This is a genomic window from Aeromonas sp. R4-2 (genome assembly GCF_040908295.1).
GTDB classification, from domain to species: domain Bacteria; phylum Pseudomonadota; class Gammaproteobacteria; order Enterobacterales; family Aeromonadaceae; genus Aeromonas; species Aeromonas veronii.
Genome location: NZ_JBFODL010000009.1, coordinates 229263 through 344605 on the forward strand (window position 1 = coordinate 229263; position 115343 = coordinate 344605).

The following is a 115343-nucleotide window of genomic DNA, read 5'->3' on the forward strand; positions in this document are numbered from 1 at the left end:
GTCTTCGGTGCTGTAAGCATGGTGTCTCATTCTTGTTTCGTTCTGCTTGCGTAGTGCCTCCACCTCGCTATCAACACATCACTCACTGCTGCGATTTTCTTCATACGACATTTCATGCTTGAAACGAGAGCTATTCTCACTTACATTCTGTTATAACATAACAAAATGGAGTTGCTATGAAGCCTCATGTTCATCCGGATTATTGTTTGGTGCTGTTCCATGACACGGCAGCAGATGCCTTTTTCCTGGTCGGTTCAACCATCAAGAGCGATCGCCGCTACACGTGGCAAGACGGGAAGGAGTATCCCTATGTGTCGCTCGATGTTTCCAGCCAGTCGCACTCGTTCTATATCGGCAAGCAGAAGCAGGTATCGAGTGAGGGGAGTGTGGCCCGTTTCAACAAGCGCTTTGGCGCATTTTCAAGCAAGAAGGAGTCCTGAATGCAGGTCGTCTGTTCACTCAAATCCGCACGGGCGCGCCATCCCGATTGTCAGTTGGTGCGCCGCCGCGGCAAATTGTTCGTGATTTGCAAAAGCAATCCCCGTTTCAAGGCTCGTATGAAGTGATCCGCTAAATGATGTCTGGCCCCATGATCTCGCCATCAGGTGATCATGGGGTCTTTTACCTTTATCGCCCCCTATCAATCTGTTTCCATCCTGCTGTTTGCGCCGACTTTTGCATGCTCCAGCCCGCTTGATGAGGTATAATGCGGCACTATTTTTATGGGTTCCCCGTGAGCGTGATGAAAGAATTTTTTGCAACCTGCCCCAAGGGGCTGGAAAACCTGTTGGCCGACGAGCTGACCACCCTGGGCGCAGAGCAGGTCCGTGAGACCGTGGCTGGCGTCCACTTCAAAGGCGAACTGGCGATCGGCTACAAGGCCTGCCTGTGGAGCCGTTTTGCCTCCCGTATCGTGCTGGTGCTGTCCGAATTCCAGATGAACGACGATCTGGATCTCTATCTGGGCGCCCACACCATCCCCTGGGAAGAGCACTTCTCCGGTACCTCCACCATAGCGGTGGACTTTACCGGTACCAACCCCGCCATTCGCAATACCCAGTACGGCGCGTTGAAAATCAAGGATGCCATCGTCGATCGCTTCACCAAGCGCGGTCACGTGCGCCCGGATGTGGACAAGAAGTCGCCGGATATCCGCATCATGGCGCACCTGGGCAAAGGCAAGGCCAATATCACGCTGGACTTGTCAGGCCCGGCGCTGCACCAGCGTTTCTATCGTCAGGGCACAGGCGAAGCGCCGCTCAAAGAGAACCTGGCCTGCGCCATGATAGCCCGTAGCGGCTGGGCCGGTGAGCCCATGATGGACCCCATGTGCGGCTCCGGAACCCTGCTCATCGAAGCGGCCTTCATTGCTGCCGACATGGCGCCGGCCCTGCGCCGCGAGCGCTTCGGTTTTGATCGCTGGCTGCAACACGACAGCGCGCTGTGGCAGAGCCTGATGATGGAAGCCCAGGTGCGCGCCAAGCGCGGCATGCAGCGCTGCGAAGTGAAGCTGTTTGGCTGCGATGCCGACCCCCGCGTGCTGCTGAAGGCCCGCGATAACGCCAAGGCGGCCGGGGTGGCGCACCTGATTACCTTCAAGCAGGCCGAAGTCAGTGCACTGGATAACCCCTTGCCGATGGCTAGCGTCGAAGGAGAGGCCCGTCAGGTCGGCATGCTTATCTCCAACCCGCCCTATGGCGAGCGTCTTGGCGAATTCCCGGCGCTGCTGGAAGTGCACCAGGCCCTCGGCGATGCCCTGCGTCGCAGTTTCCAGGGCTGGCGCGTCTCCATTCTCTCTGCCTCGCCCGAGCTGTTGAGCTGTCTGCGTCTGCGTGCCGACAAGCAATATCGTCTGTTCAACGGGGCGCTCGAGTGTCAGCTGCGCAATTACCAGATTGCACTGGACTCCGTGGCATCTCAAAAAGAGGTGGCGCAGGACTTTGCCAACCGTCTGCGCAAGAATCTGAAAACCCTCGAGAAATGGGCCAACAAAGAGGGCATCGATTGCTATCGCCTCTACGATGCCGACTTGCCGGAATACAACGCTGCCATCGACCGCTATCAGGACTATCTGGTGGTGCAGGAATATGCCGCGCCCAAAGACATCCCCGCCCAGAAGACCCGTCAGCGTCTGCTCGACATGGTTCAGGCCGCCATCAAGGTGACCGGGATGGATGGCGAGAAGGTGATCCTGAAGGTGCGTGAGCGTCAGGAAGGGAAACAGCAGTATCAGAAGCTCTCCGAAGAGCAGCACCGGATGGAAGTGCAGGAGTACGGTGCCCGTCTGTGGGTCAACCTCTATGACTATCTGGATACCGGCCTGTTCCTTGACCATCGTCAGACTCGCCGCATGCTGGGTCAGATGGCCAAGGGCAAGCGCTTCCTGAACCTGTTTGCCTACACCGGCAGTGCCACCGTGCACGCAGGTCTTGGCGGTGCCAGCGAAACCACCACAGTCGACATGTCCCACACCTACCTGAACTGGGCGCAGGACAACATGCGTCTCAACTCGCTGGTGGGCCGTCAGCACAAGTTTGTGCAGGCCGATTGCCTGAAGTGGTTGTCTGAAGCCGATGATCAGTACGACCTCATCTTCATCGATCCGCCCACCTTCTCCAACTCCAAGCGGATGGACGAGAGCTTCGACGTACAGCGCGATCACCTGCTGCTGATGCAGCACCTGAAGCGCCTGCTGGCGGCGGACGGCACTCTGGTCTTCTCCAACAACAAGCGTCACTTCAAGATGGATCTGGCCGGTCTCGAGGCCACTGGTCTAAAGGCCCAAAACATCACCCAGAAGACGCGACCGAAGGATTTCGAGCGCAACCAGCACATCCACAACTGCTGGATCATCACCCATGCGCCGGAGCAAGGCGAGGCGTGATGCTGACCCTGTTTCATACCGATGGTTGCCACCTGTGCGAGCAGGCCTGGGCGCTGGTGGAGGAGGCTGGTCTTGCCACCGCCACCCGCCAGTGCGACATCATGGATGATGAGCAGTGGCTTGCCGCCTATCGGGTGCGCATTCCGGTGCTGCGTGACGAAGCAGGCCGCGAGCTCGGTTGGCCCTTCACGCTGGTGGAGCTCAAAAGCTGGGCCGCCCGTCAGGGGTGAGAGTGATTTGACGATAAAACGGGGGCAGACCCAGTCTGCTGCCCGTTTTTTTCATATGAAATAAGGAACACACATGGCTCTTTTAACATTGCACGGCGCATGTCTGTCGTTCAGTGATTTCCCGCTGCTCGACAATGCCGAATTGACCATCGAGCGGGGCGAGCGCCTCTGTCTGGTTGGCCGCAACGGGGCGGGCAAGTCCACTCTGATGAAGGTCATTGCCAGCGAATTGCCGCTGGACGACGGCCGCCTGGTGCTGCAGCAAGATTTGAAAGTGACCCGCCTTGAGCAGGATCCGCCTGCTTCCAGCGAGCTGACGGTGTTTGACTATGCCGCCGAAGGGCTGGCGGGGGTGGGGGAACTGCTCAAGCAATACCATCACATCTCCATGGAGCTGGCGAGCGATCCGTCAGACGCCAACATTCGCAAGATGAGCGAGTTGCAAGAGCAGCTCGATTATCAGAACGGCTGGCAGTTCGAGACCCGTATCAGTCAGGTGTTGACCCTGTTGGGGCTGGATCCTGACGTGACCCTTGACAGCCTCTCCGGCGGCTGGCTGCGCAAAGTGGCGCTGGCCCGTGCGCTGGCCTGCGATCCCGACTTGTTGCTGCTCGATGAGCCGACCAACCACCTGGATATCGAAGCCATCAACTGGCTGGAAGATTTCCTCAAGGATTTTCGCGGCGCCATCGTCTTTATCTCTCACGATCGGGAGTTCATCCACAAGCTGGCCACCCGGATCATCGATCTCGATCGCGGCGCCATCACCTCCTGGCCGGGCAACTACGACGAGTATCTGCAGGGGAAAGAGGAGTGGCTTAGGGTCGAAGAGCTGAAAAATGCCGAGTTCGACCGCAAACTGGCCCAGGAAGAGGTGTGGGTGCGTCAGGGTATCAAGGCTCGCCGTACCCGTAACGAAGGCCGGGTGCGCGCCCTTGAGGCGATGCGCATGGAGCGTTCCCAGCGCCGCGAGCTGCAGGGCAAGGCCAAGCTGCAACTGGACGAGGTCAATCGCTCCGGCAAGCTGGTGTTCGAGACCGAAGGGCTGGGGCTGGATTTTGGCGATCGCACCCTGTTCAAGGGGCTCGATCTGCAAGTGCTGCGTGGCGACAAGATTGCGCTGGTCGGCCCCAATGGCTGCGGCAAATCGACCCTGATCAAGCTGTTGCTGGGTCAGCTTGAGCCAACCCGTGGCACCGTCAAGGGGGGCACCAATCTGGAGGTGGCTTACTTCGATCAGTACCGCGAGCAGCTCGATCCCGAGCAGACAGTGGTGGACAACGTGGGGGAGGGTAAGCAGGAGGTGATGGTGCGTGGCCGCTCCCGTCACATTCTTGGTTACCTGCAGGACTTCCTGTTCGAGCCCAAGCGGGCCCGTACGCCGGTCAAGGCGCTCTCCGGTGGCGAGAAGAACCGGCTGCTGCTGGCCAAGCTGTTCCTCAAGCCCAGCAACCTGCTGATCCTCGATGAACCGACCAACGATCTGGATGTGGAAACCCTGGAACTGCTGGAAGAGCTGCTTTCCGACTACCCCGGCACCCTGCTGCTGGTGAGTCACGATCGTCGCTTCATCGACAACACAGTGACCGGCTGCTGGCTGTTTGAGGGGGATGGCCGCATCAGCGATTACGTGGGTGGTTACGCCGATATGATGGCGACCCGCGAACAGCAGAATGCCCAGCAACAGGCCAGGAGTGCACCGGTCAAGGCGCCCGAGCCGTTCGTTGCCACCGCGCCAGAAGCGCCGAAGAAGAGCAAGAAGCTCTCCTACAAGCTGCAGCTTGAACTGGAAGGGTTGCCTGCTCGTCTTGAGCAGCTGGAAGCCGAGCTGGATGCGCTGCAAAGCGAGATCAACCAGCCTGGGTTCTTCTCGCTGCCGGCAGATAAAACCCAGCCGAAACTCGATGCGCTCAATGCCGCTGAAGCCGCGCTGGAGCAGGCATTTGCTCGCTGGGAAGAGCTGGAAGGACTCAAAAATAAGGAGTAAGTTCCCTGTAATTAAAACTTAATCCAGTTCAGTGCCTTGTGTCACATAGCCCGGTTAGGGTGGAAGTTTTTGTTTGACCAGGTGCGCTCGCAGGAGTAAAGATGAAAGCGACCGATGCAGATTTGGTCGCTTTTTTTGTTCCACGAAGAGGGTCGTAGATGATGAAGAGACAGAAGCGGGACCGTCTGGAAAGAGCTCGTGCTCGTGGTTATCAGGCTGGCGTGGTCGGCAAACAGAAAGAAGCGTGTCCGTATCAATGCCTGGATGCCCGAGGGCATTGGCTTGGTGGTTGGCGTGACGCCATGGAAGGGCGGGGCTCAGGCCTCTTCATGAAGTAGCAGGTACTTCATCACTCATTACAAAAGGAAAGGGGCCGTTGTGGCCCCTTTGCGTTAATGCTGTTTTACCACCAATCAGAGAGATCAGAATGCGGTGGTATCTTTGAACAGGCCCACTTTCAGGTCGGTGGCGCTGTAGATCGGACGGCCGTCGACTTCGACCACACCATCAGCAATCCCCATCACCAGCTTGCGGTTGATGACGCGCTTGAAGGTGATCTTGTAGGTCACTTTCTTGGCAGTCGGCAGGATCTGGCCGGTGAATTTCACTTCACCCACGCCCAGAGCACGACCCTTGCCGGGGCCACCTTTCCAGCCCAGGAAGAAGCCGACGAGCTGCCACATGGCGTCCAGACCGAGACAGCCAGGCATCACAGGATCACCCGGGAAGTGGCAATCGAAGAACCAGAGATCCGGAGTAATGTCGAGCTCAGCCAGGATCTCGCCCTTGCCGTGTTCGCCGCCGTTGTCATTGATCTTGACGATGCGGTCCATCATCAACATGTTGGGGGCAGGCAGTTGACTGTTACCCTCACCAAACAGTTCGCCACGGCTGCAAGCCAGCAGCTCTTCACGGGTAAAAGAGTTCTTGCCCTGTTCGCACAGGGAAAGGCGGGCTTCCATGGTGGTATTGTCTACGGTCACGCGGTATTTCCTTCAAATGGGTCAAAGCTGGGCCAATTTAGCTTACAGTTGTTCGCTAAACAACTCCGATCACTTCATCAGCGGCCAAACAGGCGCCCCAGCAGGGATTGCAGCAGTCCGACTTTGGCAGTGGAGCCGTTCAACTCGTCCAACCGCTCCTGAATACGGCCAAACAGGGTATCGGGCATATCAGGCTCACCGGCGACACAGCCAGTGAGCAACTCGATGGCCTCTTCCACATGATCCACCGGGTGGATGTGGAACTGGCCCGCTTCAACCGCTGCAATCACCTCGTCAGAGAGGTTCAATTGCTGAATGTTGGTGCCCGGCAAAATGATCCCTTGCTTGCCGGTGATGCCGTGGATTTTGCACACCCGGAAGAAGCCTTCAATCTTCTCGTTGACGCCACCAACGGCCTGCACATTGCCAAACTGATCGACCGCACCGGTCACGGCGAAGTGCTGATAGATAGGCTGGCGGGCGAGGGCAGAGAGCAGGGCACACAAGCCGGTCAGGGATGCGCTGTCGCCATCAATTTCGTGGTAAGACTGCTCAAACACCAGATTGGCCGACAGGGGGGAGGGGTTCTCTGCACCAAATTTGTTGGAGAGATAGCCGTGGATAATCATCATCGCCTTGGCGTGGATATGACCGGCCAGCTCAGCTTTGCGCTCGATATCCGCCACATCGCCATCACCAAGGTGTACGGTAGCAGTGAGGCGCACCGGCTCGCCGAAGTCATAAGGGTGACCGGAGACCTGAATGACAGACAGGCCGTTGATCTGGCCAATCTCTTCGCCATCGGTTTGCAGCAGGATCTGGCCGTCGATAACCCCCTGATCGGACTGCTCAACCAGATAGTTGAGGCGGTAATCCTGCTCTTCCAGTGCGCCGCGAATATGTTCGTCGGTGACCACATCAGATTCCAGCTCCCGGGCTAGACTGTCAGCCATCCGCATGATGGCGGAGAGTTGCACTTCGGAGAGCGACAACCACTCCTGATGGTCACAGAGGCGGCTGGCATGACGACAAAGGGCGGCGAGGGCGGCTGGCGTGAAGTCCAGCAGGCTCCAGCGCTGGCGCAGCCAGGCCAGGTACTGCAGAAATTCCTGCAGATCCTCTTCAATATTCACCTCTGACACCAGATCCGCGCGCAGGAAGATGCGTTCGGACATATCCCGATCCAGCATCTGGAACTCGGCCACATCGAGTCGGTCACCCACCAGGATCAGCTTGAGCTTGATGGGGGTCGCTTCAGGCGCGAAGAAGGGGGTCAGGGTTTTCCCTTCCTGATAGGCGTTCCAGTCCAGCTCGCCTTTTTGCATGGCATTTTTCAGTTTGAACCAGAGATGCGGCTGATCCAGCAGCTCGTCCAGTTGCAAAATGAGGTAGCCGCCGTTGGCTTCGCGCAGTAAACCAGGCTCCAACAGGTGCTGATTGGCATACACAGAGCCTTGCTCGGTCTGGTAGTTGATGGAGCCAAACAGGGTATCCCAGTTGAGATCACGGCCATAAATTACCGGCGCTTCCTGCGCTTCGTGGTGGATCAGCAGGTTGATCAGAATAGGGTGCTGGAACTCCAGACCCAATGCCACGTGAGCCGCCAGATCGGAGAGGAAATCATCGATTTTCGGATCATTGTTCTGCTTGCGCATGATGCGGGTCACGATGCGTTCGGCATCGAGATGGTGGCTCAACAGCTTGAGCAGCTCGCCAACCATTTCGCAAAACTCAACGCCGGTGCCCGGTTGCAGGCGCAGCCAGATAGGCTTGTAGGGGTTGTTCAGATTCTCGGTGTAGCAGAGATCAAACAGGTCACCATCCTTGCCATTAGAGTCGGCGATCAGCGTCTGGCAAACGCCTTCGTAATCTGCGCCGGGGAATCCGTTGAGCAGCATGACCGGACAGTCACCATCAAAACTGGCAAGACGTTTGATGCCGGAAATGGCTCTGGGTTGCAGTGCAGCAAAGGGGATAGGTTCAAGCTCGCTAAGCTTGGTGAACTGTTCAATCGCAAAAGCGGGTTTTAATTGTTCTGATGTTAATTCAGCCACTTAAGACATCCGGTCGAAGATAGGATCAATTGTTGCCATTATACACAGTTCAATTAGTGGTGACAGGAAACAAGATATCTAATTTAACATAATATACATTATGCGCAATGACGAATGCAGGAGGACGAAATGAAGAGAACCGAACAATGGAGCCGCTTTGATGCGGTTGACTGCTTGGCCACTGAGGCCGATATGGTTGCCTATCTGAAGGCAGCCCTTGAAGATGGTGATCCGGCGCTGCTGAAAGTTGCGTTGGATTATGTAGAACGTGCTCGCGTAAAACTGAATGGTCAGCCGCGCTACACGCTGGAAGAACTGTTGGCTCAGTGTGACCCCAATGCCACGTCACCAGGTGAAATAGATTGGGGTCCAGATTATGGGAAAGAAATCTGAGATTGAATTAATCCCACAACTTAACCGATCCCGCCTCAGCCTCTGTATCTTCTGATTTTAGCGTTAGTGCTGCGGATGGGTCATTTCCATGGCACTGCTGGCCATTGAAGAACCACTTGCAATGTACTTCGTCTTCCCGAGGATTCAGGTACGTGACAGTCATATATGGACTGCCGCTGTTCAGATAAACACATCACCGATGTTATATGCCATTTCGAGGTTTCTCCCTGAGGAATTAATAGGCAAAGTGAAGATGGTGATAAAGAAGTACGGATTCAAGTGATCAACATGATGGAAATGCCGATAAATAGGGTTATCGGCATCATTGTAAGAGATAACAAGGCTTATTGAAAGCAGTAGCCCGCAGCTTTTCCTTAGCTTAAAGGTTCGGAAATCGATCAGGATCGAGGCTACACACAGACCTCCAGCAATCTGACTGCCCAAAGCAGAAGGACAATATCTGGTTGATTCCTCCTGCAGATGCTCTTGCAGCGACAACAGAATAACACAGTCAACCGCCCTGCCCCACATCACAGAAATGTCCCATTTTGATACAAGAGTCCACTATTAAATCAGTACGTTGTGCTGGATTTCCTTCCCCTATGGAACGTTAAGTTTGATTTTCACCGTTATAACCAACGTCATTACCGTGAATATTCTTAGAAATATCTGCCCCCGACTTGAGAGGTCTCTCTCTGGAAATATTGATACTCCTTCTTGTAAAACAGCCATAAAAATGCCGACTATCGCGATAGACTCCCCTCCCCTTAAATCGTCACGGCTTATTCGGCTTGAAGAGTATTCGCCATTTCATTTTGGAAGTTGGGTCAATTCATATTCAAGGCACGTTTGGCGATGGCCAATGTGGGTGGCTGGCAGGTCAAGTAGAGGTTGCTGTTGAACTGCTGCAATATGCGTTTGAGCTCGTTCATATCATCGGGATGGAGGGTTAAGGACCAGAGTGCTATGGGCTGGCCATGATGGAGGCCATTGGTATAGATAATGGTGCAATCTTCGATACGCAACTCTTTGCAGTGGGCCTCCATCTGCAGGCCCACATCAGGAAACCAGATATGCAGCGTGCCTGAAGATATAAAGGTGAACTGGGCTATGAGAGACCCTTTGCCAACGATCCTGAAGGTCTTTTCCACCACTGCCACTTGCATACCCGCTCCTTGGTATTTCGTTAATATTGATATCAATATCACCAATGATGACTGGATATGCAAGTGTGATAACAAGGCGCTGTTCAACCGAATATGACTGCTTCCAGCATGTTACTTAGCTTTCGGCATCGAGTGTTCTAGGTGTTTCAGCAAGCAATTCCGTTTTTTGCTTCTCTGCTAGGGGATAAATATGTATGCCGCAGATGGCAAGGAGCCTGTTCTGAATCATCCATGTGAGCCAAAAATATTTCCTGAACCGATTGCCATCCAGAGAAGTACAACATCGCCGCACCAACTTCTATGACACTCCAAACAAGCCATTCTGTGTTCTAAGAGCAGTCAATACAAATCAGGGTCATGTCACGTTGTTCGTTAGTTCTTGTGAATGTTATCTCTCACGTGTTGGTTCAATCGGTCCAGCGGCTTTTGCTGGGCGCTCTCATGTCGTTCACTGTTGCTGGTGTGCAGGTATTTCGAAGTGGTGTCGATGCTGTCATGCCCGGCATCGGCCTGTACATGGGAGAGCGGCCGCCCATGCAGGTTGATGTCATGGGTTATCCCGGTGTGGCGGATCGCATGGGGAGAGAGTTGCCGCATTTCGGCCGCATCCTGGACAAATCCATCCTGCTCTGCCAATTCTGCGCCTTTACCGATGATCACCATGATCAAATCCCGTAACTGGCGAATGCCGAGGTTGGCGTTGATCTCCCCCTGCTCGCGGCCGTGGGCTGCCGCTTTATGACGAACGAACAGTGGCGTCTGTTCATCCGGTGTCGGCAAGGGAGAGAGACCGAGGAAACGGCGGTAGCGCTCGAGTGCCGCCAGCAGCGCTTGGGATACCGCTACGGTACGCCGTTTGCCCCCCTTGCTTTGCGGAATAAAGTAGCCCCAGACGCCGGTTTTACGATCCCGCCTGAACTGCCCCATCACTGGGGTAAAGCCCGGCCGGGCTGCAACCTCAGAGATCCGCAGATAGCAGGCGTACATCAGAATGGTGAGAAAACGGCTGCGCTCGTGTTGCTCCGGATGGTCGTTGGCAAGGGTATCGGCAGCCTGCATCACGTATGACCACTGCAACTCGCTGAAGGCCTGCACCTGATCATCGGCCTCCAGCTGTTGCGGCCGTTTGACCCGCTGCAGTAGCAGAGCGGGATTCCTGTCCATATACTCCTCCTGGATCAGGAACTGGAAGAAGGCCGACAGAATGGCCAGCTTGGTCTTCATCGCCTGCTCGCTCAGGCGATAGGGCAAGGTGCGGCCCAGCTCCCGCTTGCCGAGAAACGGTCGCCATTGCGGATTGGGCAACCGCTCTCCCCACTCCTTGTCGAGGACAAATTGCGCTACGTTGCGATAGGCGATCAACTCGTCAGGGGGGGACTGACAGTAGTCGAGATAGCGGATCATGATGCGGCGAGTGAGATCTTTCGGGCTGATGGCCGCCTCGCGAAAGCACCAGTGCAAAAAAGTGGTCAGTTCGCTGCGATAGGTTTTGTAGTTGTTTTCGCTGTTGCGCTGCTCCAGCAGCCAATCGACCGCCAGTTCGTAAACCAGACCGGCATCGGGTACATCGTTGAGGCTGAGGTTGGCAAGGTACTGATTGACCTGTGGGTTACCGGCCTCCAGATAGATAAGGCTGTCAAACAGCGGCATGGCTGGCGGCAAGGATAATGGTTGTTGAGTCATGGTGTTGCTTGTTGATGATGAGATGAATCGATATGAGCCGAGTTGATAGACAAGGGCTCGTGATACATTAATGCGGCTTCTATTGGGATTGGTACTGCCTCTTGTTGTTGCTGATTAAGGTCACCGGGAGCGATCTGGATAACGTTCTCTCCACTGTTTGCTCATTATTTCCTCATAGATCTGGCTGATGTCGCTCAGTGGTGCACGCTATTCAGTTATGCATGGGATATGCAGCATGGTTAAAAAATTCTCGGGGCAAATAGCCGTGAAAATGGTTTTAAATGCAAATAAAGTGAATGCGTTGAGCCATTTATCCCGAGAATAAGGTCTGTGCAATCAGGCCACCTGTTTGAGTGGCTTCTCCTTGCGCTTGGCTGCTGGAGTCTCTTCCTCTTTCGTGCCAGCCTGAACTTTGCCGCCACGCAGCAGGGTTTGCAGCACATCACGCTGCTCTGCCAGGTAGAATGCCAGACTCTCTTGCTGCTCTGGTGCCAGCTCGATCGGGGCGCCAGCCAACAGGGTCATCAACTCATCGGCCGTATCCAGCAGCTTGTCATAGGCATCGGCCTCTTTTTTGCTGGCAAAGGTCATTTTTTCCACTCCCCCACGAACAACCACATATTTGATCTCGACAGCCATGATGGCCTCCTCTTGGTGATGATGGATAGAGTATATGTATGGATATACAGTATTGCAAATAACCTCACCGGAAAAGAGTTCGCCGGGGTTTAGCGACAAAAGCCGCGCTGGATCAAGCTGTCTCAAAGTGCCGTTTGACTTCCACGCCTGACTGGTCGGATCATGGCCTTATGACGATCGTACGACACCTGTTTATCCTGCTGATGGTAGAGGTGCTGCTCCTCGGGAGTATCGCCCACTTGGTCGTGGGACTCCCCTGGTTGCTGACCCTGCTGTTTGTCGTGTTTGCCCTGCTTGGGTTGCGCTGTCTGGTGGTGCTCGGCAGCTGGCTGTTTACCCGCTTCTACCCCTCCCCGGCTATCGGCCCCTGGCGCAGGGTGAAGATGATGGCGCAGGAGATGTTGGCCTACCTCTACACCTTCACCTTGTTGCTACCGTTCGAGCCTTTGCTGATGGCACCCGATCGGCTGCGTCCATGCCAGCGTCCCGTATTGCTGGTACATGGTTACGGTTGTAGTCGCGGTATCTGGCACACCCAGCGCGCCCGACTGGAGGCCGCAGGCCATGTGGTCGCCACTATTACCCTTATGCCACCATTTTGTCATATCGATGAGATGGTGCCGCTACTGGCCAAGCGAATTGACGATGTGCTGGCGCAAACCGGGGCTGACAAGCTGGTGCTGGTCGGTCACAGCATGGGGGGGCTGGTCTGCCGCGACTATCTGGCTATCCATGGTGGTGACAAGGTTGCGTGCCTGATCACCCTGGCTACGCCTCATCAGGGGAGTCAGTTGGCCGCCCTTGGGCTTGGGGCCAATGCCCGCGAGATGGAACCCGGTTCCGGTTGGTTACAGCGTTTTGCTTCGGTGCCGCTTTGCGTGCCCGGCATCTCGGTGCGCACCAGTCACGACAATGTGGTGATGCCGCAGGAGCGGCAACGATTGGTGGGAATGGAAGATATCGAGTTGCCCGCCATTGGCCATCTCTCTTTGCTCTACTCCCGTCGCACGACTGATCTGCTGCTTGATCTGCTGTCCCGAGTCTGATTCTCCTTATTCGACCTTCAACTGTTATTCCAAATAAAACAGGGGCCTGATTGCTCAGGCCCCTGTTGATTTCTTTATCGTATCACCCGGTTAGAAGTGTATCCCCTTAATCAGGGTCGAGACGGCAACCTGATCGGCGGTGGCCTTGGATTTGTCGCCATCCTTGGGATCGGCAAAGGTGCGGAAGCTGGTATTCATGATCACCTGCGCAACACGAGGTGCCAGGGCATGCACCACCTGACCAAACACCCCGAGGCGTGTGGCCAGTCGCACATGCTTGTTGATGATGGTATCGCACACCAGATCGGCGGCCTCTTCCGGCGTCATCATAGGTACCTGCTCATAGACCTTGGTCGGCGCGACCATCGGCGTTTTCACCAGCGGCATATTGATGATGGAGAAGCTCACCCCTTTATCGGCAAACTCGGAGGCGGCGGTACGCACCCAGGCATCGAGGGCCGACTTGGAGGCAACATAGGCGGAGAAGCGCGGCGCATTGGTCAACACCCCGATGGAGGAGATGTTGATGATGTGCCCTTTTTTCTTCTCAATCATGGTGGGCAGTACCCCCATGATCACCTTGAGCGCACCGAAGTAGTTGAGCTGCATGGTGCGCTCCAGATCGTGGAAGCGATCGAAGGAGTCCTCGATGGAGCGGCGGATGGAGCGGCCGGCATTGTTGACCAGAATATCGACGCCGCCGTGATCGGCCACGATGCGAGCGGTGATCTCCTCGGCCTGCGCCAGATTGGAGAGATCCCCCTGATAGATCTCGATGGTCAGCCCCAGCTCTGCAAACTCGGCTTTAGTCTCGGCAATTTTCTGCTCGTCGCGAGCGATGGTAACGACGTTTGCCCCCGCCCCCGCCAGCTTGCGCGCGGTTGCACGGCCAATGCCGGAGGTGGCCCCGGTCACCAGCACCACCTTGCCCTCTACCCGACCACGCAGGGAGCGATCGATGAAGAGCTCCGGGTCGAGGTGACGTTCCCAGTAATCCCACAGCCGCCAGGCGTAGCTGTGCAGCGGCGGCACTTCGATGCCGGTCCCTTTCAGTACCCGCTGAGTTTCGCGACTGTCGAAACGGGTGGGGTAACTGATAAGGCGGAACACATCCTTGGGCAGACCCAGATCGGCGATGGCGGCATCGCGGATACGGCGCACCGGCGCCATGGTCATCAGCATGGCGGTCAGGTGGCGGGGAATGAAATTAAAGAGAGAGGCGTTGATGCGGATCGCAGGCTCTGGCGCATGGGCGGCGCGGGAGAAGGTGCTCAGCATATCGCCAACCCGCATCGGGTTGGGGTCGGTCAGGTGGAAGGTTTTGTTCTCCTCGCCCTCTTGATGGGCGATATGCACCATGGCATCGACCACAAAGTTGACCGGCACTATGTTGATGCGCCCGCCCTCAACACCGATGGCCGGCATCCAGGGCGGCAGCAGACGGCGCAGCTTCTGGATGGTCTTGAAGAAGTAGTAAGGGCCGTCGATCTTGTCCATCTCGCCGGTATTGGAGTCACCGACAACGATCCCCGGTCGGTAGACCCGCCACGGAATAGTGCACTCGTTTCGCACAATCCCTTCCGCTTCGTGCTTGGTCTGGAAGTAAGGCATGTCGAGGTGTTCGGCCTCATCGAACATGTCCTCGCGAAACAGACCGTCAAACAGGCCCGCTGCAGCGATGGAGCTGCAGTGGTGGAACTGCCCCGCCCCCAGCCGCTCGGCAAGTTGAACAGCCTGACGGGTCCCTTCGGTGTTGACCTGCTGCTGGATCCCGGCCTTGGCGTTCAGATCATAGATAGCAGCCAGATGGAAGAAGTGGTCTATCTTGCCGATCAACTGCTCCTGTATCTCGACCGATACCCCCAGCAGCGGTTGCGTCATGTCGCCAAAAACCGGGACTGCACGCGATTGATCCACATTCCAGAATGCAAATAACTCCGGCAATTTATCCTGATGAGAGGCGCGCATCAGAAAATAGACGATACAGTCGGGATGCTGTTGGAATAACTTTTTGATCAATCGACGCCCGATAAAACCACTACCGCCAGTAATGAAATAGTTCATAAAGAGAATCCTGCTACTGATTAGGGTGTTACTAGGTTGTTAGATATATCACGATTCATATGGGAATCCGCAATTTGATTGTCGGTTCGTGAGCAAACCCTAATTTCGGTGGTGTGCCTGTTCCGTTATTAGGTAGAACCCTCTATTTTTTGTCCCTAGACTGAAGTTGAAAAATCAGTAATGCCACAACCCGATTGCAGTTTCGTTGTCGCCATTACATTTATCTGTCGTTATTCAAGGAGAAGATCATGGCTAAGAAATTGAAAGCGCTGGCAGGGTCAGTGACCGACAACCAACTCACCTCCACCATAAAGGAGTCCACCCAGCAGATCTGGTTGGCGGGTCTGGGGGCTTATGCCAAAGCACAGGAAGAGGGTGGCAAGATCTTTGAAGCCCTGGTGCAGGAAGGGGAAGCATTGCAGGCCAAAACCCGTCAGAGCGCAGATGAGAAGATTGCCGCTGTGACCGACAAGACCGCCAATACCTGGGGCCGTCTGGAGCAGGTGTTTGAAGATCGCGTGGCCCGCGCTGTGGCCAGCCTCGGCATCCCGACCCGCAAGGATATCGATAAGCTCTCCAAGCGCATGGCCGAGCTGACCGACGTGGTCCAGCAACTGCTGGATGCGCAGGAAGAGGAAGCCCCTGCCGCTGAAGCCAAACCGGCTGCCGCCAAAAAGCCCGCTGCCCGCAAGCCTCCGGTAAAGAAGGCGCCGGTAGCCAAGGCTAAAGAGGCCGTGGTTGAGCAGGCCGCCGATCTCCTCTCCGCCGCCGAAGATGCGGTGAAAGAGGTGAAAGCCAAAGCAGAGAGCGTCCTGCCCTGATCCCTCGCGGTGACGGAAGGTGATTGATACCGGCCCATGCCCTGCGCTGGGCCGGTCTTGTCATGATGAATGTCATGGATAGGGAGGCGACGCTATGAGTACCATCGCAATTGCCCTTGCTGGCGGCGGGCCGCTCGGCGGCATCTACGAGATCGGTGCCTGCGCAGCCCTCTCTGACAGCATCAACGGCCTGCGCCTTGACCATGCCGATATCTATGTTGGCGTCAGTTCGGGGGCCGTGGTGGCGTCGGCGCTGGCCAACGGCATCTCGCCGGCTAAGCTGGTGCGGATCCTGCTCAGCGATGATTCGGGGGAGATGTTTGACCCGGCCACCTTGCTGCGACCCGCCTTTCGTGAATATGCCGACCGCCTGACCTCGATCCCGCCGCTGGCGTGGCAGAGTCTGACTTACTATCTGGCGGCGCCCTGGAAGCGCAGCCTGTTTGAATCGCTGCAGGGGCTCTCCAAGGCCATTCCGACCGGACTGTTCGACAACCGCGGGGTGGATCGCACCCTGACCCAGTTTTTCTCTCGTCCCGGCCGCAGCAACGATTTCCGCCAGCTGCGCAGCAGACTGTTTGTGGTTGCCACCGAACTCGACACCGGTCATCCGGTTGCCTTCGGTAGCCCGGGGCTCGATGACGTGCCCATCTCGGCGGCGGTACAGGCGTCGGCCGCCCTGCCCGGCCTCTTTCCCCCTTCATTGATTAACGGGCGTTACTATGTGGACGGGGCGCTGATCAAGACCCTGCACGCTTCGGTAGCGCTGGAAGAGGGGGCGGATCTGGTGTTCTGCATCAATCCGCTGGTGCCCTATGATGCGGACATGGCCGCCGGCGCGCCGACCAATCTGGTGGACAGCGGTCTGCCGGTGGTGCTGGCCCAGACCTTTCGCGCCATCATCCACTCCCGTATGCATGTGGGGATGGATCGCTACAAACACCAATATCCAGACGCTGACGCCCTGCTGTTTGAGCCCTCTTCAGCCGATGGCGAGATGTTCTTCACCAATGTGTTCAGTTACCGGGATCGTCGTCGCCTCTGCGAGCACGCTTACCAGCATACCCGCCGCGATCTCTGGCAGCGTCGTGACGAGCTGGCGCCGGTGCTGGCCAAGCATGGCCTCGAGCTCAATCTGGCCGCGCTGGCCGATGAAGAGCGCACCCTGCTGGCCCCCGGCATTGGCTCGGTTGCCGCCCTCGACAAGTCGCTGGAGCAGTTGCAGCACTGGCTTGCCAAACGCTATCGCCACGGCGTGCGTCGTTCATCACCAAAGGAGTAGCATGGATCGCAAACCCAAACGTCGTACCCGGGAGCGGATCCTGACCACTGCCCTCGCCTGCTTCAATCGACAAGGGGAACCCAGCGTCACCACCTCGGCCATTGCGGCCGAGATGGAGATCAGCCAGGGCAATCTCTACTACCACTTCCACAACAAGGAGGAGATCGTCAACGCCCTGTTCTGCGAATTTGAACAGCAGATGGATCGCCTGCTGGAGGCGGTCAGCACCCCGTCCGATGAACCAGAAGATATCTGGCTCTTTCTCCACCTGATGTTTGAAGCCATCTGGCAGTACCGTTTCCTCTACTACGATATCGCGACCCTGATGAGTGGTTATCATCAGGTGGAGCAGCGCTTTTCCGCCCTGCTGCGCCGCAAGGAGCAGACCGCCATCGCCATTTGCAACCATCTGCAAACGGTCGGGCTGATGGAGGGCACGGCGCAACAGATGCGCACGCTGGCGGCCAATGTGGCGCTGGTGGGCACATTTTGGATCTCTTATCAGCGGGCACTGCACCCCAAGGCGGACGCCGATATTGCCCTCGGCGTCTTTCAGGTGATGCAGCTGGTCGCACCCTATTTGCGGGCCGATGCTCGCGCTCATCTGGGCGCCCTCGCCCACCACTATACCGACAAGGTTTGATTCACATGCTACAGGGAGAACAAGCATGACCACTTCACAACTCGAATTTGTCCCCTTCCCCTACGCGGATGCGGCCTATGACTATGCCGGCCAGAAGCTGGCGGACAACTGGGATCGACTCCATCAGGGGGATGCCGAACCCTGGCCCGAGGATGAACAGGTACAGGATGCCTGGCGGGCCTATCATGCCGGGGATTTTGCCCGGGCAGTCGCCCTTGGCGAAGCGGCCGGTGAGGAGGGCCTCAATGTGGCGAACAAAGCGCTGGTGATCCATGCCAGCTATCTGCTGGAAGACAAGTATGCCAAGCGCGCAGCCTTCGAGCGGGCGGCCAGCCATGCCGAGAAGCTGCAAAAGCGTCAGCCCAAGAACGCCAACGCCTGGTATTTCCACGCGCTGGCACTCGGTCGATACAGTCAGGTCATCTCCATCTCCAAGGCCCTCTCGCAAGGAATTGGTGACAAGATCAAGGCAAGCCTTGAGAAGGCGCTGGAGCTGGCGCCAGATCACGCCGAGGCCCATATTGCCTTTGGCGCCTGGCACGCGGAGATCGTCGACAAGCTGGGGGCCATGATCGGCGGCCTCACCTATGGCGCCAAGAAGGAGGAGTCCGAGCGTCACTTCAAGGAGGCGCTGGCGCTGATCCCCGACTCGGCTATCGCCCGCATGGAGTACGCCAACGCACAGGTGATGCTGCACGGCAAGAGCCGCCTGAAAGCCGCCGAAGCCCTCTATGCCGAAGCGGCCGAATGCGAACCCATGGATGCGATGGAGCGCCTCGATGTGGAGGCGGCGCGGGAAGAGCTGGCGGATTAACCGCCACTCCTGCCACTAAGAGGTAGCAAAAAGAGGCCAACCCGCGGGTTGGCCTCTTTTATGATGGGAAGCTGACCGGTTGGCTACGCCGTCACTGGTTGCTCAAATGCACGCTCAACCGAGCAACGCATCCAGTCCGTTGGGGTCAAACAACAGCTCCGGCTCCATCAGTACCAGCAATAGCAGTTGCTCGAACTCCACCGCAAACCGCTCGACCACCCGATCCGGATCAGGTACCAGCTTCTTGTCGGTGATAAGGCCCAGCTGCACCTTGTGATCATAAGAGAGGATGGAGACGCCAACGCCGATATCCCCCGATTGCGGCACCCAGAACAGCGGCTGACGCAATTTTGCTCCAGCCAGATAGAGGGTCTGCTGCGGGCCGGGCACGTTGGTGATCACTGCACTGGCCTTGGCCGTGAGCAGCTCGACGGCCTGCTGCTGCACCGCATTGGGGGCCATGCCAAGGGCATGTAACAGGTTGAGCACCACCACGGGTTGCAGCGAGGTGCGCAGCGCCTGCATCCGGTCACGTACGGTATAGAGCCGCTGCAACGGGTGTTCAACATCCAGTGGCAAGTCCAGGGCCACCAGCCCGAAGCGGTTGCCAAGTGCCCCCTCATCATCCGGCGCACGCATATTGACTGGCACCAGGGCGCGGATCTTGACCTTGTTGGCATCATCCCCTTTCTCCTGCAGGTAGTGGCGAAACGCCCCTGCGGTGGCGGCGATCAGCAGATCGTTGACCGAGCAGCCCAGAACCTTGCCCACTGCCTTGATATCCGGCAGATCAATTTGCTCCGACCAGGCCACCCGCTTGGTGCTGGTAGTCTTGCCACGCAGGCGGCAGGGTGAATCATCACCGAGGGTGGCGATATTGCACAGCTCGCTCGCCACATCCCGCCCGGTCTTGAGGTAATCCACCGCCTTGGTGGGATGGGTGACCACTTCGACATATTTGGACCAGAGGCTACCGGTCAGCTTGAGACCGGCCCGCACCAGACGGCTGCCCTGGTGGCAATCCTCCTCATCCTCGTCATCGCTGTCATCCAGTGGTTCCGGTGACGGTGGTCGCGGCGCCCCTTCCGGTGTGTTATCCATCATGGTCAGCATGGCCCGCACCAGCGAGAAGCCGTCGCCCATGGCGTGGTGTATGCGCACCACCAGCGCTTGCCCACCCAGCGACGTGTCGGTCAGGTGCATATCCCACAGGGGGCGCTGGTGGTTGAGCGGCGTCGAGGCGAGATCGGCCACCAGCTTCTCCAGCTCCAGCTTGCCTGCTTCACCCGGCAGGATCACTCGCTTGAGGTGCTGATCGAGATCGAAATCGGGATCATGACGCCAGTAGTAGGAGCCCCCTTCCAGCACGGCCCGCTGGTGAAAGCGGGGTTGCACCGAAATGGTATGGCGCAATCCGGCCCGCAGACGCGCTTCATCAAGTTCTCCTTCAAACATCAGGACACCGATGATCTGCATCAGGTTGTTGGGTCTGTCCATGCGTAACCAGGCGGTATCGACGCAGGAGATAAATTCACTCAGTGGCATGGTTGTTTCCCTACAAAATGAATTTATCGAGGCGGCAAATTGCTTCTGCCCTCATATCCGGATGAAGACTTGATGCAATCAGAATGACATTAATGAGTGCCGACTCGAAATATGAAATAAAGATGAAAGATTACTTACAAAATAGAATCGAGACCTCGCCGAATAATAAATCTGACAAACCATATGGCTTGCCAACTTATTTCAAACAGCCATCGTTTACAGCTGGTTTATTTAAAGCCAGTGCAACGAAAAGTTTCAAACACGTTTGGGGCAAGGTAAGCGATTGTCGACATAATCGAGGATCTCTTGCTCCAGTACGCTGCGTACCGGCAACAGCATCAAGCCAAGATGCACTTCCAGTTCCAGGGTATCTTCGTCCAGGGTGAGAGTGCCATGTACCCCTGAGCCGCGAAAGTGTAGCTCGGTCTCCTCTTCATCTGCCCATTCGCAATCGAGTTGATAGCTCTCGCTCATGTCCGCAGCGATGGCTTCGGCCGCGAGCCGGGCGGCGGCCAATCCCAGCGGATGCTGACGGCTGATCTGAATGATAGAGAGTGCGCTGCTGCCAGCGAGCGAGTTGAAGAACATGGTCGTTACTCTGGGTCATAAGTTAGTTATTGATATTAAACACATGTTCACAACAAATGAAAGGATGGTTCACATAAATGGGACTCACTTAACAGAGTCGAGAGGGATGCAGGCCATCAGCGGGGCATGGCATTTATTCCCTCCCCCGTGCGCGCTACACTTGTCACGGAACGGTCAGCAAAAGCTGCTTGTTTTTCATTCACTTGTATCTTCGTATCACCCAATCCCTATCAATGGGCCCAAGGCCAGAGAGCTGTAGATGACGCATCAAGAACATGCCCACGACGACGATAGCACCCTGGGTCGGCTCTACCGCCAGCTCAAGCGGGTTGCAGCCTTGCGCGAGCAGATGCGTGCCCACCCGGAAGATCAGCAGGATCGGGATCGGCTACGCCAGTGGCAGGCCGACCGGTTGGGGCGAACCCATCGTGATCTGCTGGAGAGTGACCGCTATGGCCCTGCCGCCGAGTTTTTCCTGACCGATCTCTATGGCCCCGGGGATTGCGCCCGCCGCGATGCGGACGTGATGCGGGTGATGCCAACCGCCGAGCGACTGTTGCCGGAGTCCGGCCTCAAGGTGCTGGCGCAGGCGATCGAGCTCGACGCCCTCTCCGAAGAGCTGGACTATCTGATGGTGGTGGCGCTGCGGCGCATTGATGGCATTGATCCCATTACGCCAGACCACTACACCATCGCCTATCGTGCCGTGGGTGAACAGGCGCGCCGTGAACATCAGATTGCATTGGTGAGCGAGCTTGGCATGACGCTGGACAGGCTGGCGAGAAAACCGCTGCTGGGGGCAACCCTCAAGCTGGTGTCAGGGCCCGCCCATCTGGCGGGGCTTGGCGAGCTCTTCTCCTTTGTCGAGCGGGGCTATCAGGTGTGTCATCAGATGGGGCGTGCCAACGAGTTCCTCGAGACCATCGCCAGTCGCGAGACGGCCATCATGACAGCGCTCTTTAACGGCGACAGCAGTGCGCTGGGGTAAGGCTTATCGAGGGATAAGCCGACAGAATAACAAAGCGGGCCGATGAGCCCGCTTTTCGTTTATCACTGTTTGCCGATATGTTGGCCAATGCAAGACCGGTCAGATCACCAGCAGATCCATAAAGGCGTGTACCGGGGTGGCGGCAAGGCGAGGTCCATCCTGACAGAGGGCCAGAATGTCGTTGACCCGTTTGGCCGGGAAGCGGGTGGCCAGATTGTGCTGGAATTTCTCCACCAGCAGCGGGATCCCCTCCTCCCTGCGGCGGCGATGGCCGACCGGATACTCCACCTCCACCTTGGCAGTGTGAGTGCCGTCCTTGAAGAAGATCTGGATGGCGTTGGCGATGGATCGCTTATCCGCCTCCAGATATTCGCGGCTGTAGAGTTTATCCTCCTGCACCACCATCTTGCTACGCAGCGCGTCGATGCGGGGATCGGCGGCAACATCGTCCTCGTAATCCTCGGCGATCAGGCGACCCAAGATGAGCGGCACCGCTACCATGTACTGCAGGCAGTGATCCCGATCGGCCGGGTTATTGAGGGCGCCGACCTTGCTGATGATGCGAATGGCCGACTCATGGGTGGTGAGCTCGATACGGTCTATCTCGTCGAGCCGCCCCTTCACCTGCTCATGTAGCTTCATGGCGCACTCTACCGCGGTCTGGGCATGGAACTCGGCGGGATAGGAGATCTTGAACAGCACGTTTTCCATCACATAGCTGCCGTACCCTTGATGCAGGGCGAACTGATTGCCCTTGAACAGCACGTCGTAGAAACCCCACTTGGGCGCGCTCAGTACGCCTGGATAGCCCATCTCGCCGCTCATGGTGATAAGGGCGAGGCGCACCGCGCGAGAGGTGGCATCCCCCGCCGCCCAGCTCTTGCGCGACCCCGCATTGGGGGCATGGCGGTAGGTACGCAGGCTCTGACCATCGACCCAGGCCTGGGAGACCGCATCAATCACCTGATCGCGGGTGCCCCCCAGCATGTGAGCCACCACGGCGGTGCTGGCGACCTTGACCAGCACCACGTGATCGAGACCGACTCGGTTGAAGGAGTTCTCCAGCGCCAGCACCCCCTGAATTTCGTGTGCTTTGACCATGGCCACCAGCACATCTGCCATGGTGAGCGGCGCCTTGCCCTCGGCCACGCGAGTACGGGAGAGCCAGTCGGCGGTGGCCAGAATGCCCCCCAGATTGTCGGATGGGTGACCCCACTCGGCGGCCAGCCAGGTGTCGTTGTAATCGAGCCAGCGGATGATGGCGCCGATGTCCCAGGCTGCCTTGACCGGGTCGAGGCATAGCTGGGTACCGGGCACCCGGGCGCCGTGGGGTACGAGGGTGCCGGGTACGATGGGGCCAAGGTGTTTGGTGCACTCGGGAAAGCGCAGGGCCAGCAGGCCGCAGCCAAGGGTGTCCATCAGGCAGTAGCGGGCAGTGTCGAGGGCAGCCTCACTGGTAATGGGGTGGTTGCAGACATAATCGGCAATATCGACCAGCACCTGATCAGGGTCTGGTCTGTGGTTGACGTCGACGTTGGCGGACATCGTGACTTCCTTATCGTTGTTGTAGAGAGACAAAGTGACGGGGTGCCGGGCCGACATAATCGGCGCTCGGACGGATGATCCGGTTGTGCTCGCGCTGCTCCATCACGTGGGCGCACCAGCCGGTGACACGCGAGCAGACGAAGATGGGGGTGAACAGCTTGGTCGGGATCCCCATGTAGTGATAGGCGCTGGCGTGGAAAAAGTCGGCGTTGGGGAAAAGCTCTTTCTCCTCCCACATCACCTTCTCCGCCTCGCAGGAGACGCGATAGAGGCGATCATCACCCACCGCCTCGGCAAGCTTGGCCGACCACTCCTTGATGATGACGTTGCGCGGATCAGAAGTGCGGTAGATGGCGTGGCCAAAGCCCATGATCTTCTCCTTGGCCGCCAGCTTGGCCAGCAGTTCGCGCCTTGCCTGCGTTTCATCCTGCCAATGTTCGATCATCGCCATGGCCGCCTCGTTGGCTCCGCCGTGGAGCGGGCCGCGCAGGGTACCGATGGCGGCGGTGATACAGGAGAACATGTCGGAAAGGGTCGAGGCGCAAACCCGCGCCGCAAAGGTGGAGGCGTTGAACTCATGCTCGGCGTAGAGGATGAGGGAGACATGCATCACCCGGCGCTCCAGCTCGCTCGGCGCCTTCTGGTGCAGCAGCGCGAGGAAATGGCCACCGATGCACTCTTCATCGGTATCGAGGGCGATGCGAACTCCCTCGTGGCTGAACTTGTACCAGTAGATCAGAATGCCCGGGAAGGCGGCCAGCAGCCGATCCGCCACTTCATGCTCATGCTCGAAGCCATCTTCCGGCTCCAGATCGCCGAGCATGGAGCAGCCTGTGCGCAGCACATCCATGGGGTGAGCATCGGCGGGAATCCGCTCCAGTACCTCCAGCAGAGCCGTCGGCAAGGTGCGCAGGCGACGCAGTTCGCGCTTGTAGGTGTCAAGCTGCTGCTCATCAGGCAACTCCCCCTTGAGCAGCAGATAGGCGACCTCCTCGAACTGGGCGCTATCGGCCAGCTCCTTGATGTCATAGCCGCGATAAGTAAGACCGGTGCCGCTCTTGCCCACGGTGCAGATACTGGTCTCCCCCGCACTCTGCCCGCGCAGACCGGCCCCGCCCAACGGTTTTTGCTGTCCCATAAGCTGCCTCCTATTCCTTGGCTGTAAACAGACGATCCAGTGTCTGCTCGTAGTGGTGATATCCGAGGAAGTCGTAGAGTGACTCCCGGGTCTGCATGGTTTCCACGACAGCCCTTTGATGGCCATCCTGGCGAATATGTTGATAGACGTTGAGAGCGGCCTGATTGGCGGCTCGGTTGGCACTCAAGGGGTAGAGCACCATGTCGACCCCGTGGGCGGCCAGTTGCTCTTTGTTAAACAGCTCGGTTTTGCCGAACTCGGTCATGTTGGCGAGGATCGGCACGTTGGCCGCTTGCTTGAACTGGTCGTACTGGGCAAGCTCGGTCACCGCCTCGGCGAAGATCATGTCGGCCCCAGCGGCTACATAGGCGGCAGTGCGTTCAAGAGCCGACTCCATCCCCTCCACAGCCAATGCATCGGTGCGGGCCATGATGACGAACTCGCTATTCTCGCGGGCATCCACCGCTGCCTTGATGCGATCGCACATCTCCTCAAGCGTGACCACCGCCTTGTTGGGGCGATGACCACAACGCTTCTGAGCCACCTGATCTTCCATATGGACGGCGGCAACACCGGCCCGCTCAAACGCGCGAATGGTACGGGCGATGTTGAATGCCCCACCCCAGCCGGTATCGATATCGACCAGCAGTGGCACTCGGGTCGCCGCTGTGATCCGCTCGGCATCGATCAGCACGTCGTTAAGGGAGGTCATGCCGAGATCCGGCAAGCCGTAGGAGGCATTGGCCACTCCGGCGCCGGAGAGATAGAGGGCTTGAAAACCGCTGCGCTCGGCCATCAGCGCCATATAGGCATTGATGGTGCCGACGATCTGCAGGGGATGTTCATTGGCAAGGGCGGTGCGAAAGCGCAGGCCTGCCGAGGGGGACAAACTGGACATCATGACTCCTTTCACCTGTCTAGTCTGGCTATCTAATATCACGTTTACGTTAACGTCAATTATACTTTCGTAACATTCCGGCCGCAGGCAAGACAGGAAACCGGTTTTAGGGTAAATTTCACCAATTCCTTCAACAGGTTGAATTGTATGATGGAGCCCGGTTCCGTGATTGTCTGTCCGGCGTGCGACTTGCTGATCCAGCGCAAAGCACTGCCGCTGCGTCGCCATGCCCACTGCCCGCGTTGTCACCAACATCTCTATGGCCGTTATGCCTTTCGTCCCTCCCAGTTGATGGCCCTGACCATCACCGGATTTCTGCTGCTGCCCTCCGCATTTTTTGAGCCGCTGATCTATCTGCGGCTGGCTGGGGTCAACACCGATGCCGACCTGCTGCGCGGTATCCTGGTGCTGTTTGGCGAAGGTGAATGGTGGGTAGCCAGCCTGGTGCTCTGGTGCGCGGTGTTGGCGCCAGTGGGGTTGTTGGCGGGGATCTTTGCGCTGGCTTCGGGTCTGGCCAAACGTTGGCACATTCTTCCCGTCACCTTGAAGCTGGTCGAGGTGTTTCGCCACTGGGCCATGCTGGAGGTCTATATCGTCAGCTTGCTGGTTGCCCTGTTCAAACTGATCGACATCGCCGATGTGCGTCTCGGTGGCGGCTTGCTCAGTCTCGGTATTTTGATGCTGCTCAACATGACCCTGCTGATCCTGTTTGACCCCGCCCCCTACTGGGCGCGGATCCCGTTAAAGGAGCCGGAACATGACCAACGCCCGTGAGATGGGGCTCTGCCGCTGCCATACCTGTGGTTTGCTGGTGCGCTATCAAGCCGGGGCAGTCTGCCCCCGTTGCAGCAGCAAATTGCAGGTGCGCATTCCCCGCTCCCTCGCCTGGTCGTGGGGCTTGCTGGCACTCGCCACCTTCATGTTGTTGCCTGCCAATCTGTTGCCCATAACCCATTTTTACAACAAGGGGTTACTGCAGTCAGATACCATCTTCAGCGGTATCATGATGCTCTATCGCAGCAAAATGAGCGGGATTGCCACCATAGTTCTCACCGCCAGCATACTGGTGCCGGTGGGAAAAATATTGGGGCTGGGCTGGATCTGCTGGCAGTTGCAGCGGGCCAAACCGGTGCGGCGCAAGCGCCAACTGGTGATGTATCGGGTGATCGATTTTATCGGTCGCTGGTCGATGCTGGACTTGTTCGTGATTTCGCTGATGGTGGCACTGGTCGATCGGGGTGTACTGCTGAGTGTCCGCGCAGGCCCGGGGGCCACCGCCTTTGCCGGTGTGGTCGTGCTGACCATGATGTCGGCCCGCATGCTCGATACCCGTTTACTGTGGGACAAGGCGGCCCGTTGATGATTTCTCTGTTTTTGTCTGATGTGCTGTTTAATCCAGCCAATAAGGAGTCACTATGATCGGGGCTGAACCCGTCATCGAAAAGCGCCGCTGGTTATCGCCGGTCTGGCTGTTACCCCTGATAGCCATGCTGCTGGCAGGTGGCTTTCTCTATCAGCAGGTATTGAGCCGTGGCCAGCTTATCCAGATCAACTTCGCCCAGGGCAACGGCATCTTGCCGGGTAAAACCCAGGTTCGTTATCAGGGGGTGGCCATCGGTGTGGTACAGGAGCTGGAGCTGGCTGAAGATGGCCGCAAGATTGCGGTGATGGCCAAGATTGACAGCCGTGCCAGACCGCTGATCCGCAAGGGATCCGACTTCTGGCTGGTGAGCCCCAAGGCGTCGCTCACCGAGATCTCTGGCCTCGATACCCTGGTCTCCGGCAACTACATCAACCTGCAACCGGGGCGTGAAAGCAATCCGCTGGAGGAGACCTTTGATGCACTGGAGGGCCCTCCCCCCGGCTATCAGGCTCAGGGGCGGATGCTGCACCTGACCGCCGATTCGCTGGGTTCGGTGGGGATTGGCGCCAAGCTCTATTTCCGCGGTATCGAGGTGGGCAGCGTCATCAATACCCGCCTGGGTCAGGACAACCAGAACGTCATTCTGGATCTGGTGATCGAGCCGCGTTTCGAACATCTGGTCAAAGCCGATACCCGCTTCTGGAATATCAGCGGTATCAAGGGCTCCTTCAGTCTGGCCGGGGTGAGCTTGGAGGCAGGCAGCCTCACCTCCATTCTGAGCGGCGGCATTGCCTTTGACTCACCCAAAGATTCACCAGAGCCGGAGAAGGGACAGACTTTCGTCCTCTATAAAGGGCTTGCGGAAGCGGCGCGTGGCGAGCGTATCGACATTGCGGCTGGCGATCTTCCGGTCAAGGAGGGGATGCCCATCCTCTATGAGGGGATCGAGATTGGTCGTATCGACCCCATTCGCCTTACCGATAAAGGCCGTATGGTCACAGCGCTGATCAACCCGGAGCAGGCTTATCGCATTACCGACAAGAGTCAACTGGTGTGGGAGAGTGTCTCCCTCTCCGCGACCGGCGTGCAGCATGCGGATCGCCTGCTCTCCGGCCCAGCCATTCGCCTCGACTATGTGGCGGGCAAACCGGTACAGAAGATGACCCTGACCGATCGCGCGCCCCAGAGCGGCACCAAGGTGACGCTGCAGGCTGACGATCTGGCGGGGCTCAATCAGGATGCACCTGTCTGGTACAAGGGATTGCAGGTGGGCCGCATCAGCCAGCTCATCCTGGGTGCGCGCGGCAATGCCAGCGTCGAGCTAGTGATGGCGCCGAACTATGGCCATCTGCTCAACCGTGCCCGCTTCTATCGCGCTGCCCCGTTGCAGATCGATGCCGATCTGAGCGGCATCAAAGTAGAAACCAGTCCGGCCAGTGCCTGGTTGGGGGGCGGGATCAAGCTGGTACAAGCCAGCAGTGGCGAGCGGATTAACCGTCTCTACCCGAGTCAGGAGCTGGCACTACTCGGCACCCATGATGCCAAGCCCCAGCGCTGGTTGCTCAAAGCAGATCAGGCCGATGGCATTGGCATTGGCTCGCCTGTGCTCTATCTGGGGCTGGAAGCGGGCAAGGTCAAACAGCTACGCGCCGCCAAAGAGGGGGTCGAGATCGAACTCGAGATTGATGGGGTCTATGCTCCCCTCCTCGCCCAGCAACCCCAGTTCTGGAAAAAACCGGCCATCGACACCAAGGTGCGGGTCGATGGGGTGCAGGTCAAGGTGGGCAACCTCGGTACCTTGCTGCGCGGTGCCATCGAGTTCGATCGGCTGGCCAATGGCCGCAGCAGTCATCAACTGTTCGATTCCAGGGAGCAAGCTAAGGCCAAGGTGCGCCAGCTGTCACTGGTGGCAGAGAGCAATCCGGGGCTCGGGATTGGCAGCCCGATCCGCTATCGCGGTGTCGATATCGGCAAAATTGAAGAGATCGAGTTGGAGCCGTCACTGGGTCAGGTGATCTTCAAGGCGGAACTCGATGGCCACTATGCCGAGCGTTTCCTGCAGTCCGGCGCCCGCTTTACTCTGGTGCAAGCCAAGCTGGGATTAGGCGGCGTTGCGCACCTCGATACCCTGATCAAGGGGGCATTTGTAGAGGCACAACCGGGTAAAGGCGCTGGCAAAGATCGCTTCCCCTTGAGTCAGGTCGGCCCTTTGGGTCTGGCACTGACCCTCAAGAGCCCCTCCGTCAATGGCCTGAGCGTCGGCAGCCCGCTGCTGTTTCGCAAGATGGTGGTGGGCAGTGTCACCAGGGTGGCGCTGGCTCGGGATGGTAGCGAGGTGGTGATCGACGTTAACGTCGATCAGGAGTATGCCCATCTGGTGCGGGCAAACTCCCGTTTCTGGAATGTCTCCGGGGTCAAGGCGGATATCGGGTTGACTGGCGGCACCATCGAAGTGGAGACGGTGCAGAGCCTGCTGGCTGGCGGCATCGCCTTTAATACGCCGGAGAAAGAGATGGGGCCAACCGTCAAGGCGGGCCACAGCTATCCGCTCTACGGCAAGGCCGAGAAAGAGTGGCTGGAGTGGAGTCCACGTATCCAGCCCTGATCTCTTCCCTTTGTATCTCATCCAAGCCCGGCACAGTGCCGGGCTTTTTTATATTCCGGTGCCTGTTGATAGGGTTCAGATTCAGAATATTCTTAGCCTTGTGGTAGGATATCGCCCCTCTTTTTCGGTCAACGAGACGGCACAGTGCACGACAACACCTTCCTTCCCGATTACTTTTTACGCCACATTGCGGCCATCATGCCGGCCCATCTCTCGATGGATGACTTTGTGGCCAGTTGTCGACGTCCGCTGCGCCGCAGCATTCGGGTCAATACCTTGAAGATCGCCGTCTCAGATTTCGTCGCCCTGATGGAGCCACTGGGTTGGCAGCTTGACCCTGTCCCCTGGTGTGATACCGGCTTCTGGCTGACCCGCAGCGATGAAACTGTCCCACTTGGCAACACCGCCGAGCACTTGAGCGGGCTCTTCTACATTCAGGAAGCGAGCTCCATGCTGCCGGTGACGGCACTCTTTGCCAGCGACAAGATCAAAGCGGATGGCATGTTGCTGGATGCGGCGGCGGCCCCCGGCTCCAAGACCACCCAGATAGCCGCCTTGATGAACAATCAGGGGATGTTGGTTGCCAACGAGTTTTCCAGCAGCCGGTTGAAAGTGCTGAGCGCCAATATCCAGCGCTGCGGCGTGACCAATGTGGGCATGACCCATTTTGATGCCAAGGTATTTGGCCAGTGGTTGCCGGAGACCTTCGATGCCATCCTGCTCGATGCCCCCTGCTCCGGTGAAGGTACGGTGCGCAAGGATGAAGATGCGCTGCGCAACTGGAGTATCGAGAGCATCGACGAGATTGCGGCGGTGCAACAAGGGTTGCTGGAGAGCGCTTTCCATGCCCTGAAACCGGGTGGCGTACTGGTCTACTCCACTTGCACCTTGAGTGAGCAGGAGAACCAAGCGGTTTGCCAATCCTTGCTGGACAAGTTTGGCGATGCCTTGAGTTTTGACTCGCTGGCAGACCTGTTCCCTCATGCAGAGCAGGCCTGCACATCCGAGGGATACCTGCACGTTTGGCCCCAGATCTTCGACAGTGAAGGCTTTTTCGTCGCCAGATTGCGCAAGCATCACTCGGTTCCCAACACCATGTTCAAGCCGGGCAAGCTGGGTAAATTCCCCTTTGCGCCGCTTCCTGCCAAAGAGGCGGAACCCATGTTGCGCGAGATTGAAGCCAACTTCGGGGTGGCACCACAGGGTCTGCTGTTTGGCCGCAATGACGAGATCTGGCTCTTCCCCCAGCGGTTTGATCAGGTGCAGGGCAAGTTGCGCTTCGATCGCATCGGCATCAAGTTGGCCGAGACCTTCAAGAAAGGTTATCGCCTCACTCATGAGTGGGCACTGGCCTATGGCGATAAAGCGAGCAAGGGCGTGGTCGAGCTTGATAGCGCCAATGCGCGGGAATTCATGATGGGACGGGACGTCTGGCCAGAACAGGATGCGGGCGCTGGCGAGGTGATCGTCCGCTATCAGGGGCATACCCTGGGCATGGGGAAATGGGTGGGGAGTCGGGTCAAGAATGCCCTCCCCCGCGAGCTGGTGCGTGACAACAATCTGTTCAATGCGTAGTGGGCCGCTCGGTGCATAAGCACTTGAACGAGTCTGAAATACCCACACTCTGGTTGAACTTTTCTTCGGATCTTGAAAAGCCTTGAGCCTTGTCTAAGCTTAAGGCAATCCGAACACCAGTTAGCGCACGGCTCTGCAAGGAGCCAATTCCCCTATGCCAGGTACAAGGAATTCGTACCTGGCTTTTTTTATCTCTTCACGTATCGCTGTTACTTCACTTTTGTGTCTATTCAACAGTCTCTTCGACCTGTATGGCGACTCTGTTTTCAAACGGAGGTTCTCTACCCAGCTCATGTTGGTAGAGCAGATCGATCGCCTGCTCGATAAGTGATGCCTGACTGTCTTCGAGATGAAGACCCAGAGCGGCCAATCGCTCGGCGTGGCGATTGCTGATCCAGCATTGCAGCCGGGTATGGGTCTCCTGCTTGCGTTTTACATGTTGGCGCTGCCGCTCGGCATTGTTTTGGGGCCCCGCCTCTTGCTCTTCACGCACTGTCATTTCTTGGGTCACATATGTCCTTGCGATATTACGTTTCCGAGTTTGTTATCTCTCATCACATGCCATTATCCATTGGAAGATGCCCCTTCCACCTTGGGCTGCTGGCTGCACGGCAAATATATCATCAGATCAACAAGATATCATTTAACATAAAAATGCAGTAGCGCAGTTGTGTCAAAGCAAGCCATCAAGGGCATGATCGGAGAATTTATGGGCGTCATCGAAGTACTCCTGCAGGGTTCGCATATCCTTGTGGCGCGTTACCTCGATGATCTTGTTCATTGGCTTGCCGGCAGTCACCGCCGAGGTGATAAATCCGCGCCGCAGGCTATGGCCACTGACGTAAAGATCGTCGATGGTTTGGCCGGTTCGCCGCTTGATCATCAGATTGATGCCCTGGGGGCCGAGTGGTTCGGCCATCAGTTGACCCCAGCGGTTCATGCGCCGAAACAGCGGCCCCTCGCTGATCCGGCTTTTGTGTAGCCATTTTTGCAGTGCCGACACGGGGCAATAGTGTTTGCCCGGAATCAAGGCTATCTCGGTTTCATGCAGCTGATGCTTGCTCGGTTTGAGGCGAAGGCGGATCCCCTGCCCCATAAAATCGAGATCGCTCACCTCAATTCGGGCCGCTTCCGAACGGCGCAAGGCGCCACTGAACATCAGCAGTATCAGGGTGTGATCACGCAAACCCGCGAGGTCATTGGTGTCGATGCCATCCAGCACCTGGGTCAAAGGTTGCAGCGTCAGAGCACCGGTTTTGCGCTTGCGGTTATCCCCCAATCTGACAATACCGCGCATCATCTCCTTGATTTCGGGATGTTCGGTGGGCATGGGGTGAATGCCTTTCTGCTTGAAGGCATAACGGATCCCGGCAAGCCGTCTCACCAGGGTTGCCGGCTTACGAGGTTCACCATTGCGCAGCTCCCCTTTTCCCTCCTCTTTATCCAGCCATACCCAGTCGGCCAATACGCCGTCAGCCTGATCTGCGAGAAAATTCATGATGTCGTGATGGGTGGTTTGCAGTGGATCCAGCCCGTGCAATTGACACCAGAAGACAAAAATACGGGTATCCGCCTGATAGGCATTGAGGGTGGAATCCGCTTTTGCACTGCGCAAAAAGCGGCGTGCCCGACTATTTAGCTGCGCATCGAAAACAGTCTGCAGTGACTGATGAGCCGGATTGGATAAGGTTGGATATGTCACGGAACACTATGATTCATATGATGTTTTAGAGGATCATACAGGATCCTCCACAGACATCAACTATCGATAATGAATATTATCGATACTTAAAGCCTGATGTTTTTATATCCTTTGGCCACATTAGATAAACGAAACATCGGAATATCATTCAACTCAGGTTTATATGGATGAACAGGTTACATTGGTCGGGTGAAGTGAGAGATAACACGGTGCAGTGTTGATATTCAGCTGGGTAATCAGCTTGGTATTTGAAAATTTAAAAGCCCCGAGCAACGGGGCTTCTGTGTTATTTTTTCGCCAGTTTGAATAGTTCAAAGAAATTCCGGCTGGTGGCTTCTGCCAATTCATTAAGCGGAATATGACGCAGATCGGCAATAAACTGCGCAACGTCTCGTACAAAGGCGGGTTCGTTCTCCCTCCCCCGATGCGGCACGGGTGCAAGATAGGGCGAGTCGGTTTCGACCAGCAATCTGTCGAGGGGAAGTGCCTTGACCACCTCTTGCAATGCAGACGCATTTTTGAAGGTGGCGATCCCGGAGATGGAGATATAGAACCCCAACGCCATCGCAGCTTGCGCCATTTCGAGGGATTCGGTGAAGCAGTGCAGCACACCGCCAACCTGATCAGCGCCCTCTTCGCGCATGATCTGCAAGGTATCTTGCTGGGCATCGCGGGTATGGATGATCAGCGGCTTGTTCAACGCGCGCGCAACCCGGATATGTTCGCGGAAAGAGGCTTGCTGAACTTCCTTGTTCTCGGGCGAGTAAAAGTAATCGAGACCGGTCTCACCGATGGCCACCACCCGTGGATCGGCAGCTTGCTTGAGCAGCAACTCGGCATCGACACCGGGTTCCTGATTGAGCGGGTGTACCCCGCAAGAGGCAAATACCTGGGGATAGGGAGCGATCGCCTCGAGCATGGTCGGGAACTGTGCCTGAGTCACACTGACACAGAGAAAATATCCCACGTCCAGTTTCGCGGCCTTTGCCAGTACATCAGCCAAGCTGGTCTGCTTGCTGCCATAGCTGAGGCGATCGAGATGACAGTGGGAATCAACGAGTAACATATAAAACCTTTCTGCTTGTCGGTACTTATAACCAGCGACTGAGCCAGTTCATCAGATGGATAGTGGGATTGGAGAGCTGACCCGGCTGACATGCCGCTTTCAGAGCAACCAGATCTTGTTCTGCCTCCAGCAGTTTTTCGCTGGAGTGCTGCTCCGCCAACCGTTGACTCAAGATAGCCAGATCAGGCATTGCCAGCTGATGGTGACCACATCCAGCCTGGGTTTTCAGGGCATCGCACAAGAAGAGCTGCAACCAGTGCAACCTGACCTGCGTCTCCTGACCCAGCTGGCTGCACAGTGCCGTCGCCTTGACCGGACTTTGACTCAGGGCGACAAACTGTTCCAGCAATTCGCGGCGAGTACCGTCCTGTTGCTGCTCGATATAGTCGAGTACCCGCAGCGGGGCCCCCTGACAGATCCGCACCTGAGCCAGAGTGGCCTGATGACCCTGCTCGGCCAACCAGTGTACTGTCTCCCCTTCCGCAGGCAACTGACAGACATGTTTGTGACAGCGACTGAGAATGGTGGGAAGCAACCGGGAAACCTGGGAAGCGATCAGCAACAGCAAGCTGTCGCCGGCCGGCTCTTCCAGGGTTTTCAGCAGGGCATTTGCCGCCGATTCGGTCATCCGCTCCGCATCAGGAATGATCACCACCTTGCCACGGCCGAGCTGGGCAGAGCCCTGCAGCCGGGTGCAGATCTCGCGAATGGCCTCGACCCCGATGGTCTTGCTGTCGCGAGTTATGGTGCCGAGATCCGGGTGGTTGCCCTTGTCAAACAGCTGGCAAGAGTGGCAGTGGCCGCACGGCTCTCCGCGATCCGGTTGCTGGCAAAGGTGCAAACGTGCCAGCCGCTCGGCCAGTTGCTCCTTGCCAAGACCGGGATCGCCCAGCAACAACCAGGCGTGGCCGAGACGACCGGACTGGGCCGTCTGGCTCAGGGCATGCCAGTCGGGGATCAGCCAGGGATACATAGCGGCTCGTGCGACAGATAGTGATCCAATGCACGCTCGATGGCAGCTTTGACCTGTTCCGGCGTTTGCGCCGCATCGATCACCACAATGGAATCATCCTTGGCGGCCAGTTCGAGATAACGAGTTCGGGTACGCTCGAAGAAGCTCAGTTGCTCCAGTTCGATGCGATCCAGCTCGCCACGATGGCGCGCGCGCTGCAAGCCAAGGGCGGGATCGATATCGAGATAGAGGGTGAGATCCGGCTTGAAGTTGCCGAGCACCGCCTGCTTGATGGCTCCGATAAGCTGGGCATCGATACCACGGCCGCCACCCTGATAGGCTTGGGAGGAGAGATCGTGGCGATCTCCCACCACCCAGACACCGTCGGCCAGTGCCGGCTTGATGCGGGTCTCCACCAGTTGTACCCGGGAGGCGTACATCAGCAGCAGTTCCGCCTCGATGGTGAGGCGCTCGTCGTGCACCTCTTTGACGATGGCCCGCATCCGCTCGGCTAGCGGCGTACCACCCGGCTCGCGGGTGCACTCGATCCGGTTGATGCCGTGGCGCTGCAGATAGTCGGTCACATAACGCACGGCCGAGCTCTTCCCTGCCCCTTCCAATCCTTCGATCACAATAAATTTAGACATTAGGGTTTCTTCAATATGTATTCGCGAACCGCCCGATTGTGTTCATCGAGGGTCTTGGAGAAATAGTGGGCACCGCCCCCCTTGGCGACAAAGTAGAGATAATCGGTCGACTTAGGGTTAAGCGCAGCTTCGATGGAGGCCTTTCCTGGCATGGCAATAGGCGTGGGCGGCAGACCGTCGATCACATAGGTGTTGTAGGGATTCTTGTCGGTCAGATCGCTGCGGCGAATGTTGCCATCGTAGCGATCCTTCACCCCGTAAATGACGGTGGGATCGGTTTGCAACTTCATGCCCAGACGCAGACGATTGACAAACACCGAGGCGATCTGTGCCCGCTCGTCCGGCTGACCGGTCTCTTTCTCGATAATGGAGGCCATGATCAACGCCTCGTAGGGGGTCTTGTAAGGCAGGTTGGCCTGACGTTTCTCCCAGCTCTGCTGCAGGAAAGTCTCCATATCCTGATGGGCACGACGCAGGATCGAGAGATCGCTGGCATGGGTGGTATAGGCGTAGGTTTCCGGCAGAAACCACCCCTCCAGCTTACCATTCTCGATGCCGAGCTCCTGCGCCAGGTCGGCTTCGGATTGCTCGACGGTCAACCGCTCAAGGTATGGGGCGCTGGAGAGTTGCTTCTGCCAATCCTCGAAACGGGAACCTTCGACGAAGGTGAGGCTGAAGTGAAACTCCTTGCCCGATGCGAACAGAGAAAGGGTCTCCTTGAGAGGGGCCCCTTCCTTGATTTCGTAGGTGCCCGATTTGATGGCCACCAGTTCGGGATGGCTGCGCAGCCAGAGCCGCACCGCCCAGGGGCTGGTTTCCCCCTCACCCAGTTCGGCAATGAGGCGCGCCGCATGGGCGCCCTTCTCCACCGTAAAGAGCCGGGTCGGCCCCTTGTTGGTGAGCGTCTCTACCTGTTGCCATTTGTAATGTACATAGCCCCCGGCAGCGGCAACCGTCAGTGCCGCCCCCGCGAGCAGGGTGTAAAGCCGATTAAACTTCAATGACCAAACGCTCCTGTAAACGGCGACTCAATACCGATGGGGGATAGTGAATATCCTCGATGCCATTGACCGGCACGACCCCCATCAGGGTATTGGTGAGCCACACCTCTTCCGCCTGCCATAGTGACTCCAGCGGAGCCTCTACCACACGCAACTCAATACTCATCTGTTTCAACATCGCCATCACCTGGCGACGCATGATGCCATCGACACCACCGCGGGCGAGATCGGGCGTAAACACCGTCTTGCCCCGACGCCAAAACAGATTGGCACTGACCCCTTCAATGAGAAAACCACGACTGTTCAGCACTATCCCTTCGACTGCATTCCGGCTGACAAGTTCGCTTTTCAGCAATACCTGCTCCAGACGATTCAAGGTTTTAAGCCCGGCCAGCATAGGCGCATCACCGATCCGCTGGTGGCACACCACCATCTCGATCCCCTCCTGTTGCCACTGGCCATAGTGAGTGGGAAATGGCGCCAGACTAACTATCCGGGTCGTGTGCTGACATCCGCTGCCGTCATAGCCCCGCCCCCCCTCGCCGCGGGTCAGGATCACCTTAGCCACGCATTGTGGCTGGTCGGCCACCATCTCTTCAACCTCCCGAGTCAGGAGATCCCAGTCCGGTTCAACCAATCCCAGCCGGTTGTTGGCCAGCAGCAACCGTGCCAGATGGGCAGGCCACTGCAACACGCGACCCTCCCTGACCGCCATGGTGGTGAAATGACCGTCACCATAAACCAGCCCCCGATCATGGGCCGAGATGGTATCAAGCTTCATGCCATTGATAAGCAAAGGGATCCCTCCGATAAAAAAGGCCCGATACCGGCAGTATCGGGCCTGTGTCTTTGCCCTGCGGCAAATTATACGCGTTTGAAGATCAGTGAGCCATTGGTGCCGCCAAAACCAAATGAGTTGGAAAGGGCGTACTCGAAGCTGCCTGGCTTGGCCACATGGGGTACCAGATCCAGATCGCACTCATCATCCGGGTTGTCCAGGTTGATGGTGGGCGGAGCCACTTGATCACGCAGGGCCAACACAGTGATGATCGCCTCGATGGCACCGGCGGCCCCCAACAGGTGACCGGTCATGGACTTGGTGGAGCTCACCATCAGGGATTTGGCGTGCTCACCAAACACCGACTTCATGCCACGCAGCTCGGCCACATCACCCAGCGGGGTGGAGGTGCCGTGCGCGTTGATGTAACCAATCTGCTCGGGGGCAATGCCAGCATCCTTGATGGCATTTTTCATGGCGCGAGCGCCACCGTTGCCATCTGCAGGAGGCGCAGTCATGTGGTACGCGTCACCGCTCATGCCAAAGCCAACCAGCTCGGCATAGATCTTGGCGCCACGGGCCTTAGCGTGTTCGTACTCTTCCAGCACCAGTACCCCTGCACCGTCACCCAGCACGAAACCGTCGCGATCTTTATCCCACGGACGGCTCGCTTTTTGCGGCTCGTCGTTGCGGTTGGAGAGTGCCTTGGCGGCAGCAAAACCACCCATCCCCATCGCGGTGGAGGCTTTCTCGGCGCCGCCGGCGACCATCACGTCGGCATCACCGTAAGCGATCATCCGGCCAGCCATACCGATGGCATGGGTACCAGTGGTACAGGCGGTAGTCACGGCGATATTTGGCCCTTGCAGACCTTTCATGATGGAGAGATGACCGGACACCATATTGATGATGGTAGACGGAACGAAGAAGGGACTGATCTTGCGTGGGCCGCCGTTGACCAAGCTTTCGTGGTTCTGTTCAATCAGACCCAGACCGCCGATACCGGAGCCAATCGCCACGCCGACACGTTCGGCATTCTCTTCATTGATGGTCAGGCCGGAATCATCCAGCGCCTGCATACCGGCCGCGATGCCGTATTGAATGAAGAGATCCATCTTGCGAGCGTCTTTACGGTTGATACCGTACTGCTCGGGATCGAAATCCTTGACCAGACCTGCGAAGCGGGTTGCAAACTCGCTGGCATCAAAGTGTTCGATAAGGGAAATGCCGCTCTGCCCGTTGAGCAGTGCTTGCCAGCTGGATTCGGCAGTGTTACCCACCGGGGAAAGCATCCCCAAGCCGGTCACCACGACTCTGCGTTTTGACACTGAGGTAGTCTCCGAGAGGTGTTTTGAAAAGGAACAAATACAAAAGAAGCGGCCCTTGGGCCGCTTCTTTCAGAACAGGAACTTATTCCTGATTAGCGGTGATGTAGTCGATAGCCGCTTGAACAGTGGTGATCTTCTCGGCTTCTTCATCAGGAATTTCGGTATCGAATTCTTCTTCCAGCGCCATTACCAGTTCAACGGTATCCAAAGAGTCAGCGCCCAGGTCGTCGACGAAGGAGGCAGCGTTCTTGACGTCTTCCTCTTTAACACCCAGTTGTTCGATGATGATTTTCTTTACGCGTTCTTCGATGTTGCTCATGACCTGAATTTTCCTTTAAAAATACGCTATTTGCGTCTGGTTGGGGTAGTTTATTCAATTGACGTGAGTTTGCAAGTAGCTTGCCGCTGGTCAAACCACGAAATGTGCCAAACTTCGGCGTACTATCGCAAATTTGAACAGATCTTACGACAAATTGATTACACCATGTACATCCCGCCATTAACATGCAGGGTTTCGCCGGTGATATAGGCTGCTTCATCAGAAGCCAAGAATACCACAGCTGCGGCAATTTCTTTTGGATCACCCAAACGGGCGGCAGGCACCTGACTCATGATGCCGGCACGTTGATCGTCATTCAGGGCACGGGTCATGTCGGTTTCGATGAAACCGGGGGCAACCGCGTTCACTGTGATACCACGGGATGCCACTTCCCGCGCCAACGATTTGGTAAAACCAACCAGACCGGCCTTGGCGGCAGCATAGTTGACCTGACCGGCATTGCCCATGGTTCCCACCACGGAGCCAATGCTGATGATGCGACCGTGACGTTTCTTCATCATGGCACGCAACACCGGTTTGCTCAGACGGTAAAGCGAGGTCAGATTGGTATCGATGATCTCGTTCCACTCGTCATCTTTCATCCGCATCAACAGGTTGTCACGGGTGATCCCTGCGTTGTTGATCAGGATGTCGATGTCACCAAAACGCGCCTTGATGGCGGCGAAGACGGCTTCGATGGATTCCTGGCTGGTCACGTTCAGTGCCATGCCGCAACCATTCTCGCCCAGATAGGCGCTGATCGCCTCGGCACCGCTCTCGCTGGTCGCCGTACCGACCACTTTCGCGCCATGGGCCACGAATGTTTCGGCAATCGCACGGCCGATGCCGCGACTGGCACCGGTCACCAACACAACCTTATCGGTAAAGCTCATCACTTGCTCCTGTTTACTTGATCTGGGCCAGCGCCTGCTCGAAAGAGGCGGCATCGTTGGCGTGAATACCTTCTACGCGCTTGTCGATGCGCTTGGCGAGCCCGGTCAACACTTTGCCCGGTCCCATCTCGATCTCGAGGGTAACCCCCTCATTGGCCATCCGCTCGACAGTCTCGGTCCAACGAACCGGGCTGAACAGCTGACGTACCAGCGCTTGCTTGATGGCGGCCGGATCCTGTTCACAGGATACGTCGACATTATTGATGACCGCGATGGTTGGAACCTTGATCTCGATCCCGTCCAGCGCAGCTGCCAGTTTTTCTGCGGCAGGTTTCATCAGCGCGCAGTGAGACGGCACGGAGACCGGCAGCGGCAGCGCACGCTTGGCGCCCGACTCTTTCATCAGCACGTTGGCGCGCTCAACGGCCTCTTTGTGACCGGCGATAACCACCTGGCCCGGGGAGTTGAAGTTGACCGGAGAGACCACCTGCCCTTGTGCCGCTTTTTCGCAGTTGGCGGCGATGGATTCGTTATCAAGGCCGATGATGGCCGCCATGGCGCCGGTGCCTTCCGGTACCGCTTCCTGCATGGCCAGACCACGCAACTCGACCAGTTTGACCGCATCGGCAAAATCGAGTGCGCCGCTGCAAACCAGCGCGGAGTACTCACCCAGGCTGTGACCCGCCATCATGGCAGGCGTTGCCCCACCCTGCTGTTGCCACAGGCGCCACAGGGCGACAGAGGCCGTCAGCAGCGCAGGCTGGGTGCGCCAGGTTTTGTTCAGATCTTCAACCGGACCATCCATCACCAGGGCAAACAGGTCATAACCCAGCACCTGACTCGCCTCGGCGAAGGTCTCCTTGATCACGGCATGTTGTTCGGCCAGCTCGGCAAGCATGCCAACGGACTGGGAACCTTGTCCCGGGAAGGCAATGGCAAATTGGGTCATCATTGATTCCTTTTAGATAAGACAAAAATGAAATCGGTGACGGGATGGGCGCACCATCCCGCCGAAGATCAGAGGCGAACCAGCGCCGAGCCCCAGGCAAAACCGCCGCCGAAGGCCTCCAGCAGTACCAGCTGACCCGGTTTGATCCGGCCATCCCGCACCCCTTCGTCAAAGGCGACCGGAACGGAAGCGGCAGAGGTATTGCCGTGCTTGTCGAGGGTCAGCACCACTTTATCGAGGCTCATACCCAACTTCTTGGCTGTGGCGCTGATAATGCGAAAGTTGGCCTGATGCGGCACCAGCCAGTCCAGCTCGCTCGGTTCAATACCGGCAGCGGCCAGTGTTTCGGTCACGATCTCGCTAAGACGGGTGACCGCGACCTTGAAGACATCGTTGCCCTTCATATACATGTAGGCTTCGAGCTCGGCACCCGGCATGCCGCGACGGGGATGAGGCAGCTTGAGCAGCTCGCCATAACGGCCATCGGCATGAAGATGGGTAGAGAGGATGCCCGGCGTCTCGCTGGCACCGACAATCACGGCCCCTGCCCCGTCACCAAACAGGATGATGGTGCCGCGATCTTGCGGATCGCACATGCGGGAGAGCACATCGGCCCCGACAACCAGCACATGGCGGGCGGCGCCGGATTTGACGAACTGATCGGCAATGGAGAGCGCGTAGGTGAAACCGGCACAAGCAGCTGCCACGTCAAAGGCAGGAATGCCCGGAACGCCGAGCAGCCCCTGCAGCTCGCAGGCGGCAGCCGGGAAGGCATTTTCAGCACTGGTGGTGGCCAGCACTATCATATCGAGATCGGCAGCGGTCAAACCGGCTGCATCCAGGGCGCGCAGAGCGGCCTGGTAAGAGAGGGTGGCAACGGTCTCGTCAGCCCCGGCAATACGGCGCTCAAGGATACCGGTGCGTTCCACGATCCACTCATCACTGGTCTCAACCATCTGCTCGAGATCGGCGTTGGTACGCACTGAACTCGGCAGGTAGCTGCCAGTACCCAGAATTTTGCTATGCATAGAGTTCTTATAGATCCCTGTCAGAGAAGACAGCTTCAAGGCGATCTGCTATTTGCAGTGGAAGTTGATGTTTGGCCTCTTGTGCGGCCAGCAGGATCGCATTACACAGAGCGCGCCGTTCGGCCCGCCCATGACTTTTTACCACAATGCCGCGCAATCCTAACAGACTTGCCCCGTTATACTGGTCGGGGTTCAGGTAAGAAAAACGCCGTTTGAACATAAATCCGGCGATCCGGCCAAGAAAAGTGCGTTTCTTGCGGGGATATCCGGCCAGCTGGGCCATCATCCGCACCACCCCCTCTGCCGTCTTGAGGGCGACATTGCCGACAAAACCGTCGCAGACGATCACGTCGCTGTCGCCGCTGAAGATGCGATCCCCTTCTACAAACCCGACATAATTGAGCGCGTGGCACTGACGCAACAATTCGGCGCTGTGGCGCACCAGATCGTTGCCCTTGATCTCCTCCTCGCCGATGTTGAGCAAGGCAACACGGGGGGATGCAATGCCTTCTACCTTTTCGGCCACGACGGAGCCCATCACGGCAAACTGCAGCAAGGTATCCGCATCGCAACTGACGTTGGCGCCTAGATCCAGCATCACGGTGCGTTTGCCGCTCAATGTCGGCAGCGCCTTGATAAGTGCCGGCCGATCGACCCCGGGCAGGGATTTGAGCACGCACTTGGCCATCGCCATCAACGCACCGGTATTGCCGGCACTGACGCAGGCATCGGCCTCACCGGCTTTCACCAGATTGAGTACCACCCGCATGGAGGAGTCTTTCAGAGTACGCAGCGCCACGATCGGTTTATCGCCCATGCCAACCACTTGGGATGCATGTACGAAACGGACTCGGGGATGATTCAGCAAACCATGTTGCTGCAGCAGAGAGGAGGTCTGGTGCTGGTCGCCGACCAGGATCAGTTTTAACTGGGGTAAAAGAGACAGTGCCTGCACGGCGGCAGGCACTGTTTCCGAGGGGCCAATATCTCCCCCCATGATGTCTAGCGCGACAGTTTGCGTAGACAAAGGCAATCCTTAAGCGATTACCTTTTTACCGCGGTAGAAACCATCGGCAGTCACGTGGTGACGACGATGAATTTCGCCACTGGTCTGATCAACAGTCAGGGCAGCGGTGGTCAGCGCATCGTGGGAACGACGCATGCCACGCTTGGCACGGGTTTTACGGTTCTGTTGTACGGCCATTGTAGGCTAACTCCTAAATTCACTTACGTTTAAGCTCTTCAAGAACTGCAAAGGGATTCGGCCGCTCATCAGCAGGTTCGATTTCACCCCAGGTCATCTCCATGTTTCCTCTCGGGCATGCATCCAGAGAATGCATAGCGACTTGAGGCAACGAGAGGATGAGTTCATCCTCCAGGATTTGATGAAGATCTATCTCGCCGTTTTCGTCCAACTCAATGGGCTCATAAGCTTCCGGCAGTTCTTCCTCGTTTGTTCTTTCGAACAGCGGAGTGTAGATAAATTCAGCTTCACAGAGGTGTTCGAATGTCTCTCCGCAACGTTGGCAAACCAGGTCAACCTTGGCATGGGCAGTGCCTTTCATAACGGTCAACTTCTGGACATCTTTGCCAAAGTGCAGTGATACATCGATATCACTCTGCAAGCCAGCGGTTGATTCCTCCAGCCTGGGCATCTGCGACTTTTCCACTATCCCGATGTAATCGAGCAGCTTCAAGGCACTACGGACTGGATCAACCTTAACGGGCAACTTCACCTTTTGCATAGGGCGCGAATAATATAGGTCCAACAACTGATAGTCAAAGGAAAAAGTCCTTACCGCCGATGATTTTAACGTCACAAGTCCCTAGAATGCCGGTACTCGCTTTCATCGGTACCTGATTATGCCACAGAATCTGATCCTCGCCTCAACTTCTCGCTATCGCAAAGCCCTGCTGGAGAAGCTCGGCCTCCCCTTTGAATGTGCCGCGCCCGATGTGGATGAACGCCCGCTGGCTGGCGAATCCGCCGAGGCGCTGGTGGCCAGACTGGCTCGTGCCAAGGCTGATGCTGTCGCCCAACATCGTGATCACGGCTTGATCATCGGATCTGATCAGGTGTGTGTCTGCAATAATCACATCCTCGGCAAACCGGGCACCATCGACAATGCCATCGCCCAGCTGATGGAGGCTCAAGGTCGCAGCGTCACCTTTTACACCGGGCTGTGCGTACTTAACGCTGCAACCAATGAGATTCATCAATTGATTGAACCGTTTACGGTCCACTTTCGCGATCTCGACGAATCCGCCATTCGCCGCTATGTAGAGGCTGAACTGCCCCTCGATTGTGCGGGCAGTTTCAAATGCGAAGGGATGGGGATCGTGCTGTTCAAGGGGCTGGAAGGGCGCGATCCTAACGCCTTGATCGGTCTGCCGCTGATCGGCCTGATCGAGCTGCTGGAGCGCCACGGTATTGCCCTGCCCTGATCGCGGACGAATAGATAAGCTAGATCGAGCATATAAAAAGCCCGGTCAATAGACCGGGCTTCTGTTATCAATCAGATCGATGTCTCTTAAAGAGAGGCGTCTATAACAGCCCGCGAAGAGCCGCCATAGAATCCACCACCGCCACTGGCCCGTGACGACTGAGGGCATCGCGGCTATCCACCCCCCAGGTAACGCCAATACGCGGCATGGCGATCGCCTCGGCCATCGCCATATCGTGAACAGAGTCGCCGCTCATTACCGCCTGCCGGGGTGACAGCCCCAGCTCGTCCAGGATCTGCTCAAGCATCAGCGGATCAGGCTTGGAGCGAGCCTCATCGGCCCCACGACTGGTCACAAACAACGGGTGCAGCCCGGTCTCATCCAATACTCGATCCAGCCCACGGCGCGATTTCCCGGTAGCGACGGCCAGTTGCAGTCCCAGTGACTGCCAGTCATGTAGCAACTCCCCTGCCCCGGCAAACAGCGGGCTGGGGGTCGCATCGTGCAGATAGTGATGACGATAGCGATCGATGAGTGCGGCAATCTGGCGCTCATCTCTGGTAACGCCACTGTCACTGCATAAGGGGAACAGACGGGACATGGCGACATCAAGGCTCAATCCGATGATCTGCCGGATCTGGGCTGGAGCAGGAACCGCCAGCTCACAATCTCTGGCGGCCCCCTGCACACAGGCCACAATCCGGCCCACCGAATCCATCAGGGTACCGTCCCAATCGAAAATGGCGAGCCGGATATCCTGCATCAGCGTGGCAAGCCGTTGAGGAAGTTGTCGAGTTCAGGTGCCAGCGGCGCTTCTACCTGCATCTCGCGACCATCGGCCGGATGGGTGAAGCTGAGCTTCCAGGCATGCAAAAAGAGCCGTTTTAGCCCTTGGCTGCGCATTTTCTCGTCAAACGCCGCTTCACCGTACTTATCGTCACAGGCGATCGGATGACCTGCATGCAGGGTGTGCACGCGGATCTGGTGGGTACGACCAGTAATGGGGCTGCACTCGACCAGAGTCGCTTCGGCAAATTGACGCACGATGCGGAACCGGGTTTCGGAGGGCTTGCCATCGGCACTGACCCGTACTACCCGTTCACCGGATTGCAGATCGTTTTTGCGCAGCGGCGCATTAACCACCTTGACGTGAGCCTGCCACTTGCCACGCACCAACGCCAGATACTGCTTGCGCATGGTCTTGACGCGCAACTGCTCATGCAGGCTGCGCAGGGCGCTGCGTTTTTTGGCAACCAGCAATACACCAGAGGTGTCGCGATCCAGTCGATGAACCAGTTCGAGGAAGCGGGCTTCCGGACGCAGTGCGCGCAGCCCCTCGATAACGCCAAAGCTCAGGCCGCTGCCACCGTGTACTGCCATGCCGGAGGGCTTGTTCAGCACGATCATGGCATCGTCTTCGAACAGGATCTGGCTCTCCAGACGCTGGATAACCCCGAGGTTAGCTGAAGGCAGCTCATTCTTCTCGGCAACGCGCACGGGGGGCACCCTCACCTCGTCACCTGCGCAGAGTTTGTACTCCGGTTTGATGCGCTTTTTGTTTACTCGCACTTCGCCTTTACGAAGGATGCGATAGATCAGGCTCTTGGGGACGCCCTTTAGCTGAGTCTTGAGAAAATTGTCGATGCGCTGCCCGTCATGCCCAGCTTCGATGGTGAGCAGCTGCACTTGTTGTTGTATCTGTGTCATGGCGCGGATTTTAACACTGCCAGCGCCCCTTGGCTGCATGGTTTGTTGAAAAATGGCGCCTTGCTATAAAAGAGGTTTAAATGGGATAATAAACAAGGTTTTGTCATTGTGTTCAAGCCTTGTACTAAGTGGCCAAAAAGTATGCCACCCAATCCCGAAACACCGTGTATACAAGAACATGACGGTTCCCGGGTGCGAGGTACAACGCATGGAGAACACAAACATCACCGTTTATTTGTCTCCATTTCGGCATCCTTACTCATTCCTTCTCGAGAAGTGATGACCAGAACGCCCTTAGTTTGCGCCTCATGCATACCCCAACCGGGAGGTTGCCCCAGTATGCTGAAGACCCGAGGCCGGCGCTGGCAGGACCCAGATGGAGGAAATCAAAATGACACAATAATGAGAACTCAATGAAAAGAATGCTTATCAACGCAACTCAAGAAGAGGAGTTGCGCGTAGCGCTGGTTGACGGACAACAGCTCTACGATTTGGATATTGAAAGTCCGGGACACGAGCAGAAGAAAGCGAACATTTACAAGGGTAAGATCACCCGCGTAGAACCCAGCCTTGAAGCTGCTTTTGTCGACTACGGCGCCGAGCGCCACGGTTTCCTGCCGTTGAAGGAGATCGCCCGCAATTACTTCCCCTCCGGTTACTCCTATCAGGGTCGTCCCAACATCAAAGAAGTGGTCCGCGAAGGTCAGGAAGTTATCGTCCAGATCGACAAGGAAGAGCGTGGCACCAAGGGTGCAGCCCTCACCACCTTTATCAGCTTGGCCGGTAGCTACTTGGTACTGATGCCCAACAACCCCCGTGCCGGTGGTATCTCCCGCCGCATCGAGGGTGATGAGCGGACCGAACTGAAAGAAGCTCTGAGCGGATTGACCGTGCCGGAAGGCATGGGCCTGATCGTGCGCACCGCCGGTGTGGGCAAGTCGCCGGAAGAGCTGGAGTGGGATCTGAACGTTCTGCTCAACCACTGGGACTCCATCCACAAAGCCTCCCAGGAGCGCGCCGCGCCGGTGCTGATCCACCAGGAAAGTAACGTCATCGTGCGTGCCATCCGTGACTATCTGCGTCGCGATGTGGGCGAGATCCTGATCGACAATCCGGTGATTTTCGAACGCGCCAAGGCCCATATCGAGCTGGTACGTCCCGATTTTCTCAACCGTGTGAAGCTGTACAAGGGTGAAGTTGCCTTGTTCAACCACTTCCAGATTGAGAGCCAGATAGAATCAGCCTTCCAGCGTGAAGTGCGCCTCCCCTCCGGCGGCAGCATCGTTATCGATCCGACCGAAGCCCTGACTTCCATCGATATCAACTCCTCCCGCGCCACCAAGGGCGGCGATATCGAAGAGACGGCGCTGCAAACCAACCTGGAAGCGGCCGACGAAATTGCCCGTCAATTGCGTCTGCGCGACTTGGGTGGCCTGATCGTAATCGACTTCATCGACATGACCCCGGTTCGCCATCAGCGCGAAGTGGAAAACCGTCTGCGTGAAGCGGTTCATCAGGATCGTGCCCGCATCCAGCTGGGCCGGATCTCCCGTTTCGGTCTGCTGGAGATGTCTCGCCAGCGTCTGCGCCCTTCCCTCAACGAGTCCAGCAGCCACATCTGCCCCCGTTGCCAGGGTCAAGGCGTGATCCGTGACAACGAATCCCTTGCCCTGTCCATCCTGCGTCTCATCGAAGAAGAGGCCATGAAGGACAACACCGAGCAGGTTCACGGCCAGGTGCCGGTGGATGTTGCCGCCTATCTGCTCAACGAGAAGCGTGCCGCCATCGCCAGTCTGGAACAGCGCAATGATGTGCGTGTTTACATCATTCCGAACCAGCATCTGGAAACTCCGCACTACGAAGTGACTCGCATTCGTCAAAACGAGATCCCAGAAGCGGCCAGCTATGAGCTGAAAACCGAGATTGCCAAGCCGGTCTACCAGCCGAAGCAAGCTCAGGTGATCGAGCGTGAACAACCGCTGTTGCAAGGCTTTGCCCAACCGGCACAACCGGCCCCTGTTGCACCGCAACAGCCAGCGGCTCCCGTTGCTGCGGCCCCTGCCGAAGCCGGTTTCTTCAGCAAGCTGATCAAAGGCATTACCGGCCTGTTCAGCAGCGATGCAGCCCCTGCCGACGTGAAAGCGCCCGCCGAGAAACCTGCTGCTCGTGAAGCACGCAAGGATGAAGGTCAACGTCACCAGCGCGAAGAAGGTCGTGGCCGTGGTCAGCGTCCTCGTCGTGACGACAATCGTGGCAACCGCAACAATGCGGAAACTGGCGAGAAGCGTGAAGGTGGCAACCGCGAAGCCGGTGAAAACCGCAATCGCCGTCCCCGCAAAGAGCGCGAGCCTCGTCAGGAGCGTGAAGCCCGTGGTGAGGTGCGTAGCGAACAGCGCATGGAACGTGAACCCCGTCAGGAGCGCGAACCTCGCGAACCGCGTCAGGAACGTGCGCCACGTCCTGCCCGTGAACCTCGTGCTCCCCGTGAGCCGCGCACCGAAGTCGTTGTTGAAGCGGTAGACGCCGTTGATGCAACTGCCATCCAGCCACGTCAGGAGAAAGAGCAGAAAGTGGCCGAGCGCCGCGAACGTCGTCAACTGCGCAAGCAGATCCGTGTCGATGTCGCCGCTGCTGACACCTCTGCCCTGCCGGTTGACGAAGTAGCAGCGCAAGCTGACGTGATCGATGCCACCGTGGGTAACGAGCAGGAAGAGCAGAGTGAAGGCCAGCGCCGCTCACGCCGCACTCCTCGCAGCCAGCGTATCGAAGGTCAGCGCCGCAAGCGCATCAACGAAGATGCCCGCAGCCAACGTGACGAAGAACAGCAAGATACCACCACTCTGACCACCGCAGCCCAGGCAGATATTGCCAAAGCGCAGGTTGAAGAGCCGGTAGTGCCTCTTGTTACCATCCCGAGCGCTGAAGCCGTCGCTGCTGCCCTGCAAGCCTCTGCTGCACTGACCGAGCATGTGGTTGTCGAAGCCGTTGCTGAAGAAGCTGCCGAGCAGGCTGCTGCCCAGGTCGAAGCAACTCAAGCCGATGTGGCTGCCAGCCCGGTTGTTGCAGCTGTCGCAGAAGTCGTGGTTGCAGCAGAGCCGGTTGCCGACATGGCTGCCACTGAAGTCGTTGAAACTGCTCCGGTTGTTGAAGAAGCCCCTGCTGTCAGCACTCCTGTCGTGGAAGCTGTACCGGCTGCAGTCGAAATACCAGTTGCTGCCCCGGCACCTGTCGCTGCGGTTGTGGTGGAAGAGACTCCGGTCGTGACCAAACAGGTAGCTCACGGTGCTGGCCTGCTGGCTCGTGCCCGCAAAGCATCCGCCCCGATGGCAACCCCTGCCGAAGCCCCTGCCCTGCCTGCCCGTGAGCCGGTTAACTACCCGCCGCTGGTACGCAACGAAGTGAGCACATCAGGTCGTCATGGTGGCAGCACAGCCGCCGTCAACGTGGCCACCTGCCCGGCCGGTCGCCCCTAAGCAACCCGGGTTGATCCCCTAAACAAAAGCCACACCAACCGGTGTGGCTTTTTTATTTCTCTTGTCCAATCCTGAATATGGTTTACACCTTCCCCCCCAATAAATGGAGAACCCGATGGGACAAGGTGTGAAACGGACACAGCGCGATTACTCGCTGACTTTTAAACTGACACTCGTCGAGCAGATTGAAAAAGGCGAGCTCACCTATAAACAGGCTCAGGTGCGTTATGGCATTCAGGGCCGCTCCACCGTTCTGGTATAGTTGCGTAAACATAGTCGGCAAGATTGGAGCCAGGGGGCTTCTGTACGCGCCGGCAGGAGCATCACCATGCCTGACCCCGACAACCAGACGCCCGAACAGCGCATCAAGGAACTCGAGCAGCAGCTGGCGCTGATGAGTCAGAAGGCCCGGTTCTTTGAGGCCGTCGTCGATGTACTCAAGAATGACTACGGCGTCTCCATCGTAAAAAAGCGACCCGGCAAGTCCTCTCGCAGCGGCAAGTCGAGAGGCTGACCATTGTCAGGGCTTGCCTGTTTCTGGGGATAAGCCGGCAGGCTTACTACTCCCCCGTGTACTCACAGACACATTAATCCCCATGCTCTGCAAAGCAGCTTTGTCTGTTATCTCTCTATCATTGAACACTGCGTTAACTCATGTTTACTTTTTCACGTAACAGAGAAACCAGTTTTTCAGCGCCTATGTTCAGCATGAGGCCAACTGATTTTGTTTGTTTAAAACCTTGTTTGTTGGCATACAAATGGTTGTATAGACAACGGTCTGCAATGGGCTGGTGTGGGGTTCAAGATTCATTTGATATGGAATCCTCTGGTTCAATGCATACTTGCCAACCAGGGCATTCGGTTGTACCGAAACCTGAATCCTCCTTTCGCAGAAATGGGGGGGGGGGGCGACATAAAGCAAACCAGCCTCAAGTCTTGTTCAACTGATGATCAACTCAGGTTGCATCTACACAGATGTACATATAGGTAACTGTCGCTGATACAGATTTGCTTCCCGAAAGTTCGCCAGTTCCCCCCTATCCTAGCGGCAGCACAATCTATACACGGGATATTGGTTACGGCCCTTCCCCACACAATTAAGTGTTGAAACTGAGCCTGACGCTGGCCCTGATACGCGAGACTTCAGTAACCGCTGCTCAACGATTCTGTTTAAAAGGCATATAAAAATGCCGCCCGGTTTTGCAACCGGGCGGCATTGATCATCTTCTGTTATCGAGGATGAGCTATCAGGCCGTGGCCAGCTTGGCCTGCTCTTCGCCGCGTTTGAGCATGGCGTAGGAGACACCGGTCAGCAGCGAGCCTGCCGCAATCGCCACGATATACATCATGACGTTGCTAATGGCGTGCGGAATGAACAGCACGAACAGGCCGCCGTGGGGTGCCATCAGCTCACAGCCGAACAGCATGGAGAGCGCACCGGTCAGTGCGCCGCCAACCATACAGGCCGGGATAACGCGCATCGGATCCTTGGCGGCAAACGGAATGGCCCCCTCGGAGATAAAACACAGACCCAGCACGAAGGAGGCTTTTCCCGCTTCCTGCTCCGCCTTGATGAACTTGGTGCGAGCCAGGAAGGTCGCGATCCCCATCCCCAGTGCCGGCACCATGCCGGCGGCCATCACCGCAGCCATCGGGGCGTAGGTTTTGGAGGCCAGCAGGCCGACACCGAAGGCGTAGGCCGCCTTGTTGACCGGGCCGCCCATGTCAAAGCACATCATGGCACCGATGATTACGCCCAGCAGCACGGCGTTGGCAGAGCCCATGTTGTTGAGGAACTCGGTCATAGCATTCATGATGCCGGCCACCGGGCCACCCACCACGTAGATCATCACCAGGCCGGTAAAGAGGCTGGCAAACAGCGGAATGATCAGGATCGGCTTGAGCGCTTCCAGGGTAGTCGGCAGGCGCACCTTGTCGCTCAGGTACTTGGCGCTGTAACCGGCCAGGAAACCGGCCACGATACCGCCGAGGAAACCGGCGCCCAGCGAGCTTGCCAGCATACCGCCGATCATGCCGGGGGCGAGACCCGGGCGGTCAGCGATGGAGTAGGCAATGTAACCGGCCAGCACCGGGATCATCAGGGCGAAGGCGGAGCCACCACCGATCTTCATCAGGGCAGCAGCCAGGGTGCCTTCCACCTTGAACGCTTCGATACCGAACACAAACGAGAGCGCAATGATAAGGCCACCCGCCACCACCATCGGCAGCATGAAGGAGACGCCGGTCAGCAGGTGCTTGTAGGGGCCGGCTTTTTCCTCTTTCTTGGGCTGGCTGGCACCGCTGTGGCGATAGAGTGTCGCCTCGTTCCACGCCTTGTCGAGCTCGGCGCGGGTTTTCTTCAATGCCGCGCCGGTGCTGGTGCGATATACCGGCTTACCGTCAAAGCGCGCCATGTCCACCTCGATATCGGTGGCGAGGAACACCAGATCGGCAGATGCAATCTCCTCGGCGGTCAGGGCATTCTGGGCACCGACCGAGCCTTGAGTCTCGACGCGGATCTGATAACCCAGCTGTTTGGCCATGGTCTCCAGCGCTTCTGCCGACATAAAGGTGTGGGCCACACCGGTCGGACAGGCGGTCACCGCCACAATGCGCTTGCCAGCGGCGGCCGGTTTGGCGGCAGCGGGCGCGGCTTGATGACGATAGACGCTGGCACCGCTGGTTGCGGCTTCCAGCAAGGCAGCCGGATCCTGCAGGGCGAGATCCATGCTGCCCTGATAGACTCGCTTGCCATCATAGGCGGCGAGATCCACCGGGGCACTGGCGACAACCAGCACCAAATCGGCGGCGGCAATCTGCTCCTTGCTCGGTACTTGGCGGGGCTGCACACTGGAGCCGACGTCGAGGGTGAGTTCCCAGCCAGCCAGTTTGGCCTGCTGTTCTATCCGTTTTGCAGCTAGAAAGCTGGTGGCAATGCCCGCCGGGCAAGCCGTAACCAAGATTGCTTTCATTGGGCATCTCCTGAGTTTTCCATTGAGGGGGTATGGCATTGAACCGGTGCCAGCTCATCCAGAGGCTGTACGCGCACCTGTTCAAGTAAAGGGTTGAGCACATTGATATCGTCAAAGCCGACCGCCACCTGACTGACCGCCAGTGCCGAGACGGCGGTGGCCAGCCGCAGGGTCTGCTCCGGCGCCCAGCCAAGGCTCAGACCATGGGCGAGACCGGCGACCAGGGAGTCGCCAGCACCGACCGTGCTGACCACCTGCATCCGCGGCGGAATGGCCTGCCAGACGGCATCTGTGGCAAACCAGATCAGGCCGTCGGCGCCGTTGGAGATCACCACGTTGGGGATGCCGCTTGCCTGCAGCGCGCGGGCACACTCGGCCTGCTCGCTCAGGGTCTTGATGGGGCGGCCTGCCCACTGGCTCAGCTCCTCCAGATTGGGTTTGACCAGGGTCGGCGCCGCCTTGATCCCTTCGCTTAAGGCCGCGCCGCTGCAATCAAAGATCACCTGCTTGCCCTTGGCCTTGAGCAGGCGGATCAGATGGGCGCAGTAATCGGGGGCCACCCCTTTGGGCAGGCTGCCCGCCAGCACGAACCACTCAGCATGCGCAGCCAACTCGTCGATGGCCTGCTCCAGCGCGCTCACCTCCCCTTGCTGGATGGTGAGCCCCGGCAGGTTGAGATCGGTGACCCGACCAGACTGCTCGGAGATCTTGACGTTGATGCGGGTGCTGCCCACGACACGGACAAAGTGATCATCCAGCGCCCGCTCAGCAAACAGGGAGACAAAGCTCTGCTCATTGTCTGCGCCAAGCCAGCCGGTGACGCCCACCTCGCGGCCCAGATCCTTGAGCACCATGGCGACGTTGATCCCCTTGCCCGCCGCGCGCAGGTTGGCCTCGCTCACCAGATTGACCTCACCCAGGCTCATCGCCTCGAGGCGGGTGGTGAGATCGAGGGCGGGGTTGAGGGTAATGGTGACAATCTTCATCAGTGTGCCCCCTCGCCAAGACCAGCGGCGATGGCCTCACCGATCCCCTTGAGGGCCGCTTCGGCATCTGCCCCTTCGGCGCGAAATGCCAGACGGTGCCCGCATTTGACGCCAAGGCCGATCACCTTCATCAGGCTCTTGGCGGAGACCGCCTCGCCGCTGCCATCCAGATTGGCAACCCGGATGTCGGATTCAAACTCTTTGGCCACCTTGACCAGCATGGCGCCGGGACGAGCGTGCAAGCCGTGGGGGTTGATGATGGTGAAGGTTTCGGAAAGACCGTTCGCTGGCCCTGCCTGCAACATGGCCAACCCGTCGCTGCCCGCCAGCGTGGCAAGTTGACCGGCGGCTGCCAGTTTGGCCAGATTCTCCAGTTGCGGCAGATGGCCGCTATCTGCGGCGCACAGTAGCAGCATGGCGCTGACCGGCAGCTCCCCTGCGTGAAGTTCGCTGCTCGGGGTGGCCAGCACCCAGCCAGTCTGGGCCGCTTGCGCCCGAGCGAGCCAGACGCCCTCGCCCAGATAGGCGGGATCGCTTGCCAACAGGGCGCTCACCATGGCGGCATCGCCCCAGCCCGCCGATTTGGCGCGGGCGGCTGCTCCCAGCAGCAGTTGGTCGCGATCATCGGCCGGGAAGTCAGCCAGGGTCAGGTATTGCACCTCTTTGGCGGCAGTGGCGCCAGTCAGGATGTTGATGATGGTGTCGGCATCGGTGGCCTCTTTGAGCTGAGCTGCCGCCTGCTCGTCACCCAGCACATGGGTGAGCTGGCGCAAAATGCCCAGATGCTCGTCCGACTTGGCGGCGATACCGATGGCGACATAGGCGATCTGCCCCTCGTCCCACTCGATGCCGTTGGGGAACTGGGCCACCATGACGCCGGTGCTCTTCACCAGATGACGGGTATCGGTGGTGCCGTGGGGAATGGCGATGCCGCTGCCAAGATAGGTGGCATGCTGCGCTTCACGGGCCAGCATCCCATCCACATAGCCCGCTTCCACCAGACCGGCTTCGGTCAGTTTGCCTGCCAGCAGGGCAATGGCGTCCGACTTGGTCGCCACCGACTGCCCCAGCAAGATCTGCTCTCGCGCCAACTTCAACATAGAGACTCTCCATCAGGTTCCGGCCGCGCCGGTACGTCACAATTGAACATTCGGGTAACTCGCCAGCTGACAATAGACCCGAACACGGTTCACTGTGATCGGGGCCCGATTTTCAGGCCACTGGGTCTCTTCGTTGCTGACAGGCTGAATCGTTTCACTTACACTCAGACTGAATCGTTTCAGCGAATTGATCAAGTACCCACAAAGAGTGCTTTTCAATGATATGATCCCGCGCACACTTTTCGGTGCCCTCACCCGGCAGTGACCGTGGGCCTTGCAACTCAAACAGAGCCAATATGATGAAACTGGATGAAATCGCCGCCCTCGCCGGTGTCTCGCGCACCACGGCAAGCTATGTGATCAATGGCAAGGCCGACCAATACCGCATCAGTCAGGCCACCCGCGACAAGGTGATGGCCGTGGTCACCGCCCATAACTACCAGCCGGACAGCCGCGCCGCCTCCCTGCGTGGCGGCCAGACCAAGACCCTCGGCTTTATCCTGCCCGACCTTGAGAACGCCAGTTACGCCAAGCTGGCCAAACGGCTGGAACAGGGGGGCCGGGCGCAGGGCTATCAGCTGCTGATCGTCTGCTCGGAAGATGAGCCCGCCACAGAAAAAGAGCTGGCCCAGATGCTGGTGAGCCGCCATGTGGACGCCCTGCTGGTGGCCAGTTGCCTGCCGCCGGACGACCCCTTCTACGGCAAATTGCAGGCGCAAGGCAGCCAGATCCTCGCCATCGACCGGGCGATGGCCGCCGACAAGTTCGTCACCGTCGCCAGTGAAAACGAGAAAGCGAGCTTTGATCTCACCAGCTCCCTGCTCACCCCGAACTTACGCCATATAGCCTTGATCACCGCGCTGCCAGCACTCACGATCAGTCAGGAGCGCAAAGCCGGTTTCGAGCAGGCGGTCGCCAGTCATAGCGCGGCTCGCCACCTGTGTGAGGGGGATCACTTCTCCCGCCTTGAGGGGTATCGCCTGATCAAAGACCTGCACCAGCAGCTGGACCAGTTGCCCGAAGCGCTGATCACCACCTCCTATATCCTGATGGAGGGGGTACTCGACTACCTGTTGGAGCAAGAGATCGACATGAGCCAGCTCGCCATGGCCACCTTCGGGGACGATCGCCTGCTCGACTTCCTCCCCTTTGGCATCAACTCCCTGCCCCAGCAGCACGACGCGCTGGCGAGCCAGGCGCTGGAGCTGGCGCTCAAGGCGGTGAACGGCGACTACCAGAGCGGGCTGCACTATGTGAGCCGCACCCTCAAGCGCCGTCGCTGAGCCGCCTGCGGCAATTGCTCACAACCACACAGGCTGCCAGCACAAACTGCCTCATGAGCAGCCAGAACTGACAGCCTGTGCGGCAGATCTTCTCAACGCCCACGTTTGCACGCGTCTGTTTGACCGGCGGAAGATCGGCCAACCGACCGACAGGGCTTCCCCCCCTGCTCAGGGCCCGTTTATCGGCCCATCGGCTCGCTATAAATTGAATTTATGGCTTTTGGCCGTATGACCCTATTTTTACTTATACCGAACCATTCGGGCCGCTAGCGCCCTGTTTTGCCCTCTGTCGCCCCTTCCAGACGCCTGTAGCAACCCCCTCCGATCCCGAGGGCCGGTTGAAGCGGATTGACATCAACACCTCAAGGCGCACATTTTTTCGGCGCTTAGCATCAAGTGTCATTTTTTATTTCCACTTAAATGCCTTCCACAGCACAAGTTCCGCTTTTTAGGGGTTGTCTCCGCTATTTTGATCCGCTAACGTGGCAAACATATTTTACAACTGACAGGTTATAGGTACAGATGTTCCCGTTCCGATATTGCTAGCCTCCGGCCCTATCACCGGAGGCACCTTCTGATAACGCCAATCGGCCCCCTCTTGTTGACGTCACTGCTGACATCGCCTGTTTGCACTGACACCGCTACGTTCGGATGGATAACATGAATACCAAAACCCTGGGTTGTACCCTGTTGATTGCCGGCACCACCATAGGCGCCGGCATGCTGGCCCTGCCGCTGGCCTCCTCCTCCCTCGGCGGCCCCGCCACCCTGATGTTGATGGTCGGCCTCTGGGCCCTGATGGCCTTCACCGCCATGCTGCAAGTAGAGGCAAGCCTCAACACCGGCAAATGGTACCTGCACCAGCTGGCGGACCATCTGCTCGGCCCCTGGGGCAAGCGCATCGCCTCCTTCTGTATCCTGATGTTGTTCTACTCGCTGGCCTCCGCCTACATCAGCGGCGGTAGCAGCCTGCTGGCACAGGCGCTGGCCGATGCAGGCATGACCCTCAGCCAGGAGCAGGCCGCCTGGGCCTTTACCCTGCTGTTTGGCGGCATGGTCTGTGTCGGCACCCGCTCGGTGGATTACCTCAACCGGCTGATGTTCACCGTCAAACTGGTGATTATGGTGGTGGTGCTGGCGCTGCTGCTACCACGCACCGAAGGGCAGCATCTGCTCTCGATGCCGCTGGGTCAGGGCCTGTTGCTGGCGGGCCTGCCGGTCATCTTCACCTCGTTCGGCTTTCACGGCTCCATTCCGAGTGTGATGCTTTACCTCGGTGACTGCCCCAAGCAGTTGCGTCGGGTCTTTGTCTGGGGCTCAGCACTGCCGCTGATCCTCTATGTGCTGTGGCAGGTAGCAATCCTAGGTCTGCTCGGCCAGCAAGCCCTGCTGCAAACCGGCGGCGCGCTGGACAGCCTGTTGGCCAACGTCGGCAAGCTGGTGAGCTGGCCTGCGTTTAATCAGGCGATGCACCTGTTTGCCGATCTGGCACTCGCCACCTCCTTCCTCGGGGTGACGCTGGGGCTGTTCGACTTTATGGCCAAGGCAACCCGCCGCAAGGACAACTGGCAGGGCCGCAGTCAGACAGGTCTTATCACCTTTGTGCCACCATTGCTGTTTGCCCTCTACTTCCCGCAGGGCTTTATCATGGCCCTCGGCTACGCCGCCATTGCGCTGGCGATCCTCGCGGTACTGTTGCCGGTGGCACTGGTATGGCAGAGCCGCAAACAGGCGCCCGCCCACCACTACCGCGCCCCGGGTGGCGCAGTGGCGCTGGGAGTGGCCGCATCCATGGGGGTGGTGATTGTTGGCGTCCAGATCAGCGTCAGCATGGGGCTGCTGCCCGCGCTGTAATCCCCGATACTGAATGCTCCAAATAGCCAAGCCCCGCCAATTAACTTGACGGGGCTTTTTGTTGGAAAAGAAATCAAGTTGGATACAGGCATCCGCCATTAATTAAGAGAGCTCCCCTTACCAAACAAACACCCAAACCTTCAGCTATATACCGACCTTTTTACTACCCAAGCCTGAATAATCAGTTCAAAAACCGTTCATGCCCCTTCGCTACACTGCCGGCTCGTTTATCGCTATCAGGAGTTTGAAAACAATGATGTTGCACCTCAAGAAGAGCACCCTTGCCCTCGTCCTGCTTGCCGCCAGCGGCGCACTCAGCGCAGCCGAAATCGCCAACAACAATATTACCGAGGCGGAGATCAAGGCCGCGCAGGATGGTTGGGGCGCGGCGCTTATCAAGATCAGCGATGATTATCGCGCCGGTGGGATTGAGCGCGCCAAGGCGACCGCCGAAGCGGTGCTCGACAGCGCCTATGGCTACCAGCAGGGGCCAGTGCTGTTCAAACCCACCCTCGCCGGTGGCGAGCAGACCTTTCGCACCAACCGCGAGGGGGCGCTGGCCTACTTTGTCGGCAACAACAGCGCCTACCCCACCGACAAAGGGTTCGCTCTGAAAAACTGGCAGAGCTATCGCTATGACAATGCCGCCGTCTATATCAACGGCGACATGGCGCTGACCATGGGCAAGGTGCATCTGGTAGATCGCGACAACAAGGAAACTACAGTCGACAAGACCTGGGGTTTCAAGAAGGGGGATGATGGCAAGGTGCGTATCGTGCTGCACCACTCCTCCCTCCCTTACGAGGGGTAATGACGGGGCTCTGCCCACCATCAACACGGTCAAATACAGCCCTGCCACCTCGGCAGGGCTGTTTGTTTTGCGCCTGCGCTTGGCAGATGGCAAGTGAATAGATGACGGTCGTGCTAACGCAGTTTGCTGCTACCCTCAAGGCAAACCATTGAGATGCCGAGCAATATCGCGTCTCTGAACACCAGCCACTCGATATCATCACACAAGGAGCCAGATACCATGACCATACTGCCTGTTTACGCGGCTCTGCTCGCTCTGCTGTTTGTGTTGCTGAGCATTCGAACCATTCGCACCCGCCATAGCCGCAAGGTGGCGCTGGGGCATGGGGATGACCCCGCCATGTTGCGCGCCATGCGGGTACACGCCAACTTTGCCGAGTATGTCCCCCTCGCCCTGCTGCTCATCTATTTCGTCGAAACCGGCAACCAGACCCCCTGGCTTATCCATCTGCTGGGGAGCGCCTTGCTGCTTGGCCGCCTCTGCCATGCATTTGGCATGAGCCGCACGCCGGAGAACTTCCGTTATCGGGTTGTGGGAATGGGGCTGACCTTCACTGTGATCCTGGTGAGCGCGGCCCATATCCTGATCACGGCGCTGCTCCCCTGACCCGGCCGTCACGAATAGCTGGCGAAGCGGTCTGGCAGCCATCCCTATCGGCTATTCTTCACTGCACAGATAGTCGCAACAGTGCTGCTTAAACAAGCCCGATTCAGGAGCGCGATATGAAGTGGATTGGCTGGTTACTGCTTGTCGGGCTGACTCCCGTTGCCCACGCAACCCCGCTAAAGCTGGCGGCAGCGGTCGAACACACTGCGATATTGCGCCCTTTTATTCATGACTGGTTTGGCCGGGCCGGCATCGACTTTCAGTTGATCCCCTGCACTTATGCCCGCTGCGAAAAGTTGATTGAGGCAGACCATGCCGTCGATGGCGATATGGCCCGGATCAAGGGCTTTGATCAGACCTATCCCCACCTGCTGCAGATCGGTGCCCCCATCTCGGAGGCGGCGATTTATGGTCAGCCAAGGGATAACCCGAGCTGGCCCCCTGCCAAGGATACCGTGATTGGCTGCCTGCGTGGCATCCAGTGGTGCGAGCGCTTCCTCGGCAACTATCAGGTCATCTGGTTGAACGATGAGAAGCAGGGGCTTGCCCAACTGCAACGAGGCAAAGTGGATTGGCTCATCAAGATGCGCCCCGCCTCTCAACCTGCACTGGCGTCCCCCTGGCAGAAGATCACCAAAGAGCAGGTCTTTCTCTACCTCGATAAAAAGCACCGCGCGGAAATTGCGGCCTTGCTCAAGGTACAGCTGGCGTTTATCAATAACGGCCGCTGGCTGGCGATGCAAAAGCAGTACCTCTCCGCCATCTAGCGCGGTTCTCGCAGCACCACACAGTGCCGATTACATGGCTGAAAAAACAAAAAGCCCTGCCAGATTGGCAGGGCTTTTTCAGTCAACCGCACAGCTGGGGAGTCAAGCTCCCGAACCGCTTACTGGTTGTGGGTAGAGCGACGTGGACGACGGGCCTGAGCCGGTTTGCCAGCGCCATCAGCCGGACGCTGACCACCTTGCGGCTTGGGCTTGCCACCGTTACCGGTACGTGCACCACCCGCATTGCCATTGGAGGCGGAACGACCGGCACCTTGACGCTGGCCTTGACCTTGCGGACGCGGCGCACGGCGCTGCTCGCTCGGATCGCGGGGCTCTTTGCGCAGCGGCGCGCCGATACCACGGGCGATGTTGTCGAGGGTCTCGCGGGAGGCTTCAAAACCGGCTACCTGCTCGCACGGGATGTTCTGCTTGGTCAGACGCTCGATCGCCTTGATAAGCTTCCCTTCATCGGCTGCAACCAGGGAGATGGCGTGACCGGCAGCACCGGCACGACCGGTACGACCGATGCGGTGAACGTAATCTTCCGCCACGTTCGGCAACTCGAAGTTGACCACTTGCGGCAGCTTGTCGATGTCCAGACCACGGGCGGCGATGTCGGTCGCCACCAGCACCTTGACGCTACCATCCTTGAAACCGGCCAGCGCGCGAGTACGGGCACCCTGGCTCTTGTTACCGTGTATGGCGGCGGCGCTGACGCCGTTCTTGTCGAGGGTCTCGGCAACACGGTTGGCCATGTGCTTGGTACGGGTGAACACCAGTACCTGCTGCCAGTTGTTGCTAGTGACCAGATGACTCAGCAGTGCGATCTTGTTGGCCTTGTCGCACGGGTGCACCAGCTGCTCGATACGCTCGGCGGTGCTGTTGCGCGGGGCCACTTCGATCACCGCCGGGTTATCCAGCAGACCGGTGGCCAGTTCGCGGATCTCGTCGGCGAAGGTGGCGGAGAAAAGCAGGTTCTGACGCTTCTTCGGCATCAGGGCCAGGATACGGCGGATGTCGCGGATAAAGCCCATGTCGAGCATGCGATCCGCTTCGTCCAGTACCAGGATCTCCACCTCGTCGAACTTGACGGCGTTCTGGTTATAGAGATCCATCAGGCGGCCAGGACAGGCCACCAGCACGTCCAGACCACGGCGAGTCGCCATCATCTGCGGATTGATGCTGACGCCGCCGAAGACGACGTGGCTGCGCATCGGCAGGTGTTTGCCGTAGTTACGCACGCTCTCGCCCACCTGGGCGGCCAGCTCGCGAGTCGGGGTCAGCACCAGCGCACGAATGCGGTTCGGAGACACCTTGCGCTTGCTCTCCATCAGACGTTGCAGCATCGGCAGGGTAAAGCCTGCGGTCTTGCCGGTCCCTGTTTGGGCCGCCGCCATCAGATCGCGGCCAGCCAGAACGGCGGGGATCGCTTGCTGCTGAATGGGAGACGGGGTGTCGTAGCCTTGTTCGGCAACGGCACGCAACAAGGGTTCGGCCAGACCGAGGGAAGTAAAACTCATAGTTACCTGCTAGAGATAGGGGCGCCGGGGATTTGTGGTGGGGCTCCTCTGCTGAGCCGATGCCATCTCACAAGATCTGGGCCTATTGAGAAAACAACGATTTCCCCGGGGAGCAGAGCAAAGGGGAAAGAATAGAGGCGCAGTCTAACGGAGTTGCCCGGGATAAACGAGAAAAATGTGATGCTCCTCCCAGCACGAACAGAAAATCCCCCACCTACCCCCCGAATAATCCCGTTGATTGATGTAGCACGCACCACACTATTAACTGGCAACACAATATCAGCCCTCGCAGGCATGGCTCGCAGGGCAAAAGCACGGGATAGAAGAACACAATAACGAGGTTTAACTATGACCACGTCATATCGTCCCCGCGGCAGCTGGCAGGCAAGGATTGGCCTGCTGCTTCTGCTGCTAAGCCCTGCGCTGCAGGCCAGTCAGACCCTGACCGTGGCCTGGAGTCACTGGCCCCCCTTCAGCCAAATCAACAACCGGGGTGAGCTGGATGGGCTGGATGTCAGCCTGACCCGCCAGATCCTCACCCAGGCGGGCTTTGCCCCCAAGTTTCGCGAGCTTCCCTGGGCGCGGGCACTGCATCTGGTAGAACACGATCAGCTGGATGTGGCGATGGCCGCCCTCCCTCTGCCGGAGCGCCAGAGCTATGCCCGCTTCTCGACCCCCTACCGCCAGAGTGCCTATGTACTGCTGAGCAATGACCCTATCCCGGGCCATCAGGATCGCTGGGCACAGCTCGATAATCTGTCCGCGTTGTGCAACGAGAAAGGGCTCAAGATAGGCAAGTTGCGCGGCACCCGCCCGATGCATCAGATGGATAGCTGCCCGGCGCTTAAAATGGCGACCGAATACAACGCCGATGAGCGGATGATCGATCTGCTGCTGGCTCGCCGCCTCGATGGCATCATCATGGAGTGGCAATATGCCCGCTACCGGCTGGCCCAGCTGGGGGCCGAAGAGTTTATCAGCTGCCAGCTGTTGCTACACCACCAGCCGGTCAGCCTGATGTTTGCCAAAAACAGCGTGAGCGAAGAACAGATCCTCAAAGTCAACGAGGCCATTCATGCCTTGCCCAAACCCCACAACAAGTTCTCGCCCCCCAGCTGTCGCTTCAATGCCGATCCTGGCGCCGCGGATCTGTTGACCCGCACTCTCCGCAAGCATTGACAGGATAAGCCGCCACCTGAAATAGCAAGGCGACCCGAAGGTCGCCTTTTGGTATTGTCGAACTTGATCTCCTGACTGATGGTGATCAGTCGATAAGCAGCAACAGCGATCAGCGCAGCTGCGGGGTATGGGTCAACACCCCCTGGTTCTGGGCGCGATGGCGCAGCAGGTGATCCATCAACACCAGCGCCAGCATGGCTTCGGCGATGGGCACGGCGCGGATGCCGACGCACGGATCGTGGCGACCCTTGGTGATCATCTCGGTAGCCTCACCCTCGGTGGTGATGGTCTTGCCCGGCACCGTGATGCTGGAGGTAGGCTTGAGCGCCATGCTCACCACGATATCCTGACCCGACGAGATCCCACCCAGAATGCCGCCCGCATGGTTGCTGGCAAAGCCCGCCGGGGTCATTTCGTCACGATGCTCGGAGCCTTTTTGCTCCACTACCGCAAAGCCGTCGCCGATCTCCACCCCTTTCACCGCATTGATGCCCATCATGGCGTGGGCGATGTCGGCATCGAGGCGGTCGAACACCGGCTCACCGAGGCCCACCGGCACATTGCGCGCAATGACCTGCACCTTGGCACCGATACTGTTGCCCTCTTTTTTCAGGTCACGCATGTATTGATCGAGCTCTTCCAGCTTGCCCGCATCGGGGAAGAAGAAGGGATTCTGCTCGATCTGCGCAGCGTCAAACGCCTCGGCCTTGATGGGGCCAAGCTGGGAGAGAAAACCGGTGATCTCGATGCCATGCACCTGTTTCAGGTACTTCTTGGCAATGGCTCCTGCCGCCACCCGCATCGCAGTCTCACGGGCAGAGGAGCGACCACCGCCGCGATAATCCCGCTGACCATACTTCTGGTGATAGGTGTAGTCAGCGTGACCCGGCCGGAACAGATCCTTGATGTCGGAGTAATCCTTGGAGCGCTGATCGGTGTTCTCGATGAGCAGGCCGATGGAAGTGCCGGTGGTCTTGCCCTCAAACACCCCGGAGAGGATCTTCACCTCATCCGGCTCACGGCGCGGCGTGGTGTAGCGAGAAGTGCCCGGCTTGCGCCGATCCAGATCCCCCTGCAGATCCGCTTCGCTGATCTCCAGCCCAGGCGGGCAGCCATCGACCACGGCGCCCAGCGCCAGGCCGTGGCTCTCGCCAAAGGTGGTGACCCGAAAGAGTTGACCAAAACTGTTCCCTGCCATGCGCGCTCCTGCTTAGTTCTTGTAGATGGCGAAATGATCCTGATACTGCACCAGCTCTTCACGGGTCATCACAAAGACGCCGTGACCGCCGTTTTCGAATTCAACCCAGGTAAAGGGGATCTCGGGGAACTGGGCTTCCAGATGGATCATGCTGTTGCCCACTTCGACCACCAGCACGCCGTTATCCTTGAGGAAATCTGCCGCATGGGCCAGCAGACGCTTGGTCAGCTTGAGACCATCGGAGCCGGACGCCAGCGCCAGCTCGGGCTCGTGACGGAACTCGTCCGGCAGATCCGACATATCTTCGGAGTCAACATAGGGCGGGTTGGAGACGATGAGATCGTACTTGTCGCCCGCTGGCAGATCGCGGAACAGATCGGAGCGGATCGGAATGACCTGCTGCTCCAGCCCGTGATCGTTGATATTGCGCTCGGCCACGTTCAGCGCATCGATACTGATGTCGATGGCATCCACTTCCGCTTCCGGGAACTCGTGGGCCATGATGATGGCAATACAACCGGAGCCGGTGCACAGGTCCATGATCCGGGTCGGTTCATGTTTGAGGAAGGGCGCGAAACGGTTGGCCACCATCTCCGCAATGGGGGAACGGGGAATGAGCACCCGCTCGTCCACGTAGAACTCCCAACCGGCATACCAGGCCTTGTTGGTCAGATAGGCGGCCGGTACTCGCTCCTGTACCCGGCGGATAATCAGCTCGGCGATACGGTGACGCTCGCTGCTGGTCAGACGGGAGTGGCGCATGGCCGGGTCTACATCCGGTGGCAGATGTAACGCGGGCAGTACCAGCTGCACAGCTTCATCCCAGGCGTTGTCGGTTCCATGACCGTAAAAAATCCCGGCGTCGTTGAAACGACTCATGGCCCAACGCAACATGTCCTGGATGGTGTGCATCTCGGCAACCACCTCATCGATAAATATCTTGTCCAAATCCACCTCCAAGTCGAGTAATATCCGGCCCGAGCCCCGTTTACGTTGCGGGCAAGACGCATACCTAATACATGAGCATCTGATGAAAAAAACGCCCTCACCGACAGACGAGGAAACCCTGCTGTTCCGCGATGCGATAAAAGGTACTCGGAAAATCAAGCAAGATACCATAAGGGCCGAGTTACGCCCGGTCAAGCAGAAACGCGAATTGCGCGAAACCCGCGAAAAGCTTGGGGTTGACCACTATTTCAGCGATGAGTATCAACCCCATCTCGACGATGATGGGCCGACCCGTTACGTGCGCGAAGATGTGTCAAAATTCGAGCTGAAAAAGCTCAAGCGGGGGATTTATCCGCCGGAGATCTACCTGGACCTGCACGGCATGAACCAGCAGCAGGCAAAACAGGAGCTGGCGGCCCTGCTCACCCTCTGCCAAAAAGAAAACATTCACGTCGCCTCAGTGATGCACGGCATCGGCAAACATATTCTCAAGCAGCGCATTCCCAGCTGGCTGGCCCAGCACCCCAATGTTCGCGCCTTCCATCAGGCTCCCCGCGAATGGGGTGGCGACAGCGCCATTCTGGTGTTGCTGGATATCGAAGAGTAGTTAGCCAAACGACCACACTATACTGAATATCAATATGTTATTCGCCGTGGAGGTCGCATGTTTACACAGGGTTCCCATGCCGACATAAAGTCATCTCTCGACGCCATCGGCGCTGCCGTGGCGGTGTTCAGCCTCGACAAGGATGATCACTTTGTGCTGGTCTCTGCCAACGATACCTTTGCCAAGGCGTTCGAGTTGGATGTCCTTGGCAGCATTGGCAAACAGCTGAGCGAGATGTTTCCCCGCTACATCACCAATACCATCGAGCCGCCAATGCACGAATGTGTGCGCATGCAGACCGGGCTCGAGAGCGAGCTGCCTATCGACAGCCTGTCGCGTACCAGTTGGTGGCGCTTTATTCTCTCCCCCATCATCCCCGAGCAGGCACGGATCAACCGGATCATCGTGACCGCCATCGATATCACTGCCAAAAAGCAGCTGGAAGAGGCGCTCACCACCAGTCGCCGTCGCTTCGAAGCAGTGGTCAACTCGGCCTATGACGGCATCATCAGTGTCAGCAGCGAGTCACGCATCGAGCTTATCAACACCGCCGCCTGTGAGATGTTCGGCATCGACGAAAGCTATCTCGGCAAGCGGCTGGAAACCCTGCTTCCCCAGCGTTTTCGCGCCAATCACGAGACCTATTTCAAAGCCTTCAGCAGCTCCCCCATCAATTCGCGCCCGATGCATGCCCGCGCCTCGGTGATGGGTCTGCGACGCGACGGCAGCGAATTTCCGCTGGAGGTGACCATCGCCAAGATCAATCTGGGCCCGACCACCGAGATGACCACCATCTTGCGGGATATCTCGGAGCGAGCCCGACTGGTGGAGGAGTTGAAGGTCGCCGCCACCACGGATCCCCTGACCGGCATTGCCAACCGGCGCCGCTTCAACGAGCTGGTCAACGCCGAGATGCAGCGCTGCCAGCGTTTCGGCCATACCATGAGCCTGCTGCTGATCGATATCGACCACTTCAAGGAAGTCAACGATACCTTTGGCCATCAGCAGGGAGATCTGGCAATCCTGAGTCTGGTGAAACGGATCAGCAAACAGCTGCGGGAGGTGGACATGCTGGGTCGCTGGGGTGGCGAGGAGTTTATCGTACTGCTACCGGAAACCTCCCTCGAGCTTGCCTGGGCCAGCGCCGAGCGGATCAGGCTAGCCATCGAATCCCAGCACCATGCACTGGAGGGGGCTCTTGAAATCTCCCTCACCATCAGTATCGGTATCAGTGCCAGCAAGGGCAGCCATGACACTGTAGAGAAGATGGTTAGACGAGCCGACACCGCCCTCTATCTGGCCAAGAAACAGGGGCGCAACTGCTGCCGCAAAGAGTAGCCGGAGCCGACTTAAGGACGCACGCCCCTGCCCTCTGATGACACTCTAACCTGTGCCTGCAGAGATAACCAACCGCAACGAATACAAAAGACAGCGCTACTCTCTTCGGTAGCGCTGGTTGTTTCGTTCTGCTTTTGGTGCGCTTTTCAATCACAACCATCAAGGGGACGGCTAAAGCGCAGTGGGCCACCATCAGCCAGAGAGAGCCTCACCGACAGCATGCCGCCGTTGGGCAATTGCCACTCGAAGAAGTCATCAAATCCGGCAATCGTTACGGCGCGGATCACCTTGGCGACCACACCGTGCGCCACCAGCAGTATCCGCTCCCCTTGCATGGTCGAAGCAAGTTCCGTGAGTCCCTGTGAGACCCGGGCAATCACCTCATCAATAGTTTCACCACCGGGAGGAGCATCAGCCCAGCGCCGGGTGATATTGCGCGCCCACAGTTCGGGATAGCGTGTTCTCGCCTCTACCTGCGTCAGTCCTTCAAACAGGCCGACATCCCGCTCACGAAAGGCAGGCACAAGCTCCACTGACAATCCCAACTGGCGAGACAAGATGGCAGCGCTCTCCCTTGTTCGAAGCAGAGGGGATGCCAGCAGCCGATTGAATGGCAGCTCTGTCACAGCTACCTTCTCAGCCAGACAAGAGATCTGGCGCACGCCATCGTCATTGAGCCCGATATCCAGCGCGCCCTGATAACGCCCTTCCGCATTGGCCTGCGTCTCGCCATGGCGGATCACCACCAGTTCCATGGTGTACTCCTCTTTCCTGCTATCTGCTTAGTGATTAAACCGCATGCGACTTCCCATCCGGATAACGAGACGACAATCCCCATTCATCTACGCACCTCAACAATTATTTTAAATCGAGCAAGATTACCTCGCTCCCAGTGAAAATAATCTGCTGAACTACTCACGCTCATCCGTAAAAAAATGGATACACATGACTTTTACATCCAATATGTTCATTTTTCATTCTGAGAAATAAATAGCGAGCCGGGTGATGCCATGAGTTGATAGATGGGAAGAATAAACACCCTCATCATAAATAAGACAAAGATGGCGTCATGGGTGTGCTCTTCGAACCCATTGTTTAGCAAAACATCACTCAACATTTTTTGCATATTACTAACAGCAAAGTTCAAACATTACCCCCTGCCATCAATAAAGTTTGATATGGCCGTGTACGTCACTTTAAACGGGAAAAAAAAGTTGGCCAAAAAGTACTGTTTCCCCTCCAGATTGATGGATCTCCTTTTAATCTCTGCCACATATTATCCCTCAACGTACAAATATATTAAAAGGGGGCTAAGCCCCCTCTCCTTATCAATCAATGGATGGACTGTCTCTTTATTGGGTTGTCACCAACGCCCAGGGGCCACCTTTGGCGGGATCATCCCCTTGTGTCCACCATTTGGCCTGATAGACGGCTCCCTTGTAGCTCACCTTGCTGCCCGCGGTGTAGACCTTGGTCGCTTCCCATGCCGGGTTGCCACCGATGGGTGGTTCACTCGGATCGACCGGTGGTGGAGTCAGTTTGTCCACAACCCGCACTTTCGGCCAGTTGGCGTGGGAGCCGTAGAAGTTGGTCACGCACTTCTCGTAATCACCCGGCACCAATGCAGAATAAGCAGTCTGGAAGCCCACCAGCTCGCACTCGAAGGAGTAACCACCCGGGCGATCCGGATAGTATTTCCAGTTGCCATCCCAGTTGGTGTAGAGCACGTCGGTGGCGCCGTTGAGATTGAGGCTGCCATAGGGAGTCTGCTGCCAGCAGGTGTTCTTCTCATCCGCCTTGATCGGGATCTGGTAGTGGTTGACCAGCCCTTCCCAGTAGCGGATGCGATTGACCGGCTGCCCCTTGTCCTTGTTCTGCTCGCCACACTCGATGCCGCCGTTGATGACGTTGATGGTGGTACCGAAGCCATAGCCGATACCGGCATCCACTTCCCGTTTGGAAGGTACCCAGGTGCGATCAATCACGTGCAGCATGGCCGGTTTCGGGGCCTGCGGGGTGAGGAAAAACCAGATGGCAGAAGCGAGGTTGAGCCAGGAGTCCGCCACCAGCCCTGGGTTGTTGAGCAGCACTGAGGCGTCGCCATCAAACATCGCCTCGGAGAAGGCGCCGTAGTTGAAGTGGTAAGAAAGCTGCTTGGCGCCGCGGCCGAAATACCCCTGACCCGTGCTGCAGGGCCACTTCTTGTTCTGCCAGTCGTTCTGGCCACAGCCGGTGGTGTAGCCGGTCTGTCCCTCTGACCAACCCATCTCCCGCACATGCACCAGCGCCTGTTGCCACTCCTCCAGCCCCAGCGGGTTATCGGAGACGTTCTCCTTGGCAATATGGCCACCGGTCTCCTGAGAGAAGTGGGCAAAGGCCGTCACAATGGATTTTTTACAGATCGCATCAGCATCGCGACCGTCAGTATATTCGCCACAGAACGCAGGGAATTTACCGATGGCTCGCAAGAAGCGGACATAAGTATATTCCGGCGCTGCCATCTGGGTTAAATATTCCCATTCAGATTGGGGAAATACCCGTTCAACCCGCTTTACGTTGTCAGGATTGCTTGCCAGACCCGGTTCAATGGCATCAACGATTTTATTTGACCGGGTCGCCAATGCCTTGGCCCATATTGCATACATGGGATTAGCCGTCTTGGCTTTTTCCATGGCTGCCAGATCCGGGGCCGCAATCACATATCCTCCCGCATTTTGCGGATCGGGTTGAATATTCATGGCTGCACTCATTGCGGCATAGCTTGGTAATGCGCAGGCGGCAGCGATCAGCCAGGCACAACGCTTGGGTTTGAACATGTTTATCGTCCTTGTTTGAATTAATGCGTTCCAAGAGTAGGTGTTTCAACAACTAAATTCACGATGAGAATTAAGAAATAGGCAGAATTTGTGAGCCATTTCACCTTGTGATATTCAGTGCAGCTGAAACAAAGAAAATGAACCCAAACGAAAACGCCACAGCGTGATCTGTCGCCCATTTTTAGAACAGTTGAGACGGTCAGGTGACCAGCCATACGGTCATTGTTCGTGATGAAAAAAATGGCTGACAGGCTCAAGCTGTCAGCCATCATCAATGTTCAAGAAAAATGCTCAAAATAGCCGGATATCAGGCACGCACGGCGCGGATCAAGATATTGCGCGGGGTCATGGGTTTGGCACAAAACTCCCCCACTTCGACCCGATAGCCCTGCTCTTGCAAAAAGAGCGCGCGATCTAGTGCCAGCCAGATCTCGAGGGGACGGCGAAACAAATGACGCACCAGCTCCATGCGAGCGACATCGCCAAAGCGGCGCTCCCCGTGTTCCAACCAGGCGGGATAGTCGAGCCCGGCGGGCAGCACTATCCCTTTGCGCTCGGAAGCCCAAACGCAGAATGCCTCGAAGGTGCCGGTCAGCAGGCTCTTTTGCATATTGGGCACCGACAGATACTCATCCACCCCGCGCACCTGACGCTGCAGGCAGTCAAACCCGAGCCGCCACACCACTTCCTGCTCGCGCAGGCGGGCGATCCGCGCACCGCCGGTCACCGTCTCCTGTAGCGGCAACTTGAGCTCCGCTTTGCTCAACACCAGCTCGCTGGCGCTGGCCGCGGCTGACAGCGGGCGATAGTGGCTGGTACGGATCAGGTGGTAACAACAGGGAGAGATGGTCACGCCGCTGGCACTGCGCTCGGCCACCCGCTCCAGCAGATGGGTGTGCAGCTCGCCGCAGGCATGGAGTGCCATAGCGTGATGTTCGGTGGCGATCAACGCCGCCGACTCGGGGGCAAAGGCATCGGCGCAGGTAAAGGTCATATTGGCGCCATCCCGCTCGGCCAGCAGCCGACCTTCGTCACAAAGCTGCCCTTGCAACTCCAGACTGAGGATCGGAGCCTGTCGATGAAGTGACACCAGCCGCCCAAGGTGGCCCTTGCCAGCACACCACTCCAGATAGGGGCCCTGATGGGCAGGCAGACAGGCGGTGAACGACTCGATCTGGGCCTGCTTGCGCCCCGGCATATGCAATGCCATCTCCTTGCTGCAAGTGATGGGCTCAGGGGTAAACGGGGCAAGCTGGCTGAGTTGCTGCAGCTCGGCTCCCTCGGCAATCCAGGGGGCAAGCAACGTGCTGAGTGCATCCATATCCGCATCGAGCTCTGCCAACTGGCCGAGCGTCAGCCCATTGAGCAACGCCGCCAGTTCGGGCGCCTCATCGGCAAAGGCTATGGTCAAATGATGATATGGCTGATATTGCCACCAGCGTCGGTAGCGGGTGAGCAGTCGATCCAGTTGTTGAAAACGTTGAGCCAGCACGAATGCCCCTGCCTTGCAGTCAAAAAGGAGGCTCATTCTAGCGATCCCGCTTCAAATTGCACTCTCAATACCTGACGAGCTGTACCGCGCAACAGCACCGTCAACCCTGTGAGCCAGGGCAGACCTGACAAAGTACGGGGTTTTATGCTATATTCCGCCCCCTCTTTCACGCGCCCCGCCAACGCGGGACGCTTTACACTAGCTATGGGACCAACAACATGACCATCAACGCCATTCTGCAAGCGCGCGCGGGCGCCAAGTGTGAACTGTGCAGCGCCGAGCAGGCGCTGACCGCCTTCGTGGTGCCTCACTCCCCCGCCAGCGACGATGATCACAGCGTTGCTATCTGTGACACCTGCCGTGGTCAGCTGGAACAACCGGATACCATGGTGGTCAACCACTGGCGTTGCCTGAGTGACAGCATGTGGAGCCAGGTGCCTGCGGTGCAGGTGATGGCATGGCGCCAGCTCAAAGCGCTCTCCGGCAAGGGTGAAGTGTGGGCTCAGGATCTGCTGGACATGATGTACATGGAAGACGAAGCCAAGGCCTGGGCTGAAGCAGGTATTGCTGACGAAGATGATGACAGCGTACCGACTGTTGACTCCAACGGCGCCGTGCTGCAAGAGGGCGACTCCGTCACCCTGATCAAGGATCTGGACGTGAAAGGCGCCGGTTTCACCGCCAAGCGCGGCACCCTGGTCAAGGGCATCCGTCTGACCAACAACCCTCTTCATATCGAAGGCAAGGTCAACGGCGTGCAGATCGTACTGGTTGCTGCCTACCTGAAAAAGGCCTAAGCCAGGGGCGATTGCTCGGCTGTCTACTGCCAGAGCACAAGCACGACGAAAAAGGATGGTGTCACGCCATCCTTTTTTATGCCTGCTTGCCACAAACGACAAACCTGAGCCCATAAGGCCAGCCAAAGCAAAAAGGCGCATCCGGATGGACGCGCCTTCTTTACAGGGCCGATACCGTTAACCGGCAGCGAAAACGGTCACTCAGGAGGAGAGCTTGCCATCCAGCTCGGCAATCTTGGCCGACCAGTAGGCCGGGCCGGTTTCGTGGATATTGTTGCCTTCGGAGTCGACCGCAACAGTCACCGGCATATCTTCCACTTCAAACTCGTAGATCGCTTCCATGCCGAGATCGGCAAAGGCCACCACGCGCGCCTTCTTGATAGCCTTGGCAACCAGATAGGCGGCGCCGCCCACCGCCATCAGATAGACGGCCTTGTGCTGCTTGATGCTCTCGACGGTTTTCGGGCCACGCTCGGATTTGCCGATCATGCCGATAAGGCCAGTTTCACCCAGCATCATGTCGGTGAACTTGTCCATCCGGGTGGAGGTGGTGGGGCCAGCCGGGCCAACTACTTCGTCACGCACCGCATCGACCGGGCCAACGTAATAGATGAAGCGGTTGGTGAAATCGACTCCTTCCGGCAGCCCTTCGCCATTTTTCAGCATGTCGGCGATACGCTTGTGGGCGGCGTCGCGACCGGTGAGGATCTTGCCGGAGAGCAGCACGGTATCACCGCTCTTCCAACTGGCCAGCTCGGCCTTGGTGATGCCATCGACGTTGACGCGGCGCACGTTTCCACCCGCTTCACGGGTGATCTCCGGCCAGTCACTCAGTTTCGGTGGGGTCAGCTCGGCGGGCCCTGAACCATCCAGCTCGAAGTGAACGTGGCGGGTGGCGGCGCAGTTGGGGATCATCACCACCGGCTTGGAGGCGGCATGAGTCGGCGCAGATTTCACCTTCACATCCAGCACGGTAGTGAGGCCGCCCAACCCCTGGGCACCGATCCCCAGCTTGTTGACCTTGTCGTAGAGCTCGACCCGCAGCTTCTCTTCAGTGGTTTGCGGGCCACGGGCGATCAGCTCCTGAATGTCGATGTGCTCCATCAGGGCCTCTTTGGCCAGCACCGCCGCTTTCTCGGCGGTACCGCCGATGCCGATGCCCAGCATGCCGGGGGGGCACCAGCCTGCGCCCATGGTCGGCACGGTTTTCAGTACCCACTCGACGATATCGTCAGAGGGGTTGAGCATCACCATCTTGGATTTGTTTTCGGAGCCGCCGCCTTTGGCAGCGATGCTCACTTCCACCTTGTTGCCGGGGATCATGTCGATATGGACCACGGCAGGGGCGTTGTCTTTGGTGTTTTTGCGACTGCCGGCCGGATCGGCCAGCACGGAGGCGCGCAGCGGGTTGTCAGGATTGGTGTAGGCACGACGGGTCCCTTCGTCCACCATCTCCTGCACCGTCATGTCGCTGTCCCACTGGACTTGCATGCCAATCTTGACGAAACAGGTCACGATGCCGGTGTCCTGGCAGAGCGGACGATGACCTTCGGCGGACATGCGGGAGTTGATCAGGATCTGGGCCAGCGCATCTTTGGCGGCCGGGTTGGCCTCACGGTCATACGCCGCTTTGGCAGCCTGAACAAAATCCAACGGGTGGTAATAGGAGATGTACTGGAGGGCATCTGCGATAGAATCGATGAAATCCTGTTTTTTTATAATGCTCATATCATCCTCACTGGTCCTTGTCTCTGCCACGGAGCAGGGCAAGGGCTTCCATATGATGGGCCATGCTGACGTGCTGGCTAAAAACTATCAACCAGCAAAAAACGAACGACACGGCAGTTTTTTCTTAAGTCACCGACACCTATGATACGCTTGCCCACCAGCACCGACTAGGGTTCGGGAACCAAACTGTTGCCTGTGTAACATAAAATGACGCCAACACTTCATATCCATCATCTAGACCATAGTGCTGAACTCCATCAGCTTTTTGCCCGCCAGCAACATCAGCCGTGGGCTATGTTGCTGGAATCGGCGGGACCACTCGGCGCCGATAACAGCTTTGATATCATCACTGCCGATCCGCTGGCGACCCTCGAAACCCGCGGCCAGGTCACCACTCTCACCTGGCATGGTAAGAGCAGCGAACACAGCGAAGATCCCCTCGCTCTGCTGGCCCATACCCAACAACAGCTGCTGGGGGAGCTGGCACTGTGCGCCACTCACCTGCCCTTTATTGGCGGCGCCCTCGGTCTCTTTGGCTATGATCTGGGCCGTCGCTTCGAGCGACTGCCGATGCAGGCCGCCGCCGATATCGCGGTACCGGACATGGCAGTGGGCATCTACGACTGGGCGCTGCTGCGCAATGTGGCGACCGGCGACTGGCAGCTGGTGCACTGGGGGGATGAAGCGGGACTGGCCAACCGGCTGACCTGGCTAGAACAGCAGCAGGCCAAACCGGCCCCCGCTTTTGCCTTGCAGGGGACGTGGCAGAGCAATATGAGCCGCGCCGAGTATGGCGAGAAGTTTGCCCGCATTCAGGCATATCTCGCCGCGGGGGATTGCTACCAGATCAACCTGACCCAGCGTTTCAGCGCCCCCTATCAGGGGGATGAGTGGCAGGCCTATTGTCTGCTGGCAACCGCCAACAAGGCACCCTTCTCAGCCTTTATCCGCCTGCCGGAGAGTGCGCTGCTGAGCCTCTCTCCCGAGCGGTTCCTGCTGCTTGATGGCCGTCATATCGAAACCAAACCCATCAAGGGCACTCGCCCTCGCCACCCCGATCCGGCCATCGATCGGCAAGTCGCGCAGGAGCTGGCGCAGGCGGACAAGGACAGATCAGAGAATCTGATGATCGTTGATCTGCTGCGCAACGATATAGGTCGGGTCAGCCGGCCTGGCTCGGTCAGCGTGCCTCATCTCTTTGCGGTGGAGTCGTTTCCGGCGGTACATCATCTGGTCTCCACCATCCATGGTGAGCTGGATGAACGCTGGCAAGGAGTCGATCTGCTGCGCGCCTGTTTCCCGGGTGGCTCCATCACCGGCGCCCCCAAGATCCGCGCCATGGAGATCATCGAAGAGCTGGAGCCCCAGCGCCGCAATGCCTATTGCGGCAGCATCGGCTATCTCAGCCAGCATGGCCGGATGGATACCAGCATCTGCATTCGCACTTTGATCGCCGAAGCGGGTCGTCTGCACTGCTGGGCCGGTGGCGGCATCATCGCCGACTCCGACGCCGACAGCGAATATCAGGAGACCTATGACAAGGTCGCCCGCATCCTGCCGCCGCTGTCGGCGCTGTAACCCTCCCCACTGTCTGGCCAACGCACAGGAGAGCTCCCCACCATGGATCGCCACGAACTGCTGACCCGCTTCCAGTTGCAGCGACCCGCCCCGGCCCATCGCCTCGCCATCGGCGGGCTCAGTCCGGCGGCAGTGTTGATCCCGGTGGTGATGCGCGATGAGGGGCTCAGCGTGTTATTGACCCGGCGCAGCCCACGGCTGCGTCATCATGGGGGGCAGATCAGCTTCCCCGGCGGGCGACAGGATCCCGGCGACGAAAACCTCATTGCCACGGCGCTGCGGGAGACCGAAGAGGAGCTCGGCATTCCGGCCCGGCTGATCGAAGTGATCGGCACCCTCAACCCGCTCAATACTGTGTCACGATTCGAGGTACTGCCGGTGCTTGGGCTGCTCGATGGCAACTATCCCCTTATCCTGAGTCCGGATGAGGTGGATCACGCCTTCGAAGTGCCGCTGACCCATCTGCTGGATCGGCGCAACCACATCCCCCTGACCCTTTCCAGAGGGGGAAAAGCACACACCATCTACTGGATCCCCTGGCAACAGCACTTTATCTGGGGGGCTACCGCCAGCATGATCAACCAGCTAGCCCAGCATCTCGCAAAATAACAATTTACCTACATTTGGCTGCGCGAGATTTAATCATTAACACTAAAATAACGTGTCAATTGATAAACAATAATTGAATTTTTCTTGTTTTGATCACATTTCCATAAGAAAGTGCGGTTTTTCGTGCCGTAAAGATGAATTTGATCAACATTTTTGATTAGAAAAACCGTATCCTTGCGCCGACTTAATAAGAACCACACATTCGGGGTGAGATAGATGTCAAACACAGTCACTGGCACGCAGGGAGTTGCGGCGTCAACAGAGCAAGGGATCCGCTCTACTCAAACCACTCGTTGGGAAAAACGCGACTCTACCTGGGTCATCAGTCTGTTCGGGACCGCGGTTGGCGCGGGGATCCTGTTCCTGCCGATCAACGCGGGTATGGGCGGTTTCTGGCCGCTGGTCGTCATGGCGCTGCTGGTAGGTCCCATGACCTATCTGGCACACCGTGGTCTGGCCCGCTTCGTGCTCTCCTCCAAAAAGCCAAATGCAGACATCACCGAAGTGGTGGAAGAGCACTTTGGCGTGGGTGCCGGTAAATTAATCACCCTGCTCTACTTCTTCGCCATCTACCCCATCGTGCTGATCTATGGCGTGGGTATCACCAACACCGTGGAAAGCTTTATGGTCAATCAGCTGCAGATGAGTGCCCCACCGCGCTGGATCCTCTCCATTGTGCTGATCATGGGCATGATGTCGGTAATGCTGGCCGGTGAAAAGCTGATGCTGAAAGTGACCGAGCTGCTGGTTTATCCGTTGATCGCCATTCTGGCCGGTATCTCTTTGTACCTGATCCCTGACTGGACCGGTGCTGCGCTGGAGCAAGTGCCCTCTGCCAAGGATTTCGCCACTACCCTGTGGCTGACCATCCCGGTACTGGTTTTCTCCTTCAACCACAGCCCGGCCATCTCCAGCTTCTCCCTGGCCCAGCGCCGCGACCACGGCGATCAGGCTGTCGAGAAAGCCGATGCCATCCTCAAGCGTACCGCCATGGTGCTGCTGGGCTTCGTGATGTTCTTCGTCTTCTCCTGCGTCATGAGCCTGACACCGGCCCAGCTGGCAGAAGCCAAGGCCCAGAACATCGCCGTGCTCTCCTATCTGGCGAACCAGCATGCCAGCCCCATCATCTCCTACTTCGGTCCGTTGGTTGCGTTCGTAGCCATCGTATCCTCCTTCTTCGGCCACTATCTGGGTGCCCGTGAAGGTCTGAAAGGGATGATCGTGCAGAACATGCGCAAGTCCGGCAAAGAGCCGAACGCCAAGAAAGTCGAGATGTTCATTATCGCCTTCTTCATCCTGACCCTGTGGGGCACTGCCATTGCCAACCCTTCCATCCTGGGCATGATTGAATCCTTGGGCGGCCCGATCATCGCTACCATCCTGTTCATCATGCCGATGTACGCCATCAAGCGCGTACCGGCTATGGCGAAATATCAGGGCCATATCAGCAACGTCTTCGTTGCAACCATGGGCATGATCGCCATCTCCGCCATCCTCTATCAGCTGGTCGGTTAATCCCCTACCTGCCGCTGATAGCAAAAAGCCAGCCGAACACTCGGCTGGCTTTTTTTATTGCGTTGTCCCGTCCTGAATAGTCTTGCCACTCATCACGCAGTTATTGCAGCCACAGCACCTGAACTCACACAACAACCAAGGAAACAACCCTTATCCGGCAACCACATCATGATGTTTCAGGGCTTCGCACCGAACCTCGACCAACAAAAATGCCAGTCGGGTAAGCGACTGGCATCTCTTGATAAACACGCACTATCTCTGGCTGATTAGAGTGGTTGCGCTTCCAACAGGAACGGCGTGATACCGGTGATTTCCGGAATACCGAGCACCAGGGTGTCTTTCTGACCATTGCTACCCGGTTTCATGGTCAGATATGCAGTGACACTGGCGTTGCGATCGGCAAATTCGCGCATCCTTTTTTCCCAGAGCCCCTCATAAATTTTTCCCTCTTTGATATCAGCAGGCCCTGTCAAGGTATTGAAACTGCATGACCGATTGTTCCAACCAGTCAACGTCAGCTTGTTCAAACCTTGAGTGTTGGCCTCTGTCTCACCGCTTACAGAACACCCTTCTTTAAACAGGATGGTCAGCTTGATCCCCAAACCATTGTTGCTGCGCTCGGTTTTGAAATCTTGAAACAGTGCACTCTCCCCAAGGTTGTACCAGGAGTCCGCGTTGATAGGCGCAGTGACCATCGGCTGCAATGCCACTTGGCCGCCCCAATTCTGAATAGTGAGTGCAGAATCGATTTTGGCTTTGACGGGTCGATAATCGAGTACCCAGAGTGACTGGCTGCTTCCCGCCGTATCTGGCACAGACGCCACCTTGACCAACCCATCGACATTGGTATTGGACTTTTGCTCAGCCGAGTCGAAGGTACTGGGTTGGCTTTTGTTCACCAGCAACGACAACGTCAGTGGGTAACCCTCACCTTTATTCAGAGAAGAGAAGCCTTGAGGGAAGGTATAAGTGCTGACTGTGGCACTTCTTTTCTCAGCAATGTTCATCGCCCAACCCGTGCCCTCTGTGGACGCCGGATAGACAAGACCGACCGCACGATAACTGTCGTTGACCGGACGGTTGATTAACTGCCCCTGAGCGTCCATCAGGACGGGGAGATAGACGCCAGCCACCGGCAGCGCCCTCGGTTGCGGCTCCGGTGGCGTGGTACCACCACCACTATCTCCGCCACCACCACCGCAACCAACCAAACCTAATGCACCAATAATTGCCCACGAAAGCGTAGTTTTTTTCATTATTTAATCTCGTTTTTTAGCCTGAACCTTATTATTCCGCAGCTATTTTAACGGGGCAGCACCCGCACTGTCTGTCGGCTATTTGTAACCAAACATTTCATCAAAATGAATGTTTTCTTGCGCACTCCTCTCCTCAACACATTTAGGCCCGCTGATATAAAAAGCCCCTCACAGAGAGGGGCTGAATCGAAAAATCGAGCTACCGGCTCACGCCTCGCTGCTGGGCAGCGCGGAAGGTTCCAGCAGGGTTTCATCTTCGGCCATGCAAGCAGCGGCGGTGAACAGCACGTCGGTGGAGCTGTTCAGTGCTGTCTCAGCAGAATCCTGCAACACGCCGATGATAAAGCCGACGGCCACCACCTGCATGGCGATGTCGTTGCTGATGCCAAACAGGCTGCAGGCCAGCGGGATCAGCAGCAAGGAGCCACCGGCGACACCGGATGCGCCACAGGCGCTGACGGTGGCAACCACGGAGAGCAGCACAGCCGTTGCCATGTCCACTTCCATCCCCAGGGTATGTACCGCCGCCATGGCGAGCACAGTGATGGTGATGGCAGCACCCGCCATGTTGATGGTGGCACCCAGCGGGATGGAGACCGCATAGGTATCCTCCGGCAGACGCAGTTTTTCACACAGCGCCATGTTGACCGGAATGTTGGCGGCAGAGCTGCGGGTAAAGAAGGCGGTCACGCCGCTCTCTTTGAGGCAGGTCAGCACCAGCGGATAGGGGTTGCGCTTGATCTTCCAGAAGACGATCAATGGGTTGACCACAAAGGCGATAAACAGCATGCAGCCGATCAGCACCACCAGCAGTTGAGCATAGCCAAACAGGGCGTCAAAGCCGGTCTCTGCCAGAGTGGAGGCAACCAGACCCAGGATCCCGAGCGGAGCACAGCGGATCACCGCTTTCACGATGGCGGATACACCGTGAGACAGGTCAGTGATCAGCGCCTTGGTGCTCTCGTTGGCATGGCGCATGGCGATACCCAGACCGATGGCCCACGCAAGGATCCCGATATAGTTGGCATCCATCAACGCCTTGACCGGGTTGGTCACCACGTTGAACAGCAGGGTCTGCAGTACCTCGGTGATCCCGCCGGGCGGGGTGATCTCGGCAGTATTGGCCACCAGATGGAGGTTGGAGGGGAACAGGAAGCTGGCAATCACCGCGACCACGGCCGCAGAGAAGGTACCAAACAGGTAGAGCGCCAGCAGCGGGCGAATATTGGTCTTCTGACCCTGCTTGTGACCAATGATGGCCGCCATCACCAGTACGAATACCAGCAGCGGAGCTACCGCTTTCAGTGCACCAACGAACAGACTGCCAAGCAGACCTGCCGTTTTCGCCCACTCGGGCGCAAACAGTGCCAGCAAGATACCGAATACCAGACCAACCAGGATCTGGCTGACCAGGCTGGTGCTATTGACCAGCCGAAGGAGGGGGTGTTGTTGTGTCATCAAAAAAGTCCCTAAGCACCGTAGTGCATGAATCATGAGTCCTGTCTGCAACCACTCATCGGGAGACCCCTGTCGCCCGAATGTGGTGTCTGTGGCCAGCCTTCTGTCGGGCCGATCCGCCAGTCACCGGATTGCATGACGGAATATCCCATTCGCCATCTTTTTTTTCCAGAGACTCACCAAAAAATATCCCGTTTCCATCACAAAAAACCGCAACAAAACCTTAACCACAGCGCAACCACCCATTTTTGTACGTTTTATCGACACTCTCTGCCCTTACCCTCACGACCATTCCTGTGCCACCCGTGACCGTGTCGCTGTGCTATCATCACCCATTTGCCGCGGAGCCTTGCCATGATCCCATCCCTGCTCAACCAATATTTTGGTTTCTCCGCACTCAGGTCAGGTCAGGAGGCGGTGATCAGCCGGGTACTGGCAGGTCAGAGTGCCGCCGCCATCTTTCCCACCGGCGCCGGCAAGTCGCTCTGTTATCAACTGCCTGCCCTCGCCCTGCCTCACCTGACCCTGGTGATCTCGCCGCTGCTGGCGCTGATGCACGATCAGCTCACCTTCCTCAAAAGCAAGGGAATAAGCGCCGCCACCCTCGACTCAAGCCAGAGCCCAGAGGAGAGCCGACGAGTGATGCAGCAGGCGCTGAATGGCCAGCTCAAGATCCTGATGATCTCGGTGGAGCGACTCAAGAACGAGCGCTTTCGCCGCTTTATCCAGCAAGTGCCGCTCTCGCTGCTGGTCGTCGATGAGGCGCACTGTATCTCGGAGTGGGGCCACAACTTTCGCCCCGACTACCTCAAGCTGCCGAGCTATCGCCATGACCTGAAGATCCCGCAGGTGTTGCTGCTGACGGCCACCGCCACACCGGCGGTGATTCAGGATATGCAGACCAAATTCGGCATCGCGCCGGAGGGGGTCGTGGTCACCGGTTTCTATCGCCCCAATCTTGATCTGGCAGTCATTCCCCTGTCGCCCGACGCGCGGGATAGCTGGCTCGCACAGGAGTTGGCCAACGATCCGGCGGCCCCCACCATCGTCTACGTCACCTTGCAACACACCGCAGAAGCCTGTGCCGAGCAACTCATTAGAGAAGGGATCAACGCCCGCGCCTATCATGCCGGACTCGACTCGGCGCTGCGCAGCCAGATCCAGCACGACTTCATGGCGGGCAAGGTGGACTGCATCGTCGCCACCATCGCCTTTGGCATGGGGATCGACAAAGCGGATATCCGGCGGGTCATTCACTACGATCTGCCCAAATCCATCGAGAACTACAGCCAGGAGATTGGCCGCGCCGGACGAGATGGCCAGCCATCGCGCTGTATCGTGCTGGCCAACCAGAGCCAACTGCCGGTGCTGGAGAACTTCGTCTACGGTGATACGCCGGATTTGAGTGCCATCCTCCAGCTCCTTGCCATCATCAAGCAGAGCGGGAGCGAGTGGGAATTCACCCTGCTGCGCCTCTCCAACGACACCAATATCCGTCAGTTGCCCCTTAAAACCCTGCTGGTCTATCTGGAGATGGCAGGCATCATCACCCCGGCCTACAGCTACTACGCCGACTACCGCTTCAAGTTTGTGCTGGATAAAGGCGAGATAGTGAGTCGCTTCAATCCGGATCGTCGCCAGTTTCTGGAGCAGCTGTTCGCCTGCGCCCCGCAAGCGCGCAGCTGGTGCACCATGGACTTTGACGCCCTCTGGCAGGGCTATCAGGGGGAACGGCAGCGGGCCGTTGCGGCGCTCGACTACCTGCAGCAGCAAGGCTGGATCGAGCTTGAAAGCAAACAGATGACCGAGGTCTACCGGATCACCCGTCAGGAATGGGACAACGAGCAGGAAGCAAAAGCCCTGCACGCCCTGTTCCTGCAAAAAGAACAGAGTGAGCTGGCCAGACTGCAAGCCATGCTCGACTTTTTCACCTCAAGTGAGTGCATGAGCCACCGCCTCGCCCGCTATTTTGCCGATGAGGTGGCGCCGGTTCATTGTGGCCACTGTTCGGTTTGTCGCGGCGAGGTGGCACATCTCCCTCCCCTACCCTCACTGACCATGCCAAACGAGGCGGGGATCCGCGCCTGGTGTGATCCGCTGATTGCCAAGACAGGTTCGGTGGATGCTCGTGTTCTGGCCCGTTTCCTGTGCGGCATCACCACACCGCTGACCAGCCGGGTCAAGGCCAAATCGCTGGCGGGTGCAGGCCAGTTGGCCGCGCACCCGTTTGCCCGCGTCCTGGCGGCAGTGCAACAAGCCTACCCTTGATAGATGAGTGCTGGTGGCTTCAATAGCCACCAGCAGAAACAAGCGTTTAAAGACGCAGAAAAAGAAGACCCTCGCGGTTGCGAGGGTCAAGCCAACGGAAACGTGCTTAAACAGAGCTTGGTGAGGCAACAGTCAACTCTCTTGCTAAAGCATCTTGCTGCTCACACCTCGCCAATCTAGGGCACTCAAATTGTAGCGTCAATGTAAAAATTAGAGCCAAAACTCCAAACAAAGTGATTTACGTTGACGTTCACGTAATGACATTCTCATCCATAACCCCGCCAACCCGCAGCCCTATTGCCTTTCGTCAAACCCCTTAATCTTTTCGCAATAAGTTCCCTGTTTCCCATAAACATTTATTTTTTATGTCTTTGACATTTACCTCACTATCGTGGCAAAAATAATTTAACAGTCAGTAACATAGCGGTGTTGTTGACTGACCCTCCCCGCACAAGGATCGGGCAGGTTTCTTCAGAATTTAACCTATCAACCGTGATGGATTACTGGAGTCTGTTGACTAGGCTTTAAAAGCGCACAACACAAAAGCAGTCATCCACTTTTTTCAGGGTAAGCGACTATAACGAGGGCAAAGTTATGGGCATATTCGAGCATTACCAACAGCGATATGAAAAAGCGAGAGAAGAGGAATATACCATCCAGGAGTTCCTGGATATGTGTAAGCAGGACAAAGCCTGCTACGCCTCCGCAGCCGAACGTCTGCTGACCGCCATTGGTGAGCCGGAGATGGTAGACACCTCAGCCAACCCCAGACTGAGCCGACTCTTCTCCAACCGCGTCGTGGCACGCTATCCCGCCTTCAAGGATTTCTACGGGATGGAAGAGGCCATCGAACAGATCGTCTCCTACCTCAAACACTCCGCCCAAGGGCTGGAGGAGAAGAAACAGATCCTCTATCTGCTGGGCCCCGTTGGCGGCGGTAAATCCTCGCTGGCAGAGAAACTCAAATCCCTGATGCAGAAGGTGCCCATCTATCGCATTAAGGGCTCACCGGTCAACGATCACCCCTTCTGCCTGTTCGATATCGAAGAGGATGGGGAGATCCTGGAAAAAGAGTACGGCATCCCGCGCCGTTACCTGCGTCCCATCATGTCCCCCTGGGTGGCCAAACGCCTGCACGAGTTTGGCGGCGACATCACCAAGTTCAAGGTGGAGAAGGTCAACCCCTCCATCCTCGATCAGATTGCCATCGCCAAAACGGAACCGGGCGATGACAACAACCAGGATATCTCCTCACTGGTCGGCAAGGTCGACATCCGCATGCTGGAGCACTTCGCCCAGGATGACGCCGATGCTTACTCCTACTCAGGTGCGCTGTGTAAAGCGAACCAGGGGGTTATGGAGTTTGTGGAGATGTTCAAAGCCCCTATCAAGGTACTGCACCCGCTGCTGACAGCAACCCAGGAGGGTAACTACAACGGTACCGAAGGGCTCTCAGCCCTCCCCTTTGACGGCATCTTGCTCGCTCACTCCAACGAATCCGAGTGGCAGCAGTTCCGCAACAACAAGAACAACGAGGCCTTCCTCGACCGGGTCTACATCGTCAAGGTGCCTTACTGCCTGCGCGTCTCCGAAGAGGTGAAGATCTACGAGAAACTGCTGATCAACAGCGAATTGACCGAGGCCAAATGCGCCCCGGGCACCCTCGAGCTGCTGGGCCAGTTCTCGGTGTTGTCACGGCTGAAAGAGCCGGAAAACTCCAGCATCTACTCCAAGATGCGGGTCTATGATGGCGAAAGCCTGAAAGACACCGATCCCAAGGCGAAGAGCTATCAGGAGTATCGCGACTACGCCGGTGTAGACGAAGGGATGAATGGTCTCTCTACCCGCTTTGCGTTCAAGATCCTCTCCCGCGTCTTCAACTTCGACCACGCGGAAGTGGCCGCCAACCCGGTGCACCTCTTCTATGTGCTGGAGCAGCAGATCGAGCGCGAGCAGTTCCCGCAAGAGCTGCACGATCGCTACCTTGAGTTCATCAAGGGCTATCTGACCCCGCGCTATGTGGAGTTCATCGGCAAGGAGATCCAGACCGCCTATCTCGAGTCCTACTCCGAGTACGGTCAGAACATCTTTGATCGCTACGTCACCTACGCCGACTTCTGGATCCAGGATCAGGAGTACCGTGACCCCGAAACCGGCCAGCTGTTTGACAGAGCGTCCCTCAACAGTGAGCTGGAGAAAATTGAAAAACCCGCCGGGATCAGCAACCCGAAAGATTTCCGCAACGAAATCGTCAACTTCGTGCTGCGTGCCCGGGCCAACAATGCAGGCCGTAACCCCAACTGGACCAGTTACGAGAAGCTGCGCACCGTGATCGAGAAGAAGATGTTCTCCAACACGGAAGAGCTGCTGCCGGTTATCTCCTTCAACAGCAAAACCTCGGCCGAGGAGCAGAAGAAGCACGATAACTTTGTCGAACGGATGATGGAGAAAGGCTACACCCGTAAACAGGTGCGACTGCTCTCCGAATGGTATCTCAGGGTACGCAAGTCATCCTGACCCTGACTGTTCAAGGGGGAGTTATGGCGCATTTTATCGACCGCAGGCTCAACGGCAAAAACAAAAGCGCTGTCAATCGGCAGCGCTTCATCCGCCGCTACAAGAAGCAGATAAAACAAGCGGTCTCGGATGCTGTCTCCAAGCGCAGCATTCAGGACGTAGACAAGGGCGAGAGCATCAGCATCCCGACCAAGGATATCGGCGAGCCCCATTTTCATCAGGGGCACGGTGGTAAACGGGAGATGGTGCATCCCGGCAATGACCAGTTCGTCTCCGGCGACAAGATTGACCGTCCCAAAGGAGGGGGCGGCGGACAGGGTTCCGGCGAGGGACAGGCATCCAATCAGGGAGAAGGGGCCGATGATTTCGTGTTCCAGATCTCCAAGGATGAGTATCTTGATCTGTTGTTTGAAGACCTGGAGCTGCCCAGGCTGCAGAAAACCCAGCTCAACCAGCTGATGGAGGTGAAAACCTATCGGGCGGGCTACACCTCAAACGGGGTGCCCGCCAACATCAACGTGGTGCGTTCCCTGCAAAATTCGCTGGCACGGCGCATGGCGCTGCAAGCAGGCAAGAAACGCCAATTGCATGAACTAGAAGATCGGCTGGCCCTGCTGGCCACCGATCCCAACGAGCACTTTGCCGAAATAGCCCTGCTCGAGAAGGAGATCAGGGAGCTGAAACGACGGATCGATGCGGTGCCGTTTATTGACACCTTCGACCTCAAATTCAACAACTTCGTCAAACGGCCCGTCCCTTCCAGTCAGGCGGTGATGTTCTGTCTGATGGACGTCTCGGGCTCCATGGATCAGGCCACCAAGGAGATGGCCAAACGTTTCTATATCCTGCTCTATCTGTTCCTGAGCCGGACTTACAAGAACGTAGAAGTGGTCTATATCCGCCACCATACCCAGGCCAAGGAGGTGGATGAACACGAGTTCTTCTACTCCCAGGAGACTGGCGGCACCATCGTCTCCAGCGCCCTCAAGATGATGAATGACATCATCAATGAGCGTTATCCCGCCAACCAGTGGAACATCTATGCGGCGCAGGCATCGGATGGTGACAACTGGGCTGATGACTCACCGCAGTGCCGTGAAATTCTGGCGCGGGACATCATGCCAAGGGTGCGGTACTACTCCTACATCGAGATCACCACCCGTGCCCACCAGACCCTGTGGCACGAATATGAGTCGGTAGCCAGCCAGTTCCCCCACTTTGCGATGGAGCACATTCGCAAGGTCGAGGATATCTATCCGGTGTTCCGCGAGCTGTTCAAGAAACAAGCGGCGTGAGGAGGTCACATGATCGAAACAGAAAAACGTGTAGCGCCACTGGATGACGGACCAGACTGGAACTTCGATCTGCTGGAGACCTATCACCAGGAGATCGCCCGGGTCGCCCGTTTCTACAAGCTGGACACCTACCCCAACCAGATCGAGGTGATCACCGCCGAGCAGATGATGGATGCCTACTCCAGCGTCGGCATGCCCATCGGCTATCAGCACTGGTCGTTCGGCAAGCGCTTTATCCATACCGAGCGCAACTACAAGCGCGGCCAGATGGGGCTGGCCTACGAGATCGTCATCAACTCCGATCCCTGCATCGCCTACCTGATGGAGGAGAACACCATGCCGATGCAGGCGCTGGTGATGGCACACGCCTGCTACGGCCACAACTCCTTCTTCAAAAACAACTACCTGTTCAAGGCCTGGACCGATGCCTCCTCCATCATCGACTACCTGCTGTTCGCCAAGAACTACATCACCCAGTGTGAAGAGAAGCATGGCATCGAGGCGGTGGAGCAGCTGCTCGACTCCTGCCATGCCCTGATGAACTTCGGGGTGGATCGCTACAAGCGTCCCCAGAAGATCTCGATGGCAGAGGAGAAACGGCGCCAGAAGGCGCGGGAAGATTATCTGCAGACTCAGGTCAACGAGCTGTGGCGTACCCTGCCCAAGCAGCATAAAGCCGCTGGTGTGGAGGACAGGCGCTACCCCGCAGAGCCCCAGGAGAACATTCTCTACTTCATCGAGAAGAATGCCCCCTTGCTGGAGCCCTGGCAGCGGGAAGTGGTACGAATAGTGCGCAAAATCAGCCAGTATTTCTATCCGCAAAAGCAGACCCAGGTGATGAACGAGGGGTGGGCCACCTTCTGGCACTACACCATCCTCAATCACCTCTATGACGAGGGCAAGCTGAGCGATCGCTTCATGATGGAGGTGCTGCACAGCCACACCAACGTGGTCTATCAACCGGCCTACAACAGCCGCTACTACTCGGGGATCAACCCCTATGCGCTGGGGTTTGCCATGTTTACCGACCTGCGCCGCATCTGCGAGAACCCGACCGAGGAAGATAGATACTGGTTCCCCGACTATGCCGGCAGCAACTGGGTCGAAACCCTCCACTTTGCCATGCAGAACTTCAAGGACGAGAGCTTTATCAGCCAGTTCTTAAGCCCGAAAGTGATGCGGGATATGAAGCTGTTCGCTATTGATGACGACGATCTGAAGAACTATCTGAAGGTCTCCGCCATCCACAATGACGAAGGGTACCGTCAGGTGCGCAATACCCTGTCGGCCCAATACAACCTCAGCAATCTGGAACCCAATATTCAGGTCTACAACGTTGCCGTGAAGGGGGATCGCTCCCTCACCCTGCGCTATGTGCCCCACAACCGCATACCCCTTGGCGACTCACGCCATGAGGTGCTCAAACACCTCCATCAGCTGTGGGGGTTTGATGTAGTGCTGGAGCAGGACAACGGTGAACTGCCACCCGATATTATCGGCCGCTGCCCGGAGCGCAAACCGGGGATCTGATCCGTGACGTGATATCTCGACGGCCCACTTCGGTGGGCCGTTTTTTATCAGCGTTTGCCTCTGCTTGCATCATCGCAGCACAACCGGAACAAACCACAACATAGAAAGAGGCCCGCATGGGGTGCAGGCCTCTTTGCCTTGCGGTCAATCTGCAGCGGTTATCAGTAGAAGGTCTGCTGCTCTGCGGCCATCGCCTTGAGACAGGCACAGGGGGCGAACCGGTCGCCGTGGCGCTTCTGGTAATACTCCAGACGGCCAACCAGATGATCGATCCCGAGCGTGTCCATATAACGGAACGGGCCGCCAAGGAAAGGCGGGAAACCGATGCCGAAGATGGCACCGATATCACCATCACGAGCCGACGCCACCACACCGCTATCTAGCGCCATCGCCGCTTCGTTGAGCATCAGCAACACGCAGCGCTCGGCGATTTCCTGACGAGCCAGCTTGGCAGACGGCTTGATGCCGAGCACGCCATAGACGCTCTCATCCACCGTCTTCTTGCCCTCTTTGCCAGTCAGCTTGTTGCGCGGTGCCGCCTTGCCATAGAGATAGAAGCCCTTGCCGTTCTTGCGTCCCTTGCGATCATTTTGCAGCAGCTTGTCGAACGCCTTGGGCGCCTGGAACTGCTCGCCGCCCAGCTCTTTCTCGAGAATGGGGGAGATCTTGGCGCCCACATCGATCCCCACCTCATCGAGCAAGGTGATGGGGCCAACCGGGAAGCCAAAGTCCAGCAGCGCGCTATCCAGCACCTCCACCGGCTCCCCTTCCAGCACCAGTCTTGCCGCCTCATTCATGTAGGGCGCCAGGATGCGGTTGACGTAGAAACCGGCTTCGTCCTTCACCACGATGGGGGTTTTGCCCTGGGCACGGGCAAAAGCCAGGGTGGTCGCGACCGTCTCGGCACTGGTGCCAGCGTGGGGGATGATCTCCGCCAGCGGCATCTTGTCCACTGGGCTGAAGTAGTGCAGCCCCACGACTCGCTCTGGGTGCGCCGCCTCTGCCGCAATCTGGTTAATGGGCAGGGAGGAGGTGTTGGAGGCAAACACTGTGTGCTCACCACACTCACGCTCCACGTCCTTCACCATCTGGTGTTTGAGCGCGAGATCTTCAAACACCGCCTCCACCACCATGTCGACCCGGTGGAAACCGGAGTAGTCGAGGGTGCCGGTCAACAGGCTCATCTGCTTTTCCAATTCGCTGCGCAAGATGTGACGACGCTTGAGCTTCTTGGCCAGAATGTCATAGCTGTAGCGCATGGCATTGCCGATCCCGGCGCTTGCCACATCCTTGATCCGCACCGGCACGCCCGCCTTGGTAGCGGTGACGAACGCAATACCGCCCCCCATCAGACCACCGCCCAGCACGGCCGCGTGGCCCACCTTGCGCGGCTCGGCTCCCTGATAGGTGACCTCTTTCTTCATCTCGGTGGTGGCAAAGAAGATAGAACGCAGAGCGGCAGACTCAGCCGTCATCACCAGCTCGCCAAAGTGGCGGGATTCGGCGGCCAAACCGGCCTTCATCCCCTCCTCCACGCCGATGCGCACCACCTCGAGGATCCGCTCCGGCGCCGGGTAGTTGCCACGGGTCTTGGCTTTCACCCCCTTGCTGGCTTGATCGAACAGCACCTTGCGACCCAGCTTGTTGGTCTCCAGCACCTTGCCCTGCAGATCCCGTTTCAACTGATGGCGCGGTTTGCCCTTCTTGGCCAGCTTGATGGCAGCATCCAGCAAAATGGACGGTGGCACCACATCGTCCACCAGCCCCAATTTCTTGGCTTGTTTGGCCCGCACCTGCTTGCCGGTCAGCATCAGATCCAGCGCCTTGGCCACCCCGATAAGGCGCGGCAGACGCTGGGTACCGCCAGAGCCCGGCAGCAGGCCGAGCTGCACTTCCGGCAATCCCAGCACGGTTTTACCGTGATCGGTCACCACACGGCCATGACAGGCCAGCGCCAGCTCCAACCCGCCACCGAGGCAGGGACCATGAATGGCGGCGATCACCGGAATGGTCAGCCCCTTGATCTCGGCAAAGATCTCCTGCCCTTCTCGTGACAGGGTCTCGGCATCCTTGGCACTGGTGCAGGCGGCCAGCATGGTGATATCAGCACCAGCGATGAAGGAGTCCTTTTTGCCGGAGGTGATCACCAGCCCGATCAAATCCTTGTTGCGTTTTACCTCGTCCAGTACGGAGCGGATCTCCTCGACAAAGGCGGCTTTCAGGGTATTCATGCTCTCGCCCGGCACATCCATGGTGAGGATGCCGATGCCATCTTTGCGAACATCCAGGGAAAAAGTCTTAGCGCTCATCATTCAACCTCCAACACCATAGCCACGCCCAATCCACCCGCCGCACAGGCGGTGTTGAGCCCCAATCCCCCACCGCGACGACGCAGCTCGTGCAGGGTCTGGGTGATCATCCGCGCACCGGTCGCGGCAAAGGGGTGGCCATAGGCCAGCGAACCACCGAGGACGTTGAACTTCTCCATGTCCACCTCGCCGATGGCCTGATCGCGGCCCAGCTTGTCACGGGCAAACTCGTGGCTGGCAAACATCTTGAGGTTGGCCAACGTCTGGGCGGCAAAGGCTTCGTGCATGTCGATAAGCGTCAGATCGCTGAGCGTGATTCCGGCTCTGTCCAGCGCCAGCGGCGTAGCGTAGGAGGGCCCCATCAGCATGTCTTGCCAGACATCAATGGCCGAGAAGGCGAAGCTGCGGATATAACCAAGCGGCTCGAGGCCCAGCTCTTTCGCCCGCCCTTCGCGCATCAACAGCACGGCAGCGGCGCCGTCAGTGAGCGGGGTGGCATTTGCAGCAGTGACTGTGCCATGGACCCGGTCAAACACCGGCTTGAGCTTGGCGTAGCTCGCGAGATCCGAGCTTTCACGAATATTGTTGTCCCGCTCGAGCGGTGATTTGTAGGGCGGTACATGAGCGGTAAACACCTCACCGCTGAGCTTGCCATCGGCCCAAGCCTGCGCGGCCAGGGTGTGGGAGCGATGAGCCAGCGCATCTTGCGCCTCGCGGCTGATCTGGTGGCTCTTGGCCATCTGCTCAGCGGTCTGCCCCATGGAGAGGCCGGTCGAATATTCCGCCACAGCGGGCGGCACCGGCAGCAGATCCTTGACTCGCAGCTGACGCAGAATATTGAAGCGCTGCTGCAGATTGCGCGCCTTGTTGAGATCCACCAAGGCGCGAGCCAGCTTCTTGCTCACCCCGATAGGCAGCACGGAGGAGGAGTCAGCACCGCCGGCGATGGCGATGTCTACGGTACCGGCCATGATGGATTCGGTGACGTTGGCCACCGCCTGAAAACTGGTGGCGCAAGCGCGGGAGACGCTATAGGCATCGGTATTGACGCTCATGCCGGTACCGAGCACGATCTCGCGGGCAATGTTGGGGGCTTCCGGCATCTGAACCACCTGACCAAACACCAGCTGGTCGATAAGCTTGGGATCGAGATCGGTACGGGCGAGCATCTCGCTCACCACCAGTTTGCCGAGATCGACTGCAGGCACGCCATGAAAGGCGGTAGCCTGCTTGGCAAAGGGGGTACGCAGCCCCGCCACGACGGCAATCCGTTCGCCCTGGCGAGTCGTCAGTTTCAATGGCTGTTTCATCCTGGCTCCTTGGTTTAAAAGGCAGAGGTCTGACCTCATTGCGCCACATCTTAACAATCCAATCACAAGTTTCATACAGCTGATTGAAACTAAATTAAGCACGGCAAGGCCCCTTTGCTCGCCCTTGGGGAGCAACTGGAGTATAAAAAGATCAACTTCCATAAAAACAACGGGTTTATCGCATGGCAGCGGCCGAGTTCAGAGCACTTAGGGACTATCTTGGCAGTCAGATCCTGGGGCAGGAGGAGCTAATAGAAGGGCTCCTGATTGCCCTGTTATGTGAAGGACATGTGTTAATCGAAGGGGCCCCCGGCCTTGCCAAAACCCGCGCCGTCAAGGCGCTTGCTGGCGCCGTTGAGGGGCGCTTTGCCCGTATCCAGTTTACCCCCGACCTGCTACCCGCCGATCTCACCGGCAGCGAGGTGTTTCACCCGCAGGATGCCAGTTTTGTTTTCCAGCCAGGCCCCCTATTCAACCATCTGGTGCTGGCGGACGAGATCAACCGGGCGCCGGCCAAGGTGCAATCAGCGCTGCTGGAAGCCATGGCCGAACACCAGATCACCGTGGGCAAAAAGAGCTGGCGGCTGCCACCCCTCTTTATGGTGGCCGCCACCCAGAACCCCATCGAGCAGGAGGGAACCTATCCCCTGCCGGAGGCCCAGCTCGACCGCTTTCTACTCAAGTTAATGGTGGATTACCCGAGCCCCACCATGGAGCTCGCCATCTTGCAGCTCAATGCCAGCGGCGAACAGCTTGGCGCGGCACCAGTGACCCTGAGTCAGACCAGCTTGCAGCGTGCCCGCAGCGAAGTGCTGGCGGTGACCATGCAAAGCCGACTGGAGCACTATCTGGTGGAGCTGGTCTGCGCCACTCGCCCGGGTAGCGGCCTTTGCCCTGCCCTTGAGCCATTGATTGCCGTGGGGGCCAGCCCTCGGGCTACGCTGGGACTGGCTCGCTCCGCCCGCGCCCGAGCCTGGCTTGCCGGACGAGATTATGTGCTGCCGGAAGATATTCAGCTGCAAGCCTATCCGGTGCTGCGCCACCGCCTTATACCCAGCTATCAGGCACTGGCCGACAATCTGGATAACGATATCCTGATCGCCCAACTGCTGGATCAGGTGCCATGCCCCTAGAACCCGGTCTGCATCCCGATATCGCCCTGTCGCTGCCACGGCTGCTCAATATCCGGCTCTGGGCCAAGGCCAAGAAGCCACCTCACGCTGGCAGAAGCAGCAGCGAACGCGGCAAACCGGGCCGATCTCCCGGACTCACGTTTCGAGAGCTGCGCGCCTATCAGGCTGGTGACGAGGTACGCCATATCGACTGGCGAGTGACCGCACGCCTCGGTCGTCCCTATACCCGCCTCTATAGCGAGGAGCTGGATCAGGCGCACTGGCTGCTGCTCGATCTCTCTCCCGCCATGTATTTCGGCTCCACACTGCAGCTCAAGGCGCGCCTCGCCTGCGAGCTGGCGGCAGCCTTGATCTGGCAAGGGGAGAAGCAGCACAACACCCTGATCTGCCACGGGCTTATCTCCCATCACCAGAGCCAGCGCGACAGCGTGCTGCCCCTGCTCGAATCCCTCTGCCATCACTATCAGCAAGGGCTGGCCCGCCGGGCGCTTTCTCACTCTCTGGCCGACACCTTGTCCGGCGTGAAGCTGCCTCACGGTGCCAAGCTGACGATCATCACCGATCACAGACCCTGCGAGTCGGCGCTCTGTCAGCAATTGCAACTGCTCTCGCGGCGCCATGATATTCACTATTGGCAGATCCGCGATCCCCTTGAGGCAGCCCTTCCCCCTGACGGCCAGCTGCCAGTGGCTATCGATCGGCCAGGGCAGCACTATCAGGGCTGGCTGGATGGGGGCCATGCCGGTTTCTCCCGCCGCTACCGGCAAGCTGCCGAACAGCAACTGGCCCACGGCAAGCAGTTGCTGTTGCCATTGGTGCAGCGCCTCTATCTGCTCGATAACAACCAGACGCTGCAACAGCAGTGGCAGGAGGGGTTATGTCATCAGGGATGATCTCCCCCGCCGAACTCGACAGCGCCAGTCCAGCCTCCGAGGCCATCACTCCGCCGCTGGCCGCCCTGATGCGCGACATCCACCCGGGGCCAGATCTGATTGAACAGAGTCTTGATCCCAGAGTGCAGGCGCTACTGTGGCTATTGATCACAGCGTTATTGCTGCTGCTGATCGTCCTGATTGCCAAGAGGGTGATACGTTACCGCCGCTGGTGTCGTCAGCTGGAGGGAGATCCGGCACTGCTGGTGGCACGCATACAGGAGGCCCTGCGTCATGAAGCACTGCAACGCTGGCCCGAGGCGCGCCAGCTGCAGGGAGAGGCGTGGCTCGCCTTTGTCGATCGTCACGGCGGCAGCGATTTCAGCCAGTTCTCGTCTTACTGGAGCAGTTGGCTCTATGGCAGCCAAAACCCGACTCGCGAGCAGTGCGAACTGCTTCAGCAACATTATCGTCGTTGGGGTCAAACCCTCTTCTTCCAGCTCTCCCCCTGCTCGAGGCGTAAAACCGCTCGGAGGCATCCATGATCCTGGCCTGGCCCTGGTTTGCGCTGGCGCTGGTGCTCCCCTTGCTGGTGCGCTTCGGCTTGCCGCCCCTGCGCCGCGGCTATCTGGCTCACCCCGGGTTTGCGCTGCTGCGTCCTCAGGCCGGATTACCGCTCTGGCGCGCCATGCTGCTCTGGTGCGCCCTTATCCTCGCCCTCTGCCGCCCCCAGTGGTGGGGAGAACCGGTTATTCAATATGAAGGGAGTCGGGATCTGCTGCTGGCGGTGGATCTGTCAGACAGCATGCGTACCCCGGATATGCTCGATAACGGCGAGCAGCAAGCACGGCTGACGGCGGTGCGCCAACAGATCAAGGCGCTGATCGCCAAACGGGCCGGAGACAGGGTGGGCCTCATCGTATTTGCCGATCACGCCTACCTGCTCTCTCCCCTCACTCAGGAGATCCCGGCGCTGTTGAACTTGAGCGACGAGCTCGATTTTGATCTGGTCGGCCGAACCACCGCCCTTGGCGAAGCCATCCAGCTGGCACGTCAGCATGGGGATCCTGGTCGCCCCACCGCCCTGCTGCTGGTCACTGATGGCCGCAATACCGCAGGCAATGCCGACCCGCTGCAGGAGGCCAAACTCGCCGCAGCGCAGGGAATACGGATCTACACGCTGGGGGTCGGGGCCGATCCCGATACCTTTATCCAACCCTATGATGAGGCAGGCAGCGGTCAGGCCGATCCCAGCAGCGAACTGGACGAGCCGCTTCTTCAAGCGCTGGCACAGACAGGCCAGGGACGTTACTTTCGGGCACGCACCCAAAGCGATCTCGATACCATCAACGCGACTCTCAATGCTCTTGAACCTGCCCCTATGCCGATTGCCCAGTACCAGCCTGTGATCGAGCTCTACCCCTGGCCGTTGGCACTGCTTTGTGGCTTGCTGCTTCTGCCATCAGGGCACGGCAGACTGGAGTTTCGCATGGTGCGTAACTGGCTGGCACGAGGCACGCGCAGATGGAGCTGATCTTGCTCCGTCCCCTGTGGCTGATCGCATTCATCCCCTGGCTCTGGCAAGGGTGGCACCGTCGTCGCCAGCCCCCGCTGCTCGCACCTGTGATGCAGGCTTATCTGCTGCCAACCTCCCGTCCTCAGCGCCCCTGGCTCTGGCTGGCAACCCTGCCCGTCATTTTGGCCCTGAGTGGCCCCGCACTGCGCGGCGAGCAGCAACAGCAGCCTGCGGCACCACTCGATATCTGGCTGCTCGACTTGTCACGCTCGATGACCGCCACCGACCTCAAACCGGATCGGGCGACCCGGGTCAGATGGCAATTGCAGCAGTTGCTGAGCCGCGCCAAGGGTGAACGGATTGCACTTATCCTCTACGCAGGCGATGCCTACCTCGCCATGCCGCCAACCCGGGATCATCAAGCCCTTTCGCTGCTACTGCCCGACTTGCGCCCCGATATCATGCCGCTGCAGGGCAGCAACCCGGCACGGGCGGTGGAACTTGCCATGAAGCAGCTCGCCCCTGGAGAACAAGCGCGTCTGCTGCTGATCACCGACGGCCTCACCCAGAATCAGATGACCCAAATCGCTGCTCTGTGGCCCTGCCAGCAACGCCTTCTCTGCCGCGACACCCAGTCGGCACGCCTCGATATTCTGCTCGCCAGCAGTGGTCAACCGGCCCCCATGCCCGCCATTCCGGCCAATGAGTTGGGGTTTGCCACCCGCATGCCCGCTCAGTTGCCCGCCCCCGATAGTCAGGCCATTACCGCCTTGGCCAATCGCCTCGGCGGTGAGCTGCAGTGGCTTGGCAGCGACGCCCCCCGCTTTGCACCGCTGCCCACCACTACCTCGGCCCTCACCCCGGCGCCACTGGATCTTGGCCCATGGTTGCTGCTCCCCTTGTTACCGCTCGCCTTGCTGGCCAGAGTCGGCGCCCGGTTGATGATGGCGCTGATGGTGGGAGCGCAGCTGCTTGCGCCACAAGATCTGCAAGCAACAGAGAGAGGAGACCTGCAAGCGATGCAGGCTTATCAAGAGGGGGATTTTCAGCGGGCCGCCCGCACCTTCAACGATCCAGTCTGGCGCGGTAACGCCTGGTATCGAGCCGGTGCCTATCGGCAAGCTATCTCAGCCTATCAGGAAGCTGCGAGCGCCACCGCCCACTACAACCGCGGCAATGCCCTGCTGCAGCTGGGGGAGTTTGCCTCGGCCAAGGAGGCCTATCTGGCCGCTCTGGCACTGGAGCCCGGCCATGAAGATGCGCTCTATAACCTCTCTCTGTTACAGGGTGGAGCGACCGCCGCTCCCGATACCAGCAACAGCAAGCAGCCCGAACCATCGGCAGCTCAGCAGGCAGCAGCAATGCCCCTGCCACCCTCCCCCCCGGTGTTGCTGCTGGAACAGCGACTGCGCAAAGAGGCGCTGCGCCGGGACCTTATCAAGGTGGAGGAGCCCTGGTGACGCGAGCAGGATGGGGACTGTTGCTCGCACTCGCGAGTCCACTTTGCTGGGCTTTGCCCCCTCGGGCAGAGTTGCTGCCGGGGGCCGATCCCAGCGATTGGCTGCTGATCATCGAAGCGGATGGCGAGCGCCAGAACAGCGAACTGGAGATCACCCCCCTACTGCGCCAGTTTGCAGTGGGCAGAGTGACCATGAGCAGGGTCACCACCCCGGTACAACAACTAACTCGCTGGCAGATCCCGCTGCACCAGAGCGACTCACCTGCTAATACAAAGGTGGTGATTGCCCCGCTCAAGCTCGGAAATGAGTTCACCCCCTCGCTCACCCTGCCATTGAGAGAGGCGAAAACTGCCTCGCTGCCGCAGCCCGCAGCCCCCTCACCCCTCGAGATGCAGGCCAGCCTTGATCATCAGGGCCCGCTCTATCCCGGCCAGCCGGTGATCTACCGCCTGACTCTTTGGCTTCCCACCAGCATGCAAAACCCGGCGCTGAGCGAACTCAGCTCTGCTAGCTTCACCATCCGTCGCCTCGGTAGCGACGAGTGGATCGCCCCCGCTCAGGCTGGTCTACCAGGCCGGCTCACCCGCAGCTGGCTCGTTCAGGCAAAAGCGCCGGGGCTCTGGTACCTCGACTCACCCCGCTTGCAGGGGCAGCTCACGCCGCAAGGGGGCAAGCCGCAAAAACTCTCGGCCCGTGCGGCACCACTCGAGGTTCGGGTCGACAAAGCCCCCGCCACGCCAGTGGCCACCCGGCTGACCCTGAGTCAACGGCTTGAACCGGCCACCATGGGGGAAGTGGGTGAACCGCTGATCCGGATCCTCACCCTGACCATGGAGAATGGTGACAGCGGCCAGATACAGCTTGCCCCCCTGATGGCCCATCAACTGCCAAACGGCATACAGGCACATCCCGATGGCGAGCAACAGCAGGAGCGTTACCGAGATGGCAAGCTGCTGTTTGAGCGACAGTGGCGCCAGAGTCTGGTCGCGGAGCAGAGCGGCGACTATCAGCTGCCCCCCATTGATCTGCCCTGGTTTAATACCCAAAGCGGCCGGATTGAACAGGCCAGCCTCCCTGCCATCACGCTGACGTTTCAGGCAACGACAAATCGGCAACCTGATCAGCAGACATCGCAGGTGGCACTGCGAGAGAGCCTTTGGTGGGTCGTGCTGGCCATAACGCTACGTGCACTATGGCGCCACTGGCCCCGCTGGCACGCCTTCTATCAACTGCAATGTGCCCTTGCCCAACACCAGCCGGATGCCAGTCGCAAGGCGCTGATCAAGTGGGCGACCTTGCGCTGGCAGGTCTCCTATTATCAATTAGGCCAGTTGCCCGACGCTGGGCATAATCGGCTCGGCAACGCGCTCGCAGCACTCGAGCGAGCCTGTTTTGCACTGCCCTATTCTGGCCCCTCCATCGAGTGGCGCGCTCTGGCGCGTATCCTCAGGGCTGATGAAACGGCCGGTATTGCGCATCTGATTTACCTGCTGGCGCACGGGATTTCCCGCTCCCGCCGCCACGCCCCCTGACAAGGATTGCCCTATGGCACTGCTGTTTTTTAGAAAAAAACGTGCTCAGCAGCATATTGGTGGAAATGATCCGGCCACTTCGCCGGTCTCTGATCCCATGGCTGACAAACAAACCAAATTTGAAGCACTGGTTCATGCGCTGCATGGCGATCTCTACCGGTATGCCTACTGGCTGACCCGGGATCCCAACGTGGCGGAAGATCTGGTGCAAGAGACCTTCCTGCGTGCCTGGAAGGCTATCGACACCCTGCAGGATGACAAGGCGGCCAAGGGGTGGCTGATCACCATCCTCAGACGGGAGAACGCCCGCCGCTTTGAACGTAAACAGCTGGAGCTGGTGGATCTCGACGATCACCCTCAGCCCCAGCACGATGCGCTGCACAGCGAACAGGAAATGGAGAACGAGTGGTTGCACCGTCACATCGCCCGGTTACCCGAGGAGTACCAGGAGCCACTGCTGCTGCAAGTCGTGGGAGGATTCAGTTGTGAGGAGATTGCCGAGATGCTCGGCCTCAACAAGAACACCGTTATGACCCGCCTGTTTCGCGCCCGCAACCAGATCAAGGAGGCGATGGAGCAGAAGAACCAAGCAAGAGGACACGGACATGGATGAACTCGAATTTCGCCGCAACGCCATGATCCAGCCCAACGATCAACAACCGGACTTTCTCAGAACCGCTGACGCCAGCCAGGCCAATCGGAACTATCTCGACGAGATGAAGCAGTTCGACAGAACCCTCAAGCGCGCCATGCAGGTAGAGGTCCCAGCCGGACTGGCCGAGCGGATCCTGCTCAGGCAAGCCATGCAGCAAGACAGTGACGCGCCAGATGATTTGCCGCCATTCCGCCCCCTTGGCACGGCGCCGGTCAAGATCCGGACATCGACATCCTGGCGCCAGATCGCCCTGGCTGCATCGGTCGCCTTCCTGCTGGGAATGAGCACCCGATGGATCACGCTGCCAGAAACGGCTCCTGCGGCCCTCTCCCTCGCACAGGTGGCGATGGCTCATGTCTATGGCGAAGAACCCTTTATTGAAGGTGTCGATGAGCAGGTCAATCTGCATAACATAAATGCCAAGATGGAGAAGTATGGCGCCACCTTAAGCGGGATGGATGGGCTCAAGGTGACCTATGTCAATCACTGCTCGTTTTATCAGGGACCTGCCTTGCACATGGTGATCCAGGGAAAGATGGGGCCTGTCACCCTCTTTTTAGTGCCCAAACATGTTCCATTAACCCTGCAACAGGCCACCTTTGAAGATGGCACCCTCAAAGGGGAGATTGTCCAGCTCAAAGGCGCCAACATGGTACTGATTGGCGAGATGAAAGAGCCACTTGCCCCCGTTGCCAACGCCCTGCAGTCACGTCTGCAGTGGGACATTTAACATCGCCGGTTAACAACCTCAGATCCATCCTCAATAGCAGGCGGCGGTCACGAGCCGCTGCCTGTTCCCCCCCTGATTACTCCCCTTTGTCACTCATTTGCCTCAAGATTTCGAAAAATTGACAAAATTATTTTTGTGACGGAGATCGGCAATCCAGGTCAATAATCCACCTTTACACCCTCAAAATGATGAATTAAACAGCAAGTTAAAACAAATGATTAACACATCGATCACTTTTATGTATTCTGCTGTCACTGGTCTGATTTCTTACCTCCTACCAGATCCATAGAATCACGCCAGAATTGATTGGGAAGAAGCTGAAATAAAAACGGATTTTGTCGAGGTTTGCATTGAACGTGCAGCCAATATCGGCAAAAAAATCTGCCTACAAGAGAGAACACCATGACGACAACAATTTTCAAAAAGAGCCTGATTGCCGCCACCATCGCGCTGGCCACCGGTCAAGTCCATGCCGCGGCATTCCAGTTGAACGAGCACTCGGCCTCCGGTCTGGGTCGCGCCTATGCCGGTGAAGCGGCTATCGCCGACAACGCCTCTGTTCTGGCCCGTAACCCGGCCGCCATGACCACCTTCGACAAGATGGCAGTTTCTGTCTCCGGCACCTACATCAAACCGGATGTCGATGTGGATGGTGCTGTTTACGCTGGCGCGAACAAAATGGCTCCAGCCAGCGAAAGTGGCATTGCTCCGGCAGCCTTCGTTCCCGCCTCCTACTTTATTCAGCCGCTGAATGACCAGTGGGCTTGGGGTATTGGCATCTTCTCCAACTACGGTCTCTCCACCGAATACTCCAAAACCTTCCCGGCTGGTGCCGGTGCTGGTGATACCGAGTTGATGACCTTCAATATCAACCCGAACATTGCCTATCGTGTCAACGAACACTTCAGTGTCGGTGCCGGTATCAACGCCGTTTACGGTGCCGCCGAACTCAACCGCTATGCCGGTCTGCTGGGCCCGCTGAACCCACCTAGCCAAGGTGGCCCGCTGCCGACAGATACTCGTCTGGCTCACTTGAAAGGCGACACCTGGGGCTTTGGCTGGAACGTTGGTACCCTGTATGAAGTCAATGAAAACCATCGCTTTGCACTGACCTACCGTTCACAAGTCGATATGAGCTTTGACGGTGATTTCCAAGGTGCAAGCTCACTGAATCGCACCGTGGATGGCAACCTGAAGCTGGATCTGCCTGCACAAGCCGAGTTCGCTGGTTACCATCGCCTGAGCCCGCAGTTTGCTGTTCATTACTCTGTAAACTGGACTGACTGGAGCGCCTTCCAGGAGCTGAAAGCAACCAGCAGCCAATGTGCTGGCGGCGTATGTCTGCAAAAAGATGAGAAGTTCAAAGATTCTACTCGCTACTCCATCGGCGGTACCTGGTATATCAACCCGGCATGGGAAGCTCGCATGGGCTTTGCCTATGACAACACCCCGATCGAAGCTGACTACCGCAGCCTGAGCATTCCCGACTCAGACCGTATCTGGTACAGCGCCGGTGCCACCTACCATATCAACACCGATATGAGCGTTGACTTTGGTATGGCTTATCTGGACGGTAAAGAAGTTGACGTCAACGAAGGTCTGCGTAGCCACTCCGACAGCCTGCGTTGGAAAGGAACTTCCCACGGCAACGCCTTCCTGGCTTCTGCCCAGTTCAACATGAAGTTCTGATTATTGATAGAATGGAAAGAGCGCCGCCAGGCGCTCTTTTTTTGTCCGAAATAGCCAGTTCAGCGCACACATGTAGCACACACCTGTTTATTTTTCTTTTTTAATCAAGCTATTAGAATGCATCCTTCCAGCATTTAATCTTGTTTTATCCAGATACTGGCCATTACCGTTGCCTTACTGGTCATACCATATAAAATCCTGCCTCCATTCATATGACCGATTGAACCTTCGGGTAACAGCAAGGATTTTGCCATGCATCCCATCATCAAACCATCCACCATCGCCCTGCTGGTGATCGCGGGTCAGGCCCATGCAGCTGGGTTCCAGCTGGCTGAGCAGTCCGCTACAGGCCTGGGACGCGCCTTTGCCGGTGAGGCCGCCATCGCGGATAACGCCAGTGTGCTCTCCCGCAATGCAGCAGCCATGACCCGCTTCGATCAGATGGCGCTCTCTGGCGGAGTCATCTATGTCAGTCCTGACGTCAATATTGAAGGCAACACCCGCTTGCCGACCAAAGCCGGCATCGTCACCTCCGATGCCAGTGCACACGATATCGCCGCCGCAGCCTGGGTTCCCAACGCCTATCTCATCATTCCACTCAATGAGCAGTGGCGACTCGGCTTCTCGGCAACCTCTTACTACGGCCTTGGCGTCAAGATGCCGGATAACTACAGCGCGGGACACTTTGGCAATGTCTCCGATATCAAGACCATGGATCTGGGTACCTCACTCGCCTATCGCATCAATGAGATGTGGTCAATTGGTGCCGGGATCTCTGCTATTCAGGGCGAAGGCGAAGTCGGTGGCACCTTCCCCTCTCGCAACCTGATCGCAAAACATTTGCAAGGGGATGGCTGGGCATGGGGCTGGAATGTCGGCACCTTGCTGGAGTTGTCCGAACAAACCCGAATTGGCCTCTCCTACCGTCACGATGTCACTTTGACCCTCTCGGGAGATGCTATCGTGGGCCGACCCAATGCAGATGGCTCCGTTACCGAGATCAGAGATACCGGTAGTCTGGATCTGCCGTTGCCAGCGACGGCAGAGTTGGCGGCGTTCCATCAGCTGACTGACAAGCTGGCTCTCCACGGCAGCCTGAACTGGACCAATTGGAGCAAATTCGTTCAGTTGGAAGCTGATCTCAACAATTTGCAGAACATGCACATCAAGGACGAGCACTGGGAAGATAGCTGGCGCTACGCCATCGGTATGACCTATCAGGTCACTCCCAAATGGCAACTGCGCTCCGGTGTGGCCTATGACGCCAGCCCTGTGCCAGCCGATCGTCGTACCATCTCCATCCCGGATTCCGATCGGCTCTGGTACAGCCTGGGAATGGGGTATCAGTTCACGCCCAACCTGACCGTGGATCTGGGGCTGACCCTGATCGATGGCAAAAAGGTGGATGTCACTGAAAAAATGGAGCTGCAACCGGGTAATCCGCTGACGACCTCCACCTTCCAGGGCACTTCCGAAGGGGATGCCTGGCTGGCTGGTGCACAATTGAGCTATCTCTTCTAAATTCCTTCCCTGCAAAAAACGCTATGCCAATTATTGCCTTACTCAATAAGGTGAACACTGGCATAGTGTTCTGCAACACCATAAAATCAACCCAGTACCTTTACTGGAGCAAGGCATGTATTCCTACGTAGCAAGACAGCCGATCCTCGACAGAGACCTCAAAACTCATGCCTATGAGCTGCTCTTTCGCGATAGTCTGAATAATGTCTTCCCGAGCATCTCCTCCCAACAGGCGACGTCACGCCTGGTGGTCGAACAGTTCCTCCAACAAAATATCGATCAGCTGTTGGGGGGCCGCCCCTGCTTTATCAATTTCCCCCACTCACTACTGCTGGAGGGATTGGCAGAGTGCCTGCCGCCCGAAAAAGTGGTGATTGAGATCCTGGAAGATTCCCCACCGGATGATGCCCTGCTGGAAAAGGTAAAACAGCTGCACAAGCTGGGATATCAGCTGGCACTCGATGACTTCACCATGTCACCGGATTGGGAGCGCTTCCTCCCCTTTATCCACATCATCAAGTTTGATCTTCGTGCCACCCCCCTGATGCAGATCAAAGTGTTTATCCAGCGGCATCAGACGCTGGGGCTCACCTATCTGGCGGAAAAAGTAGAGGACAAGGCGGAGTTCGAGCGAGTCAAACAGCTGGGGATCCAGCTGTTCCAGGGCTTTTTCTTCAGCCGACCCGAGATGGTCAAGCAAGCCACCATGGAGCCGGCGCAAGTCGTGGTGATGCAGTTGCTCAACGTGGTCAACGAGGCAGAGCCTGATATCAACAAGATTGAGCAGCTACTCGGTCAGGATATCTCCCTCTCTCTCAAGCTGTTGCGCTATGTCAACCATCTCAAAGGTCACACCAACCCTATTTCGTCATTTCGCCAGGCTGCCATCTATCTGGGAAACACCCAACTAAAGCGCTTTGTTTCGCTGGTAGCCGCGACCAGCGCCGGCAAGGGCAAGAGCGCCGAGCTCTACCAGATGTCGATGATCCGTGCCCGATTCTGTGAACTGCTGGCCCACGCCCACGCCCCGAGCCAGCAGGCACAACAAGCCTTTATCACCGGTCTCTTCTCCCTGCTGGATGTACTGATGGAGCAGCCGATGGACAAGCTGCTCGGCACTATCCCTCTTATCGACGATATTCGGCTGGCGCTGCTGGAGCGCAAAGGCAATCTGGGTTTCTACCTCGCGTTTTGTGAAGATTACGAGAGCGCCAACTGGTCACGGGTCACGGCCAGAACAGCCCGCCTGGGGCTGAGCGAGGATAAGGTGAGTCACCTCTATCTGGCCGCCACCACCTGGGTCACGGAACAACTGCTGGCGATGGAAGCCACCAATTAATTCGTTTCGTCATTCACTTCGACCGCGATAGCGGTCGCCTCCCCGCCCCCGATACAGAGCGCGGCCACGCCTCGCCGCAAACCCCGTTGCCGCAGCGCGGCAATCAGCGTCACCAGAATGCGCGCGCCACTCGCCCCCAACGGATGACCGAGTGCACAGGCCCCACCATGCACATTGACCTTGTGATGAGGGATGCCGACCCCTCTCATGACCAGCATGGTGACCATGGCGAAGGCCTCGTTGATCTCGAATAGATCCACCTCTTCCACCGACCATGCAAGACGCGCCAGCAAGCGTGAAATGGCGCCAATGGGCGCAGAGGTAAACTCGGCGGGCAATGCCGCGTGGCTCTGATAACCGACGATCCGTGCCAGCACGGGTACCTGCCAGGCTTGCGCCGTGGCGCCATCCATCAATATCAGCGCCGCCGCACCGTCCGAGATAGAGCTCGAATTGGCTGCCGTAATGGTGCCCTCCTTGCCAAACGCTGGCTTCAGGGTCGGGATCTTCTCCGGTCTGCCCTTGCCGGGCTGCTCGTCTTCGGCCAGCAACAAGCGATCACCGCGATAGACACTTGCCAGCTCGGATGCAAACGCGCCGGCTTGCTGCGCATCGCGCGCACGCTGCAACGACGCAAGAGCAAACTCATCCATGGCACTGCGGGTCAAACCGGCCTGATCGGCGCTGCGCTGGGCATGTATCCCCATCAGCTGGCCATCATAGGCATCTTGCAAACCGTCGAGGAAGAGGTGGTCCAGCACCTTTTGATGCCCCATCCGAAAGCCGCTGCGGGCATTATCCAGCAGATAGGGGGCACGGCTCATACTCTCCATCCCCCCCGCGACCACCACCCTGTTGTCACCAAGGCGGATGGTATCCGCCGCCAGCATCACTGCTTTCATGCCGGATCCGCACACCTTGTTGACCGTGGTAGCAGGCACACTATCTGGCAACCCTGCTTTCAACAACGCCTGCCGGGCTGGCGCTTGCCCCACGCCCGCCGCCAGCACATTGCCCATAAACACTTCATCGACCTGCTCCGGACTCAGCCCGCTTTGCTGTAGTGCCGCCTCGATGGCACAGGCTCCCAACTCAGGCGCAGTCACCTCTGCCAATGCCCCCTGAAACGCCCCCATCGGAGTCCGTTTTGCCGCCACAATTGCAATATCCATTTGCCTGCCTCTGTTTGTTACATGGCCATAACATAGGGGTTCTGACGCAATGGAACAAGAGTTGCAGTGCAGTTTACGTTTAGGTAAGGTGCAGACAGGATTTAGTTCGCCAAGAAGTCTGTATGAACAACAAGGATGAAGGACGGCGCTTCAGCATCAGTGAGCTGGCCCGGGAATTTGATATTACGACGCGCAGTATCCGCTTTTATGAGGATCAGGGGTTACTCAATCCCGCCCGAGAGGGACAAACCCGCATTTACAGCAAGCAGGATCGGGTTCGCCTCAAGCTCACCCTGCGCGGCAAGCGGCTCGGATTCAGCCTCGCCGAGATCCGCGAGCTGTTTGATCTCTATGATGCCGACAAGAGCAGCCGCACCCAGTTACAGACCATGCTGGGACTGGTTGAGGAAAAACGGGAGACACTGCAACAGCAGATGGAAGATATCAGGATGGTACTGCTGGAGCTTGATGCCGCCGAGCAGCGTTGCCAACAAGCCCTTAGCCAGCTGGGATAACCGCCTTGCTGGCTTATCAGGTAAGTCCCTTCAGCCTGCTCACAAGATGCCAGATAGCAAAAAGCCACTCCTGAGAGTGGCTTTTCTTCAACCTGACGGTTCGCTATTAAACGCGAACGAAGTCCAGGTGGATCAGCTTGTAACGTACCGGGTGACGCTGGATAGCTTTCACTTTTACGTTAACTTCTTCACCGTTGATAACCAGAGTCAGTACAGACTCATAGAATTCCGGCTTCTCTTGAGCCAGGATCATTTTCTTGTGGTCAACAGTGATGGACAGAGCTTCTTTACCTGCACCGTAAACGATGGCAGGAACTTGGTCAGCTTGACGCAGGCGGCGGCTCGCACCTTTCCCCAGGTCAGAACGGACTTCAGCTTGGAATACGAAAGACATAGTATGTATCTCTTTTGGATGAATTTATGGTGCTAACTGCGACCGGTCAGCACCTCGCAAAACGAGCGCGAATACTACCACGGGCCAAACTCTGATACAAGGTACCGACTCTGCATTTAGCGCCCCTGCTCCAACCGGGCGAATTGCTGCTGACGCTGGGCCGGGCTCAGGGCATCAAACCGCGCCAGGGTCTCGGCGCGCGGGCAGTAGAGACCCTCCCCCGTTCTAACTCGAATGCTCTTGCCAAGCCGCTGCTGGTTCTCTGCCACCAGCGCCAGCAAATAGCTGTAGGTATCAGCTCCCCGGGCACTGGATAACTGATTCGCTATACGCCACAGGGTCTCCCCTGCTGCGACCTGATGACACACGGTTTGTGGACCGCCGGCCGCAGGAGCCGAGAGGGTAAGCATGACGTCACTGCCTGCGGATAAGCTAGCCGTGTGGCTGGCGAGCGCCATATCGGTGCTCGCTACTCCCTCATCTCCTTTGGCACCACTCATCCCCGCAGTGCGAAAGGCCACCCCCAGCTGAACCAGTAGAGGTTCGCTCTCGGCGGGGTCGGTGAGCATATCAACACCACCGAACGCGTCTTGGGGTGTGCGGAACTCGGCGATAAAGGGCGCGACAGGTTGCGCGTGATAAGCAGGGGACCCACTCCCCTGCTGCACGATTGCACCAGCCGCAACAGCCTGCCCGGGCACAACCCCGTAAGCCATCTCGTCGATGCGCCGCAGCCTTGCCAGATAGGTTTTGGAGAGCTGCGCCTCCCCCTCGAACAGATCGAAGGGGGGCACCAACCTGGCAGGAAAGAGGATCTGCCAGCGACCGTGCTTTTGCTTTTGGGCCAGCGGCGGAAACTGATTGCCACGCCAGGCCACAAACATCGCAGGCGGCGTGCGCGCCAGCGGGTAATATTCCGGGTTCAACTGCACCCAAGTTTGTTCCGCGATGGGTTGATAACCGCTGATCACCACCTGCGCCACACTCAACCAGATCCCCAGCATCCTTGCCTCCCTGATTTGCGGTTTGAAGGGGCTACCTGACCGGCAACCCCTTCTCATCACCCGCTATCATGCTGTTAAAACAGTTAGATAGCAGCTTAGCACTGAGCGATGGCGTTAAGCACCCGTTTATCGGAGACCGGATAAGGGGTCCCCAGATTCTGGGCAAAGAACGACACCCGCAGCTCCTCGATCATCCAGCGAATATTGGCCACCTCGGTGGGAATAAGCTGGGATTTGGGGATCTTGGCCAGCAGCGCCTTGTACTCCGACTCCACGCTGTGCACTTTGAGCATGTAGACCCGATCCCGGTTGGGATCGATAGCCAGCTTCTCCAGGCGACGCTCGATGGCCCGCAGATAACGCAGCAAATCAGGCAACCGCTGCCAGCCGGTCTCGGTGACAAAGCCCTTGTGGATAAGGTTGCCCAACTGCTGCTGGATGTCGGACATGGCAAAGGCGGTGTCGAGCTGCATCTTCCCCTTGAGCCGTTTCTTGATCTCATGGGAGAGGGTCAGCACGGCTTCCACCTGCTTGGCCACTTCCACTACCGCATCGTTGAGCTCGGCGCGAACATACTCCTTGAGCGCCTCGAAACCGGCCTCGTCCCAAGCCATGCCGCCGTGCTGCTCGATCAGCTTGTCGCAGCCACAGGCGATGCAGTCGTCAATCAGCTCCGCCACCTTGCCAAACGGGTTGAAATAGAGCCCCAGCTTGGCCTTGTTGGGCAGCTTCTCCTGCAGATACTTGATGGGAGATGGCACGTTGAGCAGCACCAGCCGGCGCTGACCGGCCCACATCAGCTGCTGCTGCACCACCGGACTCTCCACCAGCTGGATGGCGACCGAATCCTTCTCGTCCACCAACGCCGGATAGGCTTTCACCTCGAAGCCGCCGCGCTTCTGGCTGTACTCCTGCGGCAGCTCGCCAAAGCTCCACAGGGTGAGGCCGGACTGCTCGATGTCATCATCCGCCACTTGCGACAGGGTTTCCTGCACCTTGCCACGCAGCGACTCTTTCAATGCCTCCAGGTCTTTCCCTTCCGCCACTTTCTTGTGTTTGTCGTCCACCACCCGGAAGGTGAGTTTCAGGTGATCGGGCACCGAATTCCAGTCCCAGGATTCGCGGGGCACGGTCACGCCGGTCATGCGGCGAAGTTGGCGCTCCATCTCGTCCAGCAGCGGCCCCTGCTCGGGGTTGATGCTGGCAAGCAGCGCATCGGCATAGTTCGGCGCCGGCACAAAGTTCTTGCGCATCGGCTTTGGCATCGACTTGATGAGGGCCACCAACAGCTCGTGACGCAGCCCGGGGATCAACCACTCGAACCCCTTCACCTCCACCTGATTCAGGAGCGGAAGCGGAATATGCAGGGTCACACCATCCGCCGCCTCACCCGGCTCGAACTGATAGGTCAACTTGAGCTTGAGACGCCCCTGCTGCCAGAAGTTGGGGTAGTCAAGATCGCTGATGTGGGCGGCATCTCCCTTCATCAGCATCTCTTTTTCGAAGTTGAGCAGCTCGGGATCCTGCTTTTGCGCCTCTTTCCACCACTTGTCGAAGTGGCGGGCGGAGATCACCTCCTCCGGCAAACGGGCATCGTAGAAGCGGAACAAGTCCTCGTCATCCACCAGGATGTCGCGCCGACGGGACTTGTGCTCCAGCGCCTCCACCTCGGCCAGGAGCTTGCGATTGTCGCTGAAGAAGCGGTGACGGGTCTCGAAATCCCCCTCCACCAAGGCGCGGCGTATAAACAGCTCGCGGCACAGCGCCGGATCGATACGGCTGAAGTTGATGGTGCGCTCGTTGACTAGGGTCAGACCATAGAGGGTCACCTTCTCCTTGGCCATTACGGCGCCGTTTTTCTTCGACCAGTGAGGATCGCTATGGTGCAGCTTGACGAGGTGGCCTGCCAGCGGCTCCACCCATTCGGGTTCAATCTTGGCGTTGATGCGGGCGTAGAGGCGCGAGGTTTCCACCAATTCTGCGGCCATCACCCACTTGGGCGGCTTCTTGAACAGACCCGAGGCCGGGAACAGGTGGAAGCGGCCATTGCGAGCACCAAGGAACTCGGGCTTTTCCAGATCCTTGTTGCCGATATGGCTCAAGAGGCCTGTCAAGAGCGCGCAGTGCACCGTCTTGAAATCCGCCGGTTCATGGTTGGCTTTAAAACCCAGCTCCTTGACCGTCTGACGCAGCTGGAAGTGAATGTCCTGCCATTCACGCACCCGCAGGTAGGAGAGAAACTCCTTCTGGCACATGCGGCGGAACGGGTTGCTGCCAAGGGCATCCTGCTGCTCCTTCAGGTAATTCCACAGATTAACGAAGGCAAGGAAGTCGGAATCCTTGTCCTCAAAGCGTCTGTGCTGCTCGTCGGCGGCCTGCTTCTTCTCCATGGGCCGTTCGCGGGGATCCTGAATGCTGAGGGCCGCGGTGATCACCATCACCTCGCTCAAGCAGCCAGTTTGCGCCGCGCTGATCACCATCTTCGCCAAACGCGGATCAAGGGGGATGCGCGAGAGCTGGCGACCGGTCTCGGTCAACTGCAACTTGGCTTCGCGCTCGCCGGTGGCGGGCAGCTCGCGCACCGCCTCCAGCTCTTTCAAGAGAGTCAGGCCGTCCTTGATATGGCGCGACTCTGGTGGCTCGACGAAGGGAAACGCCTCCATGTTGCCAAGGCCGAGCGCCAGCATCTGCAGGATGACGGAGGCCAGGTTGGTGCGCAGGATCTCGGGGTCGGTGAAGGCAGGGCGGCCGTTGAAATCCTCCTCCGAGTAGAGGCGGATACAAATGCCGTCCGCCACCCGACCGCAGCGCCCTTTACGCTGGTTGGCACTGGCCTGGGAGACCGGCTCGATGGGCAGGCGCTGCACCTTGGTACGCCAGGAGTAACGACTGATGCGGGCGGTGCCCGGGTCAATGACGTAACGAATGCCCGGCACCGTCAGCGATGTCTCCGCCACGTTGGTGGCGAGCACGATGCGTCGCCCAGCATGGGGCTGGAACACCTTGTTCTGCTCGGCGTTGGAAAGACGGGCGTAAAGCGGCAGCACCTCGGTATCGCGCAGATTGAGCTTGCGCAAGGCATCGGCAGTATCGCGGATCTCCCGCTCGCCATTCATGAAGATGAGGATGTCCCCCAGTCCCTCGCGGGCCAGCTCTTCCACCGCATCGAAGATCCCCTGCAGTTCATCGCGCTCTTCAAGCCCTTCGCTCTTGTCACTGACGAGTGGACGGTAGCGCACCTCCACCGGATAAGTGCGGCCGGAGACCTCGATCACCGGCGCCTTGTTGAAATGGCGGGAGAAACGTTGCGGGTCGATGGTAGCCGAGGTGATGATCACCTTGAGATCCGGGCGCTTGGGCAGCAGTTGCTTGAGATAGCCCAAGATGAAGTCGATATTGAGGCTGCGCTCGTGGGCCTCATCGATGATGATGGTGTCGTACTGGGTGAGCATCCGGTCGTTCTGGATCTCCGCCAGCAAAATACCGTCAGTCATCAGCTTAATGTGGGTCTGCTCGCTCACCTGATCGGTAAAGCGCACCTTGTAACCCACGTAGTGACCGAGTTCGGACTCCATCTCCTCGGCAATACGGGCCGCCACAGTGCGGGCCGCCAGACGGCGCGGCTGGGTGTGGCCGATGAAGCCCTTGACCCCACGCCCGAGCGCCAGACAGATCTTGGGGATCTGGGTGGTTTTGCCCGAGCCTGTTTCCCCTGCAATGATCACCACTTGATGTTCTTGAATGGCCTTGGCGATCTCAGCCTGCTTCTGGCTGACCGGCAGGTTGTCCGGATAAGTCACCTTGGGTACTCCGGCCAGACGGGTTTGATAACGCACTTCGGCGGCGGCCAAATCAGCGGCGATAGTCTCCAGCACGGCGGCCTGTTTGCCTTCAGGCAGCTTCTTGACCCCGTGCAGACGGCTGGAAAGGCGGCGGGCGTCGAGATTCATGCAGGCAGAGAGACGGCGGCGCAGCGCCTCGATAGAGAGAGACAAGGTACGAATTCCTTAAATAGGTGCCCAAAGGGGCCATATCGATTAGCTGCGAGCGATCCTAAAGAGCGAGCGGGAACGGTGCAAGCCTTAACGTAGCGTTATCTATGGGAAGACAGAGAGATTGGCCGATCCTCATATATGGTAAAACAATCATTGTAAGATGGCATAACACGAATAAATCGCAGCATATGAAATAGCCAAGGCAAGCCGAAGCTTGCCTTGGGAGAGAGGAAAACAGGGTTAACCGTGGGTGTGATGGACAAAACAGGTAGTGAGCTGGGCGTGAATGGCCTGCATGACGTTGTGGCGATTGATGACCCCGAGCAGACGCCCCTCCTCCACTACCGGATAGATCTTCGGCTTTTGCCCCATCATCATCTCCGCCAGACTCAAAATGCTGGTATCGGGTCCCACCGACAACACCTCCTTGCGCATCACATCCTTGACCTGCGCCACCTGTTCGCAGTGATAGGCCTCCTTAAGCAGCACTGCGATGCAATCCTGCTCGGAGATCCAGCCAATCAGATGGCCCTGCCCATCCACCACCGGGCCACCGAGCTGATGACTGTTCAGAAATTTCTCGACCGCAGCTTGCACCATCATGTCGGCAGTGAAGGTGATGGGTCTGCTCTGCATATAATCCTTGGCTTTTAGCGATTCCATATCTGCTCCCCTACGGTAGTCCATCAAGCTGGCGTCTTGTGCGCCGGTACCGGCACCATGCTCGGCTTGTTCCAAGCATAGCTGGCTCGCGGCGGTATGAGTCAGCGGCCAGCCTCTCCCTCAATTGATGGCATGATCCGGCTCGCGATCCGGAATAGCTGCCATCATCATCTGCGGCAGGTGATCGGCCAGCACCGCCACCACAGCGGGATCAACCCGCCCCTGATCCGCCAGTTGCTGCATAAAGGTCAATGCGTCACGGGCAGGCAGGCCGCACCGATAAGGTCTGTCCTGCACCATTGCCTGAAAAATATCGGCGACCCGCAGGATCCGCGCTTCGAGCGCCATGGCGGATGCCGGCAGGTGGAACGGATAGCCCTCCCCGTCAGGCTCCTCATGGTGATAGGCCGCCCAACAGGCAATCTCTTCAAACCCTTCGATATGGCGCAAGATCTGGTAAGTCTCGAAGCTGTGGGTATTGATGATGGCCCGCTCCTCTTTCGTCAGGCTGGCAGGCTTGTCGAGGATCTCGTCCGGCACCCTGAGCTTGCCCAAATCATGCAGCAAACCGGCGATCTCCAGCATGTCACAATGGATGGCACTGACTCCCATCAATTCTGCCAGTGCCCGAGACAACCTGCTCACACCGAGTGAATGCGTCATCGTGAATGGGCTTTTGGCGTCGACAATGCCGGAGAAGATCTGCGCCAGCGCTTTTAGCTCCCCGTTGAAGGTCAGGCAAGGCTCCCGCACCTGCAGCATCTCCAGCATGTAATCATTGATGGAGCGCGCTTCCAGCTGCAGCCAGAATGCCTCAGAGCGAGACGCCTTGAGGAAGGCATCCACCAGCTCGGGGGCAAAGAACTCGTCACGGAAATCCTGCAGGCGTGCGCGGATCTCGTTGGTATGCATCAACAATGAACCATCGCCATAGTAAGGCGCCGCCAACGCATCGCAGCGATCCACCAGAAAGATAAGATTGGCCTGACGGGCTACATTGGGGTCCACATCGGCCATCTCGCGCAACAGGTGCCAGTGGGTGTGGTGATAACGGATAGGCAGGGCCAGTGGAGCCAGCAAACGGAAATCCTTGAGCAGCTGATATCCCACCTCGCAGTGGCGCTGGGAGGACTCCCAATCGAACTCGCTGACCAGATGGTGATGGGTGATGGTCGAGGAGACACCGATATCATGCAGCACCCCGACCTCGAACAGCAGACAGCGTTCGGCCTCACTCATCCCCAGCTCTCGGCTGCACTCGGCAGCCATAATCCCGACCCGTTTACCGTGGGCCACATCGCCAATGCCCACCAGATCCAGCGAGGCTGACAGGGCATACACCACCTGCCTTAGATCCACTTGCAACGAAAAGGGCGCTGCGCCCTGCGCTCTGTCCATGATCCGGGTCCCATGCGATGTTGTCGTATCAAACTGGCGCTGTTTTATCCTTCGCCTTCTATCAACTTAGTCAATAGCCGAGCCTTTTACCTTGTTTTTATAGGCATTTATGACCCAGGCACCTTGAAAAGACAAAGATCACAGCTGGATTTACTTGGCCACTCCCATTCAAGTTATATTTATCCGTTCAAAAATATGCGAGCAGACTTTTTAAATCTCGCGTAGAGATTGTGAGCAATTTTAAAAACTCATATCTGAGCGAAACAATCAACACCCCAACTTTACTTAATTATGACTTAATCAGAATTAAAGAGTGCTCGTTTTGCCAGTAAGAATTTTGAATAAAGGCACACCACAACGCTCATAACAGCTCTCATCCCCTAAATTGATTAGCCGAACTGTGAACTCCATCACCCATTTATTCGCCTTATCGCCATCGATAGCGGTAGACATCTCCGCCTTCTGGATACAGCTTCCCATGCTCGCTCGAGCCCACCCGATAGCCTGCGACCAAAGGGTTGGCGAAAAAATATCGGATAACCAGCGGTTATATTCGCTATAAGGCGACAGGAATAAACGGGATTTATAGAGTGAAACTGTTGAAAGCTGATTTCCAAGCTGCGGTTAACACAGGCTATTCAGGTCATATCACTCTTTGCAGGTCATAACGACAGCGATAAAGGGGAATGTGCCCATCCGGGTATTCCATCCCCTCCAACAGCCTGCACGGGATGATATTTCCACCGCGTTAAACGCACGCTGCTTTCATCGCCCATTTTGTGTACCAATTCACATCAGATTAGGAGTGGAGCCAATAATGGCCATTCAAATAAACAAAATAGCCATGAGCCTTGCCTTAATGGCCACCGCTGGTAGTGCCACAGCAGCCGCCAAGCCCAATATTCTTGCCATCATGGGCGATGACATCGGTTACTGGAACATCAGTGCCTACAACCAGGGGATGATGGGCTACCAGACCCCGAATCTGGACAGGATCGCCAATGAAGGGGCCCTCTTTACCGATCACTACGGTCAGCAATCCTGCACCGCCGGCCGCGCCGCCTTCATTACCGGTGAAGAGCCATTCCGTACCGGTCTGCTGACCATCGGCATGCCCGGATCCACCCACGGCATTCCGGATTGGGCCCCCACCATCGGTGATCTGCTCAAAGAGCAGGGTTACATGACGGCTCAGTTCGGCAAAAACCATTTGGGCGATCAGAACCAGCACCTGCCGACCAAGCACGGCTTCGACGAGTTCTTCGGAAACCTCTATCACCTGAACGCGGAAGAAGAACCGGAAACCTACTACTACCCGAAAGATCCTGAGTTCAAGAAGAAGTTCGGCCCACGCGGCGTCATCAAATCTTCTGCCGACGGCAAGATTGAAGATACCGGCCCCATGACTCGCAAGCGCATGGAGCATGCTGACGAAGAGTTCCTCGAGTCCTCACTGGCGTTCATGGAGAAAGCTGTCAAGGCCAAGAAGCCCTTCTTCATCTGGCACAACGCCACCCGCATGCATGTCTGGACCCGTCTGCAAGAGAAGTATCAGGGTAAATCCGGCGTCAGCATCTATGCCGATGGCATGCTGGAGCACGATGATCAGGTGGGGATCCTGCTCGACAAACTGGACGAGCTGGGGGTCGCCGACAACACCATCGTGATCTACACCACTGACAACGGCGCCGAGACCGTCAGCTGGCCGGATGGCGGCACCACCCCCTTCTACGGCGAAAAAGGCACCACATGGGAAGGCGGGATGCGGGTTCCGCAACTGGTTCGCTGGCCGGGCGTGATCAAACCAGGCACCAAGGTCAACGCCATGATGGCCCATCAGGACTGGATGCCGACCCTGTTGGCCGCAGCCGGTGTACCGGATGTGAAAGAGAAGCTGGCCAAGGGCTACAAGGCCAACGGCAAACAGTGGCGGGTGAAACTGGACGGTTACAACTTCATGCCGTATCTCGCCGGAAAAGCCGACACCTCCCCACGCAACTCCATGCTCTACTTCTCCTCAAACGGCGAACTCAACGCCGTGCGCTGGAATGACTTCAAACTGAACTTTGCCACCATGGAGGGCAACATCACCGACGCGGCGCGTGTGACTCCAAACTGGCCGCAGATCATCAACCTGCGCGCTGATCCGTTCGAGAAGGCACCGCATGAGTCAGGCATGTATCTGCGCTGGATGGCAGACAACATGTGGCTGTTCGTACCTGCACAGGGGATCCTGAAAGAGTTCTTCGACACTCTGCCCAACTACCCGATGCAGCAGAGCTTCCAGATGAACCCTGCCAGCATTAGCTCTCAGAGCCTGATGCTCAAGGGCAAACTGGCAGAGCTGGATGCACTCAAACAAAAAGTCGCCACCATCAAGTAAGGCGGTGACTCCAACGCCCATCACTCTCTGGTGGGCGTTTTCAATTTCCAGCCGGCTCGCCCGTGCCGGCTGGAAATTGAAAATCCGTTGGCCCCCTCCTAGCCCTATCTCTGTCTCGTTAAATGTACCCTGTGGAAAACCCTATGAACCCCTTGCAACAACAGATCTCTCAACTCATCGAACAGGTTGGTCACAGTGTGGTCGGCCAGTCCCATGTGATCCGCGCCCTGGTCATCGGCCTGCTGACCAATAGCCACGTGCTCCTTGAAGGTTTGCCCGGCACCGCCAAGACCCGCTCGGTCAAGGCGCTGGCAGAAGCCCTCAATACCAGCTTCGGCCGCATTCAGTTCACCCCCGATCTGCTCCCCTCAGATGTAACCGGCACCGAGATGTATCAAGAGCGTGACGGAGCCCACCAGTTGCGTTTCCAGCCAGGCCCCATCTTCAACAGCATCGTACTGGCCGATGAAGTGAATCGCGCTCCCGCCAAGGTTCAAGCGGCG

Annotated in this window: 98 protein-coding genes and 1 pseudogene (1 of these 99 only partly in view); 51 read left to right on the forward strand and 48 right to left on the reverse strand. The window is 57.9% G+C overall.

What is annotated here, in order from left to right:
• The first annotated feature begins 176 nt into the window (after positions 1–176).
• The 6 genes from AB5Y99_RS06135 to rmf all read left to right on the forward strand — a co-directional run bounded on the left by AB5Y99_RS06135 (position 177) and on the right by rmf (position 5439).
• The gene (locus tag AB5Y99_RS06135; RefSeq protein WP_368209032.1) at positions 177–440 is read left to right on the forward strand and encodes a type B 50S ribosomal protein L31; all 264 of its coding nucleotides are present in this window, start codon (positions 177–179) and stop codon (positions 438–440) included.
• Positions 441–566 carry a type B 50S ribosomal protein L36 gene (gene ykgO / locus AB5Y99_RS06140; RefSeq protein ID WP_005336596.1) on the forward strand — a complete coding sequence of 42 codons (126 nt, stop codon included), beginning with the start codon at positions 441–443 and terminating at the stop codon, positions 564–566.
• A 140-nt stretch (positions 567–706) separates the two neighbouring features.
• The gene (gene rlmKL / locus AB5Y99_RS06145) at positions 707–2884 is read left to right on the forward strand and encodes a bifunctional 23S rRNA (guanine(2069)-N(7))-methyltransferase RlmK/23S rRNA (guanine(2445)-N(2))-methyltransferase RlmL (RefSeq protein WP_368209034.1); all 2178 of its coding nucleotides are present in this window, start codon (positions 707–709) and stop codon (positions 2882–2884) included.
• Positions 2884–3114, forward strand: coding sequence for a glutaredoxin family protein (locus AB5Y99_RS06150; protein ID WP_139741224.1), 231 nt, complete (start codon positions 2884–2886; stop codon positions 3112–3114). Before rlmKL ends, AB5Y99_RS06150 begins: the two co-directional genes overlap by 1 nt.
• Before the next feature lie 73 nt (positions 3115–3187).
• The gene (locus AB5Y99_RS06155) at positions 3188–5101 is read left to right on the forward strand and encodes an ABC transporter ATP-binding protein (protein WP_204477079.1); all 1914 of its coding nucleotides are present in this window, start codon (positions 3188–3190) and stop codon (positions 5099–5101) included.
• A 161-nt stretch (positions 5102–5262) separates the two neighbouring features.
• Positions 5263–5439, forward strand: a complete 177-nt coding sequence (rmf, locus tag AB5Y99_RS06160) for a ribosome modulation factor (RefSeq protein WP_010674759.1) — start codon at positions 5263–5265, stop codon at positions 5437–5439.
• 84 nt (positions 5440–5523) lie between these two features.
• On the opposite strand, the gene fabA is transcribed toward rmf, so the two are convergent.
• The gene (gene fabA, locus AB5Y99_RS06165; protein ID WP_196783564.1) at positions 5524–6063 is read right to left on the reverse strand and encodes a 3-hydroxyacyl-[acyl-carrier-protein] dehydratase FabA; all 540 of its coding nucleotides are present in this window, start codon (positions 6061–6063) and stop codon (positions 5524–5526) included.
• A 98-nt stretch (positions 6064–6161) separates the two neighbouring features.
• Complete coding sequence (locus tag AB5Y99_RS06170) at positions 6162–8138, reverse strand: Lon protease family protein (RefSeq protein WP_069554855.1); 1977 nt, start codon at positions 8136–8138, stop codon at positions 6162–6164.
• A gap of 129 nt (positions 8139–8267) precedes the next feature.
• Here AB5Y99_RS06170 and AB5Y99_RS06175 point away from each other — a divergent pair, with 129 nt between their 5' ends.
• Both AB5Y99_RS06175 and AB5Y99_RS06180 read left to right on the forward strand, forming a co-directional pair.
• Complete coding sequence (locus AB5Y99_RS06175; RefSeq protein ID WP_323892238.1) at positions 8268–8531, forward strand: hypothetical protein; 264 nt, start codon at positions 8268–8270, stop codon at positions 8529–8531.
• Between the two features lie 88 nt (positions 8532–8619).
• Positions 8620–8814 (forward strand): hypothetical protein, encoded by a 195-nt coding sequence (locus AB5Y99_RS06180; protein ID WP_323892241.1) that lies wholly within the window; start codon positions 8620–8622, stop codon positions 8812–8814.
• 544 nt (positions 8815–9358) lie between these two features.
• On the opposite strand, the gene AB5Y99_RS06185 is transcribed toward AB5Y99_RS06180, so the two are convergent.
• The 3 genes from AB5Y99_RS06185 to AB5Y99_RS06195 all read right to left on the reverse strand — a co-directional run bounded on the left by AB5Y99_RS06185 (position 9359) and on the right by AB5Y99_RS06195 (position 12019).
• Positions 9359–9697 carry a hypothetical protein gene (locus AB5Y99_RS06185; RefSeq protein WP_368209038.1) on the reverse strand — a complete coding sequence of 113 codons (339 nt, stop codon included), beginning with the start codon at positions 9695–9697 and terminating at the stop codon, positions 9359–9361.
• 372 nt (positions 9698–10069) lie between these two features.
• On the reverse strand, positions 10070–11347 hold the full coding sequence (locus AB5Y99_RS06190; protein WP_368209142.1) for a tyrosine-type recombinase/integrase: 1278 nt from the start codon (positions 11345–11347) through the stop codon (positions 10070–10072).
• 369 nt (positions 11348–11716) lie between these two features.
• A complete protein-coding gene (locus tag AB5Y99_RS06195; RefSeq protein ID WP_042055032.1) occupies positions 11717–12019 on the reverse strand; it encodes a YebG family protein in 303 nt (100 codons plus the stop codon).
• 170 nt (positions 12020–12189) lie between these two features.
• Here AB5Y99_RS06195 and AB5Y99_RS06200 point away from each other — a divergent pair, with 170 nt between their 5' ends.
• The gene (locus AB5Y99_RS06200; protein WP_368209041.1) at positions 12190–13065 is read left to right on the forward strand and encodes an esterase/lipase family protein; all 876 of its coding nucleotides are present in this window, start codon (positions 12190–12192) and stop codon (positions 13063–13065) included.
• A 90-nt stretch (positions 13066–13155) separates the two neighbouring features.
• On the opposite strand, the gene AB5Y99_RS06205 is transcribed toward AB5Y99_RS06200, so the two are convergent.
• A complete protein-coding gene (locus AB5Y99_RS06205; protein ID WP_113739549.1) occupies positions 13156–15129 on the reverse strand; it encodes an SDR family oxidoreductase in 1974 nt (657 codons plus the stop codon).
• Positions 15130–15377: 248 nt separating this feature from the next.
• Here AB5Y99_RS06205 and AB5Y99_RS06210 point away from each other — a divergent pair, with 248 nt between their 5' ends.
• The 4 genes from AB5Y99_RS06210 (at position 15378) to AB5Y99_RS06225 (ending at position 18689) form a co-directional block, all read left to right on the forward strand.
• On the forward strand, positions 15378–15950 hold the full coding sequence (locus AB5Y99_RS06210; protein WP_005333118.1) for a phasin family protein: 573 nt from the start codon (positions 15378–15380) through the stop codon (positions 15948–15950).
• 94 nt (positions 15951–16044) lie between these two features.
• Positions 16045–17232 (forward strand): patatin-like phospholipase family protein, encoded by a 1188-nt coding sequence (locus tag AB5Y99_RS06215; protein WP_346201643.1) that lies wholly within the window; start codon positions 16045–16047, stop codon positions 17230–17232.
• A 1-nt stretch (position 17233) separates the two neighbouring features.
• Complete coding sequence (locus AB5Y99_RS06220) at positions 17234–17875, forward strand: TetR/AcrR family transcriptional regulator (RefSeq protein WP_005345492.1); 642 nt, start codon at positions 17234–17236, stop codon at positions 17873–17875.
• Positions 17876–17900: 25 nt separating this feature from the next.
• Positions 17901–18689, forward strand: a complete 789-nt coding sequence (locus tag AB5Y99_RS06225) for a hypothetical protein (protein WP_368209043.1) — start codon at positions 17901–17903, stop codon at positions 18687–18689.
• A gap of 114 nt (positions 18690–18803) precedes the next feature.
• Here the strand turns inward: AB5Y99_RS06225 and AB5Y99_RS06230 are convergent, their stop codons facing one another.
• Both AB5Y99_RS06230 and AB5Y99_RS06235 read right to left on the reverse strand, forming a co-directional pair.
• On the reverse strand, positions 18804–20234 hold the full coding sequence (locus tag AB5Y99_RS06230) for a wax ester/triacylglycerol synthase family O-acyltransferase (protein ID WP_005333122.1): 1431 nt from the start codon (positions 20232–20234) through the stop codon (positions 18804–18806).
• Between the two features lie 255 nt (positions 20235–20489).
• Positions 20490–20822 (reverse strand): polyhydroxyalkanoic acid system family protein, encoded by a 333-nt coding sequence (locus AB5Y99_RS06235; RefSeq protein WP_139494332.1) that lies wholly within the window; start codon positions 20820–20822, stop codon positions 20490–20492.
• Between the two features lie 259 nt (positions 20823–21081).
• On the opposite strand from AB5Y99_RS06235, the gene AB5Y99_RS06240 reads away from it, so the two are divergent.
• Entirely contained in the window at positions 21082–21810 is a 729-nt protein-coding gene (locus AB5Y99_RS06240) for a hypothetical protein (protein ID WP_021230124.1), read from the forward strand.
• 99 nt (positions 21811–21909) lie between these two features.
• On the opposite strand, the gene AB5Y99_RS06245 is transcribed toward AB5Y99_RS06240, so the two are convergent.
• Genes AB5Y99_RS06245 through prpB form a run of 3 tightly spaced genes read right to left on the reverse strand, consistent with a single transcriptional unit; the run spans position 21910 to position 25391 of the window.
• Positions 21910–23355 (reverse strand): bifunctional 2-methylcitrate dehydratase/aconitate hydratase, encoded by a 1446-nt coding sequence (locus AB5Y99_RS06245; RefSeq protein WP_323892253.1) that lies wholly within the window; start codon positions 23353–23355, stop codon positions 21910–21912.
• Positions 23356–23365: 10 nt separating this feature from the next.
• Positions 23366–24493 carry a 2-methylcitrate synthase gene (gene prpC / locus AB5Y99_RS06250; protein WP_323892255.1) on the reverse strand — a complete coding sequence of 376 codons (1128 nt, stop codon included), beginning with the start codon at positions 24491–24493 and terminating at the stop codon, positions 23366–23368.
• A gap of 10 nt (positions 24494–24503) precedes the next feature.
• On the reverse strand, positions 24504–25391 hold the full coding sequence (gene prpB / locus AB5Y99_RS06255) for a methylisocitrate lyase (protein WP_150995854.1): 888 nt from the start codon (positions 25389–25391) through the stop codon (positions 24504–24506).
• A gap of 147 nt (positions 25392–25538) precedes the next feature.
• On the opposite strand from prpB, the gene AB5Y99_RS06260 reads away from it, so the two are divergent.
• The 4 genes from AB5Y99_RS06260 to rsmF all read left to right on the forward strand — a co-directional run bounded on the left by AB5Y99_RS06260 (position 25539) and on the right by rsmF (position 30934).
• Positions 25539–26165 carry a paraquat-inducible protein A gene (locus AB5Y99_RS06260; protein WP_005333129.1) on the forward strand — a complete coding sequence of 209 codons (627 nt, stop codon included), beginning with the start codon at positions 25539–25541 and terminating at the stop codon, positions 26163–26165.
• Positions 26149–26751, forward strand: a complete 603-nt coding sequence (locus AB5Y99_RS06265) for a paraquat-inducible protein A (RefSeq protein WP_150995855.1) — start codon at positions 26149–26151, stop codon at positions 26749–26751. Before AB5Y99_RS06260 ends, AB5Y99_RS06265 begins: the two co-directional genes overlap by 17 nt.
• A gap of 55 nt (positions 26752–26806) precedes the next feature.
• Complete coding sequence (locus AB5Y99_RS06270; protein ID WP_323892261.1) at positions 26807–29359, forward strand: MlaD family protein; 2553 nt, start codon at positions 26807–26809, stop codon at positions 29357–29359.
• 144 nt (positions 29360–29503) lie between these two features.
• Positions 29504–30934: a 16S rRNA (cytosine(1407)-C(5))-methyltransferase RsmF gene (gene rsmF, locus AB5Y99_RS06275; protein ID WP_106843697.1), complete on the forward strand. Its 1431-nt coding sequence runs from the start codon at positions 29504–29506 to the stop codon at positions 30932–30934.
• A gap of 226 nt (positions 30935–31160) precedes the next feature.
• Here the strand turns inward: rsmF and AB5Y99_RS06280 are convergent, their stop codons facing one another.
• From AB5Y99_RS06280 to yceD, 15 genes are all read right to left on the reverse strand, one after another.
• A complete protein-coding gene (locus tag AB5Y99_RS06280) occupies positions 31161–31433 on the reverse strand; it encodes a RepB family protein (protein ID WP_151286039.1) in 273 nt (90 codons plus the stop codon).
• Positions 31434–31607: 174 nt separating this feature from the next.
• On the reverse strand, positions 31608–32636 hold the full coding sequence (locus tag AB5Y99_RS06285; protein ID WP_323892264.1) for a site-specific integrase: 1029 nt from the start codon (positions 32634–32636) through the stop codon (positions 31608–31610).
• 286 nt (positions 32637–32922) lie between these two features.
• On the reverse strand, positions 32923–33702 hold the full coding sequence (locus AB5Y99_RS06290; protein ID WP_323892267.1) for a YchF/TatD family DNA exonuclease: 780 nt from the start codon (positions 33700–33702) through the stop codon (positions 32923–32925).
• Positions 33703–33727: 25 nt separating this feature from the next.
• Entirely contained in the window at positions 33728–34675 is a 948-nt protein-coding gene (gene holB, locus AB5Y99_RS06295; RefSeq protein WP_128815971.1) for a DNA polymerase III subunit delta', read from the reverse strand.
• Positions 34660–35301 (reverse strand): dTMP kinase, encoded by a 642-nt coding sequence (tmk, locus tag AB5Y99_RS06300; protein ID WP_368209048.1) that lies wholly within the window; start codon positions 35299–35301, stop codon positions 34660–34662. The genes holB and tmk overlap by 16 nt, the downstream gene beginning before the upstream one ends.
• A complete protein-coding gene (gene mltG / locus AB5Y99_RS06305; protein ID WP_005333156.1) occupies positions 35301–36302 on the reverse strand; it encodes an endolytic transglycosylase MltG in 1002 nt (333 codons plus the stop codon). Before mltG ends, tmk begins: the two co-directional genes overlap by 1 nt.
• Entirely contained in the window at positions 36292–37098 is an 807-nt protein-coding gene (gene pabC / locus AB5Y99_RS06310; protein WP_368209050.1) for an aminodeoxychorismate lyase, read from the reverse strand. The genes mltG and pabC overlap by 11 nt, the downstream gene beginning before the upstream one ends.
• A gap of 68 nt (positions 37099–37166) precedes the next feature.
• Positions 37167–38408, reverse strand: a complete 1242-nt coding sequence (gene fabF, locus AB5Y99_RS06315; protein WP_005360452.1) for a beta-ketoacyl-ACP synthase II — start codon at positions 38406–38408, stop codon at positions 37167–37169.
• Between the two features lie 82 nt (positions 38409–38490).
• The gene (acpP, locus tag AB5Y99_RS06320; protein WP_005300909.1) at positions 38491–38727 is read right to left on the reverse strand and encodes an acyl carrier protein; all 237 of its coding nucleotides are present in this window, start codon (positions 38725–38727) and stop codon (positions 38491–38493) included.
• 158 nt (positions 38728–38885) lie between these two features.
• Complete coding sequence (gene fabG, locus AB5Y99_RS06325; RefSeq protein ID WP_368209051.1) at positions 38886–39620, reverse strand: 3-oxoacyl-ACP reductase FabG; 735 nt, start codon at positions 39618–39620, stop codon at positions 38886–38888.
• Positions 39621–39633: 13 nt separating this feature from the next.
• Positions 39634–40569, reverse strand: coding sequence for an ACP S-malonyltransferase (gene fabD / locus AB5Y99_RS06330; RefSeq protein ID WP_005333161.1), 936 nt, complete (start codon positions 40567–40569; stop codon positions 39634–39636).
• Positions 40570–40637: 68 nt separating this feature from the next.
• Complete coding sequence (locus tag AB5Y99_RS06335; RefSeq protein ID WP_368209053.1) at positions 40638–41597, reverse strand: beta-ketoacyl-ACP synthase III; 960 nt, start codon at positions 41595–41597, stop codon at positions 40638–40640.
• A 7-nt stretch (positions 41598–41604) separates the two neighbouring features.
• Positions 41605–42624 (reverse strand): phosphate acyltransferase PlsX, encoded by a 1020-nt coding sequence (gene plsX, locus AB5Y99_RS06340; RefSeq protein ID WP_005351844.1) that lies wholly within the window; start codon positions 42622–42624, stop codon positions 41605–41607.
• Positions 42625–42633: 9 nt separating this feature from the next.
• Entirely contained in the window at positions 42634–42801 is a 168-nt protein-coding gene (gene rpmF, locus AB5Y99_RS06345) for a 50S ribosomal protein L32 (protein WP_005300935.1), read from the reverse strand.
• A gap of 19 nt (positions 42802–42820) precedes the next feature.
• A complete protein-coding gene (gene yceD, locus AB5Y99_RS06350) occupies positions 42821–43342 on the reverse strand; it encodes a 23S rRNA accumulation protein YceD (RefSeq protein WP_013723766.1) in 522 nt (173 codons plus the stop codon).
• 118 nt (positions 43343–43460) lie between these two features.
• Between yceD and AB5Y99_RS06355 the strand changes: the two genes are divergently transcribed.
• Positions 43461–44042, forward strand: coding sequence for a nucleoside triphosphate pyrophosphatase (locus AB5Y99_RS06355; protein WP_043820357.1), 582 nt, complete (start codon positions 43461–43463; stop codon positions 44040–44042).
• A 100-nt stretch (positions 44043–44142) separates the two neighbouring features.
• Here AB5Y99_RS06355 and AB5Y99_RS06360 read toward each other — a convergent pair whose 3' ends face one another.
• A complete protein-coding gene (locus tag AB5Y99_RS06360) occupies positions 44143–44805 on the reverse strand; it encodes an HAD-IA family hydrolase (protein WP_368209055.1) in 663 nt (220 codons plus the stop codon).
• Positions 44805–45749, reverse strand: a complete 945-nt coding sequence (gene rluC, locus AB5Y99_RS06365; protein ID WP_368209057.1) for a 23S rRNA pseudouridine(955/2504/2580) synthase RluC — start codon at positions 45747–45749, stop codon at positions 44805–44807. Before rluC ends, AB5Y99_RS06360 begins: the two co-directional genes overlap by 1 nt.
• Before the next feature lie 413 nt (positions 45750–46162).
• Here rluC and rne point away from each other — a divergent pair, with 413 nt between their 5' ends.
• Both rne and AB5Y99_RS06375 read left to right on the forward strand, forming a co-directional pair.
• The gene (gene rne / locus AB5Y99_RS06370) at positions 46163–49222 is read left to right on the forward strand and encodes a ribonuclease E (protein ID WP_368209059.1); all 3060 of its coding nucleotides are present in this window, start codon (positions 46163–46165) and stop codon (positions 49220–49222) included.
• 115 nt (positions 49223–49337) lie between these two features.
• Positions 49338–49786 (forward strand): annotated as a pseudogene (locus tag AB5Y99_RS06375) (IS3 family transposase); the annotation flags it as partial.
• 683 nt (positions 49787–50469) lie between these two features.
• Here the strand turns inward: AB5Y99_RS06375 and fruA are convergent.
• The 3 genes from fruA to fruB are packed head-to-tail and all read right to left on the reverse strand — an operon-like array spanning position 50470 to position 54280.
• The gene (gene fruA / locus AB5Y99_RS06380; protein WP_368209061.1) at positions 50470–52194 is read right to left on the reverse strand and encodes a PTS fructose transporter subunit IIBC; all 1725 of its coding nucleotides are present in this window, start codon (positions 52192–52194) and stop codon (positions 50470–50472) included.
• Entirely contained in the window at positions 52191–53180 is a 990-nt protein-coding gene (gene pfkB / locus AB5Y99_RS06385) for a 1-phosphofructokinase (protein WP_236375118.1), read from the reverse strand. Before pfkB ends, fruA begins: the two co-directional genes overlap by 4 nt.
• On the reverse strand, positions 53180–54280 hold the full coding sequence (gene fruB, locus AB5Y99_RS06390) for a fused PTS fructose transporter subunit IIA/HPr protein (RefSeq protein ID WP_236375114.1): 1101 nt from the start codon (positions 54278–54280) through the stop codon (positions 53180–53182). Before fruB ends, pfkB begins: the two co-directional genes overlap by 1 nt.
• A 296-nt stretch (positions 54281–54576) precedes the next feature.
• On the opposite strand from fruB, the gene cra reads away from it, so the two are divergent.
• The 5 genes from cra to AB5Y99_RS06415 all read left to right on the forward strand — a co-directional run bounded on the left by cra (position 54577) and on the right by AB5Y99_RS06415 (position 59601).
• Positions 54577–55563, forward strand: a complete 987-nt coding sequence (cra, locus tag AB5Y99_RS06395) for a catabolite repressor/activator (protein WP_368209063.1) — start codon at positions 54577–54579, stop codon at positions 55561–55563.
• 660 nt (positions 55564–56223) lie between these two features.
• The gene (locus AB5Y99_RS06400; protein ID WP_323892280.1) at positions 56224–57417 is read left to right on the forward strand and encodes an aromatic amino acid transport family protein; all 1194 of its coding nucleotides are present in this window, start codon (positions 56224–56226) and stop codon (positions 57415–57417) included.
• Positions 57418–57670: 253 nt separating this feature from the next.
• Positions 57671–58228, forward strand: a complete 558-nt coding sequence (locus AB5Y99_RS06405; RefSeq protein WP_368209065.1) for a hypothetical protein — start codon at positions 57671–57673, stop codon at positions 58226–58228.
• A gap of 219 nt (positions 58229–58447) precedes the next feature.
• Positions 58448–58834, forward strand: a complete 387-nt coding sequence (locus tag AB5Y99_RS06410) for an MAPEG family protein (RefSeq protein ID WP_005333192.1) — start codon at positions 58448–58450, stop codon at positions 58832–58834.
• A 116-nt stretch (positions 58835–58950) separates the two neighbouring features.
• On the forward strand, positions 58951–59601 hold the full coding sequence (locus AB5Y99_RS06415; RefSeq protein WP_368209068.1) for a hypothetical protein: 651 nt from the start codon (positions 58951–58953) through the stop codon (positions 59599–59601).
• A 119-nt stretch (positions 59602–59720) separates the two neighbouring features.
• Here AB5Y99_RS06415 and AB5Y99_RS06420 read toward each other — a convergent pair whose 3' ends face one another.
• Complete coding sequence (locus AB5Y99_RS06420) at positions 59721–61121, reverse strand: DEAD/DEAH box helicase (RefSeq protein ID WP_005333194.1); 1401 nt, start codon at positions 61119–61121, stop codon at positions 59721–59723.
• Positions 61122–61469: 348 nt separating this feature from the next.
• On the opposite strand from AB5Y99_RS06420, the gene AB5Y99_RS06425 reads away from it, so the two are divergent.
• Complete coding sequence (locus AB5Y99_RS06425; protein WP_368209070.1) at positions 61470–62300, forward strand: substrate-binding periplasmic protein; 831 nt, start codon at positions 61470–61472, stop codon at positions 62298–62300.
• Positions 62301–62409: 109 nt separating this feature from the next.
• On the opposite strand, the gene aroC is transcribed toward AB5Y99_RS06425, so the two are convergent.
• Positions 62410–63498 carry a chorismate synthase gene (gene aroC, locus AB5Y99_RS06430; RefSeq protein WP_368209071.1) on the reverse strand — a complete coding sequence of 363 codons (1089 nt, stop codon included), beginning with the start codon at positions 63496–63498 and terminating at the stop codon, positions 62410–62412.
• Positions 63499–63510: 12 nt separating this feature from the next.
• Positions 63511–64446: a 50S ribosomal protein L3 N(5)-glutamine methyltransferase gene (prmB, locus tag AB5Y99_RS06435; protein ID WP_005345333.1), complete on the reverse strand. Its 936-nt coding sequence runs from the start codon at positions 64444–64446 to the stop codon at positions 63511–63513.
• 82 nt (positions 64447–64528) lie between these two features.
• Here prmB and smrB point away from each other — a divergent pair, with 82 nt between their 5' ends.
• A complete protein-coding gene (gene smrB, locus AB5Y99_RS06440; protein WP_005333198.1) occupies positions 64529–65053 on the forward strand; it encodes an endonuclease SmrB in 525 nt (174 codons plus the stop codon).
• 57 nt (positions 65054–65110) lie between these two features.
• On the forward strand, positions 65111–66391 hold the full coding sequence (locus AB5Y99_RS06445; protein WP_323892284.1) for a diguanylate cyclase: 1281 nt from the start codon (positions 65111–65113) through the stop codon (positions 66389–66391).
• Between the two features lie 146 nt (positions 66392–66537).
• Here AB5Y99_RS06445 and AB5Y99_RS06450 read toward each other — a convergent pair whose 3' ends face one another.
• The 3 genes from AB5Y99_RS06450 to AB5Y99_RS06460 all read right to left on the reverse strand — a co-directional run bounded on the left by AB5Y99_RS06450 (position 66538) and on the right by AB5Y99_RS06460 (position 70735).
• A complete protein-coding gene (locus AB5Y99_RS06450; protein ID WP_088868989.1) occupies positions 66538–67146 on the reverse strand; it encodes a histidine phosphatase family protein in 609 nt (202 codons plus the stop codon).
• Between the two features lie 597 nt (positions 67147–67743).
• A complete protein-coding gene (locus AB5Y99_RS06455; RefSeq protein ID WP_368209074.1) occupies positions 67744–69207 on the reverse strand; it encodes a chitinase in 1464 nt (487 codons plus the stop codon).
• Between the two features lie 307 nt (positions 69208–69514).
• Entirely contained in the window at positions 69515–70735 is a 1221-nt protein-coding gene (locus AB5Y99_RS06460; RefSeq protein WP_323892286.1) for a methyltransferase, read from the reverse strand.
• 182 nt (positions 70736–70917) lie between these two features.
• Here AB5Y99_RS06460 and AB5Y99_RS06465 point away from each other — a divergent pair, with 182 nt between their 5' ends.
• Positions 70918–71496 (forward strand): alkylphosphonate utilization protein, encoded by a 579-nt coding sequence (locus AB5Y99_RS06465; RefSeq protein WP_162517728.1) that lies wholly within the window; start codon positions 70918–70920, stop codon positions 71494–71496.
• 201 nt (positions 71497–71697) lie between these two features.
• On the opposite strand, the gene AB5Y99_RS06470 is transcribed toward AB5Y99_RS06465, so the two are convergent.
• Positions 71698–73224, reverse strand: coding sequence for a fumarate hydratase (locus AB5Y99_RS06470; RefSeq protein WP_005351759.1), 1527 nt, complete (start codon positions 73222–73224; stop codon positions 71698–71700).
• A gap of 294 nt (positions 73225–73518) precedes the next feature.
• Between AB5Y99_RS06470 and pabB the strand changes: the two genes are divergently transcribed.
• From pabB to AB5Y99_RS06485, 3 genes are all read left to right on the forward strand, one after another.
• Positions 73519–74802: an aminodeoxychorismate synthase component I gene (gene pabB, locus AB5Y99_RS06475; protein ID WP_368209077.1), complete on the forward strand. Its 1284-nt coding sequence runs from the start codon at positions 73519–73521 to the stop codon at positions 74800–74802.
• Between the two features lie 42 nt (positions 74803–74844).
• Positions 74845–75411: a CoA pyrophosphatase gene (locus AB5Y99_RS06480; RefSeq protein ID WP_005351753.1), complete on the forward strand. Its 567-nt coding sequence runs from the start codon at positions 74845–74847 to the stop codon at positions 75409–75411.
• A 216-nt stretch (positions 75412–75627) separates the two neighbouring features.
• The gene (locus AB5Y99_RS06485) at positions 75628–76926 is read left to right on the forward strand and encodes a serine/threonine transporter (protein ID WP_106843342.1); all 1299 of its coding nucleotides are present in this window, start codon (positions 75628–75630) and stop codon (positions 76924–76926) included.
• A gap of 266 nt (positions 76927–77192) precedes the next feature.
• Here the strand turns inward: AB5Y99_RS06485 and AB5Y99_RS06490 are convergent, their stop codons facing one another.
• Both AB5Y99_RS06490 and sstT read right to left on the reverse strand, forming a co-directional pair.
• Positions 77193–78182: a hypothetical protein gene (locus AB5Y99_RS06490; protein WP_123173025.1), complete on the reverse strand. Its 990-nt coding sequence runs from the start codon at positions 78180–78182 to the stop codon at positions 77193–77195.
• 207 nt (positions 78183–78389) lie between these two features.
• Positions 78390–79640, reverse strand: a complete 1251-nt coding sequence (sstT, locus tag AB5Y99_RS06495; protein WP_201943912.1) for a serine/threonine transporter SstT — start codon at positions 79638–79640, stop codon at positions 78390–78392.
• A gap of 354 nt (positions 79641–79994) precedes the next feature.
• Here sstT and AB5Y99_RS06500 point away from each other — a divergent pair, with 354 nt between their 5' ends.
• The 4 genes from AB5Y99_RS06500 (at position 79995) to AB5Y99_RS06515 (ending at position 87250) form a co-directional block, all read left to right on the forward strand.
• Positions 79995–81908 (forward strand): ATP-dependent DNA helicase RecQ, encoded by a 1914-nt coding sequence (locus AB5Y99_RS06500; RefSeq protein ID WP_368209078.1) that lies wholly within the window; start codon positions 79995–79997, stop codon positions 81906–81908.
• A 594-nt stretch (positions 81909–82502) separates the two neighbouring features.
• Complete coding sequence (locus AB5Y99_RS06505; RefSeq protein ID WP_005333223.1) at positions 82503–84425, forward strand: PrkA family serine protein kinase; 1923 nt, start codon at positions 82503–82505, stop codon at positions 84423–84425.
• A 23-nt stretch (positions 84426–84448) separates the two neighbouring features.
• Positions 84449–85720 (forward strand): YeaH/YhbH family protein, encoded by a 1272-nt coding sequence (locus tag AB5Y99_RS06510; RefSeq protein WP_005360363.1) that lies wholly within the window; start codon positions 84449–84451, stop codon positions 85718–85720.
• Positions 85721–85729: 9 nt separating this feature from the next.
• Positions 85730–87250, forward strand: coding sequence for a SpoVR family protein (locus AB5Y99_RS06515; protein WP_019445117.1), 1521 nt, complete (start codon positions 85730–85732; stop codon positions 87248–87250).
• A 161-nt stretch (positions 87251–87411) separates the two neighbouring features.
• Here the strand turns inward: AB5Y99_RS06515 and fadJ are convergent, their stop codons facing one another.
• Both fadJ and fadI read right to left on the reverse strand, forming a co-directional pair.
• The gene (gene fadJ, locus AB5Y99_RS06520) at positions 87412–89559 is read right to left on the reverse strand and encodes a fatty acid oxidation complex subunit alpha FadJ (protein ID WP_368209146.1); all 2148 of its coding nucleotides are present in this window, start codon (positions 89557–89559) and stop codon (positions 87412–87414) included.
• Positions 89559–90869, reverse strand: coding sequence for an acetyl-CoA C-acyltransferase FadI (gene fadI, locus AB5Y99_RS06525; RefSeq protein ID WP_069526868.1), 1311 nt, complete (start codon positions 90867–90869; stop codon positions 89559–89561). The genes fadJ and fadI overlap by 1 nt, the downstream gene beginning before the upstream one ends.
• Positions 90870–91051: 182 nt before the next feature.
• Here fadI and AB5Y99_RS06530 point away from each other — a divergent pair, with 182 nt between their 5' ends.
• The 11 genes from AB5Y99_RS06530 (at position 91052) to AB5Y99_RS06580 (ending at position 103316) form a co-directional block, all read left to right on the forward strand.
• A complete protein-coding gene (locus AB5Y99_RS06530; protein ID WP_064341237.1) occupies positions 91052–92002 on the forward strand; it encodes a MoxR family ATPase in 951 nt (316 codons plus the stop codon).
• Positions 91993–92895, forward strand: a complete 903-nt coding sequence (locus tag AB5Y99_RS06535) for a DUF58 domain-containing protein (protein ID WP_368209081.1) — start codon at positions 91993–91995, stop codon at positions 92893–92895. Before AB5Y99_RS06530 ends, AB5Y99_RS06535 begins: the two co-directional genes overlap by 10 nt.
• On the forward strand, positions 92880–93419 hold the full coding sequence (locus tag AB5Y99_RS06540) for a DUF4381 family protein (protein ID WP_368209083.1): 540 nt from the start codon (positions 92880–92882) through the stop codon (positions 93417–93419). The genes AB5Y99_RS06535 and AB5Y99_RS06540 overlap by 16 nt, the downstream gene beginning before the upstream one ends.
• Positions 93416–94408, forward strand: coding sequence for a VWA domain-containing protein (locus AB5Y99_RS06545; RefSeq protein ID WP_368209085.1), 993 nt, complete (start codon positions 93416–93418; stop codon positions 94406–94408). The genes AB5Y99_RS06540 and AB5Y99_RS06545 overlap by 4 nt, the downstream gene beginning before the upstream one ends.
• Positions 94399–95850: a VWA domain-containing protein gene (locus tag AB5Y99_RS06550; protein ID WP_368209087.1), complete on the forward strand. Its 1452-nt coding sequence runs from the start codon at positions 94399–94401 to the stop codon at positions 95848–95850. The genes AB5Y99_RS06545 and AB5Y99_RS06550 overlap by 10 nt, the downstream gene beginning before the upstream one ends.
• Before the next feature lie 20 nt (positions 95851–95870).
• Complete coding sequence (locus tag AB5Y99_RS06555) at positions 95871–97382, forward strand: hypothetical protein (RefSeq protein ID WP_368209148.1); 1512 nt, start codon at positions 95871–95873, stop codon at positions 97380–97382.
• 13 nt (positions 97383–97395) lie between these two features.
• On the forward strand, positions 97396–97995 hold the full coding sequence (locus AB5Y99_RS06560) for a sigma-70 family RNA polymerase sigma factor (RefSeq protein WP_111900940.1): 600 nt from the start codon (positions 97396–97398) through the stop codon (positions 97993–97995).
• Positions 97988–98767, forward strand: coding sequence for a DUF3379 domain-containing protein (locus tag AB5Y99_RS06565; RefSeq protein WP_368209088.1), 780 nt, complete (start codon positions 97988–97990; stop codon positions 98765–98767). The genes AB5Y99_RS06560 and AB5Y99_RS06565 overlap by 8 nt, the downstream gene beginning before the upstream one ends.
• Before the next feature lie 402 nt (positions 98768–99169).
• The gene (locus AB5Y99_RS06570; protein ID WP_005360328.1) at positions 99170–100456 is read left to right on the forward strand and encodes an outer membrane protein transport protein; all 1287 of its coding nucleotides are present in this window, start codon (positions 99170–99172) and stop codon (positions 100454–100456) included.
• 252 nt (positions 100457–100708) lie between these two features.
• Positions 100709–101977 (forward strand): outer membrane protein transport protein, encoded by a 1269-nt coding sequence (locus AB5Y99_RS06575; protein ID WP_323892291.1) that lies wholly within the window; start codon positions 100709–100711, stop codon positions 101975–101977.
• A gap of 115 nt (positions 101978–102092) precedes the next feature.
• Entirely contained in the window at positions 102093–103316 is a 1224-nt protein-coding gene (locus AB5Y99_RS06580) for an EAL and HDOD domain-containing protein (RefSeq protein WP_005333249.1), read from the forward strand.
• On the opposite strand, the gene AB5Y99_RS06585 is transcribed toward AB5Y99_RS06580, so the two are convergent.
• The gene (locus tag AB5Y99_RS06585) at positions 103313–104488 is read right to left on the reverse strand and encodes a thiolase family protein (protein ID WP_139733163.1); all 1176 of its coding nucleotides are present in this window, start codon (positions 104486–104488) and stop codon (positions 103313–103315) included. The two genes, AB5Y99_RS06580 and AB5Y99_RS06585, sit on opposite strands and share 4 nt — an antisense overlap.
• Positions 104489–104610: 122 nt before the next feature.
• Here AB5Y99_RS06585 and AB5Y99_RS06590 point away from each other — a divergent pair, with 122 nt between their 5' ends.
• Complete coding sequence (locus tag AB5Y99_RS06590) at positions 104611–105003, forward strand: MerR family DNA-binding transcriptional regulator (RefSeq protein WP_005360322.1); 393 nt, start codon at positions 104611–104613, stop codon at positions 105001–105003.
• 106 nt (positions 105004–105109) lie between these two features.
• On the opposite strand, the gene rplY is transcribed toward AB5Y99_RS06590, so the two are convergent.
• The 5 genes from rplY to AB5Y99_RS06615 all read right to left on the reverse strand — a co-directional run bounded on the left by rplY (position 105110) and on the right by AB5Y99_RS06615 (position 112457).
• Positions 105110–105397, reverse strand: a complete 288-nt coding sequence (rplY, locus tag AB5Y99_RS06595; RefSeq protein WP_005333252.1) for a 50S ribosomal protein L25 — start codon at positions 105395–105397, stop codon at positions 105110–105112.
• 116 nt (positions 105398–105513) lie between these two features.
• Entirely contained in the window at positions 105514–106401 is an 888-nt protein-coding gene (locus AB5Y99_RS06600) for a hypothetical protein (RefSeq protein ID WP_270820591.1), read from the reverse strand.
• A gap of 95 nt (positions 106402–106496) precedes the next feature.
• Positions 106497–110396 carry an ATP-dependent RNA helicase HrpA gene (gene hrpA / locus AB5Y99_RS06605; RefSeq protein ID WP_236563868.1) on the reverse strand — a complete coding sequence of 1300 codons (3900 nt, stop codon included), beginning with the start codon at positions 110394–110396 and terminating at the stop codon, positions 106497–106499.
• 240 nt (positions 110397–110636) lie between these two features.
• Positions 110637–111059: a CBS domain-containing protein gene (locus tag AB5Y99_RS06610; protein WP_005333273.1), complete on the reverse strand. Its 423-nt coding sequence runs from the start codon at positions 111057–111059 to the stop codon at positions 110637–110639.
• Positions 111060–111179: 120 nt separating this feature from the next.
• Positions 111180–112457 carry an HD-GYP domain-containing protein gene (locus tag AB5Y99_RS06615; RefSeq protein WP_064337890.1) on the reverse strand — a complete coding sequence of 426 codons (1278 nt, stop codon included), beginning with the start codon at positions 112455–112457 and terminating at the stop codon, positions 111180–111182.
• A gap of 844 nt (positions 112458–113301) precedes the next feature.
• Here AB5Y99_RS06615 and AB5Y99_RS06620 point away from each other — a divergent pair.
• Together AB5Y99_RS06620 and AB5Y99_RS06625 are read left to right on the forward strand one after the other, a co-directional pair.
• On the forward strand, positions 113302–114840 hold the full coding sequence (locus tag AB5Y99_RS06620) for an arylsulfatase (protein WP_223849303.1): 1539 nt from the start codon (positions 113302–113304) through the stop codon (positions 114838–114840).
• A 143-nt stretch (positions 114841–114983) separates the two neighbouring features.
• Positions 114984–115343: the 5' portion of an AAA family ATPase gene (locus AB5Y99_RS06625; protein ID WP_368209090.1), read on the forward strand. 618 nt of this gene lie beyond the right edge of the window; 360 of the gene's 978 nt are visible here — the first part of the coding sequence; its start codon is at positions 114984–114986; its stop codon lies off the right edge, out of view.

What these genes read in the sequence shown, in the direction of transcription:
- rpmF (WP_005300935.1), bottom strand. Translation starts at nt 42,801, where the DNA reads ATGGCCGTACAACAGAACCGTAAAACCCGTGCCAAGCGTGGCATGCGT.
- AB5Y99_RS06615 (WP_064337890.1), bottom strand. Translation starts at nt 112,457, where the DNA reads ATGGACAGAGCGCAGGGCGCAGCGCCCTTTTCGTTGCAAGTGGATCTA.
- aroC (WP_368209071.1), bottom strand. Translation starts at nt 63,498, where the DNA reads ATGGCAGGGAACAGTTTTGGTCAACTCTTTCGGGTCACCACCTTTGGC.
- prpB (WP_150995854.1), bottom strand. Translation starts at nt 25,391, where the DNA reads ATGTCCAGTTTGTCCCCCTCGGCAGGCCTGCGCTTTCGCACCGCCCTT.
- AB5Y99_RS06590 (WP_005360322.1), top strand. Translation starts at nt 104,611, where the DNA reads ATGAACAACAAGGATGAAGGACGGCGCTTCAGCATCAGTGAGCTGGCC.
- holB (WP_128815971.1), bottom strand. Translation starts at nt 34,675, where the DNA reads ATGTATCCCTGGCTGATCCCCGACTGGCATGCCCTGAGCCAGACGGCC.
- AB5Y99_RS06480 (WP_005351753.1), top strand. Translation starts at nt 74,845, where the DNA reads ATGGATCGCCACGAACTGCTGACCCGCTTCCAGTTGCAGCGACCCGCC.
- AB5Y99_RS06405 (WP_368209065.1), top strand. Translation starts at nt 57,671, where the DNA reads ATGATGTTGCACCTCAAGAAGAGCACCCTTGCCCTCGTCCTGCTTGCC.
- sstT (WP_201943912.1), bottom strand. Translation starts at nt 79,640, where the DNA reads ATGACACAACAACACCCCCTCCTTCGGCTGGTCAATAGCACCAGCCTG.
- AB5Y99_RS06220 (WP_005345492.1), top strand. Translation starts at nt 17,234, where the DNA reads ATGGATCGCAAACCCAAACGTCGTACCCGGGAGCGGATCCTGACCACT.
- AB5Y99_RS06460 (WP_323892286.1), bottom strand. Translation starts at nt 70,735, where the DNA reads ATGAGCCTCCTTTTTGACTGCAAGGCAGGGGCATTCGTGCTGGCTCAA.
- AB5Y99_RS06540 (WP_368209083.1), top strand. Translation starts at nt 92,880, where the DNA reads ATGTCATCAGGGATGATCTCCCCCGCCGAACTCGACAGCGCCAGTCCA.
- rplY (WP_005333252.1), bottom strand. Translation starts at nt 105,397, where the DNA reads ATGTCTTTCGTATTCCAAGCTGAAGTCCGTTCTGACCTGGGGAAAGGT.
- AB5Y99_RS06135 (WP_368209032.1), top strand. Translation starts at nt 177, where the DNA reads ATGAAGCCTCATGTTCATCCGGATTATTGTTTGGTGCTGTTCCATGAC.
- AB5Y99_RS06270 (WP_323892261.1), top strand. Translation starts at nt 26,807, where the DNA reads ATGATCGGGGCTGAACCCGTCATCGAAAAGCGCCGCTGGTTATCGCCG.
- AB5Y99_RS06560 (WP_111900940.1), top strand. Translation starts at nt 97,396, where the DNA reads ATGGCACTGCTGTTTTTTAGAAAAAAACGTGCTCAGCAGCATATTGGT.
- fadJ (WP_368209146.1), bottom strand. Translation starts at nt 89,559, where the DNA reads ATGAGCGCTAAGACTTTTTCCCTGGATGTTCGCAAAGATGGCATCGGC.
- AB5Y99_RS06215 (WP_346201643.1), top strand. Translation starts at nt 16,045, where the DNA reads ATGAGTACCATCGCAATTGCCCTTGCTGGCGGCGGGCCGCTCGGCGGC.
- pabB (WP_368209077.1), top strand. Translation starts at nt 73,519, where the DNA reads ATGTTGCTGGAATCGGCGGGACCACTCGGCGCCGATAACAGCTTTGAT.
- fadI (WP_069526868.1), bottom strand. Translation starts at nt 90,869, where the DNA reads ATGAAACAGCCATTGAAACTGACGACTCGCCAGGGCGAACGGATTGCC.
- AB5Y99_RS06355 (WP_043820357.1), top strand. Translation starts at nt 43,461, where the DNA reads ATGCCACAGAATCTGATCCTCGCCTCAACTTCTCGCTATCGCAAAGCC.
- AB5Y99_RS06600 (WP_270820591.1), bottom strand. Translation starts at nt 106,401, where the DNA reads ATGCTGGGGATCTGGTTGAGTGTGGCGCAGGTGGTGATCAGCGGTTAT.
- AB5Y99_RS06260 (WP_005333129.1), top strand. Translation starts at nt 25,539, where the DNA reads ATGATGGAGCCCGGTTCCGTGATTGTCTGTCCGGCGTGCGACTTGCTG.
- rmf (WP_010674759.1), top strand. Translation starts at nt 5,263, where the DNA reads ATGAAGAGACAGAAGCGGGACCGTCTGGAAAGAGCTCGTGCTCGTGGT.
- AB5Y99_RS06485 (WP_106843342.1), top strand. Translation starts at nt 75,628, where the DNA reads ATGTCAAACACAGTCACTGGCACGCAGGGAGTTGCGGCGTCAACAGAG.
- AB5Y99_RS06210 (WP_005333118.1), top strand. Translation starts at nt 15,378, where the DNA reads ATGGCTAAGAAATTGAAAGCGCTGGCAGGGTCAGTGACCGACAACCAA.
- rluC (WP_368209057.1), bottom strand. Translation starts at nt 45,749, where the DNA reads ATGACACAGATACAACAACAAGTGCAGCTGCTCACCATCGAAGCTGGG.
- AB5Y99_RS06155 (WP_204477079.1), top strand. Translation starts at nt 3,188, where the DNA reads ATGGCTCTTTTAACATTGCACGGCGCATGTCTGTCGTTCAGTGATTTC.
- AB5Y99_RS06205 (WP_113739549.1), bottom strand. Translation starts at nt 15,129, where the DNA reads ATGAACTATTTCATTACTGGCGGTAGTGGTTTTATCGGGCGTCGATTG.
- smrB (WP_005333198.1), top strand. Translation starts at nt 64,529, where the DNA reads ATGAAAAAAACGCCCTCACCGACAGACGAGGAAACCCTGCTGTTCCGC.
- AB5Y99_RS06505 (WP_005333223.1), top strand. Translation starts at nt 82,503, where the DNA reads ATGGGCATATTCGAGCATTACCAACAGCGATATGAAAAAGCGAGAGAA.
- fruA (WP_368209061.1), bottom strand. Translation starts at nt 52,194, where the DNA reads ATGAAAGCAATCTTGGTTACGGCTTGCCCGGCGGGCATTGCCACCAGC.
- AB5Y99_RS06335 (WP_368209053.1), bottom strand. Translation starts at nt 41,597, where the DNA reads ATGCATAGCAAAATTCTGGGTACTGGCAGCTACCTGCCGAGTTCAGTG.
- AB5Y99_RS06575 (WP_323892291.1), top strand. Translation starts at nt 100,709, where the DNA reads ATGCATCCCATCATCAAACCATCCACCATCGCCCTGCTGGTGATCGCG.
- tmk (WP_368209048.1), bottom strand. Translation starts at nt 35,301, where the DNA reads ATGTCTAAATTTATTGTGATCGAAGGATTGGAAGGGGCAGGGAAGAGC.
- rlmKL (WP_368209034.1), top strand. Translation starts at nt 707, where the DNA reads ATGCGGCACTATTTTTATGGGTTCCCCGTGAGCGTGATGAAAGAATTT.
- fruB (WP_236375114.1), bottom strand. Translation starts at nt 54,280, where the DNA reads ATGTTGAAGTTGGCGCGAGAGCAGATCTTGCTGGGGCAGTCGGTGGCG.
- AB5Y99_RS06360 (WP_368209055.1), bottom strand. Translation starts at nt 44,805, where the DNA reads ATGCAGGATATCCGGCTCGCCATTTTCGATTGGGACGGTACCCTGATG.
- pfkB (WP_236375118.1), bottom strand. Translation starts at nt 53,180, where the DNA reads ATGAAGATTGTCACCATTACCCTCAACCCCGCCCTCGATCTCACCACC.
- AB5Y99_RS06265 (WP_150995855.1), top strand. Translation starts at nt 26,149, where the DNA reads ATGACCAACGCCCGTGAGATGGGGCTCTGCCGCTGCCATACCTGTGGT.
- AB5Y99_RS06235 (WP_139494332.1), bottom strand. Translation starts at nt 20,822, where the DNA reads ATGTTCTTCAACTCGCTCGCTGGCAGCAGCGCACTCTCTATCATTCAG.
- AB5Y99_RS06610 (WP_005333273.1), bottom strand. Translation starts at nt 111,059, where the DNA reads ATGGAATCGCTAAAAGCCAAGGATTATATGCAGAGCAGACCCATCACC.
- cra (WP_368209063.1), top strand. Translation starts at nt 54,577, where the DNA reads ATGATGAAACTGGATGAAATCGCCGCCCTCGCCGGTGTCTCGCGCACC.
- AB5Y99_RS06195 (WP_042055032.1), bottom strand. Translation starts at nt 12,019, where the DNA reads ATGGCTGTCGAGATCAAATATGTGGTTGTTCGTGGGGGAGTGGAAAAA.
- acpP (WP_005300909.1), bottom strand. Translation starts at nt 38,727, where the DNA reads ATGAGCAACATCGAAGAACGCGTAAAGAAAATCATCATCGAACAACTG.
- ykgO (WP_005336596.1), top strand. Translation starts at nt 441, where the DNA reads ATGCAGGTCGTCTGTTCACTCAAATCCGCACGGGCGCGCCATCCCGAT.
- AB5Y99_RS06510 (WP_005360363.1), top strand. Translation starts at nt 84,449, where the DNA reads ATGGCGCATTTTATCGACCGCAGGCTCAACGGCAAAAACAAAAGCGCT.
- AB5Y99_RS06400 (WP_323892280.1), top strand. Translation starts at nt 56,224, where the DNA reads ATGAATACCAAAACCCTGGGTTGTACCCTGTTGATTGCCGGCACCACC.
- AB5Y99_RS06545 (WP_368209085.1), top strand. Translation starts at nt 93,416, where the DNA reads ATGATCCTGGCCTGGCCCTGGTTTGCGCTGGCGCTGGTGCTCCCCTTG.
- AB5Y99_RS06420 (WP_005333194.1), bottom strand. Translation starts at nt 61,121, where the DNA reads ATGAGTTTTACTTCCCTCGGTCTGGCCGAACCCTTGTTGCGTGCCGTT.
- AB5Y99_RS06620 (WP_223849303.1), top strand. Translation starts at nt 113,302, where the DNA reads ATGAGCCTTGCCTTAATGGCCACCGCTGGTAGTGCCACAGCAGCCGCC.
- AB5Y99_RS06550 (WP_368209087.1), top strand. Translation starts at nt 94,399, where the DNA reads ATGGAGCTGATCTTGCTCCGTCCCCTGTGGCTGATCGCATTCATCCCC.
- AB5Y99_RS06180 (WP_323892241.1), top strand. Translation starts at nt 8,620, where the DNA reads ATGGCACTGCTGGCCATTGAAGAACCACTTGCAATGTACTTCGTCTTC.
- AB5Y99_RS06425 (WP_368209070.1), top strand. Translation starts at nt 61,470, where the DNA reads ATGACCACGTCATATCGTCCCCGCGGCAGCTGGCAGGCAAGGATTGGC.
- AB5Y99_RS06500 (WP_368209078.1), top strand. Translation starts at nt 79,995, where the DNA reads ATGATCCCATCCCTGCTCAACCAATATTTTGGTTTCTCCGCACTCAGG.
- AB5Y99_RS06450 (WP_088868989.1), bottom strand. Translation starts at nt 67,146, where the DNA reads ATGGAACTGGTGGTGATCCGCCATGGCGAGACGCAGGCCAATGCGGAA.
- AB5Y99_RS06230 (WP_005333122.1), bottom strand. Translation starts at nt 20,234, where the DNA reads ATGCCACTGAGTGAATTTATCTCCTGCGTCGATACCGCCTGGTTACGC.
- AB5Y99_RS06580 (WP_005333249.1), top strand. Translation starts at nt 102,093, where the DNA reads ATGTATTCCTACGTAGCAAGACAGCCGATCCTCGACAGAGACCTCAAA.
- AB5Y99_RS06175 (WP_323892238.1), top strand. Translation starts at nt 8,268, where the DNA reads ATGAAGAGAACCGAACAATGGAGCCGCTTTGATGCGGTTGACTGCTTG.
- AB5Y99_RS06565 (WP_368209088.1), top strand. Translation starts at nt 97,988, where the DNA reads ATGGATGAACTCGAATTTCGCCGCAACGCCATGATCCAGCCCAACGAT.
- AB5Y99_RS06245 (WP_323892253.1), bottom strand. Translation starts at nt 23,355, where the DNA reads ATGTCCGCCAACGTCGACGTCAACCACAGACCAGACCCTGATCAGGTG.
- fabD (WP_005333161.1), bottom strand. Translation starts at nt 40,569, where the DNA reads ATGACCCAATTTGCCATTGCCTTCCCGGGACAAGGTTCCCAGTCCGTT.
- AB5Y99_RS06225 (WP_368209043.1), top strand. Translation starts at nt 17,901, where the DNA reads ATGACCACTTCACAACTCGAATTTGTCCCCTTCCCCTACGCGGATGCG.
- AB5Y99_RS06190 (WP_368209142.1), bottom strand. Translation starts at nt 11,347, where the DNA reads ATGCCGCTGTTTGACAGCCTTATCTATCTGGAGGCCGGTAACCCACAG.
- fabA (WP_196783564.1), bottom strand. Translation starts at nt 6,063, where the DNA reads ATGGAAGCCCGCCTTTCCCTGTGCGAACAGGGCAAGAACTCTTTTACC.
- AB5Y99_RS06515 (WP_019445117.1), top strand. Translation starts at nt 85,730, where the DNA reads ATGATCGAAACAGAAAAACGTGTAGCGCCACTGGATGACGGACCAGAC.
- AB5Y99_RS06570 (WP_005360328.1), top strand. Translation starts at nt 99,170, where the DNA reads ATGACGACAACAATTTTCAAAAAGAGCCTGATTGCCGCCACCATCGCG.
- AB5Y99_RS06240 (WP_021230124.1), top strand. Translation starts at nt 21,082, where the DNA reads ATGACGCATCAAGAACATGCCCACGACGACGATAGCACCCTGGGTCGG.
- AB5Y99_RS06280 (WP_151286039.1), bottom strand. Translation starts at nt 31,433, where the DNA reads ATGACAGTGCGTGAAGAGCAAGAGGCGGGGCCCCAAAACAATGCCGAG.
- AB5Y99_RS06200 (WP_368209041.1), top strand. Translation starts at nt 12,190, where the DNA reads ATGACGATCGTACGACACCTGTTTATCCTGCTGATGGTAGAGGTGCTG.
- AB5Y99_RS06150 (WP_139741224.1), top strand. Translation starts at nt 2,884, where the DNA reads ATGCTGACCCTGTTTCATACCGATGGTTGCCACCTGTGCGAGCAGGCC.
- AB5Y99_RS06455 (WP_368209074.1), bottom strand. Translation starts at nt 69,207, where the DNA reads ATGTTCAAACCCAAGCGTTGTGCCTGGCTGATCGCTGCCGCCTGCGCA.
- prpC (WP_323892255.1), bottom strand. Translation starts at nt 24,493, where the DNA reads ATGGGACAGCAAAAACCGTTGGGCGGGGCCGGTCTGCGCGGGCAGAGT.
- AB5Y99_RS06415 (WP_368209068.1), top strand. Translation starts at nt 58,951, where the DNA reads ATGAAGTGGATTGGCTGGTTACTGCTTGTCGGGCTGACTCCCGTTGCC.
- AB5Y99_RS06535 (WP_368209081.1), top strand. Translation starts at nt 91,993, where the DNA reads ATGCCCCTAGAACCCGGTCTGCATCCCGATATCGCCCTGTCGCTGCCA.
- AB5Y99_RS06410 (WP_005333192.1), top strand. Translation starts at nt 58,448, where the DNA reads ATGACCATACTGCCTGTTTACGCGGCTCTGCTCGCTCTGCTGTTTGTG.
- AB5Y99_RS06465 (WP_162517728.1), top strand. Translation starts at nt 70,918, where the DNA reads ATGACCATCAACGCCATTCTGCAAGCGCGCGCGGGCGCCAAGTGTGAA.
- AB5Y99_RS06290 (WP_323892267.1), bottom strand. Translation starts at nt 33,702, where the DNA reads ATGTTACTCGTTGATTCCCACTGTCATCTCGATCGCCTCAGCTATGGC.
- AB5Y99_RS06490 (WP_123173025.1), bottom strand. Translation starts at nt 78,182, where the DNA reads ATGAAAAAAACTACGCTTTCGTGGGCAATTATTGGTGCATTAGGTTTG.
- AB5Y99_RS06530 (WP_064341237.1), top strand. Translation starts at nt 91,052, where the DNA reads ATGGCAGCGGCCGAGTTCAGAGCACTTAGGGACTATCTTGGCAGTCAG.
- fabG (WP_368209051.1), bottom strand. Translation starts at nt 39,620, where the DNA reads ATGAGCTTTACCGATAAGGTTGTGTTGGTGACCGGTGCCAGTCGCGGC.
- AB5Y99_RS06185 (WP_368209038.1), bottom strand. Translation starts at nt 9,697, where the DNA reads ATGCAAGTGGCAGTGGTGGAAAAGACCTTCAGGATCGTTGGCAAAGGG.
- AB5Y99_RS06445 (WP_323892284.1), top strand. Translation starts at nt 65,111, where the DNA reads ATGTTTACACAGGGTTCCCATGCCGACATAAAGTCATCTCTCGACGCC.
- AB5Y99_RS06585 (WP_139733163.1), bottom strand. Translation starts at nt 104,488, where the DNA reads ATGGATATTGCAATTGTGGCGGCAAAACGGACTCCGATGGGGGCGTTT.
- AB5Y99_RS06470 (WP_005351759.1), bottom strand. Translation starts at nt 73,224, where the DNA reads ATGAGCATTATAAAAAAACAGGATTTCATCGATTCTATCGCAGATGCC.
- yceD (WP_013723766.1), bottom strand. Translation starts at nt 43,342, where the DNA reads ATGCAAAAGGTGAAGTTGCCCGTTAAGGTTGATCCAGTCCGTAGTGCC.
- rne (WP_368209059.1), top strand. Translation starts at nt 46,163, where the DNA reads ATGAAAAGAATGCTTATCAACGCAACTCAAGAAGAGGAGTTGCGCGTA.